Annotated in this window: 82 protein-coding genes, 1 tRNA gene, 1 rRNA gene and 1 other RNA gene (1 of these 85 only partly in view); 54 read left to right on the top strand and 31 right to left on the bottom strand. The window is 72.1% G+C overall.

Translation table 11 applies throughout. The features are described from left to right. The first annotated feature begins 158 nt into the window (after positions 1-158). The 5 genes from rrf to MJ604_RS21490 all read left to right on the top strand — a co-directional run bounded on the left by rrf (position 159) and on the right by MJ604_RS21490 (position 3,889). Positions 159-275, top strand: a 5S ribosomal RNA gene (rrf, locus tag MJ604_RS21510). A 104-nt stretch (positions 276-379) separates the two neighbouring features. After that, a complete protein-coding gene (locus tag MJ604_RS21505; RefSeq protein WP_243060761.1) occupies positions 380-1,414 on the top strand; it encodes a tetratricopeptide repeat protein in 1,035 nt (344 codons plus the stop codon). Positions 1,415-1,480: 66 nt separating this feature from the next. Continuing rightward, entirely contained in the window at positions 1,481-2,287 is an 807-nt protein-coding gene (locus MJ604_RS21500) for a PP2C family serine/threonine-protein phosphatase (protein WP_243060760.1), read from the top strand. 18 nt (positions 2,288-2,305) lie between these two features. Further along, entirely contained in the window at positions 2,306-3,238 is a 933-nt protein-coding gene (locus tag MJ604_RS21495; protein WP_243060759.1) for an alpha/beta fold hydrolase, read from the top strand. Between the two features lie 132 nt (positions 3,239-3,370). Then, positions 3,371-3,889 (top strand): DUF3145 domain-containing protein, encoded by a 519-nt coding sequence (locus MJ604_RS21490; protein WP_243060758.1) that lies wholly within the window; start codon positions 3,371-3,373, stop codon positions 3,887-3,889. Positions 3,890-3,940: 51 nt separating this feature from the next. Here the strand turns inward: MJ604_RS21490 and MJ604_RS21485 are convergent, their stop codons facing one another. From MJ604_RS21485 to MJ604_RS21460, 6 genes are all read right to left on the bottom strand, one after another. Then, positions 3,941-5,371: an acyl-CoA carboxylase subunit beta gene (locus tag MJ604_RS21485; RefSeq protein ID WP_243060757.1), complete on the bottom strand. Its 1,431-nt coding sequence runs from the start codon at positions 5,369-5,371 to the stop codon at positions 3,941-3,943. Position 5,372: 1 nt separating this feature from the next. Beyond that, positions 5,373-6,626, bottom strand: coding sequence for a beta-ketoacyl-ACP synthase II (fabF, locus tag MJ604_RS21480; protein WP_243060756.1), 1,254 nt, complete (start codon positions 6,624-6,626; stop codon positions 5,373-5,375). A gap of 26 nt (positions 6,627-6,652) precedes the next feature. After that, the gene (locus MJ604_RS21475) at positions 6,653-6,898 is read right to left on the bottom strand and encodes an acyl carrier protein (RefSeq protein WP_243060755.1); all 246 of its coding nucleotides are present in this window, start codon (positions 6,896-6,898) and stop codon (positions 6,653-6,655) included. A gap of 33 nt (positions 6,899-6,931) precedes the next feature. Beyond that, a complete protein-coding gene (locus tag MJ604_RS21470; protein ID WP_243060754.1) occupies positions 6,932-7,930 on the bottom strand; it encodes a beta-ketoacyl-ACP synthase III in 999 nt (332 codons plus the stop codon). Position 7,931: 1 nt separating this feature from the next. Then, positions 7,932-9,122 (bottom strand): acyltransferase domain-containing protein, encoded by a 1,191-nt coding sequence (locus MJ604_RS21465; RefSeq protein WP_243060753.1) that lies wholly within the window; start codon positions 9,120-9,122, stop codon positions 7,932-7,934. 90 nt (positions 9,123-9,212) lie between these two features. Further along, the gene (locus MJ604_RS21460; protein WP_243060752.1) at positions 9,213-10,403 is read right to left on the bottom strand and encodes a CdaR family transcriptional regulator; all 1,191 of its coding nucleotides are present in this window, start codon (positions 10,401-10,403) and stop codon (positions 9,213-9,215) included. Positions 10,404-10,534: 131 nt separating this feature from the next. Between MJ604_RS21460 and MJ604_RS21455 the strand changes: the two genes are divergently transcribed. After that, positions 10,535-11,476, top strand: coding sequence for an alpha/beta hydrolase (locus tag MJ604_RS21455; RefSeq protein ID WP_243060751.1), 942 nt, complete (start codon positions 10,535-10,537; stop codon positions 11,474-11,476). Between the two features lie 141 nt (positions 11,477-11,617). Here MJ604_RS21455 and aceE read toward each other — a convergent pair whose 3' ends face one another. Continuing rightward, positions 11,618-14,404 (bottom strand): pyruvate dehydrogenase (acetyl-transferring), homodimeric type, encoded by a 2,787-nt coding sequence (gene aceE, locus MJ604_RS21450; protein WP_374458364.1) that lies wholly within the window; start codon positions 14,402-14,404, stop codon positions 11,618-11,620. A gap of 150 nt (positions 14,405-14,554) precedes the next feature. Between aceE and MJ604_RS21445 the strand changes: the two genes are divergently transcribed. The 3 genes from MJ604_RS21445 to MJ604_RS21435 are packed head-to-tail and all read left to right on the top strand — an operon-like array spanning position 14,555 to position 17,102. Further along, positions 14,555-14,998 (top strand): DUF3052 domain-containing protein, encoded by a 444-nt coding sequence (locus tag MJ604_RS21445; protein ID WP_243060750.1) that lies wholly within the window; start codon positions 14,555-14,557, stop codon positions 14,996-14,998. Continuing rightward, on the top strand, positions 14,991-16,604 hold the full coding sequence (locus tag MJ604_RS21440) for an AMP-binding protein (protein WP_243060749.1): 1,614 nt from the start codon (positions 14,991-14,993) through the stop codon (positions 16,602-16,604). Before MJ604_RS21445 ends, MJ604_RS21440 begins: the two co-directional genes overlap by 8 nt. Before the next feature lie 33 nt (positions 16,605-16,637). Next, positions 16,638-17,102 (top strand): peroxiredoxin, encoded by a 465-nt coding sequence (locus MJ604_RS21435; RefSeq protein WP_243060748.1) that lies wholly within the window; start codon positions 16,638-16,640, stop codon positions 17,100-17,102. A gap of 191 nt (positions 17,103-17,293) precedes the next feature. Here the strand turns inward: MJ604_RS21435 and MJ604_RS21430 are convergent. Then, positions 17,294-17,365: transfer RNA gene (locus MJ604_RS21430), tRNA-Val, on the bottom strand. 78 nt (positions 17,366-17,443) lie between these two features. Here MJ604_RS21430 and MJ604_RS21425 point away from each other — a divergent pair. The 6 genes from MJ604_RS21425 (at position 17,444) to MJ604_RS21400 (ending at position 24,739) form a co-directional block, all read left to right on the top strand. Continuing rightward, complete coding sequence (locus tag MJ604_RS21425; protein WP_243060747.1) at positions 17,444-18,130, top strand: DNA alkylation repair protein; 687 nt, start codon at positions 17,444-17,446, stop codon at positions 18,128-18,130. A 9-nt stretch (positions 18,131-18,139) separates the two neighbouring features. Beyond that, a complete protein-coding gene (locus tag MJ604_RS21420; RefSeq protein ID WP_243060746.1) occupies positions 18,140-18,535 on the top strand; it encodes a phage holin family protein in 396 nt (131 codons plus the stop codon). Positions 18,536-18,607: 72 nt separating this feature from the next. Beyond that, positions 18,608-20,878 (top strand): HAD-IB family hydrolase, encoded by a 2,271-nt coding sequence (locus tag MJ604_RS21415; RefSeq protein ID WP_243060745.1) that lies wholly within the window; start codon positions 18,608-18,610, stop codon positions 20,876-20,878. Further along, positions 20,878-22,068, top strand: coding sequence for a zinc-binding dehydrogenase (locus MJ604_RS21410; protein ID WP_243060744.1), 1,191 nt, complete (start codon positions 20,878-20,880; stop codon positions 22,066-22,068). The genes MJ604_RS21415 and MJ604_RS21410 overlap by 1 nt, the downstream gene beginning before the upstream one ends. A gap of 135 nt (positions 22,069-22,203) precedes the next feature. Further along, entirely contained in the window at positions 22,204-23,757 is a 1,554-nt protein-coding gene (locus MJ604_RS21405) for a lactate racemase domain-containing protein (RefSeq protein WP_243060743.1), read from the top strand. Between the two features lie 52 nt (positions 23,758-23,809). Then, positions 23,810-24,739, top strand: coding sequence for a lysophospholipid acyltransferase family protein (locus MJ604_RS21400; protein WP_243060742.1), 930 nt, complete (start codon positions 23,810-23,812; stop codon positions 24,737-24,739). 180 nt (positions 24,740-24,919) lie between these two features. On the opposite strand, the gene MJ604_RS21395 is transcribed toward MJ604_RS21400, so the two are convergent. Continuing rightward, positions 24,920-25,390, bottom strand: a complete 471-nt coding sequence (locus MJ604_RS21395) for a hypothetical protein (protein ID WP_243060741.1) — start codon at positions 25,388-25,390, stop codon at positions 24,920-24,922. Between the two features lie 4 nt (positions 25,391-25,394). Continuing rightward, the gene (locus tag MJ604_RS21390; RefSeq protein ID WP_243060740.1) at positions 25,395-26,501 is read right to left on the bottom strand and encodes a serine/threonine-protein kinase; all 1,107 of its coding nucleotides are present in this window, start codon (positions 26,499-26,501) and stop codon (positions 25,395-25,397) included. Between the two features lie 163 nt (positions 26,502-26,664). On the opposite strand from MJ604_RS21390, the gene MJ604_RS21385 reads away from it, so the two are divergent. Both MJ604_RS21385 and MJ604_RS21380 read left to right on the top strand, forming a co-directional pair. Next, positions 26,665-27,039, top strand: coding sequence for a hypothetical protein (locus MJ604_RS21385; RefSeq protein ID WP_243060739.1), 375 nt, complete (start codon positions 26,665-26,667; stop codon positions 27,037-27,039). Between the two features lie 5 nt (positions 27,040-27,044). Continuing rightward, a complete protein-coding gene (locus tag MJ604_RS21380; RefSeq protein WP_243060738.1) occupies positions 27,045-27,878 on the top strand; it encodes a serine/threonine-protein kinase in 834 nt (277 codons plus the stop codon). On the opposite strand, the gene MJ604_RS21375 is transcribed toward MJ604_RS21380, so the two are convergent. Next, positions 27,797-28,969 carry a lipase family protein gene (locus MJ604_RS21375; protein WP_243060737.1) on the bottom strand — a complete coding sequence of 391 codons (1,173 nt, stop codon included), beginning with the start codon at positions 28,967-28,969 and terminating at the stop codon, positions 27,797-27,799. The two genes, MJ604_RS21380 and MJ604_RS21375, sit on opposite strands and share 82 nt — an antisense overlap. Before the next feature lie 109 nt (positions 28,970-29,078). On the opposite strand from MJ604_RS21375, the gene MJ604_RS21370 reads away from it, so the two are divergent. Beyond that, positions 29,079-29,579, top strand: coding sequence for a GNAT family N-acetyltransferase (locus MJ604_RS21370; protein ID WP_243060736.1), 501 nt, complete (start codon positions 29,079-29,081; stop codon positions 29,577-29,579). Between the two features lie 44 nt (positions 29,580-29,623). Then, a complete protein-coding gene (locus MJ604_RS21365; protein ID WP_243060735.1) occupies positions 29,624-32,479 on the top strand; it encodes a BTAD domain-containing putative transcriptional regulator in 2,856 nt (951 codons plus the stop codon). Here the strand turns inward: MJ604_RS21365 and MJ604_RS21360 are convergent. The 3 genes from MJ604_RS21360 to MJ604_RS21350 are packed head-to-tail and all read right to left on the bottom strand — an operon-like array spanning position 32,469 to position 34,853. Further along, positions 32,469-33,137: a response regulator transcription factor gene (locus tag MJ604_RS21360; protein WP_243060734.1), complete on the bottom strand. Its 669-nt coding sequence runs from the start codon at positions 33,135-33,137 to the stop codon at positions 32,469-32,471. The genes MJ604_RS21365 and MJ604_RS21360 overlap by 11 nt on opposite strands. Next, a complete protein-coding gene (locus MJ604_RS21355) occupies positions 33,122-34,504 on the bottom strand; it encodes a cell wall metabolism sensor histidine kinase WalK (protein WP_243060733.1) in 1,383 nt (460 codons plus the stop codon). Before MJ604_RS21355 ends, MJ604_RS21360 begins: the two co-directional genes overlap by 16 nt. Further along, positions 34,491-34,853, bottom strand: coding sequence for a hypothetical protein (locus MJ604_RS21350; RefSeq protein WP_243060732.1), 363 nt, complete (start codon positions 34,851-34,853; stop codon positions 34,491-34,493). The genes MJ604_RS21355 and MJ604_RS21350 overlap by 14 nt, the downstream gene beginning before the upstream one ends. 89 nt (positions 34,854-34,942) lie before the next feature. Here MJ604_RS21350 and MJ604_RS21345 point away from each other — a divergent pair, with 89 nt between their 5' ends. Further along, positions 34,943-36,487 (top strand): AMP-binding protein, encoded by a 1,545-nt coding sequence (locus MJ604_RS21345; RefSeq protein WP_243060731.1) that lies wholly within the window; start codon positions 34,943-34,945, stop codon positions 36,485-36,487. Here the strand turns inward: MJ604_RS21345 and MJ604_RS21340 are convergent. Beyond that, positions 36,484-36,798 (bottom strand): antibiotic biosynthesis monooxygenase, encoded by a 315-nt coding sequence (locus MJ604_RS21340; protein ID WP_243060730.1) that lies wholly within the window; start codon positions 36,796-36,798, stop codon positions 36,484-36,486. The two genes, MJ604_RS21345 and MJ604_RS21340, sit on opposite strands and share 4 nt — an antisense overlap. Positions 36,799-36,822: 24 nt before the next feature. On the opposite strand from MJ604_RS21340, the gene MJ604_RS21335 reads away from it, so the two are divergent. The 3 genes from MJ604_RS21335 to MJ604_RS21325 all read left to right on the top strand — a co-directional run bounded on the left by MJ604_RS21335 (position 36,823) and on the right by MJ604_RS21325 (position 39,860). Then, positions 36,823-37,941: a Nif3-like dinuclear metal center hexameric protein gene (locus MJ604_RS21335; protein ID WP_243060729.1), complete on the top strand. Its 1,119-nt coding sequence runs from the start codon at positions 36,823-36,825 to the stop codon at positions 37,939-37,941. A gap of 231 nt (positions 37,942-38,172) precedes the next feature. After that, positions 38,173-38,694: a zinc ribbon domain-containing protein gene (locus tag MJ604_RS21330; RefSeq protein WP_243060728.1), complete on the top strand. Its 522-nt coding sequence runs from the start codon at positions 38,173-38,175 to the stop codon at positions 38,692-38,694. Next, positions 38,691-39,860 (top strand): bifunctional RNase H/acid phosphatase, encoded by a 1,170-nt coding sequence (locus tag MJ604_RS21325; RefSeq protein ID WP_243060727.1) that lies wholly within the window; start codon positions 38,691-38,693, stop codon positions 39,858-39,860. Before MJ604_RS21330 ends, MJ604_RS21325 begins: the two co-directional genes overlap by 4 nt. Positions 39,861-40,247: 387 nt before the next feature. On the opposite strand, the gene yaaA is transcribed toward MJ604_RS21325, so the two are convergent. Continuing rightward, positions 40,248-41,003 (bottom strand): peroxide stress protein YaaA, encoded by a 756-nt coding sequence (yaaA, locus tag MJ604_RS21320; protein ID WP_243060726.1) that lies wholly within the window; start codon positions 41,001-41,003, stop codon positions 40,248-40,250. A 54-nt stretch (positions 41,004-41,057) separates the two neighbouring features. Between yaaA and MJ604_RS21315 the strand changes: the two genes are divergently transcribed. Both MJ604_RS21315 and MJ604_RS21310 read left to right on the top strand, forming a co-directional pair. After that, positions 41,058-41,534, top strand: coding sequence for a carboxymuconolactone decarboxylase family protein (locus MJ604_RS21315; RefSeq protein WP_374458363.1), 477 nt, complete (start codon positions 41,058-41,060; stop codon positions 41,532-41,534). Positions 41,535-41,563: 29 nt separating this feature from the next. Beyond that, complete coding sequence (locus MJ604_RS21310) at positions 41,564-43,018, top strand: RNB domain-containing ribonuclease (RefSeq protein ID WP_243060725.1); 1,455 nt, start codon at positions 41,564-41,566, stop codon at positions 43,016-43,018. Here the strand turns inward: MJ604_RS21310 and MJ604_RS21305 are convergent. Genes MJ604_RS21305 through MJ604_RS21280 form a run of 6 tightly spaced genes read right to left on the bottom strand, consistent with a single transcriptional unit; the run spans position 43,008 to position 47,652 of the window. Then, positions 43,008-43,502 carry a TspO/MBR family protein gene (locus MJ604_RS21305; RefSeq protein WP_243060724.1) on the bottom strand — a complete coding sequence of 165 codons (495 nt, stop codon included), beginning with the start codon at positions 43,500-43,502 and terminating at the stop codon, positions 43,008-43,010. The two genes, MJ604_RS21310 and MJ604_RS21305, sit on opposite strands and share 11 nt — an antisense overlap. A gap of 31 nt (positions 43,503-43,533) precedes the next feature. Beyond that, a complete protein-coding gene (locus MJ604_RS21300) occupies positions 43,534-44,889 on the bottom strand; it encodes an LLM class flavin-dependent oxidoreductase (protein WP_243060723.1) in 1,356 nt (451 codons plus the stop codon). A gap of 15 nt (positions 44,890-44,904) precedes the next feature. Then, positions 44,905-45,237, bottom strand: coding sequence for a carboxymuconolactone decarboxylase family protein (locus tag MJ604_RS21295; RefSeq protein ID WP_243060722.1), 333 nt, complete (start codon positions 45,235-45,237; stop codon positions 44,905-44,907). Further along, the gene (locus MJ604_RS21290; RefSeq protein ID WP_243060721.1) at positions 45,234-45,821 is read right to left on the bottom strand and encodes a hypothetical protein; all 588 of its coding nucleotides are present in this window, start codon (positions 45,819-45,821) and stop codon (positions 45,234-45,236) included. Before MJ604_RS21290 ends, MJ604_RS21295 begins: the two co-directional genes overlap by 4 nt. Then, positions 45,818-46,495: an enoyl-CoA hydratase/isomerase family protein gene (locus MJ604_RS21285; protein ID WP_243060720.1), complete on the bottom strand. Its 678-nt coding sequence runs from the start codon at positions 46,493-46,495 to the stop codon at positions 45,818-45,820. The genes MJ604_RS21290 and MJ604_RS21285 overlap by 4 nt, the downstream gene beginning before the upstream one ends. Beyond that, on the bottom strand, positions 46,492-47,652 hold the full coding sequence (locus tag MJ604_RS21280) for a CaiB/BaiF CoA-transferase family protein (RefSeq protein WP_243060719.1): 1,161 nt from the start codon (positions 47,650-47,652) through the stop codon (positions 46,492-46,494). Before MJ604_RS21280 ends, MJ604_RS21285 begins: the two co-directional genes overlap by 4 nt. A gap of 194 nt (positions 47,653-47,846) precedes the next feature. On the opposite strand from MJ604_RS21280, the gene MJ604_RS21275 reads away from it, so the two are divergent. The 8 genes from MJ604_RS21275 to MJ604_RS21240 all read left to right on the top strand — a co-directional run bounded on the left by MJ604_RS21275 (position 47,847) and on the right by MJ604_RS21240 (position 55,926). Further along, positions 47,847-49,412 (top strand): ABC transporter substrate-binding protein, encoded by a 1,566-nt coding sequence (locus MJ604_RS21275; RefSeq protein ID WP_243060718.1) that lies wholly within the window; start codon positions 47,847-47,849, stop codon positions 49,410-49,412. After that, positions 49,409-50,440, top strand: a complete 1,032-nt coding sequence (locus MJ604_RS21270; protein ID WP_243060717.1) for an ABC transporter permease — start codon at positions 49,409-49,411, stop codon at positions 50,438-50,440. Before MJ604_RS21275 ends, MJ604_RS21270 begins: the two co-directional genes overlap by 4 nt. Beyond that, positions 50,437-51,369 carry an ABC transporter permease gene (locus MJ604_RS21265; RefSeq protein WP_243060716.1) on the top strand — a complete coding sequence of 311 codons (933 nt, stop codon included), beginning with the start codon at positions 50,437-50,439 and terminating at the stop codon, positions 51,367-51,369. Before MJ604_RS21270 ends, MJ604_RS21265 begins: the two co-directional genes overlap by 4 nt. Continuing rightward, the gene (locus tag MJ604_RS21260; RefSeq protein ID WP_243060715.1) at positions 51,347-52,339 is read left to right on the top strand and encodes an ABC transporter ATP-binding protein; all 993 of its coding nucleotides are present in this window, start codon (positions 51,347-51,349) and stop codon (positions 52,337-52,339) included. The genes MJ604_RS21265 and MJ604_RS21260 overlap by 23 nt, the downstream gene beginning before the upstream one ends. Continuing rightward, a complete protein-coding gene (locus MJ604_RS21255; protein WP_243060714.1) occupies positions 52,336-53,361 on the top strand; it encodes an ABC transporter ATP-binding protein in 1,026 nt (341 codons plus the stop codon). The genes MJ604_RS21260 and MJ604_RS21255 overlap by 4 nt, the downstream gene beginning before the upstream one ends. After that, positions 53,358-54,443: an LLM class flavin-dependent oxidoreductase gene (locus tag MJ604_RS21250; protein ID WP_243060713.1), complete on the top strand. Its 1,086-nt coding sequence runs from the start codon at positions 53,358-53,360 to the stop codon at positions 54,441-54,443. Before MJ604_RS21255 ends, MJ604_RS21250 begins: the two co-directional genes overlap by 4 nt. Further along, positions 54,440-55,564 carry an LLM class flavin-dependent oxidoreductase gene (locus tag MJ604_RS21245; RefSeq protein WP_243060712.1) on the top strand — a complete coding sequence of 375 codons (1,125 nt, stop codon included), beginning with the start codon at positions 54,440-54,442 and terminating at the stop codon, positions 55,562-55,564. The genes MJ604_RS21250 and MJ604_RS21245 overlap by 4 nt, the downstream gene beginning before the upstream one ends. 107 nt (positions 55,565-55,671) lie before the next feature. Continuing rightward, positions 55,672-55,926: a hypothetical protein gene (locus tag MJ604_RS21240; RefSeq protein WP_243060711.1), complete on the top strand. Its 255-nt coding sequence runs from the start codon at positions 55,672-55,674 to the stop codon at positions 55,924-55,926. Between the two features lie 80 nt (positions 55,927-56,006). On the opposite strand, the gene MJ604_RS21235 is transcribed toward MJ604_RS21240, so the two are convergent. Then, complete coding sequence (locus tag MJ604_RS21235) at positions 56,007-59,636, bottom strand: hypothetical protein (protein ID WP_243060710.1); 3,630 nt, start codon at positions 59,634-59,636, stop codon at positions 56,007-56,009. A 153-nt stretch (positions 59,637-59,789) separates the two neighbouring features. Continuing rightward, positions 59,790-60,168: RNase P RNA component class A (rnpB, locus tag MJ604_RS21230), an RNA gene on the bottom strand. Positions 60,169-60,210: 42 nt separating this feature from the next. On the opposite strand from rnpB, the gene MJ604_RS21225 reads away from it, so the two are divergent. Both MJ604_RS21225 and MJ604_RS21220 read left to right on the top strand, forming a co-directional pair. Further along, positions 60,211-60,750 (top strand): GNAT family N-acetyltransferase, encoded by a 540-nt coding sequence (locus MJ604_RS21225; RefSeq protein WP_243060709.1) that lies wholly within the window; start codon positions 60,211-60,213, stop codon positions 60,748-60,750. Next, positions 60,750-61,160 carry a M48 family metallopeptidase gene (locus MJ604_RS21220; protein ID WP_243060708.1) on the top strand — a complete coding sequence of 137 codons (411 nt, stop codon included), beginning with the start codon at positions 60,750-60,752 and terminating at the stop codon, positions 61,158-61,160. Before MJ604_RS21225 ends, MJ604_RS21220 begins: the two co-directional genes overlap by 1 nt. Here the strand turns inward: MJ604_RS21220 and map are convergent. Continuing rightward, complete coding sequence (gene map / locus MJ604_RS21215; protein ID WP_374458362.1) at positions 61,144-62,004, bottom strand: type I methionyl aminopeptidase; 861 nt, start codon at positions 62,002-62,004, stop codon at positions 61,144-61,146. The two genes, MJ604_RS21220 and map, sit on opposite strands and share 17 nt — an antisense overlap. Here map and MJ604_RS21210 point away from each other — a divergent pair. Both MJ604_RS21210 and MJ604_RS21205 read left to right on the top strand, forming a co-directional pair. Then, positions 62,003-62,176, top strand: a complete 174-nt coding sequence (locus tag MJ604_RS21210; RefSeq protein WP_243060706.1) for a hypothetical protein — start codon at positions 62,003-62,005, stop codon at positions 62,174-62,176. The two genes, map and MJ604_RS21210, sit on opposite strands and share 2 nt — an antisense overlap. Beyond that, positions 62,169-62,414, top strand: a complete 246-nt coding sequence (locus MJ604_RS21205; protein WP_243060705.1) for a hypothetical protein — start codon at positions 62,169-62,171, stop codon at positions 62,412-62,414. The genes MJ604_RS21210 and MJ604_RS21205 overlap by 8 nt, the downstream gene beginning before the upstream one ends. Before the next feature lie 26 nt (positions 62,415-62,440). Here the strand turns inward: MJ604_RS21205 and MJ604_RS21200 are convergent, their stop codons facing one another. From MJ604_RS21200 to MJ604_RS21185, 4 genes are all read right to left on the bottom strand, one after another. Then, complete coding sequence (locus tag MJ604_RS21200) at positions 62,441-63,619, bottom strand: PQQ-dependent sugar dehydrogenase (protein WP_243060704.1); 1,179 nt, start codon at positions 63,617-63,619, stop codon at positions 62,441-62,443. Between the two features lie 72 nt (positions 63,620-63,691). Continuing rightward, a complete protein-coding gene (gene panB, locus MJ604_RS21195; RefSeq protein WP_374458361.1) occupies positions 63,692-64,543 on the bottom strand; it encodes a 3-methyl-2-oxobutanoate hydroxymethyltransferase in 852 nt (283 codons plus the stop codon). A 61-nt stretch (positions 64,544-64,604) separates the two neighbouring features. Then, on the bottom strand, positions 64,605-65,747 hold the full coding sequence (locus MJ604_RS21190; protein WP_243060702.1) for an MFS transporter: 1,143 nt from the start codon (positions 65,745-65,747) through the stop codon (positions 64,605-64,607). 9 nt (positions 65,748-65,756) lie between these two features. Beyond that, complete coding sequence (locus MJ604_RS21185; RefSeq protein WP_243060701.1) at positions 65,757-66,221, bottom strand: VOC family protein; 465 nt, start codon at positions 66,219-66,221, stop codon at positions 65,757-65,759. 93 nt (positions 66,222-66,314) lie between these two features. Between MJ604_RS21185 and MJ604_RS21180 the strand changes: the two genes are divergently transcribed. The 14 genes from MJ604_RS21180 (at position 66,315) to MJ604_RS21115 (ending at position 81,626) form a co-directional block, all read left to right on the top strand. Beyond that, a complete protein-coding gene (locus MJ604_RS21180) occupies positions 66,315-66,806 on the top strand; it encodes a SigE family RNA polymerase sigma factor (protein WP_243060700.1) in 492 nt (163 codons plus the stop codon). Continuing rightward, positions 66,803-67,957, top strand: a complete 1,155-nt coding sequence (locus MJ604_RS21175; protein ID WP_243060699.1) for a hypothetical protein — start codon at positions 66,803-66,805, stop codon at positions 67,955-67,957. The genes MJ604_RS21180 and MJ604_RS21175 overlap by 4 nt, the downstream gene beginning before the upstream one ends. A gap of 119 nt (positions 67,958-68,076) precedes the next feature. Further along, a complete protein-coding gene (locus MJ604_RS21170) occupies positions 68,077-69,057 on the top strand; it encodes a hypothetical protein (protein WP_243060698.1) in 981 nt (326 codons plus the stop codon). Between the two features lie 4 nt (positions 69,058-69,061). Continuing rightward, positions 69,062-69,811 (top strand): class I SAM-dependent methyltransferase, encoded by a 750-nt coding sequence (locus tag MJ604_RS21165; RefSeq protein ID WP_243060697.1) that lies wholly within the window; start codon positions 69,062-69,064, stop codon positions 69,809-69,811. A gap of 28 nt (positions 69,812-69,839) precedes the next feature. Next, complete coding sequence (locus tag MJ604_RS21160; protein ID WP_243060696.1) at positions 69,840-71,870, top strand: NAD(+) synthase; 2,031 nt, start codon at positions 69,840-69,842, stop codon at positions 71,868-71,870. Between the two features lie 53 nt (positions 71,871-71,923). Then, complete coding sequence (locus MJ604_RS21155) at positions 71,924-72,541, top strand: hypothetical protein (RefSeq protein WP_243060695.1); 618 nt, start codon at positions 71,924-71,926, stop codon at positions 72,539-72,541. Positions 72,542-72,659: 118 nt separating this feature from the next. Continuing rightward, positions 72,660-73,997, top strand: coding sequence for a type I glutamate--ammonia ligase (glnA, locus tag MJ604_RS21150; protein WP_243060694.1), 1,338 nt, complete (start codon positions 72,660-72,662; stop codon positions 73,995-73,997). Beyond that, entirely contained in the window at positions 73,997-74,359 is a 363-nt protein-coding gene (locus MJ604_RS21145) for a hypothetical protein (RefSeq protein ID WP_243060693.1), read from the top strand. Before glnA ends, MJ604_RS21145 begins: the two co-directional genes overlap by 1 nt. Continuing rightward, on the top strand, positions 74,356-75,078 hold the full coding sequence (locus tag MJ604_RS21140; RefSeq protein ID WP_243060692.1) for a type 1 glutamine amidotransferase: 723 nt from the start codon (positions 74,356-74,358) through the stop codon (positions 75,076-75,078). Before MJ604_RS21145 ends, MJ604_RS21140 begins: the two co-directional genes overlap by 4 nt. After that, entirely contained in the window at positions 75,075-78,056 is a 2,982-nt protein-coding gene (locus tag MJ604_RS21135; protein ID WP_243060691.1) for a bifunctional [glutamine synthetase] adenylyltransferase/[glutamine synthetase]-adenylyl-L-tyrosine phosphorylase, read from the top strand. The genes MJ604_RS21140 and MJ604_RS21135 overlap by 4 nt, the downstream gene beginning before the upstream one ends. Before the next feature lie 27 nt (positions 78,057-78,083). Then, positions 78,084-78,767, top strand: coding sequence for a hypothetical protein (locus tag MJ604_RS21130; protein WP_243060690.1), 684 nt, complete (start codon positions 78,084-78,086; stop codon positions 78,765-78,767). Positions 78,768-78,948: 181 nt separating this feature from the next. Next, a complete protein-coding gene (locus tag MJ604_RS21125; protein WP_243060689.1) occupies positions 78,949-80,352 on the top strand; it encodes a PepSY domain-containing protein in 1,404 nt (467 codons plus the stop codon). A 36-nt stretch (positions 80,353-80,388) separates the two neighbouring features. Beyond that, entirely contained in the window at positions 80,389-81,006 is a 618-nt protein-coding gene (locus MJ604_RS21120) for a flavodoxin family protein (protein ID WP_243060688.1), read from the top strand. Next, complete coding sequence (locus tag MJ604_RS21115; protein ID WP_243060687.1) at positions 81,003-81,626, top strand: class I SAM-dependent methyltransferase; 624 nt, start codon at positions 81,003-81,005, stop codon at positions 81,624-81,626. Before MJ604_RS21120 ends, MJ604_RS21115 begins: the two co-directional genes overlap by 4 nt. Before the next feature lie 2 nt (positions 81,627-81,628). Here MJ604_RS21115 and MJ604_RS21110 read toward each other — a convergent pair whose 3' ends face one another. Both MJ604_RS21110 and MJ604_RS21105 read right to left on the bottom strand, forming a co-directional pair. Further along, positions 81,629-81,802 (bottom strand): CDGSH iron-sulfur domain-containing protein, encoded by a 174-nt coding sequence (locus MJ604_RS21110; protein ID WP_243060686.1) that lies wholly within the window; start codon positions 81,800-81,802, stop codon positions 81,629-81,631. Then, positions 81,799-82,755, bottom strand: coding sequence for an iron-containing redox enzyme family protein (locus MJ604_RS21105; protein WP_243060685.1), 957 nt, complete (start codon positions 82,753-82,755; stop codon positions 81,799-81,801). Before MJ604_RS21105 ends, MJ604_RS21110 begins: the two co-directional genes overlap by 4 nt. A gap of 29 nt (positions 82,756-82,784) precedes the next feature. Here MJ604_RS21105 and MJ604_RS21100 point away from each other — a divergent pair, with 29 nt between their 5' ends. The 3 genes in view from MJ604_RS21100 to MJ604_RS21090 are tightly spaced (at most 1 nt apart) and all read left to right on the top strand, a layout consistent with a single transcriptional unit that may run on beyond the window. Next, positions 82,785-83,732: a TIGR03557 family F420-dependent LLM class oxidoreductase gene (locus tag MJ604_RS21100; RefSeq protein ID WP_243060684.1), complete on the top strand. Its 948-nt coding sequence runs from the start codon at positions 82,785-82,787 to the stop codon at positions 83,730-83,732. Position 83,733: 1 nt separating this feature from the next. Then, positions 83,734-84,180: an SRPBCC family protein gene (locus MJ604_RS21095; RefSeq protein ID WP_243060683.1), complete on the top strand. Its 447-nt coding sequence runs from the start codon at positions 83,734-83,736 to the stop codon at positions 84,178-84,180. After that, positions 84,173-84,440 carry the beginning of an NAD(P)/FAD-dependent oxidoreductase gene (locus MJ604_RS21090; RefSeq protein WP_243060682.1) on the top strand. The gene runs 1,304 nt beyond the window's last position, so only the first 268 of its 1,572 coding nucleotides appear in the window; its start codon is at positions 84,173-84,175; its stop codon lies beyond the right edge, outside the window. Before MJ604_RS21095 ends, MJ604_RS21090 begins: the two co-directional genes overlap by 8 nt.

Here is an 84,440-nt window from a genome sequence, read left to right as displayed (position 1 = left end):
TAGGCCGAGGGCTTGTCTTACAAACCCTCAACAAAAACCTACAAAGCCTCGCGTCCACATCCAACACACAGACCCAACATATGCATCAACACATATGAATAGTGGCTTGGAAACAACGCCCCGTGATGATTCACCGGGGAGGTTGTGACCGCAAGAGTTACGGCGGCCATGGCGAAAGGGAAACACCCGGTCCCATCCCGAACCCGGAAGTTAAGCCTTTCAGCGCCGATGGTACTGCAACCGAGAGGTTGTGGGAGAGTAGGACGCCGCCGGACATTCTTTAGAACGCGCAGTTGCGCGATCCGTAGGGGCCACCGCAAGGTGGCCCCTACGTGCATTTCCCCGAAGTTCCGATCTCAGAGCAAGCAGGAGAACCGTCGTGGCCGAGCAGCGTCGCTCCCAACGTCCCTCGAGTGGCAAGCCGTCGGGTGGTAGGCCCTCGTCGAGCGGCCGGCCCTCCTCGGGCGGCAAGTCGTACGGCGGCAAGCCGTCCTCGGGTGGCAAGCCGTCGTCGGGCGGCAAGCCCGCGGCTGGTGGTCGCTCGAGCAAGTCGAACGAGCGCTCGGCGCGCTGGAGCCCCGACTCGGAGCGCTCCGACCGCCGCGACAGCCGCAGTGGTCGGCCGCCCGCCAAGGGTGGCGCCAAGGGCGGCAAGCCCGGCGCCGACCGGACCGGTCGCAAGAACGACTGGAAGCGCCCCGCCGAGAAGCAGGTGCCCCGCACCGCGGAGCAGGCGGTGTACGACGGTCCGGACATCCCGGAGTCGATCACCGGTGCCGAGCTCGACCGCTCGGTGACCGGCCAGCTCAAGGGCCTGCCGGAGAAGCTGGCGAACCGCGTCGCCCGGCACCTGGCCGCGGCCGGGATGCTCGTCGACGAGGACCCGGAGACGGCGTACCAGCACACGATGGCCGCCCGGGCCCGTGCGCCGCGGCTGGCCGTGGTGCGCGAGGCTTGCGGCGAGGCGGCGTACGCCGCCGGCCACTACGCCGAGGCGCTCTCCGAGCTGCGCGCGGCGAAGCGGATGAACGGCGCGACGGCGTACCTCCCGATCATGGCCGACTGCCACCGCGCCCTCGGCAAGCCCCAGGAGGCGCTGAAGCTCGCCAAGAGCCCGTCGGTCGCGAACTTCGCGCCCGAGCCGAAGGCCGAGATGACGATCGTCGAGGCCGGCGCTCGCCGTGACCTGGGCCAGCTCGACGCAGCGCTGCGCACGCTCGAGCTCGCGCCGCTGATGTCGAAGAGCCGCGGCTCGTGGGTCGTGCGGCTGCGCTACGCGTACGCCGACACCCTCGAGGCGGCCGGCCGGGAGCAGGACGCGCTGACCTGGTTCCACCGGACCCACGCCATCGACGCCGACGAGCTGACCGATGCCGACGAGCGCGCGGAGGCCCTGGAGAAGCGGCTCGGCTGAGCCGGGCGGCTTGACCCGGCCCGCTCTGCGCGGTGTACTGCTCGGCAGTCCCGCGAGGAGGTCACGATGCTGCGATTCTCGGGTGCCGGCGTCAGTGACGTCGGGCTGGTGCGACCGCACAACGAGGACTCCGCCTGGGTCGGGCCGTACTTCGCCGTCGTCGCCGACGGGGTCGGCGGGGCCGCGGCCGGTGAGGTCGCCTCCGCGACAGCGACGTTCGCCGTGGCTGCCACCGCGCTGGCTCGCTTCGGCGACCCGCCGGAGCAGGTGCTCCAGGACGGCATCGAGGCGGCGCGGGCCGGCGTCCGGATGGGCATCCAGCGCGACCTGAACCGGCTCGGGATGGCCACCACGCTCACCGCGGTGATCTGCGACGGCTCCCGGGTGGTGCTCGCCCACGTCGGCGACTCGCGGGCGTACCTGTACCGCCACGGGCTGCTGAGCCAGATCTCGACCGACCACACCTACGTCCAGCAGCTGGTGGACTCCGGCAGGCTGCCGCCCGCGGAGGCGAAGCGGCACCCGTGGCGCAACGTGGTGCTGCGCAGCATCGACGGTGACCCGGTGAACGACGGCTTCGACATGCTCCCGGTCCGGGTGGACCCGGGGGACCGGCTGCTGCTGTGCAGCGACGGGCTGACCGACCTGGTGCCGGACCCGATGATCGCGGAGCTGCTCCGGACGGAGGACCCGCAGTCCGCGGCCGCGATGCTCAGCCAGGCGGCGTACGCCGCGGGTGCGAAGGACAACGTGACCGCGCTGGTGCTCGACGTCGTCGACGGCCCGGCGGTCGTCGGTGACGGCCGCGTGCTCGGCGCCGTGGTGGACCTCCGGAACGTCGTGGATCCCGCCGCCGTTCGGGTCCGGCGGTGACGTGGGAGACTCCCTGACATGGGGAACGTCAGGCGGCCTGCGCTCGAGGGCACCGTCGCGGTCCGCGGTGACCGTCGACTGAGCTTCGCCGAGTACGGTCCCCGCCAGGGCCCCGCGATCGTGTGGATGCACGGCACGCCGGGCGCGCGCCGGCAGATCCCGCTCGAGGCGCGTGAGCTCGCCGACCGCCAGGGCGTGCGGATCATCGGCCTCGATCGCCCGGGCATCGGCTCGTCGACCGCGCACCTGTACCCCGACATCCTCGACTGGGCCCACGACCTCGAGCTGGTGCTCGACACCCTGGCGGTCGACACCGTGCGGATGATCGGCCTGTCCGGCGGCGGCCCCTACGCGCTCGCGGCCGGGGCCGCGCTGCCGGACCGGGTCCACGGCGTCGGCGTGCTCGGGGGAGTCGCCCCGACCCGTGGGGTCGACGCCGTCGACGGCGGCATCATCCAGCTGGCGGTCATGCTCGCTCCGCTGCTCTCCGTGTCCCGTGTCCCCGCCGGGATCGCGCTCACCCAGGCGATCCGCCTGGTCCGGCCGCTGGCCGGCCCGGCGCTCGACCTGTACGCCGCGGTGCAGCCGCCGGGGGACAAGAACCTGCTGTCGCGCCCCGAGTTCAAGGCGATGTTCATCGACGACCTGCTCAACGGCAGCCGGTTCCAGAGCTCCGCCGCGCTCAACGACCTGGTGCTGTTCACCCGGCACTGGGGCTTCGAGGCGGCCGACGTGAGTGTGCCGGTGCGCTGGTGGCACGGCGACGCCGACCACATCGTGCCGTTCCACCACGGCGAGCACGTCGTACGCCGGCTCCCGGACGCGACGATGTCGGTCATCGACGGGGAGAGCCACCTCGGCGGCCTCGGTATCGCCCAGGACGTGATCACCACGCTGATGGAGCTCGGGCCGCGACGCACCCGACGCGCCGAGACGGCGCGCAAGCGCTGACGCTGGCGTTCTGGGGCCACATCGGCCACAATGGTCACAACAACTACACCCGTGTCATTTTGAACCCGCTTCACATCCGTAGAGACCGCTGGGGAAGGCGTATCTCGCGCCGGAGATGAAGGAGGGGTCACGGTGACCGCACGCACTGCCACCCGCACCGCGACGAGGGGCGTCCTGTACGTCCACTCAGCGCCGTCCGCGCTGTGCCCGCATATCGAGTGGGCCGTCAGTGGTGTCCTTGGTGTGCCTGTGAACCTCGACTGGACGCCGCAGCCGGCCCAGTCGGGCACCTACCGTGCCGAGCTCTCCTGGACCGGTGAGGTCGGCGCAGCGGCCGGTGTCGCCTCCGCACTGCGTGGGTGGAACCAGCTCCGGTTCGAGATCACCGAGGAGCCGACGGCGTCCTCCGAGGGCGCGCGGTACTCCTACACCCCCGAGCTCGGGGTCTTCCATGCGGTGACGGGGCTGCATGGCGACCTGATGATCCCGGAGGACCGGCTCAAGGCTGCGGTCGTGAAGGCCGCCCTGGGCGACACCACGATGCTCGTCGAGATCGACAAGCTCCTCGGCAAGCCGTGGGACGACGAGCTCGAGACGTTCCGGCACGCCGGCGACGGCGCGCCGGTGCGCTGGCTCCACCAGGTCGTCTGAGTCACGACCCCGCGCGGAGCGCGGGGTCGTGCACCTGACCTCGCTCCCGCGTCAGAGCGGGATGTTGCCGTGGAACCCGCGGCGCACGCCGTCACCCTGCACGGCGTCGTCGATCGCCTGGGCGATCGCGGAGCGGGTCCGCGACGGCGACACGACCTCGTCGACCACGCCGATCTCCACGGCCTTGTCCACGCCGCCGGCGATCCGCTCGTGCTCGGCGGCCAGCTCGGCCTCGACCTGCGGGCGGATGTCCGGGGCGACCTCGGCCAGCCGGCGCCGGTGCAGGATCCGGATCGCGGCGACCGCGCCCATCACGGCGACCTCGGCCCCGGGCCAGGCGAAGACCTTCGTGGCACCGAGCGAGCGGGCGTTCATCGCGATGTAGGCGCCGCCGTACGTCTTGCGGGTGACCAGCGTGACGCGGGGGACCACGCACTCGCCGAACGCGTGCAGCAGCTTGGCGCCACGCCGCACGACGCCGTCCCACTCCTGGCCGACGCCGGGCAGGTAGCCGGGGACGTCGACGACGACGATCAGGGGGACGCCGAACGCGTCGCACATCCGCACGAAGCGGGACGCCTTCTCCGCCGAGAGCGAGTCGAGGCAGCCGCCGAGGCGCAGCGGGTTGTTCGCGACGACGCCGACGGTGCGGCCGCCGAAGCGGCCGAGCGCGGTGACGATGTTGGGCGCCCAGCGGGCGTGCAGCTCCTGAGCGGTGCCCTCGTCGAGGATCGACTCGACCAGCGGGTGCACGTCGTACGCGCGCTTCTTGGACTCGGGGAGCAGCGCCTCGAGGTCGCGGTCCTCGACGTCGGAGACGACCAGGCTGCCCTGGGAGCCGAGCAGCGCCGCGACGTCGCGAGCGCGGTCCAGCGCCTCGCGCTCGGACTCGGTGAGGATGTGGACGACGCCGGAGCGGCGGCCGTGCGGCTCGGGGCCGCCGAGGCGCAGCATGTCGACGTCCTCGCCGGTGACCGAGCGGACGACGTCCGGGCCGGTGACGAAGATCCGGCCCTCGGGGCCGAGGATCACGACGTCGGTGAGCGCCGGGCCGTACGCCGCGCCGCCCGCTGCCGGGCCGAGCACCACGGAGATCTGGGGGATCTTGCCGGAGGCCTGGGTCATCACGTGGAAGATCCGGCCGACGGCATGCAGCGAGAGCACCCCTTCGGCGAGCCGGGCGCCGCCGGAGTGCCACAGGCCGATGATCGGCACGCCGTCGGTGATCGCGCGGTGGTAGGCGTCGACCACGACGCGGCAGCCGACGTCACCCATCGCGCCGCCCATGACGGTCGCGTCCGAGCAGAACGCCACGACGCGGGTGCCGCGCACGGCACCGACCGCGGCGAGCATGCCGGAGTCGTCATCGGGGGTGATCAGCTCGAGGGTGCCCTCGTCGAACAGCGCGGTGAGGCGCTTCACCGGGTGCCGCGGGTCCTCCTCGCGGGGGAGCTTCGCGGGCTTGGTGGCGGTGGCGGTCATCTCAGACGCTCCCGAACGCGACGGCGACGTTCGCGCCACCGAAGCCGAAGGAGTTGTTGAGCGCCGCGATGTCGCCCATCGGCAGGTCGCGGGCCTTGGTGGCGATGTCGAGCTCCACCTTCGGGTCCAGGTTGTCGAGGTTGATCGTCGGCGGGGAGATCCGGTGGTGCAGCGCGAGCACGGTCGCGACCGCCTCCAGCGCGCCGGCGCCGCCGAGCAGGTGGCCGGTCATCGACTTCGTGCTGGTGACCACCACGTCGGTGGCGTGCGAGCCGAGCGTCGCGTGCAGCATCAGGCCCTCGGCGATGTCGCCCTGCGGGGTCGACGTCGCGTGCGCGTTGACGTGGGCGATGTCGGACGGACTGACGTCGCCCTCCTGCAGCGCCATGAGGATCGCGCGGGAGCCGCCGCGTCCCTCCGGGTCGGGCTGCGCGATGTCGTGCGAGTCGGCGGTGACGCCGGCGCCGAGGACGGTCGCGTAGATCCGCGCACCGCGGGCCTTCGCGTGCTCCTCGGACTCCAGCACCAGCACGCCGGCGCCCTCACCGAGGACGAAGCCGTCCCGAGCGAGGTCCCAGGGCCGCGACACCGTGGTGGGGTCGCCGCCGGCCTCGCCGCTGGCCGTCTTGGACAGCGCCATCATGTTGGCGAACGCCGCCATCGGCAGCGGGTGGATGGCCGCCTCGGTGCCGCCGGCGACCACGACGTCGGCCCGGCCGAGGCGGATCTGGTCGACCGCGTGGGCGATCGCCTCGTTGCCGGACGCGCACGCCGAGACCGGCGTGATGACCGCCGCGCGCGCTCCGACGTACAGGCTGATCTGCGCTGCCGGCGCGTTGGGCATCAGCATCGGCACGGCGAGGGGAGAGACCCGGCGCGGGCCCTTCTCCTTCATCGTGTCGTAGTTGTCCAGGAGCGTGGTCACGCCGCCGATGCCCGAGGCCATGGCGACGCCGAGCCGGTTGTTGTCCAGCTCGGCGTCGACCAGGCCGGCGTCGGCCCAGGCCTCCATCGCCGCGACCATCGCGAACTGCGCGGAGCGGTCCAGGCGGCGGGCCTTGACCCGCTCCAGGACCTCGCTCGGCTCGACCGCGATGCGGCCAGCGATCTTGACCGGCAGGTCCTCGACCCAGTCGTCGGTCAGGTACCGGACTCCCGAACGTCCGTTGACCAGGGCGTCCCAGGTGCTGGGGACGTCACCGCCGACGGGGGAGGTGGTCCCGAGACCGGTGACGACGACTCGCTTCGAAGACATGCTGCTCCTTCAGGGGGTGGTGCGGATCAGGCCTGGGCGCGCTCGATGAACGCGACGGCGTCACCGACGGTTCGGAGGTTCTTGACCTCGTCGTCGGGGATGGAGACGCCGAACTTCTCCTCGGCGGCGACGACCACCTCGACCATGGACAGGGAGTCCACGTCCAGGTCGTCGACGAAGGACTTGTCGAGCTGGACGTCGTCGGCGTCGATGCCGGCGACCTCGTTGACGATGTCGGCGAGGTCGGCGCGGATCTCTTCGGTCGTGGCCATGCTGGTGTTCCCCTTCGGTTGGTTGTGGTGGAGCTACGGGACGGTGACGACCTGCGCGGCGTACGCGAGGCCGGCACCGAAGGCGATCAGGAGGGCCGTGTCGCCGCTGCGCGCGTCGCCCTCCTCGATCATCCGGTCGAGGGCGAGCGGGATCGACGCGGCCGAGGTGTTCCCCTGGTCGGCGATGTCGCGCGCGATCTTGACGCGTTCTGGGAGCTTCATCGCCCGCGCCATGGCGTCGGTGATGCGCATGTTGGCCTGGTGGGGCACGAAGACGTCGAGCTCGTCGAGGCTCACGCCGGCCCGGTCGAGCGCCTGCTGGCCGGTCTTCGCCATCGCGAACGACGCCCAGCGGAACACCGCGTTGCCCTGCATGATCAGGTGCGGCATCTCGGGCTTCTCGGACACGACCACGTCGCGCCAGTCCTCGCGCTGCCGGATCAGGTCGAACTGCTCGCCGTCCGAGCCCCACACGACCGGGCCGATACCCGGCTCGTCGCTCGGGCCCACGACCACGGCGCCGGCGCCGTCGGCGAAGATGAAGGCGGTGCCGCGGTCGCCGATGTCGGTGAGCTCGGAGAGCCGCTCCACGCCGATGACCAGCGCGTAGCCGGCGCTCCCGCCGCGCACGATGTCGGAGGCGAGCGCCAGGCCGTGGCAGAAGCCCGCGCAGGCGGCCGAGATGTCGAACGCCGCGGCCTGGTCGGTGCCGAGCTCGTGCGCGATCGCAGTGGCGATGGCCGGCGTCTGGAGCATGTGGGTGACCGTCGCGACGATCACGCAGTCGATCTGCCGGGCGTCGATGCCGGCGCGCTCGAGCGCCGTACGGGCCGCGGCGACCGACATCATCTGCACGGTCTCCTCGGGCGTGGCCCAGCGGCGCTGCCTGATCCCGGAGCGCTGCTGGATCCACTCGTCGCTCGAGTCGATCGCGTCGACGACGTCGGCGTTCGGGATCACCCGGCTCGGGCGGTAGGTGCCGATGCCGAGGATCGCGGCGTGCTGCGGGCCGGTGCTCGCGGCGATCGCCATCTCAGTGGCCGCCCTCGGGGTGGAGGCGGATCAGCGGCTGGCCCGGGGAGACCAGGTCGCCGTCCTCGACGAGCCACTCGACGACCTGGCCGCCGTGCTGGGCGGTGACGCTCGAGCGGTCGCGCAGGCTGGCGACCTCGCCGATGACGGTGTCGGCGGGCAGGACGTCGAGGCTCGCGGCCTCGGCGGACTTGTGGAACGTGCCCTTCAACGGGGAGACGACCATCCGCCAGGTGGGGCTGGCGCCGATGCCGACCCCGGACGCCTCGCCGTGCTTGGCGCAGAACTCGCGCGCGGCGTCCAGCTGGTCGGGGGTCTTGAGCGCGAACGTCTCGACGCCCTTGAGAGCGCGCTTGGCGATGCCGGTGAGGGTGCCGGCCGGCGGCATCTCGAGGATGCCGGTGACGCCGAGGTCCTCCATGGTCTCCATGCAGAGGTCCCAGCGGACGGGGCTGGCGATCTGGCCGACCAGCCGGGCCAGGACGTCGCGGCCGTCGTGCACGACCTTGCCGTCGCGGTTCGAGATCACCCGGGTACGGGGGTCGTGCGTGGACACCGAGCGGGCGAGACCGGCCAGGTGGCCGACGGCGGGCTCCATGTGCCGGGTGTGGAACGCACCTGCCACGCTGAGCGGCATCAGCCGCGCCTTGGTGGGGGGCTCGTCGGCGAACGCCTGCAGCTGCTCCAGGGTGCCGGCGGCGACGATCTGGCCGGGACCGTTGTCGTTGGCGGCGGTGAGGCCGTGCTTGTCGATCGCGGCGAGCACCTCCTCGCGGTCACCGCCGAGGACGGCGGTCATGCCGGTCGGGGTGACGGCGGCGGCCTCGGCCATCGCGTTGCCGCGCTCGCGCACCAGCACCATCGCCTGCTCGGCGGTGATCACGCGGGCGCCGACGGCGGCGGCGATCTCGCCGACGCTGTGGCCGGCGACCGCCCCGACCAGCTCGTAGGCGTCGGCCGGGTGAGGGAACACCTCGAGGACCGCGACCAGGCCGGTGGCGACCAGCAGCGGCTGGGCGATCCGGGTGTCGCGGATCGTGTCGGCGTCCGCCTCGGTGCCGTAGTGGGCCAGGTCGAGGCCCGCGACCGTGGAGAGCCAGTCGAGCCGGGAGGCGAAGGTCGGGTCCTCGAGCCAGGGCTTGAGGAATCCTGGCGTCTGAGCGCCTTGGCCGGGAGCGACGATCACGAGCACGTCTTCAGCCTGCCCGAACCGAGGGCCCGAGGACGGGTCCGGCCCGCACGAAATCCGCACTCGGAACTTTGTAGGGTTCCTACAAATCGGTCAGACGGCGCGACCGGACTGCCGGCCGAGCACCAGCGCGATCTCGAGGGTGAACGCGTCACGGGCGTCGGTGGGGGAGAAGCCGGTCAGGTCGGCGACCTGGCGGAGCCGGTAGCGGACGGTGTTCGCGTGCACGAACAGCGCCCGACCGGTCGCCTCGATCGAGGAGCCGTGCTGGAAGTACGCCGCGATCGTCTCGATCAGCGTGCCGCGCGCCTGGAGCAGCGGCAGGTAGACGTCCTCGACGAGCTGGCGGCGGGCGTGGCCGTCGCCCGCGAGCGCCCGCTCGGGGAGCAGGTCGCTGCTGCGCACCGGCCGCGGCGCCTCCGGCCAGCCGACCGCGGCGCGGTGCGCCGAGAGTGCGGCGCGGGCGGAGCCGTGGGCCTGGGCCAGGTCGCTGGCCACCGGGCCGACGACCACCGGTCCGTCACCGAAGAGGCCGCTGACGACCTCGGCAGCGGCGCGCGGCTCGGTCACCCCGCCGAGCACCACGACGAGCCGGTCGCCCTGGACCGCGCAGAGCGCGTCCATGCTGGCGGTCCGGGCGACGCGCCGTACCTCGTCGAAGGTGTCGGACTCGCTCCGGTCGGCAGGTACGGCGCCGAGGACGACCGCGACCTCGCCACGGCCGGTCCAGCCGAGCGCGCTGGCGCGCGAGAGCAGGGTCTCGTCGGCCTCGGAGCGCAGCACCGCGTCGACGACCAGCGCCTCCAGCCGGGCGTCCCAGGCGCCGCGCACCTCGGCGGCGCGGGCGTAGACGGTGGCGGTCGCGAACGCGACCTCGCGGGCGTAGTGGAGGACCGCGGCGTGCACGTCCGGCACGTCGGCGGGGTCGAGGAGCTCGTCGATGTTCGCCTCGACGACGTCGATGGACAGCCGGACGAGGTCGACGGTCTGCTGGAGGTTGATGACGCCGGCCAGCGCGCGGGGTGCGGCGCCGAAGACCGAGGCGACCATCTCGTTCCCGCCGGGCGCCGGCCCGTCGCCGGCCTGGCGGTACCAGACGATGAACTCGCGGACGCCGGCCTGGACGATCATCCCGACCCAGGAGCGGTCCTCGGCCGGGAGCTCGCGGAACCAGGGGAGGTCCTGCTCCATCCGTGCCATCGCGGAGGTGCTCAGCGCGCCGGTCGCCCGCTGGAGCGCGTCGGCGGCCCGCTGGTGGGGCGTCGCAGGCCGTCGCGGAGTCACCGTCGAAGGTTAGTGGACTGTCCGGAAGGCGGACAGATCGGTGTGAAACCCCGGTGAATCAAGGGGATTGCCGACCTGAACGTGGGGTGGCCATGGTTGAATCGCGAAGAAGTCCATCCGGGGAGGCAGCCGTGGCGAGCGACGGGTACGACGTCCAGTTCGTGACGATCCACGGGCACCGCCGTGCCTACGTGAAGGCCGGCAAGGGGCCGGCCGTGCTGCTCCTGCACGGGCTCGGGTGCGACCACTCCACCTGGGAGCCGGTGATGGAGGCGCTCGCGCGCCGCTACACCGTCATCGCGCCGGACCTGCTGGGCCACGGCCGGTCCGACAAGCCCCGCGCCGACTACACGCTGGGTGGCTTCGCGAACGGGATGCGCGACCTGCTGACCGTCCTGGGCATCGACAAGGCCACGGTGATCGGGCACAGCTTCGGCGGCGGCGTGGCGATGCAGTTCGCCTACCAGTTCCCCGAGCGCACCGAGCGGCTGATGCTCGTCGCCTCGGGCGGCCTCGGCCCCGAGGTGTCGCCGGGGATCCGCGCGATCACGACGCCCGGCTTCGACCAGCTGATGTCCGTGCTCACGCTGCCGGGCATCAGGCACGCCGGCATGGCGGGACTCCGAGCGCTCTCGACCGCGCCGTACAAGGCGACGCGTGACCTCGACGAGGTCGCCGCGATCTACGACACCTTCAAGGACCGCCGGGCGCGCCAGGCGATCCGGCACGTCGTGCGCGCCGTCGTCGACTGGCAGGGCCAGATCGTCACGATGGCCGACCGCGCGTACCTCACCGAGGAGATGCCGATGTGGGTCGTCTGGGGCCGCGACGACCGGGTGATCCCGGTCCGGCACGCGAACGCCGCGGCCGCGGTGGCGCCGAACGCGCGCGTCGAGGTGATCCCGGACGCCGGGCACTTCCCGCACAAGGACCACCCGGTCCGGTTCGCCCAGATCGTGCACGAGTTCATCCGCACCACGGCGCCGGCGAAGTACAGCCGGGCCCGGTTCCGTGCGCTGCTCAAGGCCGGCGGTGAGCAGGGCTCGCTGAAGGCGGTCGAAGACACGGCGTAGGCCCGCCGGTGGTCGAGCCTGTCGAGACCCCGAAACGTGCGTAGGGCGGTGATCGTCTCGATCACCGCCCTACGTCGTCTCACCGGGTCTCGACACGCGGGTCGCTCGACCACCATCAGCCGATCCGCTGTCGCGTCTCGGCTAGGCGTCGCCGCCCTCCTGCTTGACGCCCGCGACCGCGGTCGGGTCGTCGATGCGGTACTTCGCGAACGCCTCCTCGACCTTCGAGCGGTCGATCTGGCCGGCGTCGGCGAGCGCCTGGAGCGCCTGGACGACGACGGACTGGGCGTCGATGTGGAAGAACCGGCGGGCGGCCGGGCGGGTGTCGGCGAAGCCGAAGCCGTCGGCGCCGAGCACCCGGTAGTCACCGGGGACCCAGCGGGCGATCTGCAGCGGCACCGCGCGCATGTAGTCCGACACCGCCACGACCGGGCCCTCGATGGCCTGGAGCTTGTCGGCGATGTACGACGTACGCGGCGACTCGCCCGGGTGGAGCAGGTTCCACTCCTCGGCGGCGGCACCGTCGCGGGCGAGCTCGTTCCACGAGGTCACCGACCAGGTGTCGGCCGAGACGCCCCACTCCTCGCGCAGCAGGCGCTGGGCCTCCTGGACCCACGGGAAGCCGACGCCGGAGCCGAGCAGCTGGACCCGCGGTCCGTCGCCCTCACCGGCCTGGACGTGGTGGATGCCCCGCAGGATGCCGTCGACGTCGACGTTCTCCGGCTCGGCCGGGTGAGCGGTCGGCTCGTTGTAGACCGTGATGTAGAAGATGACGTTCTCGGCGTCCTCGCCGTACATCCGCTCGAGGCCGGACCGCATGATGTGGCTGACCTCGTACGCGAGCGCCGGGTCGTAGTGCACGACCGCCGGGTTCGTCGCCGCGAGCAGCGGCGAGTGGCCGTCGGCGTGCTGGAGACCCTCACCCGTGAGGGTCGTACGACCCGCGGTGGCGCCGATCAGGAAGCCGCGCGAGAGCTGGTCGGCCATCGCCCAGATCGAGTCGCCGGTGCGCTGGAAACCGAACATCGAGTAGAAGATGTAGAACGGGATCATGTGCTCGCCGTGGGTGGCGTACGCCGAGCCCGCAGCGGTCGCCGAGGCCAGCGCGCCGGCCTCCGAGATGCCCTCGTGGAGCATCTGGCCCTGCGCCGACTCCTTGTAGGAGAGCAACAGTTTGCGGTCGACCGATTCGTACTGCTGGCCGCCCGGGTTGTAGACCTTCGCGCTCGGGAACATCGAGTCCATGCCGAACGTGCGGTACTCGTCCGGCGCGATCGGGACGATGCGCTTGCCGATCTCCGGGTCCTTCATCCAGTCCTTGAGCAGGCGGACGACGGCCATGGTGGTCGCGATCTTGTTCTTGCCCGAGCCCTGCTTGAGCTCGGCGTACATCGCGTCGCCCGGCAGCTGGAGGGGCTTGGCGCGCAGCACGCGCTTCGGCAGCGAGCCGCCGAGCTGCTTGCGGCGCTCGAGCATGTACTCGATCTCGGGGGAGTCGGCGCCCGGGTGGAAGAACGGCGCGGCGCCGGTCTCCTCGTAGGCCCGCTCGAGGTCGCGGTCGGAGATCGGCAGGTAGAGCCGGTCGCGGAAGCGCTTCAGGTCGTCCTGGGTGAGCTTCTTCATCTGGTGGGTGGCGTTCTTGCCCTCGAGGGCGTCGATCGTCCAGCCCTTGACCGTCTTGGCCAGGATCACCGTCGGCTGCCCGACGTGCTTGGTCGCCGAGTCGAACGCGGCGTACACCTTGCGGTAGTCGTGGCCACCGCGCGGCAGCTTGCGGATCTGGTCGTCGGTCATGTGCTCGACCATCTTGCGCAGCCGCGGGTCGGCGCCGAAGAAGCTGTCGCGGATGTACTCGCCGGACTCGACGGAGTACGTCTGGAACGCGCCGTCCGGGGTGGTGTTCATCCGGTTGACCAGCACGCCGTCGACGTCACGCGCCAGCAGCGGGTCCCACTCGCGGCCCCAGACCACCTTGATGACGTTCCAGCCGGCGCCGCGGAAGTTGGCCTCCAGCTCCTGGATGATCTTGCCGTTGCCGGTCACCGGTCCGTCGAGCTGCTGCAGGTTGCAGTTGACGACCCAGACCAGGTTGTCGAGCTCCTCGCGGGCGGCGGTGCGGATCGCGCCGAGCGACTCGGGCTCGCCCATCTCGCCGTCACCGAGGAAGGCCCAGACGGTCTGCTCCTTCGTGTCCTTGATGCCGCGGTTGTCGAGGTAGCGGTTGAACCGCGCCTGGTAGATCGAGTTCAGGGCGGTCAGGCCCATCGACACGGTCGGGAACTCCCAGAACTCCGGCATCAGCCGGGGGTGGGGGTACGACGACAGGCCGGCGTGCGGGCCGTGCTGGACCTCCTGGCGGAACCGGTACAGCTGCTCCTCGGTCAGGCGGCCCTCGAGGAACGCGCGGGCGTAGATGCCGGGGGAGGCGTGACCCTGGATGTAGATCTGGTCGCCACCGCCGGGGTGGTCCTTGCCCTTGAAGAAGTGGTTGAAGCCGACCTCGTAGAGGCTGGCGGAGGACTGGTAGGTGGCGATGTGGCCGCCGACCTCGAGGCCCTTCCGGTTGGCGCTGGACACCATCACCGCGGCGTTCCAGCGGATGAAGGCGCGGATGCGTCGTTCCGCCTCCTCGTCACCGGGGAACCACGGCTCGCGCTCCGGCGGGATCGTGTTGATGTAGTCGGTGCTCCGCAGGGCGGGGACACCGACGTTCATCTCACGGGCTCGCTCGAGCAGGCGGAGCATCACGTAGCGGGCACGCTCGCGGCCGCGCTCGTCGATGAGGGAGTCGAAGGAGTCGATCCAGTCATGGGTTTCATCGGGATCGATGTCGGGCAGCTGGGTGGGGAGGCCCTCGTGGATGACGGTCGGGATGGCGCCGCTCCGCTGGTTCTCCGTGCTCGACGTGGGGGTCTCGTCAACAGTCACCCGCTCATCGTTGCACGCTCCCACTGGGCAGAAAATCTACCCATCGGTAGGCGGAATCCGGGTCTGCTTGAATGGACAGAGGTTGCGCCGCAGGAGCAACTCCGGTGGACTACCCCCCAAACTTCGTACAGTTGACCTGGAGGCGAGAACTTGAGCGCGACCGCGGGTGGCGGGTCCACCCAGACTGACGGACCCGATGCGGGTCCGGCCGCCCGACTGGGCTTCACGCCCGGGATGGTGGTCCAAGAGCTGGGCTGGGACAACGACGCCGACGACGAGCTCCGGGTCGCGATCGAGGACCGCATCGACGGTGACCTCGTCGACGGGGACTACGGCAACGTCGTCGACTCCGTGCTGCTGTGGTGGCGCGACGAGGACGGCGACCTGGTCGACGGACTCGTCGACGCACTGACCGACCTGGTGGGCGGTGGCGCCATCTGGCTGCTCACGCCGAAGGTCGGCAGGGCCAACGCGGTCGATCCCGCCGACATCGCGGAGGCGGCTCCGATCGCCGGTCTCTCCCAGACCACGACGGCCACGGTCAGCAAGGACTGGTCGGCCACGCGGCTGATCGCACCGAAGACCATTGCCTGACCTGCTCCGCAGGACGACCCAGGGTGCCGGCGCCGCCGGCACCACCCTCAAGGTGCTGGGCCGGGCGGGAGTCATCCGCCCCCACGGCCCGGTCGCGCTGGCGCGTGCCGGGAAGGCCCTCAAGGACTGGGGACCCGGCCCCGCCGGCGGGTTCACCGCCGCGGCCGCGCTCGACCCACGCCGTACGGCGGTCGTCGACGAGCTCGGCTCGCTCACGTTCGAGGAGATGCACCAGCGCTCCAACTCGCTGGCCCGCGCTTTCGCGCGCCTCGGGGTCGCCGAGGGCGACAGCGTCGCGATCATGTGCCGCAACCACCGCGGCTTCGTCGACGCCAGCATCGCGACCGCGAAGCTGGGCGCCGACGTGCTCTACCTCAACACCGCGTTCGCAGGACCCCAGCTCGTGGAGGTGCTCGAGCGGGAGCGGCCGACGCTGGTCGTGCACGACGAGGAGTTCACCGGCCTGCTCGAGAGGTCCGAGGTCGGGTCGACCGTCCTCGGCTGGACCGACGGGGACGCGGGCGACCGGACGACGCTGGAGGGCCTGATCGGCACGGAGCCGGGCAGCGACCTCGCCCCGGCCGGCCGGCACGGGCGGATCGTGATCCTGACCTCCGGCACCACCGGCGCTCCGAAGGGCGCGCCCCGCAGCGAGGCTGGCATCGACGCGGCGGTCTCGCTGCTGTCGCGGATGCCGCTGAAGTACGGCTGGCGCACCCACATCGCCGCGCCGCTGTTCCACACGTGGGGCTTCGCGCACCTCGCGCTGTCGATGCTGCTCGGGTCCACCGTGGTGCTGCGTCGCCGGTTCGACCCCGAGGACTGCCTGCGGGTGACGCAGGAGGAGCGCTGCGACTCGATGGTCGTGATCCCGGTGATGCTCCAGCGGATGCTGGCGCTCCCGGAGGAGAGGCTCGCCCGCTACGACCTGTCCCGCGTCCAGGTGGTCGCGTCGTCCGGGTCGGCGCTGCCGGGCGACCTCGCGCTGGAGTGGATGGACCGCTTCGGCGACAACCTCTACAACATCTACGGCTCGACCGAGGTCGCGTACGCGTCGATCGCCGACCCCGTCGACCTGCGCGAGGCGCCGGCTGCTGCCGGCAAGCCGCCGTACGCCACGGTCGTGAAGATCCTCGACCCGGACGGCGCGGAGGTGCCGCTGGGGGAGACCGGCCGGATCTTCGTCGGCAACGGGCTGCTGTTCGAGGGCTACACCGGCGGCGGCCACAAGGAGGTCATCGACGGCCTGATGTCGACCGGCGACGTCGGCCGCTTCGACGGGGACGGTCGGCTGCACGTCGAGGGCCGCGACGACGAGATGATCGTGTCCGGCGGCGAGAACGTCTTCCCGCGCGAGGTCGAGGACTGCCTGGTCCGTCACGGGGCCGTGCTGGAGGCCGCGGCGATCGGCGTCGACGACGCCGACTTCGGCAAGCGGCTGCGCGCGTTCGTCGTGGTGAGCGGCTCGGTCACCGAGGACGACCTGAAGGAGCACGTGAAGCAGAACCTCGCTCGCTTCAAGGTCCCGCGCGAGATCGTGATCATGGACGAGCTGCCCCGCAACGCGACGGGCAAGCTCGTCAAGCGCGAGCTGGACGCCGATTGAGGGACTGTCCTCGCTCGGTGGAAGGATGAGTCCATGACCGGACTCGAGCTCGGCGGCCCCGCGCCGGACTTCACGCTGCGCGACCAGTTCGGCCAGGACGTCACGCTGTCGTCGTACCGCGGCACCAAGGCGGTGGCGATCTTCTTCTACCCGTACGCCTTCTCCGGCGTGTGCACGGGGGAGATGGCCGGCATCCGTGACCGGCTCGCCGAGTTCCTGACGTTCGACACCGAGGTCCTCGCGATCTCGTGCGACCCGGTCTACTCGCTGCGCTCGTTCGCCGACCAGGACGGACTGAACTTCCCGCTGCTGTCGGACTTCTGGCCGCACGGCGAGGTCGCCCGGGCCTACGAGGTCTTCGACGAGACGCGCGGCTGCCCGCGGCGGTCGTCGTACGTCATCGACAAGGACGGCACGGTGCGCTGGGCCGTCCACAACGCGATGCCCGAGGGCCGTGACCTCGACGAGCACCTGAGGCAGCTCACCGCCGTGTCCTAGGGCCGTTCCCGGGTCGCTCCGTGACCCTGTCTAGACCAAAATTGGTAATGTCCGGAGATCTCCTGACATCGCTTGAACGGCCGCTCTAAGGTTGTCCTCGTTGAACCGCAGGTGACCCGAGACGCCTGCGGTTCGACTCATTTACGGGCGGTTTTCGCGACGGGCGCCAGAGCGCCGGCCTCTGTCGTGTGTGGGCGCAGAGGGGATCGAACCCCCGACCACCTCCTTGTAAGGGAGGTGCTCTACCGCTGAGCTATACGCCCCGGTGCCGAAGCGGGGCACACACTACGCGAGGTCGACGGGGCCGGCGCGGGCCACCTCGCCGTCCCTAGAGTGATCGCGTGACAGCGACCGACCTGGTGGGCGCCGTGCGCGCCGCGCTCGCGGAGGGTGGTGATCCCGAGCGGGCGGCCGGGCAGCAGCGCTACATGAAGTCCGAGATGCCCTACCGCGGCTTCACGCTCCCGGTGCTCCGCGCGACGCTGAGGCCGATGCTGGCGGAGTACCCGCCGGAGGACCGCGCCTCCTGGGAGGCGACGATCCGGACGCTGTGGGACGAGGCGGAGTACCGCGAGGAGCGGTACGCCGCCATCGCGATCGCCCGGCACCGGACGGCGCGACCCTGGCTGGACCCGGGCTCGGTGCCCCTGTTCCGCCACCTCGTCGTCACCGGTGCCTGGTGGGACCTCGTCGACGAGGTCGCGACGCACCCGGTCGCCGATGCGCTGGTCGCCCACCGGCCCGAGCTCACCACGGTGCTGCGCGACTGGGCGCGCGACGACGACGTCTGGATCCGGCGTACGTCGGTGATCTGCCAGGTCGGCGCGAAGGGGGAGACCGACGTCGACCTGCTGCGGTACGCCATCGAGCAGAACCTCGACGACCGCACGTTCTGGCTGCGCAAGGCGATCGGCTGGGCGCTGCGTGACTACGCCCGGACCGACCCCGAGTGGGTGCGTGCCGAGGTCGAGCGGCACGGCGACCGGATGTCCGGCCTGTCCCGGCGCGAAGCCCTCAAACACCTGTAGCCTCCGAGGATGATCCGGATGCTGATCGGCCTCGTCATCCAGCTCCTCGCGAACGCGCTCGGCATCATCGTCGCCGCGGCGGTGCTCGACAAGATGGAGGTGTCGGTGCAGGGCGTGGTCGTCGCCACCGCGATCTTCACGGTCGTCTACGCCCTCGCCCAGCCGTTCCTCACGCAGATGGCGATCAACAAGGCATCGGCACTGCGCGGCGCGACCGCCCTGGTCGCGACGCTCATCGCGCTGATCGTCACCAACTGGCTCACGTCGTCGGACTCGCTGTCGATCAGCGGCACCGCCACCTGGATCGAGGCCGCGGTGATCATCTGGATCGTCTCGCTGCTCGGCGTCTTCCTGCTGCCGTTCATCTTCGTGAAGAACCGGGTCCAGGAGCGCCGCGGGCGCTGAGCCGTCCACAGTGTGGCTGTTGAGGGAGGAGTTACTCGCCGGTCACCCGCCGGACAGGGCACACTACGGCGGGTGACGGGATCGGTGGCCGACCAGCTCGACAACCAGCACGTCCTATTGACCGGAGTCACGGGCTTCGTGGGCGAGGCGCTGCTGCAGCTGATGCTCGCGGAGGTGCCCGGCGTCCGGGTCACCGTGCTGGTGCGGCCCAAGGGGTCCACGACCGGTACGGCGCGGACCGCGTCGCTGCTCAAGAAGCCGATCTTCGCCGACATCGTCGAGGCCGCCGGCGGCGTCGAGGCGCTGATGGCCGCCCGGGTCGCTGTGCTCGAGGGCGACCTGTCCGACACCCCGGCGCTCCCGACCGACCTCGACGCCATCGTGCACTGCGCCGGCGACGTGTCCTTCGACCCGCCGGTCGACGAGGGCTTCCGCACCAACGTGCAGGGGACGCGCGAGCTCCTCGCCCGCGTGCGTGAGGCCGGGAACGACATCCACTACGTGCACATCTCGACGGCGTACGTCGCCGGCCGCCGGCGCGGCAGCATCCCCGAGGGACCGGTGCCGCAGGTCGTGGACCTGGAGGCCGAGCTCCGGTGGGGCCTCGGCCAGCGCGAGGAGATCGAGCACCGCTCGCGCGGCAGCGAGGTGCTGACCGCGGAGCGCAAGAGGGCCGAGAAGGAGCACAGCCGGGCCGGGCTGCTCACTGCGGCCAACGCGACCGAGGAAGCCCGCAAGCAGTGGGTGAAGGACGAGCTCGTCCGGGTCGGGACCGAGCGGGCGCGGAGCCTCGGCTGGACCGACTGCTACACGTTCACGAAGGCGCTCGGCGAGCGGGTCGTCGAGGAGCACGCGCAGACCAACCGGGTCTCGATCGTGCGGCCGAGCATCATCGAGTCGGCGCTCGAGAAGCCCTACCCGGGCTGGATCGAGGGCTTCAAGATGATGGAGCCGCTGATCCTGGCGTACGGCCGCGGTGAGCTGCCGGACATGCCCGGCGCCCCCGACACGACCGTTGACGTCGTACCCGTCGACCACGTCGTCGCCGCCATCGTCGCGGTCCTCGCGCACCCGCCCGAGGTGGGCACGCCGGAGTACTACCACGTGTCGTCGGGCGACCGGAACCCGCTCACGTTCAGCAACCTCTACCAGTCCGTGCGCGGCTACTTCGACGAGCACCCCTTCCACGCCGGCGACCGCGGGGCGACCCGGCTGCCCGAGTGGCGCTTCCCCGGCTCGCAGTCGGTCGAGCGGCTGCTGAGCACCAGCGAGCGGGCGTTCAAGGTCGCCGACTTCGTGATCGGGCACGCACCGCGCAGCGACCGGGCGCGCGACCTGGCCCGCAAGCTCGACCAGCAGGGCCGGCGGCTGGAGTTCCTGCGCCGCTACATGGGGCTCTACCAGGAGTACGCCCAGGCGGAGCTGCGCTACTCCGACAAGAACACGCTGGCGCTCTACCGCTCCCTGTCGCCCGAGGACCAGGAGACGTTCGCGTTCGACACCGCGGTCGTGGACTGGAAGGTCTACCTCCAGGACATCCACTGCCCTGCGGTCACCGCGCCGATCCGTCGCCTCGACGAGGTGCGCGCCGCGCGCCGGAAGCCGCAGGCGACGGCGGCCAAGGGGCTGGTCGAGAAGCCCGGCGTCGCGGCGTTCTTCGACATGGACGGCACCCTGCTGTCGTCCAACGTCATCGAGACCTACCTGTGGCTGCGGCTGCGCGAGCTGTCCGGCACGGAGCGGTTCTCCGAGCTGTCGCGGATGGCAGCGAAGGTCCCGAGCCTGGTGGCGGCCGAGCGGCGTGAGCGCAGTGCGTTCCTGCGCTCGGTCTACCGCGAGTACGACGGCGCCCGGCTCGCCGACCTCGACGCGATCGCCGACGAGTACCTCACCGACCACGTGCTGGCCCGGCTCTCGCCCTCGGCCGTACGCCGGATCCGGGAGCACCGGGCCGCGGGCCACCAGACCGTGCTGATCACCGGCGCCGTGCGCCCGCTGACCCGGCCGCTGATGCCGCTGTTCGACCACATCGAGGCCGCCGAGCTCGCCACCGACGACCGCGGGGTCTGCACCGGCTACCTCGCGTCCTCGCCGCTCGTGGGGGAGTCCCGCGCCGCCTGGATGGAGTCCTACGCCGCCGAGCACGGCATCGACCTGAAGGCGTCGTTCGGCTACGCCGACTCGCACTCCGACCTGCCGCTCCTCGCGGCGGTCGGCAACCCGGTAGCCGTACGCCCCGACGTCCCGTTGTTCCGGCACGCTCGCAAGTCCCGCTGGACGATCGTCGACTGGTCGAGCTCCACGGCCTCGACGCGCACGCTGAACCCGGCAGGTGGTCGCTGATGATGCTGGCGCTCGAGATGTACCGGTCGGTGTCGCGGACGCTGACCGGCAAGGCGATCGGCGGGCGGATGCCCGGCGTGCTGTCCGGCTTCGCCGCGCCGCTGCGCCTGGTCACGCTGCCGGAACCCAAGGTGGACCGGCCCGGCTGGGCACGGCTGCGCACCCGGCTGTCGGGCATCTGCGGCTCCGACCTCGGCGCGCTGTCCGGGAAGACCAGCCTGTACTTCTCCGCGGTCGTGTCGCTGCCGTTCGTGCCCGGGCACGAGGTCGTCGCGGAGCTGCTCGAGGACTGCGAGGACCTGCCCAAGGGCACCCGCGTCGTCGTCGACCCGGTCCTGACCTGCGCCGCCCGCGGCGTCGAGCCGTGCGAGAGCTGCGCGACCGGCGCCACCAACCGCTGCTCGCGGATCACCGTCGGACACCTCGCGCCCGGCCTGCAGACCGGCTTCTGCAAGGACACCGGCGGCGGCTGGGGCCAGCAGCTCGCGGCACACCGCAGCCAGCTGCACCCGGTGCCCGAGGGCTTCTCCGACGAGCAGGCGATCCTCATCGAGCCGGTCGCGTGCGCGGTGCACACGGCGCTGCGCGCGGGCATCCGCCCCGGCGACCGGGTGCTGGTCAGCGGGGCCGGGTCGGTCGGGCTGTTCGCGACGCTCGCGCTGCGCGAGCTCACCGAGGCCGGCGAGATCATCGTGGTCGCCAAGCACCAGCACCAGAAGGAGCTGGCCCGCGAGTTCGGTGCCACCGAGGTGGTCGCGCCCGGCGAGGTCCTGCGACGGGTACGCCGCTCGACCGGCGCCTTCCAGCTCGAGCCGCAGTTCTCCTCGCCGTACCTCCTGGGCGGCGTGGACGTCGCCGTCGACGCCGTCGGGAGCAAGCAGTCCCTCGAGACCGCGCTGCAGGCCACCCGCGCCGGCGGACGCGTCGTGCTGTCCGGGATGCCCGCCGCCGCCGACCTGTCCGCGGCGTGGTTCCGCGAGCTCGAGGTCGTCGGCACCTACGCGTCGGCGCAGGGCGACGGCGCGTTCGACAGAGCCATCGAGCTGGTCGCCACCGACGCCGTCCAGCAGCTCGCCAAGTCCGTCGCCAGCTATCCGTTGCACCGCTGGCGTGAAGCACTCGACCATGCCCACTCTGCCGGCCGTCTCGGTACGGTCAAGGTGGCCTTCTCACCGGGCAGCACGTCGTGAGGAACGAACGTCGTGCGTGGGCCCGGGGAGGTCGAGCAAGTGCGCGACCGAGGAACGAGGTCGCGACCGCGCGTCGAGACCCCTGCCGCTGTGAGGAGCGATCAGACAATGAGTAGGCCCGGATTCGTTCTCGAGGTGGACGATCGCACCCCGCCGCTGATCGTCCACGAAGGGCTGGGCTTCCGGCTGGAGAACTTCCCGCTCGGCACCCGCGTGGTGTACCCGCCGGAGTCGCTGCCCGCCGTGCCCGACGTGGACGAGACGATCCGCGAGGCGCTGCTGAACCCGGTCGACTCCGACCCGCTGCCGACGCAGCTGTTCGCCGGCATGAAGCTCACGATCGCGTTCGACGACCTGTCGCTGCCGCTGCCGACCATGCGGCCGCCGGACATCCGCGGCCGGATCATCGAGCACGTGCTGACGATGGCCGCCGAGGCCGGCGTCGACGACGTCGAGCTGATCGCGGCCAACGCGCTGCACCGGCGGATGACCGCCGCCGAGCTCAAGCACATCGTGGGCGAGCGGGTGTTCCGCTCGTTCTACCCGCAGGGCAAGCTCTACAACTTCGACGCGGAGGACCGCGACAACCTCAGCCACCTCGGCACCACCGAGAAGGGCGAGGACATCGAGATCAGCAAGCGGGCCGCGGAGTCCGACCTGCTCGTCTACGTGAACGTGAACCTCGTCGCGATGGACGGCGGGCACAAGTCCGTCGGCATCGGGCTGGCGTCGTACAAGTCCCTACGGCACCACCACAACGCCAAGACGATGGTGCACTCCCGGTCGTTCATGGACCACAAGCACTCCGCGATGCACCACTCCGCGTGGCGGATGGGCCGGGTCATCAAGGACACCGTGAAGGTGTTCCAGATCGAGACGACCCTCAACAACGACATCTTCCCGAAGCCGTACGAGTTCCTGCAGAAGCGCGAGTGGGAGTGGTCGGTCAAGGACCAGGCGTCGATGCTCGCCGTCCGCCGCGGGCTATCGGTCGCCCCGCAGAAGATGCGGCACAAGCTGTTCCACGACATGCGGTCGGTCTACGGGCTCACGGGCGTGAACGCCGGCGAGGTCGAGGCGGTGCACGAGCGCACGCTGCAGAAGGTCCACCAGCAGCACTGCGTCGAGGTGCAGGGCCAGTCCGACGTGCTTGTGATGGGCATCCCGTACGTCGGGCCCTACAACGTGAACTCGTCGCTGAACCCGATCCTCGCCACCTGCATGGGCCTGGGCTACTACTTCAACTCCTACCGGGGCCAGCCGGTGGTCCGGAAGGGTGGGGCGGTGATCCTCTACCACCCGCTGAACGAGGGCTTCAACCAGCTCCACCACCCGTCGTACGTCGACTTCTACGAGGAGGTACTCGCGGAGTCGACCGACCCGGCGGTCGTGGGGGAGAAGTACGAGCAGCAGTTCGCGCAGGACCCGTGGTACCGCCACCTGTACCGGACCTCGCACGCCTACCACGGCGTCCACCCGTTCTACATGTGGTACTGGTCGGCGCACGCGATGGACCACGTCGACGACGTGATCTGGGTCGGCGCGGACCGCCGGGTCGCGGCGCGGCTCGGCTTCCGGGCGGCGTCGACGCTGCAGGACGCGCTCGAGATGGCGTCGGGCACCGTCGGCCGGTCGCCGTCGATCACGTACCTCCACAACCCGCCGCACCTGCTCGCGGACGTGCGATGAACACCCCATTCGAATGCTCGCTTCGCTCCGCTTCGAACGGGGACCCCGAAAGATGAGCTCGTTCATCAAGGAGTCGGTCGACGACGTCCGCCAGGTCTCCCGCGGGTGGCGGTGGGGCCGGCGCTCGCTGGTGCCGCGATCGGCGGAGGAGTTCGTGCCGGCCAACCGGTCCACGGTGTTCCGCACCGACTGGTCGCGCGAGAAGCCGGCGATGGCGGTGCGCGAGGTCGCCCACAAGGTCGGCCTCGAGCCGCTGTTCCGCTCGCAGGTGCGCACCCGGGTCGAGGGCCTCGACGTGCTGGAGCGGGTCGACGGCCCGGTCATCTTCGTGGCCAACCACGCCTCCCACCTCGACACCCCGCTGATCCTGTTCTCGTTGCCGGACGAGTGGCGGCGGCGTACGGGCGTCGCGGCCGCGGCCGACTACTTCTTCGACACCTGGTGGCGCGCGATCGGCTCGTCGCTGCTGTTCAACACGTTCCCGATCGACCGTCGCGGAGGCACGATGGCCGCGACGCCCGGCGAGGTGCTCGCCGACGGCTGGAGCCTGGTGATCTTCCCCGAGGGCACCCGCTCGACCGACGGGTGGATGGGCAAGTTCCGGATGGGCGCCGCGTTCCTGGCCAAGGAGCACGGGGTCCCCGTCGTACCGGTCGCGCACCGCGGCACGTACGCCGCCATGCCGCGCGGGCAGGGCTGGCCGTCGCCGGGTCGCCGGCAGGTCACCATCCGGTTCGGCGAGCCGCTGGAGTGCGGGCCCGACGAGTCCGTTCGTGAGTTCGCGCCGCGGATCAAGGACGCCGTCGCCTCGCTGCTCGACGAGGACCGCTCGACGTGGTGGGAGGCCAAGCAGCGCGCGGCCAGCGGGTCGACCCCCGACCCCGCCGGCCCCGACGTCGCCCAGTGGCGCCGTGTGTGGGAGCAGTCCGAGTCGCCAGAGGCCGATGCGCCGGCGCGGACCCTTCGCGCCTGGCGGCGTTGAGTCGGTCGTCGCGTCGCCTCGTCGCCTCGTCGCCTCAGGTTCACCATGTGATGGTGCTGAACCTGCACTTCCCATGGCGTGCAGGCCATGAGAAGTGCAGGTTCGCCTGCCTACCATGGTGAACCTGCGACTGCAGTGGCCGAGCCGTTCAGTGGCCGAGCCGCTCAGTGACGGAGCCGTTCAGTGAGCAGGCCCGTGGCCCGGCTTCCCGTGGCCGGGCTTCGGGTGCTCCTTCTTGGCCTTCTTCGGCTTCTTCTCGGGCTTGGGGTGCGGCTTCGGATCGGGCTCGTCGGCAGGCGGCTCGGTCGACGGGGTCGCTGACGGCGTCGCGGACGGCGTCGCCGACGCGGCCTCCGGCGGCTGGTCGGCCGGGGCGGGCAGCTGTCCCTCGAGGGCGCTGATCGCCGCCAGAATCGCGTCGGCGTCGTCCTCGGCCAGGGTGCCGTCCGCGCGGGCCTGCTCGGTCTCGTCCCCGAGGTCGCCCAGCGCCGATCGGGCCGCACCGAACCGGCCGGAGGAGATCGCGGCGTCCACGCGGTCCAGCTGGGTCGAGAGGGCGGGTACGGCGTCGGCCGGGCGGTCGTCGTCCGCGCAGCCGGTGGTCAGGACCGCCAGCGCGACGCCGGTCGCGAACCAGGCCATCCGCGTCATCGGCTCACCCCTCGACCGCGTGGTGGAGGTCGGTGAGGGGCTGCTGGAGCCGGGTCGGCGTGTTCGGGGGCAGCTCTCGCTGAGGAGTGTCGTCTCCCGCCGCGAGCGCGGCGACGACGATCAGCAGGAGCAGGCTCGCGAGCACCGCGGCGATCGCGACCTGGTGGGGCGGCAGGGCGCGGAGCCGCTCCGTCCAGGGGCCGCGCTGCGCGACCGGTCCCGGGGTCGCGATCGGCGCCGGCGTGACCTCGCGGATCGCCGCGACCGGGATCAGCTCGGTCGGCTGCGTGCGCAGGCAGGCGGCGACCGTGGCCGCGGTGGGGCGGTCGGCGGGGTCGAGCGCGGTCATCGACTCGAGGAGCTCCCGCCAGGCCGCGGGCAGGTCCGCGGGCACGTCGGGGCGCCGCGCCAGCCGCGCCATGGCCGCCTCGACGGGGGTTCCCGGGTAGGCACGGACGCCGGTCAGCGCCTCCAGCAGCAGCAGCCCCAGCGCATACACGTCGGCCGGTCCGGCGACCTCGGCGCCGGTGACCTGCTCGGGAGCCAGGTAGGCGGCCGTGCCGATGGCCTGCCCGGTCGCGGTGTGCCGGACCGTGTCGCCGATCAGCCGGGCGATCCCGAAGTCGGCGAGCTTGACGCGCTGGTCGGCTCCGAGCAGCACGTTGCCGGGCTTGACGTCTCGGTGGACGACGCCGCGGTCGTGGGCGTACGCCAGCGCGTCGGCGACCTGCACGCCGATGGCGCCGGCGCGCTCCAGGTCCAGCGGCCCGTCGGCGAGCGCCTGGGCCAGGGTCGGTCCCTCGACGAGCTCCATGACCAGGAAGGGCCGGTCCGAGGTGTCGGCGGCGCCCATCCCGGCGTCGAGCATCATCACCAGGCCGGTGTGGGAGAGCTGGGCGAGGGTGCGCGCCTCCGCGGTGAACCGGGCGCGGTCGGAGCCGTCGGGCGTGTCCTCGCGGAGGACCTTCACCGCGACGGGCCGGTCCAGGAGGGTGTCCTGGGCGCGGTACACGTCGGCCATGCCGCCGCGCCCCAGGAGGCGCTCGAGCCGGTACCGGTCCCCGAGCACTCCCGTCGCAGCCGCCTGGGAGGCTGCGGCCGAGCCATTCATGCGCACTCCTACTGATGTCCCCCGACATTGAGTCGTCCGCCTTGTACCCGCCCGGGTGTCGGCCGAAGCGTGGTGAGAGCACTCTCATGCGCGACTCATCGTCGGCTCACCGCGGACCGGAAGAGTCGTCCTCGTCAACAGACACCGACGAGAGGACGACACGATGAACACGCTGCTGAAGACGGGGACGGTCGGGCTCGCTGGGCTGGTCGTGGCGGGGCTGGTCGCCTGGCCGGCGACGAGCGCCAGCGCGAAGGACGACCAGGTGGCCGCGAAGCGCGACGACGACACCCAGGTCGTGGTGACCACGGTCGACGACGATGACGACGGTGACGACACCGGCCTGAAGGGCACGAACACGAACACACGCACGAACACCAACGGGGCGACCAACACCCGCACCGGGACGAACAGCGGCCACGACAACAGCCGCAGCGGCTCCGTCCGCGACCTCACCAGCGACGGCCCGGGCCGCGGCAACGTGGACCACAGCCGCAACGACACCAACGACCGCACCCGTCACAACACGCGGGGCTGACCACGATGACGAGCTCTGCTTCCTGGGGCTTCGTCGAGGGTGACCCGATCACCGCCGAGCTGACGGCTGTCCGTCGGCTCGGCGGCGGGTCGGCCTACGAGGCCTACCTCGCCTTCGACGAGCACACCTACGGACCCGTCGTCGCCAAGGTCGTCCGCCCGGACCGGGTCGACGACGAGCACACCCTGCGTGGGCTGGCCCGCGAGGTCGACGCGCTCGCCGCCGTCAACCACCCGGTGGTCGTCCGCGGCCTCCGCCACGAGCTCGCCGGCGGGCGGCCCCACGTCGTGCTGGAGCAGGTCGACGGCCCGCGGCTCTCCACGCTGGTACGGCGCTACGGGCCGCTGCCCGAGCACCAGTACCTCCCGCTCGCGATCGAGGTCGCCAGCGCCCTGCACTACCTGCGCCGGATCGGGTGGACGCACCTCGACATCAAGCCCAGCAACGTGATCATGGGGGCGCCCGCCCGGCTGATCGACCTGTCGGTCGCGCGTCCGGTCGAGGACGCCGCGCGCAGCGTCCGGATCGGCACCGACGCCTACATGGCGCCCGAGCAGTGGGACCCGGAGCGGTACGGCGCCCCAGGCCCGGCCAGCGACGTCTGGGGTCTCGGTGCCACGCTGTTCGAGGCGATCGCGGGGGAGCGCGCGTACGAGACCGTCACCGAGCAGCGTGACCTGCCCGACCGCACGCCCGCCGAGGTCACCAAGGTCGTGTACGCCGCCCTCGAGCTCGATCCTGCGAACCGGCCGTTGCCTCACGAGGTCGCCGAGGCGATCGAGCCCGTGCTGGACCGCCAGCCCTCCGCGCGGCTCGGGAGCGGGCTCCGCACCCGCTGATCGAGCTGGTCGGCCAGCCAGTCGAGGGCGGCGCCGGCGCCGAGATGGGCGCCGGCGAGATGGTTGCCTGCGGGTACCTCGGCCCAGGTGACCTCACGACCGGCCGCCTCGTAGGTGTGGGCGAGCCGGCGCGCGAGCTCCGGCAGGACGATCTCGTCGCCCGCCGCGTGGTAGAGGTACGTCGCCACCGCGGGTGCCCGCTGCCCCAGGCACTCGGCCGCCAGCACCCGCCGCCACGTCGGGTCGTCCCAGGGAGCGCTGCGCCGCGTCCACGTCGCGAGCGGCTCCGGGAAGCCGAGCACCAGGCCCACCACGTCGAGGGTGGCCGCCTCGGCCGCGGCGGCCCGCCCTGCGGGGCTGAGGATCGACGGCAGCTCGGGGACGCTCCGCTCGTACGCCCGGGCGAGCCCGACGAGGACGGCGAGGTTGAGACCGCTGTACGGCCCGCCGTCGATGGTGCGCGCGGTCTCGTAGAGGTCGGCCGGCACGCCGCCCGCGGCGACGGCGACCAGCGGGAGACCCGGCGCGTACGCCGGATGGAGCTCGGCGGCCCACGCGGCGTTGCGACCGCCCTCGGAGTAGCCCCAGAGCAGCACCGGTGCCTGCGGGTCCAGCTCGGGTGCGACCAGGTGCGCGGCGCGGACGAGGTCGAGCATCGCCTGTCCGCCGGCGCGTCCGGCGCCGTAGGTGTGCGGCCCGGGGAGGCCGAGGCCCTCGCCGTCGCTGAACGCGATCGCCCAGCCACGAGCAAGGGCCAGGTCGACCAGCACGACCTCGCTCTCGGTCTCGGTGCGGAGCAGATGACTGGGCGCCGCGTCCCGCCCCAGGCCGTGGACGCCGGCGCCGTAGCCGACAACCGGGCGCGGGCCGGGGCCGGTCCACGGCGCCTCGGGCACGATGACGGTGCCGGAGACGGCGTTCGGGTGCCCGAGCGTGTCGGTCGAGCCGTGCACCACCTGCCACGCCGCCGCCGGCACGCCGGTGCTGACCGGGACCGGCCGGATCCGCACCGGCCTGCCGGGGGCTGCCGGGCTGGCAACCGCGTCGTAGAAGGGGTCGGCCGAGGGCGGCCGGTGGTTGTCGAGCGGCATGGTGCCTCCTCGTCTCGGGGAACGCCCCGACGCTCACTTCCACGCCTGTCTCCGACCTGTCAGGTCCGGTGACAGGTCCGTGACAGGTGGTGCGGCGACCGTCGGAGCCATGTCGACCTGCCTCGCCTCCCCGCTCCAGGGGCTCTCCATCTCCGGCCTCCGGGACGGGGACACCTGGACCGTGCAGCACGTCTTCGCCGGTCTGTCGCTCGCCTCGGCCTTCGCTCGCTTCGGGACCGGGATGACGCGGCTGCCGCCCCGGTCCGCTCGGGCCCTGGCCACGATCACGCCCGGACGGCAGCAGGTGCTCGTCGCCCGGCTCGCTGGCCGTCCGATCGGCCTCGCCCGGTGGACCAGGCGGGACCTCGGCCCGGCGGAGGTCGCGCTGGAGGTCGCCGACGCCTGGCACGGTGCTGGCGTCGGGCGGGCGCTGCTGGCCTCGCTCGTCCGGGACGCGGCGCACGCCGGCGTACCTCACCTGCACGCGTACGTCGTGCCGGGCAACGAGCGGGTCCTGGCCTGGCTCGCGCGGCTGGGGGCGCGTCGGCTCGGGCCGGAGGACGGATACGTGCTCGGGGTCGAGGAGCTCCTCGCCCAGGGGCCGCCGTGAGCGTGTGGTTGCATGAGCAGGTGCTGGTCAGTGTCCTGGGACCTGTGCGGGTCGGGGACGCGGCCGGTGTCGCCGACGCGCCGCGCGGCGACCGACCCCGCGGTGTGCTCGCGGTCCTGCTCTCCCGCCGCGGCCGCCCGGTGCCCGCGGAGGTCCTGCTCGACCTGGTCTGGGGCGAGGACGCGCCCTCGGTCTCGGTGGTGCACACCGTGGTCGCCCGGTTGAGGCGTCAGCACGGTGCCGGGCTCGTGCACACGACGGACGCCGGTTACCTGGTGCCGCCCGACGTCCAGGTGGACGCGGACCGCTTCGTGGAGCTCGCGACGAGCCCACGCACCGAGGACCGGGTCGAGCGCCTGCGCGAGGCGGTCGGTCTGTGGACCGGCTCCGCGGCGTACGCCGGCGTGCCGGGCGACCTGGTGCTCGTCGAGCGGGTCCGGCTCGAGGAGCTGCACCGTCACGTACGCCGCGAGCTCGCGGCGGCGCTGCTCGAGGGCAGGAGCAGCTCGGGGGCCGACGAGGCACTGCGTCTCGGGCTCGAGCTGCTGGCCGAGCAGCCGCTCGACGAGGAGGCGGCCGTGCTGGCGATGCGGGCGGCCGACCGGCTGCGTCGTCCTGCCGAGGCGCTGGAGACCTTCGCGGCGCTGCGGCACCGGTTGCGGGAGGAGCTCGGTGTCGACCCCGGCCCGGCCGCCGTGGCCGAGCACCGGCGGCTCCTCGACCGCGCGGCGGACGCGCCCACGGCGAGGACCCGGCCGGTGCACCCCGGGTTCCGCCTGCCGACGCCGACGTCACCGACGATCGGGCGCGAGGCCGAGCTGGACGCGGTGCTCAGCGCGGTCGCCCAGGGCATCCGGCTGGTCACGATCACCGGACCGGGGGGCGTGGGCAAGTCCCGCCTGCTGGCCGACGCGGGTGCCCGGCTGACCGAGGCCGGCGTCGACCTCGCCTTCGTGGCGCTGTCCGGTCACGCGGGTTCCCGCGCGGACGACCTCGCGGCGGGTCTCGCGATGGCGACGGGGTTGCCGCTCCGCGACGTCGGCGGGTCCGCCGTCGCCGGACTCGTGCACGCGCTGCGCAGCGCCGAGGTCACGGTGCTCGCCGACGAGGCCGAGTGGGTGCTGGAGCCGGCCGCGGAGCTGGCTCGGGCCATCCTCGCCGGGTGTCCCGGCGTCCGGCTCGTCGTCACCTCGCGGATGCCGCTCGGCGTCCTGGGTGAGCGGCTGGTCGACGTCGCGCCGCTCGCCGTGCCCGGGTCGCTGTCGACGCCGGACGACGTCCGCACCTCACCCGCGGTGCGGCTGCTGGCGGAGCGCCTGACCGACCGGGGCGTCGGGTCGGTCTCGGCCGGCCAGCTGCCGTGGTCGGACGCCGAGCTCTCCGTCCTCGCCGAGGTGGCGCGTCGCCTCGACGGGCTGCCCCTGGCGCTCGAGCTGATCGCCGGACGGGCCGCGACCATGCCGATCGCCGACCTGGTCGAGGTCGTCGAGCAGCCGCTCGACCTCGACTCGGTGGAGGTCGGCCGTGACGCCCGGCAGCGCTCGTTGCGTCGCACGATCAGCTGGAGCGTCGACCGGCTCGATCCCGAGGCGCGCGTCGCGCTGGGTCGGCTCGCGGTCTTCGCGGGGTCGTTCAGCCCCGCAGCGGCCCGGGCCGTCCTCGGCGGCAGCGCGGCCACCGTCGACCGGGTCCTCGGCGAGCTCGCCGCCAGCCACCTCGTGGCGGTCGACCGCGGGGACGACGGCCTCGGCTTCCGGATGCTGCGCACCGTGCGCGACCTCGCGCGGGAGGAGCTCGAGGCGTCCGGCCGGCTCGAGGCCACCCGCGACCGGCATGCTGCCTGGTTCGCGGGGCTGTGGCGCGATGCTCGGCTCTCCGACGAGCTCGTCGAGCACGTCGGTCGCACGTACGACGACCACCTCGAGGCACTGCAACACCTCCTCGACCGGGGGCAGCCGGACGCCGCGGCCGACGTGGGCCTCGCGCTCTGTCGCCGCTGGCTCTTCGTCGAGACCCCGGATCCTGGCCTGCACTGGACCGGCCGGCTGCTGGAGCACGACGACCTCCGCCCGGTCCAGCGTGCTCGGTTGCGCGTGACGCACGCGGCCTTCGGGCACCGGATCGCCTGGACCGACGCCGAGCTCGCCGAGGTCGCTGCCGCGCTCGAGGGTGACGCGGACTGGACCGTCCTCCTCGGTCTCATGACGGCGATCACGGCCTACGTGCAGGGCGACGTCGAGCTCGCCCGGAAGCGCCTCGACGGCTGCCAGCGAGTGGCGTCGCGGAGCGCGCGGCACGCACTCCCGGAGATCATCGCGACCCGCGGCGTGGTCGAGGCGGCGGCCGGCCGCCCCGATCTGGCCGTCGCCTCGGCCCAGGAGGCGCTCGCGTGGGTGGGTGCTCGGGCGTCGGCGGTCGACCACGTCGCCGTGCTGCCCAAGGTCGCCCTCTCGTACCTCGACGCAGGACGCCCACGCGATGCGCTGGACCTGCTGACCTCGGCGGCGGCGGAGGCGCGAGCCCGCTTCGGGATCCGCCCCACGGCCACGATGGCGACCAACGCGGGCTGGGCCGCGCTCCTGGTCGGAGAGCCGGGCGAGGCGCTCGTCTGGTTCGGCCGCGCGCTCGTCGGGCCCCAGGCGTTCGCGGCGGCCGGCGCGGTCGGCGAGGCTGCGGTCGGCGCCGCCGTCGCGCTCGTGGAGCTGGGGCGTCCGGGGGCGGCCGACCTCCTCGGCCAGGGCCGGTGGCTGCTCGACCAGGACGAGGTCGTCCTCCCGCCGTCGATCGCCGCGTTGGTGGCCGGAGCCGTCGCGACCGCCGGTGCCACGCCGCCGCCGGGGGAGTGGCGCGTCGACCTGGCGGTCGCGCGCGTGGTGCAGCTCGTCCGGGTCAGCGGTTGAAGCGGTAGCCCATCCCGCGCACGGTCGCGATGGTGTCGGCGCCGAACTTGCGGCGCAGGTAGCCGACGTACACGTCGACGACGTTGGAGCCCGGGTCGAAGTCGAGGCCCCAGGCGTGGTCGAGGAGCTGCTCGCGCGAGAGCACCTGCCCGGCGTTCACCATGAAGATCTCGGCGAGCGCGAACTCGCGCGCCGACAGGTCCACCTCGCGCTCGCCGACCTGCGCGCGCCGGGTGCGCAGGTCCAGCCGGACGCCGCCGGCCGCGACCGAGTCCTGGCGGGGCGCCCCGGCGTCCTGGCCCTGGCGAAGCCGCAGCCGGACCCGGGCGAGCAGCTCGGCGAACCGGAACGGCTTGGGCATGTAGTCGTCGGCGCCCCCCTCCAGCGCGGACACGGTGTCGCCGACCGAGTCGCGCGCGGTCAGCACGATCACCGGCACCGCCGACCCCTGCGAGCGCAGCTGGTCGAGCACCTCGAAGCCGTCCATGCCCGGCAGCCCGATGTCGAGCACCACCAGGTCGTAGTCGCCGCTCATCGCGTGGTCGAGCCCGACCCGCCCGTCCGCGGCGGTGGTGGTCTGGTGGCCCTCGGCGCGCAGCCCCTTGGCGACGAACGACGCGATCCGCTCCTCGTCCTCCACGATCAGGATGCGGGCCACGGGTCCTCCTCGGGGAGCGTGATGACGAAGCGGGCGCCGGGGTCGGCATCCTCCACCGCAACCCGGCCGCCGTGCGCGTGGGCGATCGCGCCGACGATCGAGAGGCCGAGGCCGAAGCCCTCGTCGCCCGGGAGCACGGCGCTGCGGCCGAACCGTTCGAAGATCCGCTCGCGGTCCTCCGACGGTACGCCGGGCCCGGTGTCGCGGACCCAGAGCCGGGCGGCGTGCCCGTCGTACGACGAGCCGATCGCGACCAGGTCACCGTCCTGGGTGTGCTTGACGGCGTTGTCGGCGAGCTGGAGGACGGCCTGGGTGAGCCGCTGCTCGTCGGCTCGGACCTTGACCTCCGCGGTCCCGTCGAGCGACCATGCGCGGTCGCCGAGCCCGCGCGCCTTGGTGACCAGGTCGCGGGTGAGCCCGTCGAGGTCCACGTCGCGCGGGCGCAGGAAGTCGGGGCGGTCGCTCTTCGCGAGCAGGATCAGGTCGCCGACCAGGCGCGACATCCGGTCGATCTCGTCGAGCAGCAGCAGCCGGGTCTCGGCGACGTCCTCGGGGCTGTCGGTGTCGAGCAGCTCGAGGTGGCCGCGTAGCACCGTGAGCGGGGTCTTCAGCTCGTGGCCCGCGTCGTCGAGGAACTGGCGCTGCCCGACGAACGCCGCCTCCAACCGGTCGAGCATGCCGTTGAACGTCAGCGTCAGCGCGGTGATGTCGTCGTTGCCGGTCACCGGCAGCCGGCGGGACAGGTCGGTCTCGGAGATGTCGTCGGCGGTCTCGCGCAGGGTGCGGATCGGGGAGAGCAGCCGCCCGGAGACCCACCACGCCACCGCGGTGACCATCAGCAGCGCCAGGCCGGCGACGATCGCGTACGTTCGCATGGTGTCGTGCAGTCCGGACCGGGCGCGGTCGAGGTAGGTCACCACCACCAAAGCGCCGGTCGTGTCGCCTCCGCTGAGACTCTGCACGCTGACCTCGAGCTCGCCGAGGTCGGTGTCGACACGGCTGGTGCCGTTGTCGGCCAGGTGGGAGCGCACGGCCTCCACGAGCACGGCGTTCTCGCTGACCGGGTCCTCCCGGGGAGACACGGCGGCGACCCGGTCGTCCCACCAGCCGATCAGCACCTCGTTCTCGTCCGGCACGTTGCGGAGCATGAACTGCCGGATCATGGCCTCGGGACCGTCGAACGTCTGCCGCTCCTGGAGCTGCGCCAGCTCGGCGAACTCCTGCTCGGTCTCTGCCGTGATCGCCTGGTCGAGGCGCTGCGACTCGATCGTGTAGACGACGACGCCGGCCACCACCAGCCCGACCAGGGTCAGGGCCGCGACCGTGGCGGTGATCCGGGCGCGGACCGAGAGGCTAGTCCTCGCCACCGTGCCCGCTGTCGTCGTCCCGGTCGTTGTCGCGGTCGTTGTCGCGGTCGTCGTCCCCGCCGCCACCGCGACCGCTGTGGTCCTCGCCGTCGTCGTCCCCGTGGTCGTCGTGGTCGTCGAAGTCCTCGTACTCGGGCGTGATCACCTCGACGTCGTCGCTCTCCTGGGCAGGGTCGGGCGTCTTGGCGGGCTTCGGCTTCGGCTTCGGCGTGGGGCTCGGCTCCTGGATCTGGATGGTCTCCCGCTGGGCAGGGTCGTCGGCCGCGGACGCGACGAGGGAGCCCGCGACGTACGCCACCATCGGGACGACGAGCGCGAGTCCGAGCAGCACCTTCCAGAACGTCTTCATGTCCCCACCATCCTCCCTGATCGTGGGGCGTCGATGAGACCCCGATGAGAGGACTCTCATGGCGCCCGCCGATGGCTACAGTGGCGAGCATGATCGTCCCCTTCAGCGTCTCGGACTTCATCGACCGCGCGGTGCAGGTGTACGGCGAGCGCATCGGCGTCGTCGACGAGCCGGACCAGCCGGCGCCCACTCTCGGTGAGCTCACGTACGCCCAGGTCGGCCAGCGGGCCCGCAGGCAGGCGGCCATGCTCGACAAGCTCGGGCTCGACGTCGGGGACCGGGTCGCGATCGTCAGCCACAACAGCGCGCGGCTGCTGAGCGCGTTCTTCGGCGTGAGCGGCTACGGCCGCGTGCTCGTGCCGGTGAACTTCCGGCTGCGTCCCGACGAGGTGAAGTACATCGTCGAGCACTCCGGCGCCCGGGTGCTGCTCGTCGACCCCGAGCTCGAGGAGTCGCTGAAGGACGTCGAGGCGGAGTTCAAGCTCGTGCTCGGGGACCCGGCGGCGCTCGACGTACCCGAGGACGCCGAACCTCGGCCGTGGGAGCCGGACGAGAACGCGACCGCGTGCATCAACTACACCTCGGGCACGACCGCGCGGCCCAAGGGCGTGCAGATCACGCACCGCAACATCTGGGTGAACGCAGTGACGTTCGCGCTTCACGCCGGGGTCAACGACCGTGACGTCTACCTGCACACCCTGCCGATGTTCCATGCGAACGGCTGGGGGATGCCGTACGCCATGACCGGGATGGGCGTGAAGCACGTCGTGCTGCGCAAGATCGACGGCGCCGAGATCCTGCGCCGCGTGCGCGACCACGGTGTCACCGTCATGTGCGCGGCGCCCGCGGTCGCCGCGGCCGTGCTCGAGGCCGCGCAGACCTGGGAGGGCGAGATCCCCGGGCGCGACAAGGTCCGGATCATCATGGCCGGCGCGCCGCCGCCGACGAAGACCGTGGCCCGCGTCGAGCAGGAGCTGGGCTGGGAGTTCATCCAGATCTACGGCCTCACCGAGACCTCCCCGCTGCTGACGTTCAACCGCACCCGCGCCGAGTGGGACGACCTCGACCCGCTCGAGAAGGCGACGAAGCTGACCCGGGCCGGCGCGCCCGCGCTCGGCGTACGCCTGAAGATCTCCGACGACGAGGAGGCGGCCGGCGAGGTGCTCGCCCGCTCGAACGTCGTGCTCGAGGGCTACTGGGAGCAGCCCGAGGAGTCCGCGAAGGCGCTGGCCGGCGGCTGGTTCCACACCGGTGACGGTGGCGTCCTCGGCGACGACGGCTACCTCACGATCAGCGACCGCAAGAAGGACGTGATCATCACCGGCGGCGAGAACGTCTCGAGCATCGAGGTCGAGGACGTGCTGTTCTCGCACCCCGCGGTCGCCGAGGTCGCGGTGATCGGCGTCCCGAGCGAGAAGTGGGGCGAGACCATCAAGGCGCTCGTCGTGCTCGCCGAGGGCGCGTCGGTCACCGAGGCGGAGCTGATCGCCTGGTGCAAGGGCAAGGCGGCCGGCTACAAGGCGCCGACGTCGGTGGAGTTCCGTGACGAGCTGGCGCGCACGGCGACCGGCAAGCTGCAGAAGTTCAAGCTGCGGGCGCCGTACTGGGAGGGCTACGAGCGCCAGGTCAACTAGGCGGAGGGAGCCTTCTTGACGTCCAGCACGACCTCGAACTCCAGCAGGTCGGCGCCGGTCGAGACCGGGTTGGCCCCCTCCCCGGCGTGCGCGCGGATCGCGTCGCCGTCGCGCCATGCGGCGAAGGACTCCTCGTCCTCCCACTGGGTGACGACGAAGTAGCGATCCTCGCCCGCCACGGGGCGGAGCAGCTGGAACCCGAGGAAGCCCGGGGTGCCGTCGACCGTGTGGGCACGGTTCGAGAATCGCTTCTCGAGCTCCTCGTGGGCCTGCGGCGGGACGGAGATGGCATTGATCTTCACGACGGCCATGGCTGCGACAGTAGCCTGACGCCCATGCCCGCCCTCAAGGACGTCGTCGACCTGCTGCACGGCTGGTACCCGCCGGCCACTGCCGACTCCTGGGACGCCGTCGGCCTCGTGTGCGGCCACCCGGGCCAGGCGATCGAGAAGGTCATGTTCGCGGTCGACCCGACGTTCGAGGTCGCCCGCGAGGCCGTCGACTGGGGCGCGGACCTGCTGGTCGTGCACCACCCGTTGTTCCTCAAGCCGGTGCACGGGTTCGCGGCGACCACACCGAAGGGGCGCACGGTCACCCGCCTGATGGGCGCGGACTGCGCGCTGCTGACCGCGCACACGAACGCCGACCAGGCCGTCGGCGGTGTCTCGGAGGCGATGGCGCTGGCGCTCGGGCTGAGCGACCTGGCGCCGATCGTGCCCGCGCCGTCGGAGCCGATGGACAAGCTGACGACGTACGTCCCCGTCGACTCGGCGGAGGCCATGCGGGCGGCGCTCGCCGCCGCCGGTGCCGGGCGGATCGGCGACTACGACCAGGCGTCGTTCTCGACGCCCGGCCAGGGCCGCTTCCGCCCCCTCGAGGGCGCGAACCCGGTGCTCGGCTCGGTCGGCGAGGTCGAGACGGTCGCCGAGGAGCGGATCGAGGTCGTGCTGCCGCGGCCGCTGCGCGGCCACGTGGTGCGGGCGCTGCTGGCGGCCCACCCGTACGAGGAGCCGGCGTACGACGTGGTCGAGCTGGCCGACCCGGGCCTGGCCGGCACGGGCACCGGACGGATCGGCTCCGTGCCCGAGACCACGCTGCGCGAGTTCGCCCAGTCGGTGTCGTCCGCGCTGCCGGCGACCGCGCAGGGCGTGCGCGTCGCGGGCGACCCGGACCGGCCGGTACGACGGGTCGCGGTGTGCGGGGGAGCGGGCGACTTCCTGCTCGACACCGTCGCGCGCACCGACGCGGACGTCTACGTGACCAGCGACCTCAGGCACCACCCGGCCGGCGAGTTCAGCGAGCGGGAGGGCGCCGCGCTCGTCGACGTCGCGCACTGGGCGGCCGAGTGGACCTGGCTCCCGGTGGTGGAGGCTCGGCTCCGCGCGGCGCTGGACGATACGGTGGAGACCCGGGTGAGCACCATCCGGACCGATCCCTGGCAATTCCAGATCTAGGAGCCTCCGCTGAAAGCCGCACCGTCCGCCCAACTCGAGCTCCTCAACCTGCAGGGTCTCGACGCCCGAGCCGACCAGCTGCGCCACCAGCGCGCGTCGCTGCCCGAGCTCGCGGAGATCGCCGAGATCGAGAAGCGCCGTACCGACGTCGACAACCGTGCCCGCGACGCCCGGATCGCCGTCGACGACCTGACCGCGGAGCAGTCCAAGGTCGACGCCGACGTGGAGGCCGTGAAGACGCGGCGTACCCGTGACCGGGACCGGATGGACCAGGGGCTGATCACCAACCCCAAGGACCTCGAGCGGATGCAGCACGAGCTGGAGTCCCTCGAGCGCCGGATCTCGACCCTCGAGGACGAGGAGCTGGAGGTGATGGCCCGTCTCGAGGACGCCCAGCGCGACCTCGACGCCCTCACCGCGCAGGTCGCCGAGGCCGACGAGCAGCTCACGGCGCTCGGTGCGACCCGCGACGCCAAGCTGGCCGAGATCGACGCCGAGCTCTCGACCGTGGTGTCTGACCGCGACCCGGTCGCCGCCGGGCTGCCCGAGGACCTGCTGGCGCTCTACGACAAGCTGCGCGCCCAGAAGAACGGCGTCGGGGCGGCCGAGCTCCGGCAGCGCCGCTGCACCGGCTGCCAGCTGGGCATCGACAACGCCGAGCTCGCGGTGATCGCCTCGACCCCGGACGACACCGTGGTCCGCTGCGAGGAGTGCTCGCGGATCCTGGTGCGGACCCCCGAGTCGGGCCTGTGACCGGACCCCGCTCCGTCATCATCGAGGCGGACGGCGGCTCGCGCGGCAACCCCGGACCGGCCGGGTACGGCGCGGTCCTGCGCGATGCCGAGACGGGGGCCGTGCTCGCCGAGGACGGCAGCACGATCGGGGTCGCGACCAACAATGTCGCGGAGTACTCCGGCCTGATCGCCGGGCTCCGGATGGCCGAGCAGTACGCGCCCGAGGCCGACATCGAGGTCCGGATGGACTCCAAGCTCGTCGTCGAGCAGATGTCGGGGCGCTGGAAGATCAAGCACCCGGACATGCAGCCGCTGGCGGCCGAGGCGAACAGCCTGGCGCCGTTCGGGACGACGTACACCTGGGTCCCGCGGGAGCAGAACAAGCACGCCGACCGGCTCGCCAACGAGGCACTGGACGGCAAGCGCAGCGGTGTCACCGTGGCCGGCGAGGTCGACCCGGCCGAGTCGCTGATCGAGGAGGTCGAGTCGCCGGCCCCGTCGATCCAGAGCCAGACCCAGGGCTGGGGCCGCAACGTCGGTACGCCGACCACGATCGTGCTGGTGCGCCACGGCGTCACGCCGCACACGGTCGAGAAGCGCTTCTCCGGCGGGCTCGCCAGCGCCAACCCGGGGCTCAGCGACGAGGGCAGGGCGCAGATCCGCGCGGTCGCCGACTGGCTGTCGCCGCTGGCCGACCGGGTCGAGGCGGTCGTCGCGTCGCCGGTGCGGCGCACGCTCGAGTCCGCCGAGATCCTCGCCGAGATGCTGGGTCACGAGATCGAGGTGGAGCCCGGCTTCGCCGAGATGGAGTTCGGCGTCTGGGACGGAATGACCTTCACCGAGGTGGGGGAGAAGTACCCCGACGACCTCACCGCCTGGCTCGGCTCGCTCGACGCCGCGCCCCAGGGCGGCGAGTCGTTCCGCGTCGTGCAGGCGCGCGTGCTCGACGGCCTCTCGCGGGTGCTGGACAAGCACGCCGGCAAGACCGTGGTCGTGGTCTCGCACGTGACGCCGATCAAGACGCTGGTCTCGCACGCGCTCGACGCCCCGCTCGACGCAGTGTTCCGGATGGAGCTCACGCCCGCGTCGGTCACCGTGCTGTCGTGGTTCAACGGCACCGCGTCGATGCGGATGTACAACGCGCTGCCGCCCGGCAACGACGTGTTCGCCGGGTCGACGTGGTGACGGGCTGGTCGTAGCCGTCGCTGGTTCACCATGTGATGTAGGCGAGCCTGCGCTGGGGGCTGGTCCCAGCCGCCGCAGGTTCACCATGTGATGTAGGTGAACCTGCGCTGGGGGCTGGTCCCGGCCGTCGCAGGTTCACCATGTGATGTAGGTGAACCTGCACTTCACACGGTGTGCAGGCCATGTGAAGTGTCGGTTCGTCTGCATCACATGGTGAAACCGCAGCAGCGCCAACCCGCGCTAACCGCAGCAGCGCCAACCCGCGCTAACCGCAGCAGCGCCAACCCGCGCCAACCGCAGCAGCGCCACCCAGCGCCAACCGCAGCAGCGCCAACCCGCGCCAACCGCAGCAGCGCCAACCGCAGCACAGCACCGCCACCCGCCCAGCTACAGCTCGCTGACCACCACGTCGAGCTGGCTGCCGTCCTCCTCGACCACCCAGTCGAGGTCGCGGAGCACTGCCGCGAGCGTGGCCGGCGTACGCGGGTCGGCGCCGGCCTCGAGCAGCGCCCGCACGATCCGGCCCTTGGTCGCCTTGTTGAAGTGGCTGACCACCTTGCGCTGGCCGTTGTGCTCGTGGAGCACGCGCACGGTCGCGCTCCTCACGCCGGCCGGGCGCCAGAAGTTCACGTAGGTCCCGCTGCGCAGGTCGACAAGCAGGCCGCTGCCGACGGCCTCGGTCACCACGGCGCCGAGGTGCTCGCGCCACACGCCGGCGACCGGACCGAGACCGGGGAGCGTGGTGTCGCCGGAGAGGCGGTACGACGGGATCCGGTCCGCCGGGCGCACCAGCCCGAACAGGCTGGACGTGACCGCGACCCGGGTGTTCGCGCGCCGCTTCGCGCCGGACGAGAGGGTCGCGAAGTCGAGGGCGTCGTACACGACGCCGGTGTAGACCTGGTCGGCCCGCGCGGTCGGCGCGGTCCGCAGCCCGCGGTTCAGCTCGACCCGGTCGAGCTGCGTCGTCCCGATGCCGAGGGTCTTGGCCGCGACGTCCGGGTCGCCCTCGCACAGCTCGACGAGCGCGTCGAGCACCCGCTCGCGGGGAGCGGTGAGGTCGGCGAAGTCGAGCGTCGACAGGTCCAGGGGCTTGCCGCGGCGCGCGGCGGCCTTGCCCTCGCTGGGCGGCAGCAGGATCAGCACCGAGGAAGTTTCCCAGAGGTGTCACAGGCGGGTGACGGCCGGTGTCTTGTGGGCATGACCGAGACACGATTCGACCTGTTCAGCTCCGAGCTCATGACGAGCTTCATCCGACGGTTCACCGGCGCCTCACACGTGGTCGCGGAATCCTCGCTGCCGAAGGCGGTGCAGGAGCTGGTGAAGCTGCGCGCCAGCCAGATCAACGGGTGCGGCATGTGCACCGACATGCACACCAAGGACGCACTGGCCGCCGGCGAGGACCCGACCCGGCTCTTCCTGGTCGCCGCCTGGCGCGAGGCCACGATGTTCACCGAGGCCGAGCGGGCCGCGCTCGCGCTGGCCGAGGAGGGCACCCGGATCGCCGACGCCGCCACCGGCATCAGCGACGACACCTGGCAGGCGGTGCGCAAGCACTACGACGAGGAGGAGGTCGCCGCGCTGATCGCGGTGATCGCCGTCATCAACGCCTGGAACCGCATGAACGTCATCGCCGGTACGCCGGCCGGCGGCTATCAGCCCGGAATGTTCGGGTGATTGTTGGGCGGCTGCCCTAGGGTGCCGGTATGCCGAGCTCCCGCGTCGTCCGGGTCCGATCCGTCGACGACGGGGTGGCCGCCGATCGGCTGCGCGCCGGCATCCAACGCATCCAGGACGAGCTCGGGGTCACCCCGGAGTTCCCGCCCGAGGTGGAGGCGGCCGCCCGCGAGGCGGCCGCCTCGCCGCGGCTCCCTGACCTCGACCGCACCGACATCCCGTTCGTGACCATCGACCCCGAGTCGGCGATGGACCTCGACCAGGCGCTGCACATCGAGGCCGACGGCGACGGGTTCGTGGTGCACTACGCGATCGCCGACGTCGCGGCGTTCGTCCAGCCCGGCGACCCGGTCGACGTGGAGGCGAACAACCGCGGCGAGACGCTGTACGGCGTGGACTCCAAGGTGCCGCTGCACCCGAAGGTGCTGTCGGAGGACGCCGCCTCGCTGCTGCCCGACCAGGTGCGGCCGGCGGTGCTGTGGACGATCCGCGTCAACGGTGACGGCGAGCGGAGCGACGTCCAGGTCGAGCGCGCGCGGGTCCGCTCGACCGCCAAGCTGTCGTACGACGGCGTCCAGGCCGAGCTCGACGCCGGCCGCGCCGACGGGACCATCGCCCTGCTCCAGAAGGTCGGCGAGCTGCGGCTCGCCAGGGAGGCGGTCCGCGGCGGCGTGGCGCTGCCGCTGCCCGAGCAGGAGGTCGACGTCGTGGGGGAGCGCTGGCACCTCGAGTTCCGCGAGCAGCTCCCGGTCGAGCGGTGGAACGCGCAGATCTCGCTGCTCACCGGGTACGCCGCCGCTGCCCTGATGGTCTACGCCCGCGTCGGGCTGCTGCGCACGCTCCCGCCGCCGGACCCGCACGACGTGCAGCGGCTGCACCGCACCGCCCGCGCCCTCGGCATCGAGTGGCCGGCCGAGCAGCTCTACCCGGACTTCATCCGGTCTCTCGACCCCGAGCTGCCTGCGCACGCCGCGATGGTCAACGCCAGCGCGCGCCTGCTGCGCGGGAGCGGGTACGTCGCCTTCGACGGCGAGGTGCCGGCCCAGCCGCAGCACGCGGCGCTGGCGTCGGAGTACGCCCACGTCACCGCGCCGCTGCGCCGGCTCGGCGACCGCTACGCGACCGAGGTGTGCCTCGCGCTGTGTGCCGGCACCGACGTCCCGGACTGGGTGATCGCCGCTCTGCCGGGGCTGCCGAAGACGCTGGCGTCGTCCGGCAGCCGGTCGCGCGCCTACGAGCGCGCGGTGCTCGACCTGGTCGAGGCGGGCGTGCTCTCCGACCGCGTCGGCGACGAGTTCCCCGGCGTGATCGTCGACGTCGACGAGAAGGACCCGCAGCGCGGCGTCGCGCTCATCCACGACCCCGACGTCGAGGCGCGGGTGGTCGGCACGGCGCCACTGCCGCTCGGCACGGACGTGCGCCTGCGACTGACGGTGGCCGACGTGGAGACGCGCAAGGTCGAGTTCGAGCCCGTCAGCGGTTGAGCCACCAGATCGACGCGTTGAGGCAGGTCGCGAACGCGACCCACGCGGCGTAGGGGACCAGCAGCAGGGCGGCCGCCCGCGACCGGGTCCAGAACTGCGCGATCGTCACGCCGATCGCGATCAGCATGGCCACGATCTCGAGCAGCGCGACGCCGTACCACCCGGCCGCGAAGAACAGCGGCGTCCATGCGGCGTTGAGCACGAGCTGGACGGCGTACGGCGCCATCGACGCGTCGATGCCGACGCGGCGCCACACCAGCCACCCGGCGAGCGCGATCATCGCGTACAGCAGCGTCCAGACGGGGCCGAACACCGCGCTCGGCGGCGCGAACGGCGGCAGGTCCAGGCGGTCGTAGGTCTCGCCGCTGTTGCTCGCCGCCGCGCCCCCGAGCGCGGCGACGAGCACGACAGCGGCGACGTACCCGAGCAGGGCGAGCCAGCTCGGGAGTCCCCGGTGTGGTCTGGTCAGCGCGGATCCGCTCATGCCGGACCTGTGCCCGATCGTCAGGAAATGATCAACCTGCCTGCTCAACGCCCTGCCGCGCGACCGTGTGCCGGTTCTCGGCGAACGGCAGGCCGAGGTTCCCGCGCAGGGTGTCCGCGGTGTAGTCGGTGCGGAACAGGCCACGCTCCTGGAGGAGCGGGACGACCTCGCCGGCGAAGCGGCGGAACGTCGCCGGGTGGCTGTAGTCGACGAGGAAGCCGTCGGCCGCGCGGGCCTCGAACCACTGCTGCAGCCGGTCGGCGACGGTGGTGGCGGAGCCGACGAACGGACCGCCGGCCCGGCGCCGGCCGGCCAGCACCGTCTCGCGCAGGGTGAGGCCCTGCTCCTGCGCGAGCTGGGTGACCTTCTGCGCCTGCGTGTAGAAGCTGCGCTCGGCATGCGCGAGCGCCTCGACCGGGAACGGCGCGTCCAGGTCGTGCTGACGGAAGTCGTACCAGCCGAACGAGCGCGAGATGTCCGACAGCGCGTGGTCGAAGCCGTGGTCGGTCTCGCGGAAGTGCTGCTCGAGGTCGCGCGCCTCCTCGTCGGTGTCCGCGACGATCGCGTTGATGCCGGGCATGATCACGATGTCGTCGGGGCTGCGTCCGAAGCGCCGGGCGCGCGTCTTGAGGTCGTCGTAGAACGCCTGCCCGGCCTCGACGCTCGGCGCGAACGTGAAGATGCCCTCGGCGGTCGCGGCACCCAGGTCGCGGCCCTGGTCGGAGTCGCCGGCCTGGAAGATCACCGGCTGGCCCTGCGGTGAGCGCTGCAGGTTCAGCGGCCCGGCGACCGAGAAGTACTCACCCCGGTGGTGGAGCGCGTGCTGCTTGCTCGGGTCGAGGAAGACACCGGTCTCCCGGTCGCGGGGGAACGCGTCGTCCTCGTAGCTGTCCCACAGCGCCCGCGCGAGCTCGACGTACTCCTGCGCCCGGCCGTAGCGGGTGTCGTAGTCGTAGTGCTCCTCCAGCCCGAAGTTGCCGGCGGCGCCCGGGTCGCCGCTGGTGACGACGTTCCACCCGGCCCGGCCACCGCTGATCAGGTCCAGCGAGCCGAACCGTCGCGCCAGGTTGAAGGGGGAGTTGTACGACGTGGTCGCGGTGCCGACCAGGCCGAGGTGCGAGGTGTGGGTGGCCAGCGCCGAGAGCAGCGTCAGCGGCTCGAGCCGGTTGAGGTAGTGCGGCGGCGAGTGGGGGGTGATGAACTGGCTGTCGACGATGAAGATGAGGTCGAACTTGGCCTGCTCGGCGGCCCTGGCCACACCGGCGAACCAGTCGATGCTCACGCTCGCGTCGCCGGGGATCTCCGGGTCGTGCCAGAGCTGGTAGGAGCCCGGTCCGCCGGCGCCGTACGGCACCACGCCGAGCTTGATCGTGCGGTCGTTCGCCATGTCTGTCTCCTGCTGTCAGTGGGTCTGGTGGTGGTCGAGGATCCGCAGCGCCTTGAGGCCGTGCGTGAACGCGCCGCCGGCGCGGATCGCGGCGGTGACGAACGTGACCTCCGCGATCTCCTCCTGGGTGGCGCCGGCGTCGGCCGCGGCCGCGACGTGGCTCTCGAGGCACATCTCGCACTGCGTCGTGAGCGCGACCGCGACCGCGATCAGCTCGCGGTACTTGAGCGGGATCAGGCCGTCCTCGTTCTTGAACGCCGCCTCCGCGAGCGCGGCGTAGCCCGCGGCCTCGGTCGGGGCGGCGCGGCGCAGGGCGGGTGCGTACGAGCGGTCGTTCCTGGCGGTCATCGGGTGGGCTCCGTTCGGTTCGGCTGGGTCCATCGAGAGGTGAACCACGAGACCTCGCCGGTCTCGGGCTGGTACGAGCGGCGGGGGAGGGTGCCGATGTCGGCGCCGTACACGTGGATGCCCACACACGGCTCGTCCCCGCCGCAGAAGACCTGGTGCACGTCGTCGTCGGTGGTGCAGCAGACCGTGACCTGGCCGACGCCCCACTCCTCCTCACCGTTCTGGGTGAGGGGCAGCCCCTCGCGCTCGGGCTTGTCGAAGCTGATCTCGTGCTCGACACCCGAGTGGATGCCGACCACGCCCCACGTCTCGTGGCCGTGCACGGGCGTGCCCTGGCCGACGTTCCACACCGCCGAGGCGATCGAGAACCGGCCGTCGGGGTCGACGTGCAGCGGGTACATCACGTAGCGCTCGGTGTCCGGCCGGGTCAGCGGCTCGGGCAGGTCGATCCCGGTCGCGAGCGCGGCACGCAGCCGCTCGGCGACCAGCTCGGTCAGCACCTGCTCGTCGTCGTGCGCGGCGACGAGCGCGCCGATCTCGTCGATCAGCGTCGCGAGCTGGGGATCGTGGAGGGTGGTGGTCATCGTGCTCCTGTCTGGTAGGTCTGGATGCGGTCACGGAGCCCGGGCCGGTCGGCCAGGGAGCGGACGAGGTGCCCGAGCGGGTCGGCGGCGGTCGTGGCAGCGGCGGCCCGCAGCCGGGCGACGGTGCCGGTGGGGAGCGGGCGCGCGGCGAGCCGTGCGACCTCCGCCTCGGCGTCGTCGAGCGTGGCGACCGGCCGCAGCAGTCCGTGGTCGAACGCCTCGGCTGCCGAGATCCGGCGTCCGGTCGCGGCGGCCTCGGTGGCGTACGGCGGCGACGTGAGCGCCGCGAGCCGTGCGGTGCCGAGCACCGCGCCGAAGCCCGCGCCCGGGAAGCGAAGCGAGGCGTCCGGCAGGCCGAGACGCACGTCGGCAGCGAGCGCGAGGTCCGCGCCGGCGCCGACCGCGGCCCCCTGGACGATCGCCACGGTGACCGCCGGGCTCGCGGCGAACCGCTCGAGCAGCAGCTGGATGCGGACCAGCCGCAGCAGCAGGTCGGCATCGGTCGCCTCGTCGAGCGACCCGAGGTCGAACCCGCCGCAGAAGACCGGCCCGCGGGCCTCGATGACGACGACCTGGGCTGCCGCAGACGTCTCGCGGTGCAGGCGCTCGACCGTCGCCGCGTCGAGGGCGTTGGCCCGCTCGGGCCGGTTCAGGACCAGCCGGGCGATGCTCACCGGGCGGCCCACTCGGCCAGGACCTCGTCGGTCTGCTCGCCCAGTCGCGGTGCCGACCGGTCGAGCCGCGGCTCGGTGCCGGTCGCGCGCACGGGGAACACCGTGGTCCACGACGGTCCGGCGACCGGGACGTCGTACGGCCGCACCAGCCCGCTCTCGTGCACCGCGGGGTCGGCGAGGATTTCGCCGAACCGGTTGACCGGCCCGGACGGGACGCCGGCGGCGCGCAGCAGCGTCACCCACTCGGCTGCGTCCCGCTCGCCGAACGCCTCGTTGAGCAGCTTCTCGAGCTCGAGCTGGTGCGTGACCCGCACGCCCTGCGTCACGAACCGCGGGTCCTCGGCGAGCTCGGGCCAGTCGACGACGTCGCACACGGCCCGCCAGAGCCGGTCGTTGCCGGCCGCGAGCACGAACGACGCGTCTCGCGCCGCGAACACCTGGTACGGCGCGTTGCGCGGGTGGCGGGTCCCGAGCGGTCCCGGCTCGACGCCGGATCCCCAGTACTCGCTGGTCTGCAGCGCCGACGTCGCCAGCAGGCAGTCGAGCATCGGGACGTCGAGGTGCACCGAGCGGCCGCTGCCACGGACCTGGGGGAGCCAGGCCAGGACGCCGAGGGCGGCGTACAGCCCGCTCGTGAAGTCCGCGACCGGTACGCCGGCCTTGGCCAGGTCGCCGTCCTCGGTGCCGGTGACGCTCATCAGCCCGCTCATCGCCTGGATCACGACGTCGTACGCACCGAGCCCGGCGTACGCCCCGGTCTGGCCGAAGCCCGAGACCGACGCGTAGACGAGTCCGCGGTGCTCGGCGGCGAGCGCGTCGTAGCCGAGGCCGAGCCGGGCCAGGACACCTGGCCGGTAGTTCTCGACGAGCACGTCGGCGGCCAGGCACAGCTCGCGCACCCGGGCGAGGTCGTCGGGGTCCTTGAGGTCGGCGACCACGCTGCGCTTGTTGCGGTTCACGGCCGCGAAGTTGTGGCTGAACCGCTCGCCGTCGGCCTCCGCGATCGGGGGCCACGCGCGCATCTGGTCGCCCGTCGGGCTCTCGATCTTGACCACGTCGGCGCCGAGATCGGCGAGCACCAGGGCCGCGAACGGACCCGCGGCGACGTGGCCGAACTCGACGACCCGGACACCGTCGAGTGGGCGTGCGACAGTCATGAAACCCCTTTCAGGGCTTGGGTTCTGGGTGATTTCAGGGGGACGTTCGGGGGAGTGGTCGATGTCTCAGCACGACACGTCCGAGATGTTTGACCACCCCTTGGACGCTCTGCTTAAGTCTACTAAACCACGTAACTATGGTGTCTTACTCAAGTAGTTCCCCGAGATGGACCACCCGAGAGGCAATCCCGCAGATGACCAGTTCCCCCGGCGGCTTCCGCCGCCGCTCCACGCGGACCCGACGGTCCGTGCTCGCCGTCAGCCTCGGCCTCGCCGCCGCGCTCACCCTGTCCGCCTGCGGCGGTACCGCGAGCGGCGACTCCGGGTCGAGCGCCGCGGGCGGCACCGGGACGATCAAGTGGGCCTGGCAGCTGCCGACCACCTGGGACCCGGTCACCTCGTCGGCCGGCTCCGACGTCCAGATGCTGGCGCTGACGTACTCGTCGCTCACGCACCTCGACAACAACGCCAACGCGATCCCGAACATCGCCGAGTCGTGGGAGTACAACGACAAGGGCACCGAGGTCACCTTCAAGCTCCAGGACGGTCTGGAGTTCAGCGACGGCACGCCGCTCGACGCCACCGCCGTGAAGTCGAGCCTCGAGCGCGGCCGCGACGCCGAGAACTCGCTGGTCGCCCCGCAGCTCGCGGACCTGAAGGACGTGAAGGTCGTCGACGACCTGACGTTCACGCTCGTCCTGGCCGGACCGAACTACCAGTACCCGAACCTGCTCGCGGGCAAGACCGGCATGATCGTGAACCCGGCGGTCGTCGAGTCCGACGTGGAGTCGCTCGCCACCAAGCCGGCCGGCTCGGGCCCGTTCGTCCTCGACAGCTACACGCAGAACGCGAGCGCGAAGCTGACCCGCAACCCCAGCTACTTCAAGGCCGACGAGATCGAGGTCGGCAACTTCGAGCTGTACCCGGCCGCGGATGCTGCGACCGTCGTCGCCTCGATCCAGTCGGGCCAGTACAACGTGGGTCTGCTCCCGGGCAGCCAGGTCGAGGCCGCCGAGGCCGCCGGCCTCGAGGTCCAGGTCATCCCGTCGCTGTACGTCGCCACGCTCGACGTGCACTCGGGCAAGGAGCCGTTCACCGATCCGAAGGTCGTCGAGGCGCTGCACTTCGCCGTCGACCGCCAGCAGCTCGTGGACGCCGGTCAGTTCGGGATCGGCGAGGTGAACTACCAGCCGTTCCCGCCGGGCCACGTCGGCTACAACGCGGAGCTCGAGGACGTCTACGCCTACGATCCCGAGAAGGCGAAGCAGATCCTGAAGGACGCCGGCTACACCGACCCGATCCCGGTCACGATCAGCACCGCGAACCCGGAGGGTGTCCCGGAGCTGCTGCAGGCGCAGCTCGAGGCGGTCGGCTTCAGGGCCGAGATCGAGACCATCCCGGTGGCGCAGTTCACCCAGCAGGTCTACATCAACCACGAGAAGGCGCTGGCCGTCGACGGCTTCGCCGGTCGTGAGTCGCCCGTGCAGGCCTTCCAGGTGCTGTTCAGCGAGACCGGCCTGATGAACCCGTCGCGGGAGCAGAACCCCGACGTGTTCGCCGCGCTCGACAAGGTGATCAAGACGCCGACCGACGACCCGTCGTACCCGGCGCTCCTCCAGGAGGCCACCAAGCTCGCGGTCACCACGATGCCGAACACCTTCCTCTACACGGTGCCGCGCGTCATCGCCCGCGCCCCGGGCGTCTCGGAGGTCCCGGACGGCCTGGCGCTCGTCGAGTGGAACGGAGTCACGGTCAAGTGAGTGCGACCGTCGCAGCAGGTACGTCCTGGCCGACCGAACGCATCCGGCGCCTGCGTGGGTACGCCGCCGCGTTCGGCCGGGTGGCTCTGATCGCCGTCACGGTGTTCCTGTTCGCGACGGTCCTCACCTTCGGGCTCGGCGCGCTGTCGGGTGCCAACCCGGCAGCCGCCGTGCTCGGGGAGACCGCCACGCCGGAGGACATCGCCCGGATGAACCACCAGTTCGGGCTCGACCTGCCGTTGTGGCAGCAGTACCTGAACTGGCTCGGCAACGCGCTCCAGGGGGACCTCGGGGTCTCCTGGTTCACGACCGTGCCGGTCACCGACAGCATCCGGGCGGCGCTGCCCGTGGACCTGTCGATCGCCGGGCTGGCGCTGCTGCTCGCGGTGGTCTTCGGCGTCACCGGCGGCGTCGCCGCCGCCCTCAGCAACGGCGGCGTGGTCGACCGCACGGTCACGCTGCTCTGCTCGATCGTGGCGACGATGCCGCCGTTCGTGATCGGCATCGGGCTGATCGTGCTGTTCTCGGTCCAGCTCGAGTGGCTGCCGTCGGGCGGCTACGTGCCGATCTCGCAGAGCCCGGTGGAATGGCTCCGCTTCGCGATCCTCCCGGCGCTGGCGCTCAGCGTGGACGCCGCGGGCGGCCTGGCCCGCCAGCTGCGCACCTCGCTGGTGGGCGCGCTCCGGGAGAACTACGCCACCGGCGCCGAGATGCGCGGCTTCTCGCGCCGCCGGGTGCTGTTCGGGCACGTGCTCCGCAATGCGTCCGGCCCGGCGCTGGCCGTCCTCGGTCTCGCGGTGCCGACGATCATCGGCGGCGCGGTCATCGCGGAGAAGCTGTTCAACCTCCCGGGCATCGCCCAGCTCGCGCTGCAGTCCGCCGAGCAGGGCGACGTACCCGTCATCCTCGGCACCCTCCTGGTCACGGTCATCGTCGTGCTGATCGCCAGCACGGTCGTGAACGTCATCCAGACCGCCCTCAATCCGGTCGCCCGCCGACCGCGGAACCCGCAGGGAGGCACCTCGTGAACACCCTCCGCCTGGCCTGGCGCGACCCCGCCGGCAAGGCCTCGATGATCGTCCTCGCCGGCATCCTGTTCCTGGTCTTCTTCGGGAGCATGCTCGCCCCGCACGACCCGCTGGCGCAGGACCCGGCCAACATGCTGCAGAACCCGAGCGCCGAGCACTGGCTGGGCACCGACTACCTCGGTCGCGACGTCCTCAGCCGGCTGATGGCCGGCACCCGCATCTCCGTGCTCGGTGCCGTGGAGGCGGTGCTGACCGCGATGCTGATCGGCATCCTGCCGGGCCTCGCCTCGGTGTGGCTCGGCCCGAAGTTCGAGTGGTTCTCCCTGCGCGTGACCGACACCCTGATGGTCGTTCCCTTCACGGTCTTCGCGATCGCGGTGGTCGGGACCCTCGGCAACGGGCTGCACCAGTCGATGATCGCGATCGGCATCTTGATGTCGCCGCTGTACTTCCGCGTCACCCGCGCGGTGACGATGGGGCTGCGCCAGCAGCAGTACGTCGAGGCCGCCGAGCTGATGGGCGCCTCGCAGTGGTGGATCCTGCGCAAGCACATCTGGTCGAAGGTGCTGCCGACGCTCGCGGTCACCACCGCGCAGGCGCTCGGCACCGCGCTGCTGGTGATGGCGTCCCTGACGTTCCTCGGCCTCGGCGTCACGCCGCCCGCGCCGACCTGGGGCGGGATGCTCGCCAGCGACCTGGCCTACCTGACCCAGCAGCCGTGGGCGCCGCTGTTCCCCGGCCTGATGATCATGCTCACCGTCGGCTCCCTGAACCTGCTCGCCGACGTGGTGCGCGACGCGACGCCGGACGGCGTACGCCGCAGCTGGCGTCGCCGGCTCACCAGTCCCAGCGCCGGCCCGATCACGGCGCTCCCCACCGTCATCGAGCCCGAGAAGGAGCGTGCCGATGCCCGCGTCCCCGCAGCCTGAGCCCACCCTGCGAGTCTCCGACCTGGCGATCACCGTCGGCCAGGACCGGCGAACCGCCGTCAGGGGTGTCGGCTTCGAGATCGGCCGCGGCGAGTCCGTCGGCCTGGTGGGGGAGTCGGGCTCCGGCAAGACCCTCACCTGCCGGTCCGTGCTCGGGCTGCTGCCGCCCGGCGTCGAGCTCGCACAGGGCTCGATCCTGCTGGGCGACACCGACCTGACCCGCGCGAACCGGCGCCGTTGGGACAAGATCCGCGGCACCCGGCTGGCCGCGGTGTTCCAGGACCCGGCGTCGTACCTCAACCCGTCGCTGACCGTCGGGCACCAGCTCGCCGAGCAGCTGCGGGTGAAGCGCAGGCTGTCGCGCAAGGAGGCGCACGCGCGCAGCGTCGAGCTGTTCGAGGAGGTCGGGCTGAACCGGCCCGAGGTCGTCTACCACCAGTACCCGCACGAGCTGTCCGGCGGCATGCTGCAGCGCGTGCTGATCGCGATCGCGGTCGCGCTCGAGCCGGAGCTGCTGATCGCCGACGAGGCGACCACGGCGCTCGACGTGGTGATCCAGGCCGAGATCCTGCAGCTGCTGTCGCGGCTGCGGCGTACCCACCACCTGTCGCTGCTGCTGGTCACCCACGACCTGGCGGTGGTCGCGGAGACGTGCGACCGGATCCTGGTGATGTACGGCGGCGAGATCGTCGAGAGCGGCCCGACGGACGAGGTGCTGGCGGACCCTCAGCACCCGTACACGCGGGCGCTGCTCGCGGTCGCGTCGATCGGCGACTGGAGCCGGCGGACGCTGGAGGTCATCCCCGGAAGCCCGCCGGAGGCCGGTGCAGTGCTGCCGGGCTGCCGGTTCGCGCCGCGCTGCCGCGACGTCGTGGATCGCTGCACGTCCGGGCTCGTGCCGCTCGTCGACACGACGCCCGGGCGGAGCGCGCGGTGCGTGCGCCTCGACGAGCTGGTGAGCGCCTCGTGAGCGCGCTGCTGACGGTCTCCGACCTGACCGTGACGTACGCGCCGCCGCGGCGGTCGGGCTCGATCGGCACCGGTGCCGCGCTGGCCGGGGTCGACCTCGACATCCGGCCCGGCGAGATCATCGGCATCGTCGGCGAGACGGGGTCGGGCAAGACCACGCTGGCCCGTGCCACGGTCGGTCTGGTCAAGCCGGCCGCGGGACGGATCGACTTCGACGGCACGGACCTGGGCGCGCTGCGCGGCAAGGCGCTGCGGCAGTTCCGCCGCAGCGGGCAGGTGCAGCTCGCGTTCCAGGACCCGCTGCGCTCGCTCGACACCGACCTGTCGGTCGGCGAGCTGGTGGCCGAGCCGCTCGACGTCGTCGGTGACCTGACGCGGGCCGAACGCCGGGAGCGGGTGGACGAGGCGCTCGGCCTGGTCGGCCTGGACGCCGACTCGTTCCGCGACCGCTACCCGCGCCAGCTCTCGGGCGGGCAGCGGCAGCGGGTGTCGCTCGCTCGGTCGATCGTGACCCGGCCGCGGCTGCTGTTCTGCGACGAGCCGGTCAGCGCGCTCGACGTCTCGAACCGCAACCTGGTGCTGCGGCTCCTCGACCGGCTGCGCACCGAGCTCGGGCTGGCGGTGGTGATCATCGCCCACGACCTGAGCTCGCTGGCGGGCGTCGCCGACCGGGTCGCGGTGTTCTACCGGGGCCGGCTCGTCGAGCACGGCCCCATCTCCGACGTGCTCGAGAAGCCGGTGCACCCGTACACCGCGCTGCTCGCCTCGTCCGCACCGAGCGTCGAGCACGACGACCGGCTCTCGCCCCTGGAGCTGCGGGTCCCGGTCACCGAGGCGCGTACACCGGCCGAGGGCGCGTGCGTGTTCGCGGCCCGCTGCCGGTTCGCCCACGACGCCTGCGCCGAGCAGCCGCCCCTGGTGCCGGTCGCCGGCACCGACCGTTTCGCAGCCTGCCACGCCGCCGACAGCTGGCGACGTTCCCTCAACCCCGAGACCGACCCCCAGAAGGAAGCACTGTCATGACCATCGAGTTCATCGGCTTCGCCGCCACCCAGGAGTTCTCCGAGACGACCGGGGCCGGCACCGGGCCGGCCGTCGACCGGGAGTACCTGCAGACGGTCGCCGCGGCCCACGAGGGGTCCGGGTTCGACCGCGTGCTGATCGCGCACTCGTCGGCCAGCCCCGACGGCTTCGTGATCGCCGACCAGGTGCTGAACGCGACCTCGCGGCTCGGGGTGCTCCTCGCGCACCGGCCCGGCTTCCTCGCACCCACGCTGGCCGCCCGTGCGTTCGCGACCCTCGACGCGTTCCACCCCGACCGCGTCGCCCTGCACGTGATCACCGGTGGTGACGACGCGGACCAGCGCCGCGACGGTGACTTCACCGACAAGGTCACGCGCTACGCCCGCACCGACGACTTCCTCACCGTGCTGCGCAAGGAGTGGGACTCCGAGGCGCCGTTCGACCACGACGGGGAGTTCTACCGGGTCGAGCAGGGCTGGTCGTCGGTGCGACCCGGCGGCCGGATCCCGATCTACTTCGGCGGCGCGTCCGAGGACGCCGTCCGCGTCGGCGGCAAGCACGCGGACGTCTACGCGTTCTGGGGCGAGCCGCTCGACGGCATCCGCGAGCGGATCGAGCAGGTCCGCGCGGCGGCCGCGCCGTACGGGAGGAAGACGCGGTTCAGCGTCAGCCTCCGGCCGATCGTGGCGGACACCGAGGAGGCGGCGTGGAAGCGTGCCGAGGAGATCCTCGAGAAGACCCAGGAGCGGGTGAACCAGGCGAACTCCGTGTTCAAGAAGCTCGACCACTCCGAGCAGCACGGCTCGCAGCGGCTGCTGGACGCGGCCGCCAAGGGCGACGTGCACGACAAGCGGCTGTGGACCGCGGTCGCGAAGGCGACCGGCGCGGCCGGGAACTCGACGGCGCTGGTGGGCAGCTACGAGCAGGTCGCCGAGTCGCTGCTCGACTACACCGACCTCGGCGTCACCACCCTGCTCATCCGCGGCTTCGACCCGCTCGACGACGCTCGCGCCTACCGCCGGGTCATCGACCTGGTCCGCGAGGGCGTCGCCCGCCGTACGCCCGAGCTGGTGTCGGCATGACCGCCACCGTCGAAAGCAGCACCCGCACCGTCGAGCTGCTCGGGATGATCGGCACCCGTGACGCGTCGGAGAGCCGGCCCGGCTCGGGTCCGGCGATCGACGCGGAGTACACGCGCCGCTTCGCCCGCGCCCACGAGGACGCCGGCTTCGACCGGATCCTGATCGGCTACGGGTCGAGCTGGCCCGAGGGCACCCAGGTGGCCGCGCACGTCGCCGCGAACACCGAACGGCTCGGCCTGCTGGTCGCGCACCGGCCGGGCTTCGTCGCGCCGACGCTGGCCGCGCGCACGTTCGCGACCATGGACCAGTTCGCGCAGGGTCGGATCGCCGTCCACATCATCACCGGCGGCAGCGACGTCGAGCAGCGTCGCGACGGCGACTACCTGGGCCATGACGAGCGCTACGACCGCACCGACGAGTACCTCACGATCCTGCGCCGGGCGTGGACGTCGACCGAGCCGTTCTCGTTCGACGGCCGGCACTACACGTTCGAGGACTACGCCGGAGGCGTGCTGCCGTACGCCGACCGGCACCTCGAGCTGTTCTTCGGCGGCTCGTCGGAGGCGGCGTACCGCGTGGGCGGCGCGCACGCCGACACGTTCATGCTCTGGGGCGAGCCGCTGGCGCCGACCGCGGAGCAGATCGCGTCGGTGCGCGCGGCCGCGGCGGCGGCCGGCCGGCCGGCACCGCGGATCTCGGTGTCGTTCCGCCCGATCGTCGCCGCGACGCGCGAGCTGGCGTGGGAGCGGGCGTACGGCATCCTCGACCGGATCAAGGGCGGCCCGGGCCGGGCGTTCCTCCAGGATCACAAGTTCGACGCGAAGGGCGCACAGCCGGAGAACACCGGCTCGCAGCGGCTGCTCGCCGCCGCGGCCAAGGGCGACCTGCACGACCGGGCGCTGTGGACGCCGACCGCCACCGCGGCCGGGGCCGGCGGCAACACGACCGCGCTGGTCGGTGACCCGGAGACCGTGGCCGCGGCGATCCTCGACTACGTCGAGATCGGAGTCGACACCATCCTGATCCGCGGCTACGACCCGCTCGACGACGCCATCGACTACGGCCGGCACGTGCTGCCGCTGGTCCGGCAGGAGGTCGCACACCGGCGGGCGCAGGGCTGAGCTGTCTGGTCCGGTCCGCAGAACTCTCAAGCCGGTCGCTGGTGGGGCCGATGAGGAGGGTGGCGACACCGCCGGACGACGATCTCGGGCAGACGAGGAGGACCACCATGGCACCGACCCAGCGGGTCCTCATCGGCGCGGACATCGAGGACCTCCTCGATCGTCACTTCAAGGAGATCGCTGCGGAGATCCCCCGGATCCTCGACCTGATCGAGCGATACACGATGCGCATCGCGCGGCAGGAGGGCGCCGCGCGAGACGCACTCGTGGCCGAGTTCCGGGAGGAGCTGCTCGGGCAGATCCGCAGCAGGTTCACCGTGGTGGTGGCCTCCGACGAACGGCGCCTCTCCCAGATCGCCTGACGCGACCCACGCCCGCTCGACCTCCTGGCTTCTCGGAATCGATCCTGAAGCCAGGAGGTCGAGTGCATTGCTGAGGCGGGTCAGACGACGGCGCTCGGCTTCGACGTCCTGGTCTCGGCGGCGTACCCGGGCTTGCTGCCCGTGACCTGGAGGGTGATCCGGGCGCCCTTCAGCGCTCGGGTCAGCTGCAGCGTCTTCCCGGTGGCTCCCTTGATCGCCCTGTCATCGGCGAACCAGCGGTACTTCAACGTGACGCCGGCGTCCCAGGCCCCCGGCTTGGCGGTGAGCGTCCTCCCGACGTCTGCCCGGCCGGAGAGCTTCGGGGTCGGGGTCTTCGTCAGGCTCCCGAGCGCGACCTCGGCGGTCCGGGTGGAGGTCTCGGTCGTGGCCTGGTAGTCCGCCGCCGAGGACCTGGCCCGGACTCCGAGCCGGTGGCCCCGGTCAGCGGCGCCGGGCGTGTAGGTCGCCTTGGTGGCGCCGGCGATCGGCTTGCCGTCGCGGAGCCACTGGTAGGTCGTGCTGGCCGACGCGGGATAGGTCGGCACGGTGGCCCGCAGGGTGGTTCCGACCTTGGCGGCTCCGCTGACCGAGGGTGCCGACGTCACCGGCGGCGTGGGTACGTCGACCTCCTGGGTGAGGATGAACGTGGTCGTCAGCGGACTGGTGTCGGCCCGAGGTCCGGCGTCGGGCAGCCACGCCCGCGCACGGTAGGTCCCGTCCTCGAGGCCCAGCGGGAAGAGCTTGGCGTAGGGGAAGGACTCGACCCCGTCGGCGTCGTAGAAGAACGGGATCGGGCCGCACATCCTGCGCTCCGGATCCGGAGGGCCACCACCCTGGTAGGTGAGGCCGACGCAGACGTTGCCGTCGTACCAACCCCACTCGGTGCGGCCGCCGAGCACGGCCGGGTACATCGTGGGCAGGTGGTCCACCGCGAAGTCGAGGGGATCCACGTCGCTCAGCACCGCGGCTCGGAAGCGGTTCTCCGTGGACGGGACGACGTGGATGCTGACCACCATCAGGTTGCGGTTCGTGTTGGTCTGGGAGACCACGATCGGTACGTCGTAGGTGCCGAGGTTGTCGACGGTCGGGTGGCCGCTGACGAACAACCCGTTGCCGTCGGTGGAGACCACCAGGTTGCCGGAGTCGGGCAGCACGAACGCGCCGGTGGTGTTCCCGGTCGCGGGGTCCACGAGGCCGAACTCCTGGCCACCTCCCGTGCCCGGGACCAGCGTGGCCACCTGGTAGTCGGAGTTCGCCTGGTCGACGAGGGGGAACTCGAGCTGGGCGGTGCGGTCGGTGACGGTCACCGTCCCGGGCATGGTGTCGTTGGCGTCGTCGGGCGGCGCCTCGAACGATGGGCGCCCGGGGTTGTCGAGGCGCAGCTCCTGGGTGAAGCTGCCGCCGTACTGGTTGGTGCTGGTCACCGTGATCGGCTGGCGCAGGTCGGTGGCCGGGGTGAGCGTGTGAACGAGGCTGTCCACCAGGCCGGTGCGCGGGGTCGTGCACTCCAGGGGATCGGTCTGGACGCAGGTCTGCGTGATCGTCGTGGTGGGTGCCGGCCCGGTCGCGCCGAGCTCGGAGGGCCAGGTCACGGTGGTCGTGATCTCGTCGCCGGGGACGGGCTCGGTCATCTGCAGGTCGACCTCGGCCCGGTTGGAGCCGTTGTCGATCAGGGTGAGGGTGGGCGTCGCGATCGCCGGGGCGCTGACCGGGAACTCGACGACGCCGTACTTCTTCACCGAGGTGTCGGACTTCTGGGTCATCGTCACGTCGGCGCGGTACCGACCGGTGACGGTCGGCGTGAAGCTGGTGCCGTAGCCGCCGCCCGGGGTCGGGACGTCGATCCACTGCTGGGTGTCGGGGTCGAGCCGCTGCACGGCCCAGTCGTAGGTGAAGTCGGCCTGGGAGGCCTCGTAGTCGATGGTGCTCCCGTCCTCGTTGACCGGGTTGGGGCGCAGGATCACCGGCCGGTTGGCGATCAGGGGGCCGACCGCGCTGGGGCGCGGGCCCGAGAGGTTCGCGTAGGGCTCCGGCTTCAGCTGCACCCGCACCCGCTGGCCGGCGGCGTTCAGGTAGCTGATCGTGTCCTCGTTGGTGCCGACGAGCCCCTTGTTGTCGGAGCCGGTGACGGACCAGCCGCCCAACGACGACGGTGCTCGGGCCGCCACCTTGTCGGTGCCGTCGACGTCCTGGTAGCCGAAGCCCAGGGCGGCCGTCTCCTCCTGACCCGCCTGCTGGACGATCATCCAGTCGCGGCTGAAGCGGACCGAGGCGTAGCCGCCCTTCTGCGGCACGGAGATGCTGCTCTTCTCCTGCACCGGGCCGGTGCCGACCCGGACCAGGAACCTCCGGTCTGCCGACGTGGTCTCGTTGTCGGTCCAGAGCCGGGTGGAGTCGGGTACCGCCTGATCGAGCTGGTTGACGGTCGTCCAGCGGACGATGTTGCCGAGCAGCTTGTTGGTCGCCTCTGCCGAGCGGTACTCGGGCTCGTTCCCCGGCGTGTAGCCGCTCCGGATCGGCTGGCCGGAGTACTTCGCGATCAGCGGGTTGAGCCCCAGGGGGTCGGTCCCCTTCGCCTCGTCCACCCGCTTCTTGAGCTCGGCGCCGACCGACTCGCGCTGGACCACCTGCCAGATGCTGATCGCGAGGATCACGGCGGCGACCAGGATGATCCCCACCGGGCCGGCCGCGGCTCCCGCGCCGACGGTGGTCGCCGAGCCGAGCGTGGTGACGACGGCGCCCGCCGAGCCCACGCTCGAGGCGAAGAGCGCCTGGCTGCCGATGACGAACACCACGAGGGCGGAGAGGGACGCCGAGGCGCCCACGAGAGCGCCGACGGCGGCCGCGGCCCCGATCGCCAGGCCGATCCCGGCGCCGACCGTCGCGGCGACCGCGGCGTCCGCGGCGTTCTTCCGCACGGCGTCCTTGGCGTAGGCGTCGAGCCCGAGGTCGTGCCCCTTCGCGTAGGCACCCCAGGTCGTGAAGTCGTCGACCGAGGGGATCGGCGGTGCGAAGGCGAACTGGGCGGCGAGCGACGACTGGGCGTTGTCGCACGCGTCCTTGACCGCCTTCGGCAGCGGCAGCGCCTTGAGCGGGGTCCCCGCCGGCGGCAGCGGCGGCCGGTAGCCGCAGCCACCCACCCCCTCGAAGGCCTTGTACTCGTCGTACGCCGCCTGCGCCTGGACGCGGTCGTCCAGGCCGTACTCGTTCTCCACGAAGTCGAGCGCGCGCTGCTCGTCCTCGGTCAGCTCGACGCCGTAGACCTTCCGGTCCATGATGTCGAGGAGCCGGTTCAGCATGTACGCCCGGACCTGGGGCCGCGCGTAGCGGAGGATCCGCTCGTCGCTGGGCAGGTCGTAGGTCACCCTGATGTACTCGACCGCCTCCGCGACCATCCACCCGAGCGCGCTGGCCGCCTCCTCGCCGGCCTTCACCACCGGCGCCGAGTCGCTGGCTCCGGTGACCTCGATGGGGGTCTGCGGGCCGTCGGTGGGGCCACCCAGGCAGAGCGTGTTGCCGGGGATGCCGGGGATCGCGGTGCACTGCGACGCAGCCTGCTGCTGCCCGGCACCGGTACCCGGGAGCTCGACGTTGATCGGCGTGGAGCTGTCGCCCGGGCCGTAGTTGATGACCAGGGGAGGCATCCCGGACAGGTCCACCTCGTAGGTGTCGTCGGCGTACGCAGGTGCGGCGCGCAGTACCGAGCTCACCAGGAGGAGGGTCAAGGCTCCGAGGAGCCATCGGACGCGGGAGAAATCGGCCATGGCGACGACCATCCGTCTGTCACTAGGGGGCCCCGAGGTGGAAACACCATAGCGAGACGGGCGTCACTCCGACAGGCCCCAAAACCTGGACCCTGGGTGCGGACGGACTGGCCTGTAGGCCGGGTTCTGTACGCCGAAGCGTGGCGACCATCCATCTACGAGTGCCGTTGCCGACACCCTCCAGCGATCTACCCGCGCACTCGGGCGGGCCGCCCTCGAACGTACGCGCATCCCGTGCAAGCACGGGACTTCTTGATCTTGCTCCAGGTGGGGTTTACCGATCCGGCCGAGTCACCTCGGTCGCTGGTGGTCTCTTACACCACCGTTTCACCCTTACCGCCGGGCGAGCCCGGTGGCGGTTTGTTCTCTGTGGCACTGTCCCGCGGGTCACCCCGGGTGGGTGTTACCCACCACCTTGCCCTGTGGAGCCCGGACCTTCCTCGGGGAGTTGCCTCCACGCGGTCGCCCGGCCAGCCCATCCGCGAGAGCAAGGATAGAGGCTGCGGCTTACGGTGTGTGCATGCTTCCCGAGGGCTACGAGATCCGGCCGCTGGCAGCGGGCGACGGGCCGCTGATGGCGGCGGCGTACCGCCGCAACCGCGAGCACCTGGCGCCGACGGATCCCGACCGGCCGGAGGGGTGGGACACCGACGACGCGCAGGCGGAGGACGTCGGGCGGCAGGTGGCGGACGCGGGGGAGGGCAAACGGTTCTCGTACGTCGTCGTCCACGACGGGTCGATCGTCGGGCGGGTGGCGCTGGTGAACGTCGTGCGCGGGCCGCTGCAGAGCGCGGTGCTGAGCTACTGGGTCGACGTGGACCACCAGGGACGCGGGCTGGCGAAGGCGATGACGGAGTACGCCGCAGAGCGGGCGGGGGAGATGGGACTGCACCGGATCGAGGCCGGGACGCTGCTGGACAACCACGGGTCGCAGGCCGTGCTGAGGAGAGCCGGGTTCACCGAGATCGGGGTCGCGGAGCGGTTCCTCTACATCCGTGGAATGTGGCGGGACCATCGGCTGTTCCAGCGGATCCTGCACGACGAATCCTTGGAGGCATGATGACTGACGAGCTGCGGCCGCCGCCGATCGTCTTCCCGGGCCAGACCGGCCCGGAGTCGGCGTACCGCACCGCCTTCGACCTGCTCGAGCGGCGCGCGCCCAAGGAGGCGCTCGAGGTGCTCGAGCCCGCGCTCGAGCAGGAGCCCGAGAACGCCGGCCTGCGCTCGCTGCGAGCCTGGGCGTACCTGATGCGTGCCCAGCTCCAGAAGGCCGAGACCGAGCTGACCTGGCTGGTCGAGCACGACCCGTCCGACGACTGGTCGCGGCACGCGCTCGGGCGCGCCCTGGAGCGGCAGAGCCGGTACGCCGAGGCGCTGCCGCACCTGCGGCTCGCCGCCGCGATGACCGGCGACCCGGACCACTGGCTCTCGGTGTTCCGGGTGGAGCAGCTGCTCAGTCCGCCTGAGTGAGGATCTCCGCGCCGGTCGGGGTGACCAGCAGCGTGTGCTCGAACTGAGCGCTGCGCTGCCGGTCACGGGTCACCACGGTCCAGCCGTCGTCCCACATCTCCCACTCGGGGGTGCCGAGGTTGAGCATCGGCTCGATCGTGAACGTCATCCCGACCTCGATCAGCTCGTCGTGCTCGGGGTCGTCGTAGTGCGGCACGATCAGCCCGCTGTGGAACGACGTGCCGATCCCGTGGCCGGTGAACTCGCGGACGACGCCGTACCCGAACCGCGCGGCGTAGGACTCGATCACCCGGCCGATCACGTTGATCCGGCGCCCGGGCTTCACGGCCCGGATGCCGCGCTCGAGCGCCTCGCGCGTGCACTCCACCAGCAGCCGCGACTCCTCGTCGACGTCCCCGGCGAGGAACGTGGCGTTGGTGTCGCCGTGGACGCCGTGGAGGTACGCCGTGATGTCGATGTTGACGATGTCGCCGTCCTGCACGACCTGGTCGGACGGGATGCCGTGGCAGATGACCTCGTTGACGCTGGAGCACAGGGACTTGGTGAAGCCGCGGTAGCCGAGCGTGGACGGGTACGCCCCGTGGTCGCAGAGGAACTCGTGGCCGATCCGGTCCAGCTCGTCGGTCGTGACCCCGGGGACGACGTGCGCGCCAACCAGCTCGCGCGCCTGCGCCGCGAGCCGGCCGGCCGCACGCATCCGCTCGATGGTGTCGGCGTCCTTCACCTCGGGTCCGGTGTAGCGCTCCGGCAGCTCCTTGCCGACGTACTCCGGCCGAGGGATCGACGCGGGTACGGCGCGGAGCAGCGGGGAAGTCACGGACGCGAGTGTAGTTTCAGGAGGCATGAGCGCGTTCTGGTACTGCGTGAAGCACAAGCGGGTCGAGAGCGACGAGGACATGTGCCCGCCGATCGACCGGCTCGGCCCGTTCGCGTCCCGCGAGGAGGCCGAGCACGCGCTCGGCAAGGCCGAGGAGCGCAACGAGGACTGGGACAACGACCCGAACTGGAATGACTGACCTGACGCCGGCCGATCCCTGGCCGTTCGTCGGCATGGCCGGGATGGCGTGCGCGTTCTTCCTGTACGCCGCCAGCCTCACCTTCGCGCCGTGGTGGGTCGTGCTGCTGCTGATGCTCGCCTGGGTGGCCCTGCTGCTCGTGGCGATCGCGTGGTTCACGCCGCACCCGCGCCGGGTCCCGGCCGTGGCGGTCGTCGCCGTCCTCTTCTGGGTCGGCGCCGTCGCCCTGCTTGCCTAGGGCGTTCAGCGGCTCGCCTAGGGCGCTCAGCGGCGGGGCCGCACCGCCAGGATCGCGTCGTTGCCGCCGCCGTTGTCGGTGGTGACGTAGAAGACCGAGCCGGGGCCGTCGACGACGGTGCGGATGCGCCCGAACTTCCGCAGCGCCGGCGGGACCCGCACGCCCTGGAGCCTGCCGGAGTCGGAGACCGTCAGGAACACCACCCGCTCGGCCTTGAGGGCGGCGACGGCGAAGGTGCCGTCGTACGCGCCGAGCCGCTTGCCGTAGACGAAGCCGCCGCCGGAAGCGGCGAGCGTCGGGTCGCCGGAGCTCCACACCGCGTTGCGCTGACGTCCCGGCAGTGACTGGTCGGTCATCGGGACGCTCTCGTTGTAGCCCGGGACCGGGTTGTAGCCGTAGTCGCCGCCATTGCGGAGCAGGTTCACCTCGTCGTCGCGGTACGTGCCCTGCTCGACGGAGAACAGCACGCCGTCGCGGCGCCGGTCGAGGCCCTGCACGTTGCGGTGGCCGTAGGTGTGGACGAAGCGCTGGTTGCGGTTGCTCGACCCGATGAACGGGTTGGACGAGCACGGCCGCCCGGACAGCTGGAGGCACAGCGTCTTGCCGCCGAGCGACTTCTTGTTCTCCGGGTTCGCGCCGACCGCGGCGTCGCCGGTGCCGACGTACAGCTTGCTGCCGGTCGCGAGCAGCCGGCAGCCACCGTGGCGGCCGCTGGTCGCCGGGAACCCGCCGATCATCCGCTTGCTGGCGGTGATCCGCGTGAGCGCGGAGTTCAGCGTCCACCGCATCACGCGCACGTCGTGGCCGTCGCCCGCGGTGCTGCCGCCCTGGCAGGTGTAGAACCGGTGGTTGCGCTTGAAGCGCGGGTCGAGCTCCAGCCCCATCAGTCCGGTCTCACCGGAGACCCAGACCGAGCTCGTCGGGAAGCCGCGGACCACCCGCGAGCGGCCGTCGGACCAGATCGAGACCGTGGCCCGGTCGCGCTGGGTGTACAGCAGCCGCCCCTGCCCGATCGGCCGCACGTCCCACGGCTTGTCGAGCCCGGTGACGAGCCGCTTCACCGCGAGGCCTGGTACGTCGGCCCGCTGCGCCGTCCTCTCGGGAGCCGCGCGTTCCGGCGCTGGTGTCGCGGCGTGGCCGGCGACAGAGCCGACGAGCACGGAGCTCGCGAGGGCGACCAGGGTTCCGAGCAAGACCGGGCGCATGCCGATCACCGTACCCAGCCGGACCCGACGTACCCCTCTGGGCTCCTCGACCTGGCTGCTGGTTCCCGGCAGTCAGAAGGTGTGGTCCGCCTCGGGGAACGTGCCGGCCTTCACGTCGGCGGCGTAGTCCTTCGCGGCCTGCAGGAGTACGCCGTGCAGGTCGGCGTACTGCTTCACGAAGCGTGGCATCCGGCCGGTCCGCAGCCCGAACGCGTCCTGCCACACGAGCACCTGGCCGTCGCACTGCGCGCCGGCACCGATGCCGATCGTGGGGATCGACACCGAGGCGGTCACCTCGGCGGCGACGTCGCCCGGGACCATCTCCATCACGACCGCGAACGCGCCGGACTCCTCCATCGCGATCGCCTCCTCGACGACCCGCTTCGCGGCGTCGCCCCGCCCCTGGACGCGGTAGCCGCCGAGGTTGTGCTCGGACTGCGGGGTGAAGCCGATGTGCGCCATCACCGGGATGCCGCCCTCGGTGAGCTTGCGGACCTGGGGCGCCATCTCGACGCCGCCCTCGAGCTTCACCGCGTGCGCGTTCGCCTCCTTCATGAAGCGGACGGCGGTCAGGTAGGCCTGCTCGGGCGAGGCCTGGTACGACCCGAACGGCAGGTCGGCGACGACCAGCGCGCGGCGCGCCGACCGGGTGACCGCGCGGACCAGCGGGATCAGCTCGTCGACGGTCACCGGGAGCGAGGTCTCGTTGCCGAACACGTTGTTCGACGCGCTGTCGCCGACGAGGAGGACCTCGATGCCGGCCTCGTCGAACGTCTGCGCGGCGTACTGCTCGTAGGCGGTGAGCATCGCGAATCTCTCGCCACGCTGCTTCATCTCCCGCAGGTGGTGGGTGCGGATCCGCTTGATCTGCGGTGCTTCGGCCTTGGCCGGACCGGTGCCGTACGGCGCGGTCTCCTCGCTCATCGAGTCTCCCGGAGGTGTCATCTCGCAGCTCCCTGATGGAGTCCACGGACCACCAGTCAGGCTAGCCCCGGACCGGGCGTTTCAACCCTGTGGTGCTGGTCACGGCCAGCGACGCGAGGGCCACACCGACGGCGACCAGGAGAGCGACCCGGGCGCTGCCGAAGGCGCCGAGCAGGTACGGCGCGAACATGCCGAGGTAGGCGAGCGAGTAGAAGACCCCGACGAGTGCGCCCTTCTCGGACTCCGGCGCCAGCCGCTCGGCCTCGCGCAGCCCGGTGACCAGCCCGGAGCCGTAGCCCGCGCCGAACACCGGCGCGGCGAGCAGCACGATCCACCGGTTGTCGGTGCCGACCGCGAGGACGCCGAGAAGCAGCGCGGCGATCGTGAACAGCATCCCGATGCGTCGGTCGTCGAGGCGGCGGGCGAGCGGCTGCACCGCGACGCCGGTCCCGAGCGTCACGAAGGTGAGCAGGGCGGCGAACGCCAGCTCGCCCTGGACCGGGGTGTCGATGACGCTCGGCAGGTAGGCGAACGTGATGACCGCGGACGCGAACACCCAGGGCGCCGCCGGGGCGACGGTGAGCACGAACCGTCGGCTGAGCGCGGCGGCGGGCAGCCGGAACAACGGCCGACGGGGCGGTACGGCGGGACGCGGGCCGGCGACCGGCCACAGCAGCACGACGCTCAGCACGCCGAGCACCAGGTGTGGGACGTACGGCACGGTGAGCGGGTGCGCGGAGAACTCCGCGATCATCCCGGCCGTCAGCGGCCCGACCGCGAAGCCCGCGGTGAGGAACTGCCCGGCGCGGCGGGCACCGGTCCCCGGTCGCTCGTCCACGGACAGGTCCGCCACCCACGCGGTGGCCGCGCCGAACACGATGCCGGAGCTGAGCCCGGCGAGCAGCCGGGCGGCCGCCAGCCCGGGCGTCCAGTCGTGCCAGACGATCAGCGCCACCGAGGCCAGCGGCGACAGCGCGACGAACGGCAGGACGACCGCGCGCCGGCCCCAGCGGTCGGACGCGGCACCGCCGACGAGCAGCGCCGGGATCAGCCCGACGGCGTACAGCCCGAACAGCAGCGCGCGGGTCTGGGTGGCCATGCCGAGCTCGTGGCCGTACGCGAGCAGCATCGACGCGAACTGGTTCGCGCCCCAGCCGACCGCGAACAGCGCGAGGGCGACGCGCAGCCACGGCCGGAAGGTCACCCGGCGAGATTAGGCGCTCGCGGCGTCGGCGGCGGCCTCGATGTCGGCGATCACGATCTTCTGCTGCGTCATCATCACCGCGACCGCAGCCTGGGCCCGGGCGGCGTCCGGGTCGGAGACGAGCTCGTAGAGCCGCACGGGCACGATCTGCCAGGACAGGCCGAACTTGTCCTTGAGCCACGCACACTGGTCGGGCACGCCGCCGGCGACCAGCGTGTCCCAGTAGTAGTCGACCTCGGACTGGTCGGCGCAGTTCACGCTCAGCGAGATCGTCTCGGTGAAGCCGGCGTGCACCGGGCCGCCGTTGATGCCGCGGAAGGGCCGCCCGTCGAGCGTCCACTCGGCGGCGAGCACGCGGCCGTCCTCGTAGTGGGAGACCCCGCGGACCTCCGAGTTGGGGAACACCGTGGTGTAGAACTCCACGGCCTCCATCAGGTTGTCGTCGAACCACAGGCAGGTGCTGATCTCGGGCATACCGGCTCTGACCGAGGCGGGCGGACGAACTCATCGGGGAAACTCGTGCCAACCGGATCGCGTGGACCAGGCGTTCTCTGGGTGAGGAGGCCGATGGACGAGCAGGAGTTCACCGCGTGGGCAGCCGGCGTCGAACGCTCGCTGCTGCGTTCGACGTACCTGCTCACCGGAGACCTCCACCGTGCTGAAGACCTGGTCCAGGAGGCGCTCGTGAAGGTCGCGATGAGGTGGGACCGGCTGCGCGACGGCAACCCGACGGCGTACGCCCGGACGATCGTCGTGCGCGACCACATCTCGTGGTGGCGCCGGCGCGGGCGCGAGATCCCGGTCGAGGAGCCGTTCGGCGGCGCGGGCGTCTCGTCCGACCCCGACACCGCCATGGTCGTACGCCGGTCGCTGCAACGGCTGACGCCTGCGCAGCGCGCCGTGGTCGTGCTGCGGCACTTCGACGACCTGTCGGTCGAGGAGACCGCTCAGATCCTGCGCGTCGCGCCCGGGACCGTGAAGAGCCAGAACGCCGCCGCGCTGGCCCGGCTGCGTGACGGCGCGCCCGAGCTGCTCGCGCTGATCGGGAGGGCGCCATGACCGAGCTCCGAGACCTGCTCGACCTGGCCACCGACCGCGTGGAGGCGCCCGGCGGTGCCGCCGCGGCGCTGGGCTCGGCGCGCCGGCGGCGTACCGCCCGTCGCTCGCTGGCCGCGACCGCGACCGTCGTGGTGCTGGTCACCGGCGTCGCGCTCGCCGGCCGGATCGGCGGCGACCGGACCGTGGAGCCGGCACCCGCGCCGACCAGCAGCCCGACGACGGTCGTGCCCGTCGCCCCGGCCATCCCGAGGTCGGCGGTCCACCCGGTCTGGGACCCGCGCGGTGCCGAGGGGCTGCCGGTCGTCGAGCTCGGCGTGCCGCGGGTGATGGAGTCGCTGACCCCGGGCACGGTGACGCGGCCGGTCGCGGTGCTCGACGACGGGTCGCGCGCCGTGCTGGTGTCGGGGGACGGGTACTCCGAGGAGCTGACGTTGCCGGACGGGCTGGGAGGCGCGCGGACCGTGACGATCTCGCCGGACGGCCAGCGGCTGGTCGCTGCCGGAGCGTCGGGGTTCTTCTGGCGGGACCTCGACGGTGAGTGGCGCGAGGTCGACGGCGTCCCCGGTGAGGCCCGGCTGACCTGGCTGCCCGACAGCTCGGGCGTGGTCGCTCGCGGCTGGCCCCGCGCGGTCCGCGTCGACCTGGACGGCGGCACGGTCGAGGACGTGGCGTACCTGGAGGGCGTCTCCCACATCGGCTTCGGCCCGGACGGGCGGATCGTCGGCACCGAGCCCCAGCTGGTCGTCGAGTGGGGCGACGGCGAGGAGGTGGGCAGGTTCCGTACCGGAGAGCTCGAGGGCCTGATCCTGCCGGCGGTCGGCAACGACACCATCGCGTTCACGCGCGCGAACCTCGTCCTGGGGGACCAGCCGGCCGACCGTGACGGCCTGGTCGCCGTGGACCGCGAGACGCTCGAGACCCGCGCCTACCTGCCGGTCCCGGACGACCACGACTACTACGCGTTCGCCGAGGAGCTGCGCCCGCTCACCTGGCTGAGCGACGACGTCCTCGCCTTCACGGTCCTGCCCGAGGGCGCGCCCAAGGAGTACCTCGTCACCTGGAACGCCGAGACCGGCGAGCTCTCCCGGGTCTCCTGCTGGCTGTCCGGCGAGACCGCCGTGTTCGCGACCGACCTGCTGGGCCGGTCGTGAGGCGTCGAGACACCAGGAACGGCCCTGGGAGAGGCCGATCCGGGGCCGTTCCTGGTGTCTCGACGGTCCTGGGCCTGGTGCTGCTCACCGCCTGCACCTCGAACGATCCGCCCGAACCGGTGCCGGCCCCGCCACCGAGCAGCAGCGCGCCGGCCGAGCGCGCGTGGGACCCGCGGGACGTGGACGACCTGCCGATGGCGCCCGACGCGGTGGCGGCCGCCCTGCCGGCCTACGTCGACCCGCCCGACGAGGCGCCCGCGCTCGCGACGAAGCCGATGGCTGCGGCGGTGCTCTCGGTGGATCGTCGCGGCGGCCGGGTCCAGCTGCTGGGAGTGGACGGCTCGTGGCGCGAGGTCCGGTTGCCGAACGCCCACGGGCGGCTCGCGCTGTCGCGTGAGGAGCTGTCTCCGGACGGCACCCGCCTCGCGGCCCTGGTCGACGACGGGATCGAGGTCTGGCACCTGCCGACCGGCGACCGGACCGTGCTGCCGCTGCCGTCCGGCTTCGAGCCGTGGGACTTCTCCTGGATCGGCTGGGTGGACGGCGACTCTCTGCTCCTCGACGACCTGAGGGGCGGATGGCGGATCGACGTGATCAGCGGAGCCGTCGACGAGGTGCCCTACCCGACGGGGATGAGCTTCGGCTGGGCACTCGACGACCGCGGCGCGGTGGTCGAGGTCTCGGACCCCGCAGGCGACAGCGTGCTCACCGACTGGGGCGGGGGAGTGCAGCGGCGGGTCGACATGTCGCCCACCGGCCACCTCTCCTCGATCCAGGCTCGCGACGAGACCATCGTCGGGACGTCGTACGAGAACGACGGCTTCGCCGTGTACGTCGCCGATCGGACGGACCTCGCGCCGCGCCACCGCCTCCCGGTGCGCGACCACGAGGCGAACTACAGCAACTGGGGGCTGAGCACTGTCGGCATCCTCGACGACGGCAGCGTGCTGCTCTGGGTGGCCGTCCCGAGCCGCAGAGCCGACGTCGACGGCTGGCGGATCGTCCGGTGGGACCCAGCCACCGACCGGCTGAGCGTCGTGACCCGCAGCGAAGGCGACCCCACGGGAGGCCTCACCTTCGCCCAGGACGTCCTACAGTGAGCCCGTGGCCTTCGACGTCGCCGCGGACCGCTACCACCGGTTCATGGGGCGCTACTCCGAGCCGCTCGCGGACCAGTTCGTCGAGCTGGCAGGGGTACGCCGCGGCATGCGTGCGGTCGACGTCGGGTGCGGACCGGGTGTCCTGACCGCCCGCCTGGTCGAGCGGCTCGGGGCCGACCACGTCGCGGCGCTCGACCCGTCGCCGCCGTTCGTCGCGGCCGCCCGCGAGCGCTGCCCGGGCGTCGACGTCCAGCAGGGCAAGGCGGAGCACCTGCCGTACGAGGACGGCGTGTTCGACGTGGCGCTCGCCAACCTGGTCGTGCACTTCATGTCGGACCCGGTCGCCGGGCTCACCGAGATGGGCCGGGTGGCCGGGCTCGTCGGGGCGACGGTGTGGAACCACGCCACCGCAACCGGTCCGCTGTCGACGTTCTGGCGGGCGGCCAAGGACCTCGACCCGCGAGTCGCCGACGAGGCGACGCTGCCCGGCACCGGCGAGGGCGACCTCGGGGTGCTGGCTCGCGAGGCCGGGCTGCGCGACGTCCGGGAGGGCACGCTGACCGTGACCGTGCCGTACACCGGCTTCGACGAGTGGTGGGAGCCGTACACGCTCGGCGTCGGGCCGGCCGGCGACCACGTCGCACGCCTCGACGATGCCGCGCGGGAGCGGCTGCGGGCGCGCTGCGCCGAGCTGCTGCCCGACGGCCCGTTCGAGATCTCAGCGACCGCGTGGAGCGTGGTGGCGCGCACATAGCCCCCGCCCGCGTGGGAAACTCCCCGACGTGGACTTCTACTCCGCCTACGCGCACGGGTTCGCCCGCGTCGCGGCCTGCACGGTGCCGATCCGCGTCGCGGACCCCGCGACCAACGCCCGCGCGGTGCTGGAGCAGGCGCGGCTCGTCTCGGACGACGGGGTCGCCGTCGCGATCTTCCCCGAGCTGTGCCTGAGCGGGTACGCCATCGACGACCTGTTCCTCCAGGACCCGCTGCTCGACGCGGTGACGGACGCGATCGCCCAGATCGTCGCCGCGTCAGAGGACCTCGCGCCGGTCCTGGTGGTCGGCGCCCCGATCGCGCACGGGAACCGCGTGCTCAACGCCGCAGTGGTCATCCACCGCGGGCGGATCCTCGGCGTCGCCCCGAAGTCCTACCTGCCGACGTACCGCGAGTTCTACGAGCGCCGGTGGTTCGCGCCCGGCGACGACGTGCGGGGTACGACGGTGCTCGCCGGCCACGAGGTGCCGATCGGGCCGGACCTGCTGTTCGAGGCCGTCGACGTGCGCGGGCTCGTGCTGCACGTCGAGGTCTGCGAGGACATGTGGGTGCCGGTCCCGCCGAGCGCGGAGGCAGCGCTCGCCGGCGCGAGCGTCCTCGCGAACATCTCCGGCAGCCCGATCACCGTCGGCCGCGCCGAGGACCGGCACCTGCTGGCCCGCTCCGCGTCCAGCCGCTGCCTCGCGGCGTACCTCTATGCCGCCGGCGGCCAGGGCGAGTCCACGACCGACCTGTCGTGGGACGGCCAGACGATGGTCTACGAGCACGGCGAGCTGCTCGCGGAGACCGACCGGTTCCCCGACGGGCCGCGCGCCGCGATCGCCGACGTCGACCTCGACCGGATCCGCCTCGAGCGGCTGCGGACCGGCACGTTCGACGACAACCGCCGCTCGGTCGCCCCGGAGTTCCGCACGGTCGAGTTCGAGCTCGCGCCGAGCACCGCCGACATCGGGCTGCGCCGCAAGGTGGACCGCTTCCCGTTCGTCCCGGACGACCCCGAGCGTCTGGCCCAGGACTGCTACGAGGCCTACAACATCCAGGTCTCCGGACTCGAGCAGCGCCTGCACGCCATCGGCCAGCCCAAGGTCGTCATCGGCATCAGCGGCGGACTCGACTCCACCCACGCGCTGATCGTCGCCGCGAAGGCGATGGACCGGCTGGGCCGACCGCGCAGCGACGTCCTCGGCTTCACCCTGCCGGGCTTCGCGACCGGTGAGGCCACCAAGGGCTACGCCTGGGCGCTCGCCGACTCGCTCGGCATCACCATGCAGGAGATCGACATCACCGACGCCGCGCGGGCGATGCTCACCGACCTCGACCACCCCTACGCCAAGGGCGAGGAGGTCTACGACATCACCTTCGAGAACGTCCAGGCCGGCCTGCGCACCGACTACCTGTTCCGCCTCGCCAACCACCGCGGCGGGATCGTCCTCGGGACCGGCGACCTCTCGGAGCTCGCGCTCGGCTGGTGCACGTACGGCGTGGGCGACCAGATGTCGCACTACAACGTGAACGCCGGCGTGCCGAAGACGCTGATCCAGCACCTGATCCGCTGGGTGGTCAGCACCGGCCAGTTCGACGAGGACACGAACGCCGTGCTGCTCGACGTCGTCGGCCAGGAGATCACCCCCGAGCTGATCCCGACCCGCGAGGACCACCTGCCGCAGTCGACCGAGCAGTCGGTCGGGCCGTACTCCCTGCAGGACTTCACGCTCTTCCACGTGCTGCGCTACGGCTACGCACCGAGCAAGATCGCCTTCCTCGCCTGGCACGCCTGGCACGACCCGGAGGCGGGGGAGTGGCCGCCCAACTACCCGGACGACCGGCGCATCGCGTTCGACCTCGCGACGATCCGCGAGTGGCTCGAGGTGTTCGTACGCCGCTTCTTCGCCAGCCAGTTCAAGCGCTCGGCGCTGCCGAACGGGCCCAAGGTCAGCGCGGGCGGCACCATGTCGCCCCGGGGCGACTGGCGGATGCCGTCGGACGCCAGCCCGGCGGCCTGGTTGGCCGAGCTCGAGGCGAACGTCCCGACCTCCTGAGAACAGCGGCGGTCCGGATGCAACCGGCCGCCCCGCCGGGGCGTATCCCCGGCATGATCACGAAGAGCCCCCTCCGACTCGGCGCGGCCACCGCCGTCGCCGCCGCCGCCCTCGCCGCAGCGCCCACCGGCACCGCGACCGCCGACCAGCCGCGTGAGCGGCGTACGACCACGATCACCTTCGAGGTCCCCGACTGTGACGGCTGCACCCTCCAGCTCCAGAACGGCCGCTGGGACGACGACGCCCCGTGGGGCGTGCGCGTCTGGGAGTCCCAGGAGAAGCAGGTGCGCGACGACGTCGTCCGCTTCACGGTCCCGACCCACCGCACCGAGGGCCTCTCGGTGCTGGTCCGGGCGCCCTGGGAAGGGCACACCGGCTACGTCACCACCGTCGCGATGCGCTACGCCAAGAAGCAGGCCGGCGACGCGGTCGGCCTCCGCGAGGCCAAGCACACCCGCAACGCCTCGGCCTGCTGGGCCGGCACCGACGCCGATTCCCTGACGTTCCCGATCACGGTCGAGAAGGTCCGCGTGGACGGCGTGCAGGAGCGAGTGCCGGGCTCGATCGCCTACGCGACCACCACCCAGGAGTGGATCGACCCGATGCGTGCCGCCTGGCACGGCGTGCTCGGCTCCCAGGACGCGAACATCTGCGGCGAGCGCCCGGCCTGACCCACCCGGCCGGACGTACGGCTGGCTTCTCGCACCTCAACCACCGTGACGGTGGTCGAGGTGCGAGCGCCAGCGAGCCTCGAAACCACCGCCCGGGGCCCACCACTAGGCTCTGGCCATGGGTAAGCAAGAGGACTTCGTTCTCCGCGCTCTCGAGGAGCGCGACGTCCGGTTCGTCCGGCTCTGGTTCACCGACGTGCTGGGCTTCCTGAAGTCCGTCGCGGTGGCACCGGCCGAGCTCGAGGGCGCGTTCGCCGAGGGCATCGGCTTCGACGGCTCGGCCATCGAGGGCTTCGCCCGCGTGTACGAGGCCGACATGCTCGCCAAGCCGGACCCGTCGACGTTCCAGATCCTGCCGTGGCGTGGCGAGGGCCCGTCGACGGCGCGGATGTTCTGCGACATCGAGATGCCCGACGGGTCCGCGTCGTACGCCGACCCGCGCCACGTGCTGAAGCGGACGCTGTCCAACGCGGCCGAGAAGGGCTTCACCTTCTACACGCACCCCGAGATCGAGTTCTACCTGTTCAAGGAGCCGCCGGAGCCCGGCGTGGAGCCGATCCCGGTCGACCGCAGCGGCTACTTCGACCACACCGCGCAGTCGATGGGCGCCGACTTCCGGCGCGAGGCGATCACCATGCTCGAGGCGATGGGCATCTCGGTGGAGTTCAGCCACCACGAGGGCGGCCCGGGGCAGCAGGAGATCGACCTGCGGTACGCCGACGCGCTCAGCACCGCCGACAACATCATGACGTTCCGCACCGTGATCCGTGAGGTCGCGCTGAGCCAGGGCATCTGGGCGACGTTCATGCCCAAGCCGTTCACCACCCACCCGGGCTCGGGCATGCACACGCACGTGTCGCTGTTCGAGGGCGATCGCAACGCGTTCTTCGAGGCCGGCGCGGAGTACCAGCTGTCCAAGACCGGCCGCCAGTTCATCGCCGGCGTGCTCAGGCACGCGCCGGAGATCAGCGTGGTCACCAACCAGTGGGTCAACAGCTACAAGCGGCTGATGTTCGGCGGCGAGGCGCCGTCGTACGTCTGCTGGGGCCACAACAACCGCTCGGCGATGATCCGGGTCCCGATGTACAAGCCCAACAAGGGCCAGTCGACCCGCATCGAGCTGCGCACCGTCGACGCCGCCTGCAACCCGTACATGGCGTTCGCCGTCGTGCTGGCCGCCGGCATGAAGGGCATCGAGGAGGACTACGAGCTGCCGCGCGAGGCCGAGGACGACGTCTGGTCGCTCACCGAGCGCGAGCGCACCAGCCTCGGCATCGAGCCGCTGCCGAAGAGCCTGTCCGAGGCGATCGCGGTCGCCGAGAACTCCGAGCTTTTGGCCGAGACGCTGGGGGAGCAGGTCTTCGACTTCTTCCTGCGCAACAAGCGCGCCGAGTGGGAGGACTACCGCGGTCAGGTGTCCGCCCACGAGCGCGACCGCATGCTCCCGGTGGTCTGATGCGCGACGAGTTCCTCACGCCCAGCCGCGCGAAGTCGCTGCGCCGGCTGCTGGTCGTGGTGCTCGGCTTCGCCGCCGTGATGGTGGTCGTGTCCGTGCCGCTGATCCTGGGTGACGACTACGTGCGGTTCGGCTTCATCGTCCTCGGTCTCGGCCTCTGCCTGGCCGCCAGTGCGTGGCGGGCTCGCGCCGCGGTGCTGGCGGAGTCGCCGGGTGCGCGGCGCCTGGTGATCCTCACCGCCGTGCTCACCCTCCTGTTCTCCGTGCCGCTGATCGGGCTGTTCTACCTGGGCCTGCTCACCGCGATCACCGGGGTCGGCCTGCTGTTCGTGACGCTGTCGCAGGAGCGGGTGGCTCCGTGACGATCCGCCCGACGGTGCTGGTCATCGAGCACGACGCCGAGTGCCCGGTCGCCCTCGTCGGCGACTGGCTCGACGCGGCGGGATGCGACGTCGTGGTGTGCCGGCCGTACGCCGACGACGTGCTGCCCGCGATCGCGACGTACGACGCGCTGCTCGTGCTCGGCGGCCCGATGGGCGCCAACGACGACGAGAAGCACGCGTGGCTCGGGCCGGTGAAGGACGTCATCCGTGACGCGCGCGACACCGACCTGCCGACGCTCGGCATCTGCCTCGGCCACCAGCTGATCGCGGTCGCGCTCGGCGGGACGGTCGAGCGGAACCCGCGCGGCCAGCAGGTCGGCCTCCTGGGCGTCGGCTGGACCGAGGCGGCCCGCGACGACCGGCTCGTCGGTCCGCTCGCCACCCCACGCCGGGGCGTGCAGTGGAACGACGACATCGTGATCCGGCTGCCCGACGACGCGACCTTGCTGGCCGAGACCGAGCACGGCGAGGTGCAGGTGGCGCGTTACGCACCACTGATGTGGGGCGTCCAGCTGCACCCCGAGGTCGACGAGCCGATCCTGCGCCCGTGGGCCGAGGACGACCGCGGCTCGCACGAGACCCGTGGCATCGACACCGACGGGGTGCTGCGCGACATCGACGCCGCACGGGCGGAGCTCGACGACGCGTGGCGACCGCTCGCCGAAGGGTTTGCCGAGCTGGCGAAGTCCGCACGATGATCCGGCCGGTCACCAGCGCGGGCAGCCTGTCGCGGCTGGGCTTCCTCGACCCGGACGCCGCAGTCGCCGCCCTGACCCGGCTCGGTGACGCGGCCGAGCCGCTGGCGCCGCTGATCGCGCGCACCGCGGATCCCGACGAGGCGCTGGACGGGCTGATCCGGCTCGTCGACGTGCTCCAGGACCCCGCCGACCTGCTCGACGTGCTGGTCAACGACGAGGGCACCGCGATGCGGCTGCTCTCAGTGCTCGGTGCCAGCGAGGGGCTGACCGACCACCTGGTGCGGCACCCCGAGCAGTGGAGCCAGCTCACCGACCCCGCGCTGGGCTCCACCCGGCCCGCGGCGTGGGCCGTCCGCGCCTCGCTGCTCCGCGCGGTGGGAGCCGACCCGACCTCGCCCGCGCCGACCGCGACGCTGCCCGACGCCGAGGCCGTGGACGTCCTGCGCGTCGAGTACCGCCGCTGGCTGGTCCGGCTCGCCGCCCGCGACCTGGCCCACCACCTGGCCGTCGACGACACCGCGGCCGAGCTCTCCGACCTCGCGGCCGGGACGCTCGACGCCGCGCTGGCGATCGCCCGGCAGCGGGTCGGCGCGGACGCCGACCTGGCCCGGCTCGCGGTGATCGCGATGGGCAAGTGCGGTGGGCACGAGCTCAACTACGTGTCCGACGTGGACGTGATCTTCGCGCACGCGCCGACCGAGGCGGGGGAGCAGGACGAGGCCGGGACGCTCCGCGCCGCGACCCAGCTGGCCAGCCACCTGATCCGGATCTGCTCCGACCACACCCAGGAGGGGACGATCTGGCAGGTCGACGCTGCGCTGCGCCCCGAGGGCAAGGCCGGACCGCTGACCCGCACGATCGCCAGCCACCGCGGCTACTACGAGCGCTGGGCGAAGACCTGGGAGTTCCAGGCGCTCCTCAAGGCGCGCCCGATCGCCGGCGACCTCGCGCTCGCGCAGGAGTTCGTCGACGAGACCAGCCCGATGGTCTGGTCGGCGGCCGAGCGCGACGGCTTCGTCGAGGACACCCAGGCGATGCGCCGGCGCGTGGTCGAGCACATCCCGGCCAAGGACGCCGAGCGCCAGCTCAAGCTCGGCTCCGGCGGGCTGCGCGACGTGGAGTTCGCCGTGCAGCTGCTCCAGCTGGTGCACGGCCGCGCCGACGAGCGGGTCCGCCCGCCGACGACGCTGAGCGCGCTGGCCGAGCTGACCAACGGCGGGTACGTCGGCCGCGAGGACGGCGAGGCACTGCACGAGGCCTACGCGTTCCTGCGCACGCTCGAGCACCGGATCCAGCTGCATCGGCTGCGCCGCCTCCACGTGGTCCCCGAGGACGAGGTGTCGCTGCGCCGGCTGGGCCGGAGCATGGGCTTCTTCAAGGACCCGGTCACCGTCCTCAACAAGACCTGGCAGCACCACCGCCGGGAGGTACGCCGGCTGCACGAGAAGCTCTTCTACCGCCCGCTGCTGTCCGCGGTCGCGAAGATCCCCGGCGACGAGGCGCGGCTCTCGCCCGAGGCCGCCGAGAACCGGCTCGCCGCGCTCGGCTTCCTCGACCCGCAGGGCGCGCTGCGGCACCTGGAGGCGCTCACCACCGGCGTCACCCGCGCCTCGCAGATCCAGCGCACGCTGCTGCCGGTGCTGCTCGGCTGGTTCGCCGACGCGCCCGACCCGGACGCCGGGCTGTTCGGCTTCCGGCGGATCAGCGAGTCGCTCGGCTCGACGCCGTGGTACCTCGCCACCCTGCGCGACGAGGGCCAGGTCGCCGAGCGGCTGGCGAAGATCCTCGCGACGTCGCGCTACGCCACCGACCTCCTGGAGCGTGAGCCGCAGGGCGTGCGGATGCTCGGCGGTGACCTCACGCCGATGTCGGCCGAGGCGCTGACCGAGGAGATGCTCGCGTCCTCCAAGCGCCACGACGAGGCCGAGGAGGCCGTGCTCGCGATCCGCGGGATCCGGCGCCGCGAGCTGTTGCGCATCGCCTCCGGCGACCTGCTCGGGCTCACCGACGTGGCCGACGTCGGCGCCGGTCTGTCCCGGCTCACCGACGCCACCCTCGAGGCGACGCTCGACATCGCCGGCCGGGCGGTGCGCCGCCAGCGCGAGCTCGACGCCGCGCCGACCCGGATGGCGATCGTCGCGATGGGCCGCTACGGCGGCTTCGAGCTGTCGTACGGCAGCGACGCCGACGTGCTGTTCGTGCACGACCCCGAACCGGGCACCGACGCGCAGGTCGCCGCGTCGTACGCCCAGGCCGTGGCGAACGAGCTGCGCCGGCTGCTGTCGATCGCCGGCCCCGACCCCGCGCTCGAGGTCGACGCCGACCTGCGGCCCGAGGGCAAGCAGGGGGCGCTGGTGCGCACCCTCGACTCGTACGCCGCCTACTACGCCAAGTGGTCGAAGGTCTGGGAGGCGCAGGCGCTGCTGCGCGCCGACGCGATCGTCGGCGACCCCGAGCTGCGCCGCCGGTTCACCGAACTGATCGACCCGCTGCGCTACCCGCCGGACGGCATCAGCGCCGACGACATCCTCGAGGTGCGCCGCATCAAGGCACGCGTGGACGAGGAGCGGCTGCCCCGCGGCGCCGACCCGCACACCCACCTCAAGCTCGGCCGGGGCGGGCTCGCCGACATCGAGTGGACGGTGCAGCTGCTGCAGATGCGGTACGCCGGCGCCGTACCGGAGCTGCGCACCTCGCGGACCCTCGAGGCGCTCGCGGCGGCGCGCGGCGCGGGCCTGATCGACGAGGACGACGCGTCGGTGCTCGCGCAGAGCTGGCGCCGGGTCAGCCGGGTCCGCAACGCGGTGACGCTGGTCCGCGGCAAGGCCAGCGACGAGCTGCCCCGCGACGTCCGGGAGCGGGCGGCGGTGGCCAGCATCCTCGGCTACCCGGCCGGATCGTCGGACGCGATGGTCAACGACCAGCTGCGGTACACCCGGCTGGCGCGCGCGGTCGTGGAACGCGTTTTCTGGGGCTGAGCCCCTGCCGTGGCAGAATCTCGACCCGTGGACTCGAGAATGGACCCCGCGCTGCTCTGGGCGCGCGCGTTCCTCCTCGCGTTCGTGGCGTGCTTCCTCGGCGTCGTCGGCCACGTCACCGCCGACGGCCTGCTGCCCGGTCCGGGCTGGCTGGTCGCGCTGGTGCTCGTCGGCACGCTGCTCAGCCTGCCGATCCTGGCCCGTCCGGCCACCGGGCTGCGGCTGGTGCTGCTGCTCGTCGGCGGCCAGACGCTCGTCCACCTGTTCCTCACCGTCACCGCCGGCCACGTGGGCGACCGCAGCGCCGCCCCGGTCACCCACCACACGGGCCGGATCCTCCCGACCGTCGACGGCCACCGGGTCGGCTCGCTGCAGGACCAGTACGACGCGATGGTCGGCTCCGGGACCGCCCAGCCGGTGCTCCCCGTCGGGCACCTGATCAACGACCTGTCGGCGCACGCGCCGATGATGGCCGTCCACCTCCTCGCCGCCGCCCTGGTCGGGCTGTGGCTGGCGGTCGGCGAGCGCTCCCTGTGGACCCTGGTCGCGCTGGCGACCGCGGTCCTCCTGCGCCTGGTCGCTCCGCTGCTCCCCGTGCTCCCCGCGCGGGGGCTGGCCACGCTGCCGGGCGAGCCCGCCGGCCTGGCCGCGCCACTCCGGCTGACCCGATCCGTCGTACGACGCGGGCCACCGGCTCTCCTCGCTGCCTAGGGAAGTACTGACCAACGGGAGGGCGGCGTGAGCGCCGCCCAGGCACGCGCCTCGCCAGCGCACGACCTGAACGGCGCGGGCAATCCACCCCTCGTTGACCAGCACTTCCCTGACGGCAGCACGCACCCACGCGATCGCGCGCCTGCGCGTCGCGCCGTCCTGCGTTGTCCCGAGGAGACCCATGACCGACCTGATCGCGCCCGAACGGGCGCCGTCACCCGACCGACCATCGCGCCCCAGGAAGAAGGGCTCCGGCCTGTTCCGCGCCGCCTGGCGCTGGCACTTCTTCGCCGCATTCCTGGTCGTCCCGGTGCTGCTGGTGCTCGCCGCCACCGGGCTGATCTACCTGTTCCGCTTCCAGATCGAGCCGCTGCTGCACCACGACCTGATGCGGGTCGAGCAGCAGCAGAACACCATCGTCCAGCCGTACTCCGGCCAGCTCGCCGCCGTCGAGAGCCGGTTCCCCGACGCGACCGTCGTCTCGATGACCGAGCCCGGCGCGCCGGACGAGAGCACGCGCTTCTCGCTGGCGATGCCGGACGGCTCGACCCGCGACGCGTACGTCGACCCCTACGGCCCGACGTACCTCGGCTCGCTGAACCCGGACACCACGCTGTCGGGGTACGCCGTACGTCTCCACGGCGAGCTGATGGCCGGAAAGACCGGCGACCTCGTCATCGAGCTCGGCGCCTGCTGGGCGATCGTGATGGCGCTGACCGGCTACTACCTCTACGTCAAGGGCTGGCGGGCACGCCGCCGCGCGAAGCAGAAGCTGCGCTCGCGACACGGCGCGGTCGGGCTGTTCGTCGGGCTCGGGCTGCTGACCCTGGTCGTCACCGGCCTGCCGTGGACCGGCGTGTGGGGTGCCAAGGTGCAGGAGCTCGCCACCGACCGCGGGACCTCGATGTGGAGCCTCGACCACGGCGCGATCAGCGACCCGACGTCGACGCTCGACGAGTCGCTGCCGCACAGCCACGCCACCGACGTGCCGTGGGGGATGGGCAAGTCCGAGGTCCCGACGTCCGAGAAGGGCGACGGCCGCAACGTGGCGAACATCGACACTGCGGTCGAGGTCGCCGACGGCGAGGGCCTGCGGCACCCGATGACCGTCGCGCTGCCGTCCGACGACGACGGGGTGTACTCCGTGATCGGGTACGCCTTCGACGCGCCCACCGACGAGCGGACCGTCCACGTGGACCGGTACGGCGGCGGCGTCGTGTCGACGTACGGCTTCGACGACTACCCGGACCTCGCCAAGGTCGTCTCGCTCGGCATCGGGCTGCACGAGGGACGCAGCCTGGGGCTGTGGTCGTTCTGGGGCTCGGCGCTGATGTGCCTCGCGGTGATCTTCATGTGCGTCACCGGGCCGCTGATGTGGTGGCGCCGGCGACCCAGGGGCTCGTCGTCGATCGGCGCGCCGCGTGGGCGGATGCCGCTGCGGACCACGCCGCTGCTGGTGGTCGCCCTGGTCGCGCTCGGAGTGCTGCTCCCGGTGTTCGGCATCTCGCTGGTCGCGGTGCTGCTCCTCGACCAGCTGGTGCTGCGCCGGGTGCCGGCGCTGTCCGCCTGGTTCGACACCGCGTGACCGCATGGCGGCGGCCGCGCCGGGGCACATGGAGGCATGAGCGACGTCTCCCTGCGTGCCCTGGTGCTGGTGTGCACCCTGAAACCGTCCCCTGCGGAGTCCAGCTCCCAGCTCCTCGCCGAGCAGGTGATCGAGGAGCTCGGGACGCACGGCGTGACCGGCGAGATCATCCGCGTCGTGGACCACGACGTCCGGTTCGGGGTCACGGCCGACGAGGGTGACGGCGACGGCTGGCCCGGGATCCGGGCGAAGATGCTGGCGAGCGACATCCTGGTGGTCGCCACGCCGATCTGGATGGGCCAGCCGTCCTCGGTGTGCAAGATGACGCTCGAGCGGCTCGACGCCGAGCTCGGCGAGACCGACGACGAGGGTCGGATGCTCACCGAGGGCAAGGTCGCGATGGTCGCGGTCGTCGGCAACGAGGACGGCGCCCACCACACCGTCGCCGAGGTCCTGCAGGCACTCAACGACACCGGGTTCACGGCCGCGTCGACGGCGGCGACGTACTGGGTCGGCGAGGCGATGCAGGGGACCGACTACCTCGAGCTCGAGAAGACCCCGGAGAAGACCGCGTCCGCCACGCAGGCCGCCGCGCGCAACGCCGTCCACCTCGCGACGCTGCTGCGGAACGCGCCGTACCCCGCCTCGGCATGACCACCGAGCGCGCCGAGACGGTCGCCTTCGGGCCGCTGCACATCACGTTCGACGGTCGCGTGCTGCGGCCGCGGTCGTGGACCCAGGCGCAGTCCACCTGGGCCGCCGAGATCCTCCGGGACGCGCCCCCGGGTCAGGTGCTCGAGCTCTGCGCCGGGGCGGGGCACATCGGGCTGCTCGCGGTCCTGGGCTCGACGCGCTGCCTGCTGTGCGTCGACATCGACCCGGTCGCGTGCGAGTTCGCGCGGCACAACGCCGAGGCGGCCGGGCTGACCAGCCGGGTCGAGGTGCGCGAGGGCGCGATGGACGAGGTGCTGCGCGACGGCGAGCGGTTCGCGGTCGTGATCGCGGACCCGCCGTGGGTGCCCCGCGACGACGTCGGGCGCTTCCCCGAGGACCCGCTGCTCGCGATCGACGGCGGCGACGACGGCATGGACCTCGCCCGGCTCTGCGTGGACGTCGCGCACCGGCACCTGCTGCCCGGCGGGGTGCTGCTGCTCCAGCTCGGCACCGTTGCGCAGGTCGAGTCGTTGCGGGACCTGCTCGACGACACGTTCAGCGTCACCGAGGTGCGGTGGTACGACGACGGCGTGCTCGCCCGCCTGGACCTCGGCAGCTGACCTCAGCTGGGGCGCTGGTCGGCCGGCAGCACCTTGTGCGTGCCGTCGCACCAGGGGAAGCGCGCGGACTTCTCGCAGCGGCAGACCGCCGCGACGGGTCGGTCGCTGTCGGGGTGGTCGCGCACCAGCATGGGGCCGCCCGGGCACACGATCGTGTCGGGGTGCTCGTAGCTCATGCGGCCCTCTCCTCGATGCCCCACCGGGCGAACATCGCGTGCGCGAACCGGGACTCCAGGTCGAGGCAGGTGTACGCCCCGAACCACACGTCGCCCTCGAGCTCGGGCTCCTCGGCGAGCAGCCCCGCGCAGATCGTGCGCACGGCGAGCTGCTCGTGCACCGCGTCGGCCTCGACGTGCTCGGTGTAGTACTCGACCAGCTCGTCGGGGAAGTCCAGCCGCCTCAGACCCTCGGCCATCCGCCGCGACGGCAGCGAGCTGGTCGCCTCGAACGCCGCGAGGTGACCGAGCGCCGCGCCGCGCAGCCGCCGGTGCAGGCCGAACAGCGACAGCGTGTTGTTCTGCTCCAACGCCTCGAGCGGCACCGCGTCGAGGTGGGCGTCGTACGCCGGATCGAGCCCGCTGGCCTCCATGCCGAGCTCGAACAGGTGGTGGTGCAGGCGGTTCGGGTCGCCGCCGCCGTACTCGTCGTACTGCAGCTCCATCAGCGCGGCCTTGGCGCGCACGCCCAGCCGCGGCACCACCCAGGCGACCGGGTCGGACTCCTTGAGGTGGTAGATCGAGCGCACCGCCAGCAGGTCGAGGACCTGGTCGCGGCTCGCGTTGCGGTGCACGTGGCGGGCAAGCGACGGGCCGTCCTGCTCGTCGATCCAGTCGAGGGCGTCCTCGACGAACGACAGCCCGGCGGGGGCGTGGAAGCGGGAGCGGAGCCGGTCCTCGAGGTCGGCCTCGAGCTGGCGGCGGACCCGCAGCAGCTGCGGGTCCCACTCGAGGGCGTCGTCGATGTCGGTCAGGCCGCGGTAGTGCAGCTCGTGCAGGACCCACAGGGCGAGGGCGGCGTCGTCGCCGGTGGTCTTCGTCGCCAGGCCACGGAAGTCGCCACCGGCGCGGAGCGCGGAGAAGAGGTGCTCGGTGAGTTCACCCCGCGGACGGGGGAGCGTGGTCGTTCGCATGCCGCTTCGTACCCCGGGTACTTGGCGGCATGCGCATCGGATATTTCCTGTCGACCGAGGAGTACGGACCGGCCGAGCTCATCGCTCAGGCCAGGGCAGCGGAGGAGGCCGGCTTCGAGGCCTTGTGGATCAGCGACCACTTCCATCCGTGGAACAACGAGCAGGGGAACAGCCCCCTGGTGTGGAGCGTGATCGGCGCGATCAGCCAGGTCTGCAAGCTCCACGTGACCACCGCGGTCACGTGTCCCACGACCCGCGTGCACCCCGCGGTCATCGCCCAGGCGGCCGGCACCAGCGCCGAGCTGCTCGAGGGCCGGTTCACCCTCGGCGTGGGCACCGGTGAGGCCCTCAACGAGAGCATCCTGGGCGGCCCGTGGCCCACGGCCGACGTACGCCTCGAGATGCTCGAGGAGGCGGTCGGCCTGATCCGGGAGCTCTGGAAGGGCGAGGTGGTCAACCACCGCGGGCGGCACTACACGGTCGAGCACGCGCGGATCTACAACGTGCCGGACGTGCCGCCGGAGATCTTCGTGTCCGGCTTCGGGCCGAAGGCGGTCGACCTCGCGGCGCGGATCGGCGACGGCTACATCAGCACCTCGCCGGACCCGGAGCTGCTGAACCGGTTCCGTGCCAGCGCCGACGGCAGGCCGGCGCAGGCCGGCGCCAAGGTCGCCTACGCACCGACCAAGGAGGAGGGCTGGGAGCACGCGCACCGGTTGTGGCCGAACGCCGGGCTGCCCGGGGAGCTCGCGCAGATCCTGCCGACGCCGGAGCACTTCGAGCAGGCCACCGAGCTGGTCACGATGGACTCGACCCGCGACTCGGTCGTCGCGGGCGACGACCCTGAGGACCACCTCGACCAGGTCCGGTCGTACGCCGACGCGGGCTACGACGAGCTCTACCTCGCCAACATGGGCCCGCACTACCTGGAGATGATCGACTTCTACGGCAAGCACGTCCTGCCGAAGGTCAGTTGAGATGGCGACCAACACGCGCGTCATGAAGGCGACCCCCGACCAGGTCTGGGACGTGCTGGCCGACGGCTGGTTGTACCCGCTCTGGGTCGTCGGCGCGTCCCGGATGCGCGAGGTCGACACCGACTGGCCGACGGTCGGCTCCCAGTTGCACCACTCCGTTGGTTCGTGGCCCCTGCTCATCGACGACACCACCGAGGTCGCGGAGTCCGCTCCCGGTCGGTCCCTGGCTCTGCGCGCCCGAGCCTGGCCGACCGGAGCGGCCGGCGTGCGGATCACCCTGGAGCCCGCCGACGACGGCCATACTCGAGTCGTGATCGAGGAGGACGCCATCTCGGGGCCGGCGCTGCTGGTGCCGCGCCTGCTGCGCGACCCCGGGCTGAAGTGGCGCAACGTCGAGAGCCTGCGCCGGCTCGCCTACCTCGCGGAACGCCGGTCCGCGCGTGGGTGAACCCGACGCGATCGTCGTCGGGGCCGGGCCGAACGGCCTGGTCGCGGCGAACCTGCTGCTCGACGCCGGCTGGTCGGTGCTGGTGCTCGAGGCACAGCCGACACCCGGGGGAGCGGTGCGCAGCGACCGCGACGTACACCCCGACTTCGTGCACGACACGATGAGCGCGTTCTACCCGCTGGCCGCGGCGTCGCCGGTGATCCACGCGCTGCGGCTGGAGGAGCACGGCCTGGTGTGGCGGCACGCGCCGGCGGTGCTCG

The organism is Nocardioides sp. SR21, assembly GCF_022761125.1.
GTDB lineage: Bacteria > Actinomycetota > Actinomycetes > Propionibacteriales > Nocardioidaceae > Nocardioides.
Note: the sequence above shows the minus strand (reverse complement) of the source record. Positions and strands in the feature narration are given on the sequence as shown.

Excerpts from the sequence above, each read along its gene's own strand:
- MJ604_RS21500 (WP_243060760.1), top strand. The coding sequence starts at position 1,481 with ATGCTGCGATTCTCGGGTGCCGGCGTCAGTGACGTCGGGCTGGTGCGA.
- MJ604_RS21495 (WP_243060759.1), top strand. The coding sequence starts at position 2,306 with ATGGGGAACGTCAGGCGGCCTGCGCTCGAGGGCACCGTCGCGGTCCGC.
- MJ604_RS21485 (WP_243060757.1), bottom strand. The coding sequence starts at position 5,371 with ATGACCGCCACCGCCACCAAGCCCGCGAAGCTCCCCCGCGAGGAGGAC.
- fabF (WP_243060756.1), bottom strand. The coding sequence starts at position 6,626 with ATGTCTTCGAAGCGAGTCGTCGTCACCGGTCTCGGGACCACCTCCCCC.
- MJ604_RS21475 (WP_243060755.1), bottom strand. The coding sequence starts at position 6,898 with ATGGCCACGACCGAAGAGATCCGCGCCGACCTCGCCGACATCGTCAAC.
- MJ604_RS21470 (WP_243060754.1), bottom strand. The coding sequence starts at position 7,930 with ATGGCGATCGCCGCGAGCACCGGCCCGCAGCACGCCGCGATCCTCGGC.
- MJ604_RS21435 (WP_243060748.1), top strand. The coding sequence starts at position 16,638 with ATGACCGGACTCGAGCTCGGCGGCCCCGCGCCGGACTTCACGCTGCGC.
- MJ604_RS21420 (WP_243060746.1), top strand. The coding sequence starts at position 18,140 with ATGATCCGGATGCTGATCGGCCTCGTCATCCAGCTCCTCGCGAACGCG.
- MJ604_RS21410 (WP_243060744.1), top strand. The coding sequence starts at position 20,878 with ATGATGCTGGCGCTCGAGATGTACCGGTCGGTGTCGCGGACGCTGACC.
- MJ604_RS21400 (WP_243060742.1), top strand. The coding sequence starts at position 23,810 with ATGAGCTCGTTCATCAAGGAGTCGGTCGACGACGTCCGCCAGGTCTCC.
- MJ604_RS21395 (WP_243060741.1), bottom strand. The coding sequence starts at position 25,390 with ATGACGCGGATGGCCTGGTTCGCGACCGGCGTCGCGCTGGCGGTCCTG.
- MJ604_RS21390 (WP_243060740.1), bottom strand. The coding sequence starts at position 26,501 with ATGAATGGCTCGGCCGCAGCCTCCCAGGCGGCTGCGACGGGAGTGCTC.
- MJ604_RS21385 (WP_243060739.1), top strand. The coding sequence starts at position 26,665 with ATGAACACGCTGCTGAAGACGGGGACGGTCGGGCTCGCTGGGCTGGTC.
- MJ604_RS21380 (WP_243060738.1), top strand. The coding sequence starts at position 27,045 with ATGACGAGCTCTGCTTCCTGGGGCTTCGTCGAGGGTGACCCGATCACC.
- MJ604_RS21375 (WP_243060737.1), bottom strand. The coding sequence starts at position 28,969 with ATGCCGCTCGACAACCACCGGCCGCCCTCGGCCGACCCCTTCTACGAC.
- MJ604_RS21370 (WP_243060736.1), top strand. The coding sequence starts at position 29,079 with ATGTCGACCTGCCTCGCCTCCCCGCTCCAGGGGCTCTCCATCTCCGGC.
- MJ604_RS21350 (WP_243060732.1), bottom strand. The coding sequence starts at position 34,853 with ATGAAGACGTTCTGGAAGGTGCTGCTCGGACTCGCGCTCGTCGTCCCG.
- MJ604_RS21345 (WP_243060731.1), top strand. The coding sequence starts at position 34,943 with ATGATCGTCCCCTTCAGCGTCTCGGACTTCATCGACCGCGCGGTGCAG.
- MJ604_RS21340 (WP_243060730.1), bottom strand. The coding sequence starts at position 36,798 with ATGGCCGTCGTGAAGATCAATGCCATCTCCGTCCCGCCGCAGGCCCAC.
- MJ604_RS21335 (WP_243060729.1), top strand. The coding sequence starts at position 36,823 with ATGCCCGCCCTCAAGGACGTCGTCGACCTGCTGCACGGCTGGTACCCG.
- MJ604_RS21315 (WP_374458363.1), top strand. The coding sequence starts at position 41,058 with ATGACCGAGACACGATTCGACCTGTTCAGCTCCGAGCTCATGACGAGC.
- MJ604_RS21310 (WP_243060725.1), top strand. The coding sequence starts at position 41,564 with ATGCCGAGCTCCCGCGTCGTCCGGGTCCGATCCGTCGACGACGGGGTG.
- MJ604_RS21305 (WP_243060724.1), bottom strand. The coding sequence starts at position 43,502 with ATGAGCGGATCCGCGCTGACCAGACCACACCGGGGACTCCCGAGCTGG.
- MJ604_RS21300 (WP_243060723.1), bottom strand. The coding sequence starts at position 44,889 with ATGGCGAACGACCGCACGATCAAGCTCGGCGTGGTGCCGTACGGCGCC.
- MJ604_RS21295 (WP_243060722.1), bottom strand. The coding sequence starts at position 45,237 with ATGACCGCCAGGAACGACCGCTCGTACGCACCCGCCCTGCGCCGCGCC.
- MJ604_RS21290 (WP_243060721.1), bottom strand. The coding sequence starts at position 45,821 with ATGACCACCACCCTCCACGATCCCCAGCTCGCGACGCTGATCGACGAG.
- MJ604_RS21280 (WP_243060719.1), bottom strand. The coding sequence starts at position 47,652 with ATGACTGTCGCACGCCCACTCGACGGTGTCCGGGTCGTCGAGTTCGGC.
- MJ604_RS21275 (WP_243060718.1), top strand. The coding sequence starts at position 47,847 with ATGACCAGTTCCCCCGGCGGCTTCCGCCGCCGCTCCACGCGGACCCGA.
- MJ604_RS21260 (WP_243060715.1), top strand. The coding sequence starts at position 51,347 with ATGCCCGCGTCCCCGCAGCCTGAGCCCACCCTGCGAGTCTCCGACCTG.
- MJ604_RS21250 (WP_243060713.1), top strand. The coding sequence starts at position 53,358 with ATGACCATCGAGTTCATCGGCTTCGCCGCCACCCAGGAGTTCTCCGAG.
- MJ604_RS21245 (WP_243060712.1), top strand. The coding sequence starts at position 54,440 with ATGACCGCCACCGTCGAAAGCAGCACCCGCACCGTCGAGCTGCTCGGG.
- MJ604_RS21240 (WP_243060711.1), top strand. The coding sequence starts at position 55,672 with ATGGCACCGACCCAGCGGGTCCTCATCGGCGCGGACATCGAGGACCTC.
- MJ604_RS21225 (WP_243060709.1), top strand. The coding sequence starts at position 60,211 with ATGCTTCCCGAGGGCTACGAGATCCGGCCGCTGGCAGCGGGCGACGGG.
- MJ604_RS21220 (WP_243060708.1), top strand. The coding sequence starts at position 60,750 with ATGACTGACGAGCTGCGGCCGCCGCCGATCGTCTTCCCGGGCCAGACC.
- MJ604_RS21210 (WP_243060706.1), top strand. The coding sequence starts at position 62,003 with ATGAGCGCGTTCTGGTACTGCGTGAAGCACAAGCGGGTCGAGAGCGAC.
- map (WP_374458362.1), bottom strand. The coding sequence starts at position 62,004 with ATGCCTCCTGAAACTACACTCGCGTCCGTGACTTCCCCGCTGCTCCGC.
- MJ604_RS21205 (WP_243060705.1), top strand. The coding sequence starts at position 62,169 with ATGACTGACCTGACGCCGGCCGATCCCTGGCCGTTCGTCGGCATGGCC.
- MJ604_RS21200 (WP_243060704.1), bottom strand. The coding sequence starts at position 63,619 with ATGCGCCCGGTCTTGCTCGGAACCCTGGTCGCCCTCGCGAGCTCCGTG.
- panB (WP_374458361.1), bottom strand. The coding sequence starts at position 64,543 with ATGAGCGAGGAGACCGCGCCGTACGGCACCGGTCCGGCCAAGGCCGAA.
- MJ604_RS21185 (WP_243060701.1), bottom strand. The coding sequence starts at position 66,221 with ATGCCCGAGATCAGCACCTGCCTGTGGTTCGACGACAACCTGATGGAG.
- MJ604_RS21180 (WP_243060700.1), top strand. The coding sequence starts at position 66,315 with ATGGACGAGCAGGAGTTCACCGCGTGGGCAGCCGGCGTCGAACGCTCG.
- MJ604_RS21175 (WP_243060699.1), top strand. The coding sequence starts at position 66,803 with ATGACCGAGCTCCGAGACCTGCTCGACCTGGCCACCGACCGCGTGGAG.
- MJ604_RS21155 (WP_243060695.1), top strand. The coding sequence starts at position 71,924 with ATGATCACGAAGAGCCCCCTCCGACTCGGCGCGGCCACCGCCGTCGCC.
- glnA (WP_243060694.1), top strand. The coding sequence starts at position 72,660 with ATGGGTAAGCAAGAGGACTTCGTTCTCCGCGCTCTCGAGGAGCGCGAC.
- MJ604_RS21145 (WP_243060693.1), top strand. The coding sequence starts at position 73,997 with ATGCGCGACGAGTTCCTCACGCCCAGCCGCGCGAAGTCGCTGCGCCGG.
- MJ604_RS21135 (WP_243060691.1), top strand. The coding sequence starts at position 75,075 with ATGATCCGGCCGGTCACCAGCGCGGGCAGCCTGTCGCGGCTGGGCTTC.
- MJ604_RS21125 (WP_243060689.1), top strand. The coding sequence starts at position 78,949 with ATGACCGACCTGATCGCGCCCGAACGGGCGCCGTCACCCGACCGACCA.
- MJ604_RS21120 (WP_243060688.1), top strand. The coding sequence starts at position 80,389 with ATGAGCGACGTCTCCCTGCGTGCCCTGGTGCTGGTGTGCACCCTGAAA.
- MJ604_RS21115 (WP_243060687.1), top strand. The coding sequence starts at position 81,003 with ATGACCACCGAGCGCGCCGAGACGGTCGCCTTCGGGCCGCTGCACATC.
- MJ604_RS21110 (WP_243060686.1), bottom strand. The coding sequence starts at position 81,802 with ATGAGCTACGAGCACCCCGACACGATCGTGTGCCCGGGCGGCCCCATG.
- MJ604_RS21105 (WP_243060685.1), bottom strand. The coding sequence starts at position 82,755 with ATGCGAACGACCACGCTCCCCCGTCCGCGGGGTGAACTCACCGAGCAC.
- MJ604_RS21100 (WP_243060684.1), top strand. The coding sequence starts at position 82,785 with ATGCGCATCGGATATTTCCTGTCGACCGAGGAGTACGGACCGGCCGAG.
- MJ604_RS21095 (WP_243060683.1), top strand. The coding sequence starts at position 83,734 with ATGGCGACCAACACGCGCGTCATGAAGGCGACCCCCGACCAGGTCTGG.